At 54.3% G+C, this 84,444-nt stretch carries 77 protein-coding genes and 1 riboswitch; of the genes, 40 read left to right on the top strand and 37 right to left on the bottom strand.

The genetic code is table 11. From position 1 onward, the window contains the following. Nucleotides 1-171: 171 nt before the first annotated feature. The 13 genes from QEH53_RS20740 to QEH53_RS20680 all read right to left on the bottom strand — a co-directional run bounded on the left by QEH53_RS20740 (nt 172) and on the right by QEH53_RS20680 (nt 15,539). Nucleotides 172-2,097: a methyl-accepting chemotaxis protein gene (locus QEH53_RS20740; protein ID WP_309025136.1), complete on the bottom strand. Its 1,926-nt coding sequence runs from the start codon at nt 2,095-2,097 to the stop codon at nt 172-174. Between the two features lie 66 nt (nt 2,098-2,163). Next, entirely contained in the window at nt 2,164-2,730 is a 567-nt protein-coding gene (locus QEH53_RS20735; RefSeq protein ID WP_309025135.1) for a TonB family protein, read from the bottom strand. A 380-nt stretch (nt 2,731-3,110) separates the two neighbouring features. After that, nucleotides 3,111-4,640, bottom strand: a complete 1,530-nt coding sequence (locus QEH53_RS20730) for a glycine hydroxymethyltransferase (protein ID WP_309025134.1) — start codon at nt 4,638-4,640, stop codon at nt 3,111-3,113. Between the two features lie 35 nt (nt 4,641-4,675). Further along, nucleotides 4,676-4,758: riboswitch (ZMP/ZTP riboswitch) on the bottom strand. Between the two features lie 97 nt (nt 4,759-4,855). Continuing rightward, a complete protein-coding gene (locus tag QEH53_RS20725) occupies nt 4,856-6,040 on the bottom strand; it encodes a HAMP domain-containing sensor histidine kinase (protein WP_309025133.1) in 1,185 nt (394 codons plus the stop codon). Beyond that, a complete protein-coding gene (locus QEH53_RS20720; protein WP_309025132.1) occupies nt 6,040-7,164 on the bottom strand; it encodes an FIST N-terminal domain-containing protein in 1,125 nt (374 codons plus the stop codon). Before QEH53_RS20720 ends, QEH53_RS20725 begins: the two co-directional genes overlap by 1 nt. 12 nt (nt 7,165-7,176) lie before the next feature. Then, the gene (locus tag QEH53_RS20715) at nt 7,177-7,542 is read right to left on the bottom strand and encodes a nucleotide pyrophosphohydrolase (protein WP_309025131.1); all 366 of its coding nucleotides are present in this window, start codon (nt 7,540-7,542) and stop codon (nt 7,177-7,179) included. Between the two features lie 86 nt (nt 7,543-7,628). After that, nucleotides 7,629-8,765 (bottom strand): N-acetyl-alpha-D-glucosaminyl L-malate synthase BshA, encoded by a 1,137-nt coding sequence (bshA, locus tag QEH53_RS20710; protein ID WP_309025130.1) that lies wholly within the window; start codon nt 8,763-8,765, stop codon nt 7,629-7,631. After that, nucleotides 8,766-9,482, bottom strand: coding sequence for a PIG-L family deacetylase (locus QEH53_RS20705; protein WP_309025129.1), 717 nt, complete (start codon nt 9,480-9,482; stop codon nt 8,766-8,768). After that, a complete protein-coding gene (locus tag QEH53_RS20700; protein WP_309025128.1) occupies nt 9,469-10,239 on the bottom strand; it encodes a hypothetical protein in 771 nt (256 codons plus the stop codon). Before QEH53_RS20700 ends, QEH53_RS20705 begins: the two co-directional genes overlap by 14 nt. Further along, nucleotides 10,236-11,942, bottom strand: coding sequence for a sodium:solute symporter (locus QEH53_RS20695; protein WP_309025127.1), 1,707 nt, complete (start codon nt 11,940-11,942; stop codon nt 10,236-10,238). Before QEH53_RS20695 ends, QEH53_RS20700 begins: the two co-directional genes overlap by 4 nt. Next, nucleotides 11,939-12,079, bottom strand: a complete 141-nt coding sequence (locus QEH53_RS20690; RefSeq protein WP_309025126.1) for a hypothetical protein — start codon at nt 12,077-12,079, stop codon at nt 11,939-11,941. Before QEH53_RS20690 ends, QEH53_RS20695 begins: the two co-directional genes overlap by 4 nt. 6 nt (nt 12,080-12,085) lie before the next feature. Further along, the gene (locus QEH53_RS20685) at nt 12,086-14,608 is read right to left on the bottom strand and encodes a PIG-L family deacetylase (RefSeq protein ID WP_309025125.1); all 2,523 of its coding nucleotides are present in this window, start codon (nt 14,606-14,608) and stop codon (nt 12,086-12,088) included. Between the two features lie 79 nt (nt 14,609-14,687). After that, nucleotides 14,688-15,539 carry a DUF2911 domain-containing protein gene (locus tag QEH53_RS20680; protein ID WP_309025124.1) on the bottom strand — a complete coding sequence of 284 codons (852 nt, stop codon included), beginning with the start codon at nt 15,537-15,539 and terminating at the stop codon, nt 14,688-14,690. Between the two features lie 240 nt (nt 15,540-15,779). On the opposite strand from QEH53_RS20680, the gene QEH53_RS20675 reads away from it, so the two are divergent. The 4 genes from QEH53_RS20675 to QEH53_RS20660 all read left to right on the top strand — a co-directional run bounded on the left by QEH53_RS20675 (nt 15,780) and on the right by QEH53_RS20660 (nt 20,740). Then, nucleotides 15,780-17,081, top strand: a complete 1,302-nt coding sequence (locus tag QEH53_RS20675; RefSeq protein WP_309025123.1) for an MFS transporter — start codon at nt 15,780-15,782, stop codon at nt 17,079-17,081. Nucleotides 17,082-17,465: 384 nt separating this feature from the next. Beyond that, nucleotides 17,466-18,659, top strand: coding sequence for a hypothetical protein (locus QEH53_RS20670; protein WP_309025122.1), 1,194 nt, complete (start codon nt 17,466-17,468; stop codon nt 18,657-18,659). 30 nt (nt 18,660-18,689) lie between these two features. Next, nucleotides 18,690-19,103, top strand: coding sequence for a hypothetical protein (locus QEH53_RS20665; RefSeq protein WP_309025121.1), 414 nt, complete (start codon nt 18,690-18,692; stop codon nt 19,101-19,103). Between the two features lie 47 nt (nt 19,104-19,150). After that, on the top strand, nt 19,151-20,740 hold the full coding sequence (locus tag QEH53_RS20660) for a methyl-accepting chemotaxis protein (RefSeq protein WP_309025120.1): 1,590 nt from the start codon (nt 19,151-19,153) through the stop codon (nt 20,738-20,740). Here the strand turns inward: QEH53_RS20660 and QEH53_RS20655 are convergent. After that, on the bottom strand, nt 20,737-21,993 hold the full coding sequence (locus QEH53_RS20655; RefSeq protein WP_309025119.1) for an RsmB/NOP family class I SAM-dependent RNA methyltransferase: 1,257 nt from the start codon (nt 21,991-21,993) through the stop codon (nt 20,737-20,739). The two genes, QEH53_RS20660 and QEH53_RS20655, sit on opposite strands and share 4 nt — an antisense overlap. A 91-nt stretch (nt 21,994-22,084) precedes the next feature. Here QEH53_RS20655 and greA point away from each other — a divergent pair, with 91 nt between their 5' ends. Both greA and QEH53_RS20645 read left to right on the top strand, forming a co-directional pair. Then, nucleotides 22,085-23,938 carry a transcription elongation factor GreA gene (gene greA / locus QEH53_RS20650; RefSeq protein WP_309025118.1) on the top strand — a complete coding sequence of 618 codons (1,854 nt, stop codon included), beginning with the start codon at nt 22,085-22,087 and terminating at the stop codon, nt 23,936-23,938. Nucleotides 23,939-24,063: 125 nt separating this feature from the next. After that, on the top strand, nt 24,064-25,002 hold the full coding sequence (locus QEH53_RS20645; RefSeq protein WP_309025117.1) for a metalloregulator ArsR/SmtB family transcription factor: 939 nt from the start codon (nt 24,064-24,066) through the stop codon (nt 25,000-25,002). A gap of 86 nt (nt 25,003-25,088) precedes the next feature. Here the strand turns inward: QEH53_RS20645 and ptsP are convergent, their stop codons facing one another. Both ptsP and ispE read right to left on the bottom strand, forming a co-directional pair. After that, a complete protein-coding gene (ptsP, locus tag QEH53_RS20640; RefSeq protein WP_309025116.1) occupies nt 25,089-26,855 on the bottom strand; it encodes a phosphoenolpyruvate--protein phosphotransferase in 1,767 nt (588 codons plus the stop codon). Between the two features lie 104 nt (nt 26,856-26,959). Further along, entirely contained in the window at nt 26,960-27,859 is a 900-nt protein-coding gene (gene ispE / locus QEH53_RS20635; RefSeq protein WP_309025115.1) for a 4-(cytidine 5'-diphospho)-2-C-methyl-D-erythritol kinase, read from the bottom strand. A gap of 22 nt (nt 27,860-27,881) precedes the next feature. Here ispE and pyrF point away from each other — a divergent pair, with 22 nt between their 5' ends. From pyrF to QEH53_RS20595, 8 genes are all read left to right on the top strand, one after another. Further along, nucleotides 27,882-28,598, top strand: coding sequence for an orotidine-5'-phosphate decarboxylase (pyrF, locus tag QEH53_RS20630; RefSeq protein WP_309025114.1), 717 nt, complete (start codon nt 27,882-27,884; stop codon nt 28,596-28,598). Between the two features lie 57 nt (nt 28,599-28,655). Continuing rightward, nucleotides 28,656-29,363 (top strand): 2-C-methyl-D-erythritol 4-phosphate cytidylyltransferase, encoded by a 708-nt coding sequence (ispD, locus tag QEH53_RS20625; protein WP_309025113.1) that lies wholly within the window; start codon nt 28,656-28,658, stop codon nt 29,361-29,363. A gap of 12 nt (nt 29,364-29,375) precedes the next feature. Next, on the top strand, nt 29,376-29,861 hold the full coding sequence (gene ispF, locus QEH53_RS20620; protein ID WP_309025112.1) for a 2-C-methyl-D-erythritol 2,4-cyclodiphosphate synthase: 486 nt from the start codon (nt 29,376-29,378) through the stop codon (nt 29,859-29,861). Between the two features lie 58 nt (nt 29,862-29,919). After that, entirely contained in the window at nt 29,920-31,488 is a 1,569-nt protein-coding gene (locus tag QEH53_RS20615) for a peptide ABC transporter substrate-binding protein (RefSeq protein WP_309025111.1), read from the top strand. A 13-nt stretch (nt 31,489-31,501) separates the two neighbouring features. Continuing rightward, nucleotides 31,502-33,097 carry a peptide ABC transporter substrate-binding protein gene (locus QEH53_RS20610; RefSeq protein ID WP_309025110.1) on the top strand — a complete coding sequence of 532 codons (1,596 nt, stop codon included), beginning with the start codon at nt 31,502-31,504 and terminating at the stop codon, nt 33,095-33,097. A gap of 182 nt (nt 33,098-33,279) precedes the next feature. After that, nucleotides 33,280-34,197: an ABC transporter permease gene (locus QEH53_RS20605; RefSeq protein ID WP_309025109.1), complete on the top strand. Its 918-nt coding sequence runs from the start codon at nt 33,280-33,282 to the stop codon at nt 34,195-34,197. Between the two features lie 13 nt (nt 34,198-34,210). Then, nucleotides 34,211-35,254 carry an ABC transporter permease gene (locus QEH53_RS20600; RefSeq protein ID WP_309025108.1) on the top strand — a complete coding sequence of 348 codons (1,044 nt, stop codon included), beginning with the start codon at nt 34,211-34,213 and terminating at the stop codon, nt 35,252-35,254. Nucleotides 35,255-35,436: 182 nt separating this feature from the next. Further along, nucleotides 35,437-37,182, top strand: coding sequence for an ABC transporter ATP-binding protein (locus tag QEH53_RS20595; RefSeq protein WP_309025107.1), 1,746 nt, complete (start codon nt 35,437-35,439; stop codon nt 37,180-37,182). A gap of 40 nt (nt 37,183-37,222) precedes the next feature. Here the strand turns inward: QEH53_RS20595 and QEH53_RS20590 are convergent, their stop codons facing one another. Continuing rightward, nucleotides 37,223-37,948, bottom strand: coding sequence for a GntR family transcriptional regulator (locus QEH53_RS20590; RefSeq protein ID WP_309025139.1), 726 nt, complete (start codon nt 37,946-37,948; stop codon nt 37,223-37,225). 157 nt (nt 37,949-38,105) lie between these two features. On the opposite strand from QEH53_RS20590, the gene QEH53_RS20585 reads away from it, so the two are divergent. From QEH53_RS20585 to QEH53_RS20560, 6 genes are all read left to right on the top strand, one after another. Beyond that, nucleotides 38,106-40,526 carry a TonB-dependent receptor gene (locus tag QEH53_RS20585; RefSeq protein WP_309025106.1) on the top strand — a complete coding sequence of 807 codons (2,421 nt, stop codon included), beginning with the start codon at nt 38,106-38,108 and terminating at the stop codon, nt 40,524-40,526. Between the two features lie 100 nt (nt 40,527-40,626). Continuing rightward, nucleotides 40,627-41,178, top strand: a complete 552-nt coding sequence (locus QEH53_RS20580; RefSeq protein ID WP_309025105.1) for an AtzH-like domain-containing protein — start codon at nt 40,627-40,629, stop codon at nt 41,176-41,178. Then, nucleotides 41,175-42,593: an AtzE family amidohydrolase gene (locus tag QEH53_RS20575; protein ID WP_309025104.1), complete on the top strand. Its 1,419-nt coding sequence runs from the start codon at nt 41,175-41,177 to the stop codon at nt 42,591-42,593. The genes QEH53_RS20580 and QEH53_RS20575 overlap by 4 nt, the downstream gene beginning before the upstream one ends. Further along, nucleotides 42,590-43,261, top strand: coding sequence for an isochorismatase family cysteine hydrolase (locus QEH53_RS20570; protein ID WP_309025103.1), 672 nt, complete (start codon nt 42,590-42,592; stop codon nt 43,259-43,261). The genes QEH53_RS20575 and QEH53_RS20570 overlap by 4 nt, the downstream gene beginning before the upstream one ends. Nucleotides 43,262-43,275: 14 nt before the next feature. Next, nucleotides 43,276-44,892 (top strand): hypothetical protein, encoded by a 1,617-nt coding sequence (locus QEH53_RS20565; RefSeq protein ID WP_309025102.1) that lies wholly within the window; start codon nt 43,276-43,278, stop codon nt 44,890-44,892. Nucleotides 44,893-44,935: 43 nt separating this feature from the next. Then, on the top strand, nt 44,936-45,826 hold the full coding sequence (locus QEH53_RS20560) for a hypothetical protein (RefSeq protein ID WP_309025101.1): 891 nt from the start codon (nt 44,936-44,938) through the stop codon (nt 45,824-45,826). A 150-nt stretch (nt 45,827-45,976) separates the two neighbouring features. On the opposite strand, the gene QEH53_RS20555 is transcribed toward QEH53_RS20560, so the two are convergent. Then, a complete protein-coding gene (locus tag QEH53_RS20555; RefSeq protein WP_309025100.1) occupies nt 45,977-46,183 on the bottom strand; it encodes a hypothetical protein in 207 nt (68 codons plus the stop codon). Nucleotides 46,184-46,460: 277 nt separating this feature from the next. Here QEH53_RS20555 and QEH53_RS20550 point away from each other — a divergent pair, with 277 nt between their 5' ends. From QEH53_RS20550 to QEH53_RS20540, 3 genes are read left to right on the top strand one after another with little or no spacing between them, the layout of a single operon-like run. Further along, on the top strand, nt 46,461-47,336 hold the full coding sequence (locus QEH53_RS20550; protein WP_309025099.1) for a sugar phosphate isomerase/epimerase family protein: 876 nt from the start codon (nt 46,461-46,463) through the stop codon (nt 47,334-47,336). Next, the gene (locus QEH53_RS20545) at nt 47,321-48,340 is read left to right on the top strand and encodes a c-type cytochrome (protein ID WP_309025098.1); all 1,020 of its coding nucleotides are present in this window, start codon (nt 47,321-47,323) and stop codon (nt 48,338-48,340) included. Before QEH53_RS20550 ends, QEH53_RS20545 begins: the two co-directional genes overlap by 16 nt. Continuing rightward, complete coding sequence (locus QEH53_RS20540) at nt 48,337-49,821, top strand: hypothetical protein (protein ID WP_309025097.1); 1,485 nt, start codon at nt 48,337-48,339, stop codon at nt 49,819-49,821. Before QEH53_RS20545 ends, QEH53_RS20540 begins: the two co-directional genes overlap by 4 nt. A gap of 117 nt (nt 49,822-49,938) precedes the next feature. Here QEH53_RS20540 and QEH53_RS20535 read toward each other — a convergent pair whose 3' ends face one another. The 5 genes from QEH53_RS20535 to QEH53_RS20515 all read right to left on the bottom strand — a co-directional run bounded on the left by QEH53_RS20535 (nt 49,939) and on the right by QEH53_RS20515 (nt 57,111). After that, complete coding sequence (locus QEH53_RS20535; RefSeq protein ID WP_309025096.1) at nt 49,939-51,048, bottom strand: endo-1,4-beta-xylanase; 1,110 nt, start codon at nt 51,046-51,048, stop codon at nt 49,939-49,941. A gap of 271 nt (nt 51,049-51,319) precedes the next feature. Continuing rightward, a complete protein-coding gene (gene pdeM / locus QEH53_RS20530; protein WP_309025095.1) occupies nt 51,320-51,979 on the bottom strand; it encodes a ligase-associated DNA damage response endonuclease PdeM in 660 nt (219 codons plus the stop codon). Further along, nucleotides 51,976-54,435 carry a ligase-associated DNA damage response DEXH box helicase gene (locus QEH53_RS20525; protein WP_309025094.1) on the bottom strand — a complete coding sequence of 820 codons (2,460 nt, stop codon included), beginning with the start codon at nt 54,433-54,435 and terminating at the stop codon, nt 51,976-51,978. The genes pdeM and QEH53_RS20525 overlap by 4 nt, the downstream gene beginning before the upstream one ends. After that, nucleotides 54,413-56,029, bottom strand: a complete 1,617-nt coding sequence (locus tag QEH53_RS20520) for an ATP-dependent DNA ligase (protein ID WP_309025093.1) — start codon at nt 56,027-56,029, stop codon at nt 54,413-54,415. Before QEH53_RS20520 ends, QEH53_RS20525 begins: the two co-directional genes overlap by 23 nt. After that, complete coding sequence (locus QEH53_RS20515; protein ID WP_309025092.1) at nt 56,026-57,111, bottom strand: ligase-associated DNA damage response exonuclease; 1,086 nt, start codon at nt 57,109-57,111, stop codon at nt 56,026-56,028. The genes QEH53_RS20520 and QEH53_RS20515 overlap by 4 nt, the downstream gene beginning before the upstream one ends. A 172-nt stretch (nt 57,112-57,283) precedes the next feature. Between QEH53_RS20515 and QEH53_RS20510 the strand changes: the two genes are divergently transcribed. Continuing rightward, complete coding sequence (locus QEH53_RS20510; RefSeq protein WP_309025091.1) at nt 57,284-58,177, top strand: DMT family transporter; 894 nt, start codon at nt 57,284-57,286, stop codon at nt 58,175-58,177. A 43-nt stretch (nt 58,178-58,220) separates the two neighbouring features. On the opposite strand, the gene QEH53_RS20505 is transcribed toward QEH53_RS20510, so the two are convergent. The 6 genes from QEH53_RS20505 to QEH53_RS20480 form a co-directional block, all read right to left on the bottom strand. Next, the gene (locus QEH53_RS20505; RefSeq protein WP_309025090.1) at nt 58,221-59,297 is read right to left on the bottom strand and encodes a M48 family metallopeptidase; all 1,077 of its coding nucleotides are present in this window, start codon (nt 59,295-59,297) and stop codon (nt 58,221-58,223) included. A 71-nt stretch (nt 59,298-59,368) separates the two neighbouring features. Beyond that, nucleotides 59,369-59,731: an Hpt domain-containing protein gene (locus QEH53_RS20500; RefSeq protein ID WP_309025089.1), complete on the bottom strand. Its 363-nt coding sequence runs from the start codon at nt 59,729-59,731 to the stop codon at nt 59,369-59,371. 162 nt (nt 59,732-59,893) lie between these two features. Beyond that, nucleotides 59,894-61,027 carry an ATP-binding protein gene (locus QEH53_RS20495; RefSeq protein ID WP_309025088.1) on the bottom strand — a complete coding sequence of 378 codons (1,134 nt, stop codon included), beginning with the start codon at nt 61,025-61,027 and terminating at the stop codon, nt 59,894-59,896. A 109-nt stretch (nt 61,028-61,136) separates the two neighbouring features. Beyond that, nucleotides 61,137-62,276 carry a response regulator gene (locus QEH53_RS20490; protein ID WP_309025087.1) on the bottom strand — a complete coding sequence of 380 codons (1,140 nt, stop codon included), beginning with the start codon at nt 62,274-62,276 and terminating at the stop codon, nt 61,137-61,139. Nucleotides 62,277-62,615: 339 nt separating this feature from the next. Beyond that, nucleotides 62,616-62,984, bottom strand: a complete 369-nt coding sequence (locus tag QEH53_RS20485) for an Hpt domain-containing protein (RefSeq protein ID WP_309025086.1) — start codon at nt 62,982-62,984, stop codon at nt 62,616-62,618. A gap of 94 nt (nt 62,985-63,078) precedes the next feature. Continuing rightward, nucleotides 63,079-63,381: a hypothetical protein gene (locus QEH53_RS20480; RefSeq protein ID WP_309025085.1), complete on the bottom strand. Its 303-nt coding sequence runs from the start codon at nt 63,379-63,381 to the stop codon at nt 63,079-63,081. A gap of 120 nt (nt 63,382-63,501) precedes the next feature. Here QEH53_RS20480 and nadC point away from each other — a divergent pair, with 120 nt between their 5' ends. From nadC to QEH53_RS20445, 7 genes are all read left to right on the top strand, one after another. Continuing rightward, nucleotides 63,502-64,413, top strand: coding sequence for a carboxylating nicotinate-nucleotide diphosphorylase (gene nadC, locus QEH53_RS20475; RefSeq protein ID WP_309025084.1), 912 nt, complete (start codon nt 63,502-63,504; stop codon nt 64,411-64,413). Between the two features lie 30 nt (nt 64,414-64,443). Continuing rightward, entirely contained in the window at nt 64,444-65,433 is a 990-nt protein-coding gene (locus tag QEH53_RS20470; RefSeq protein ID WP_309025083.1) for a biotin--[acetyl-CoA-carboxylase] ligase, read from the top strand. Between the two features lie 111 nt (nt 65,434-65,544). Then, nucleotides 65,545-65,919 (top strand): DUF2007 domain-containing protein, encoded by a 375-nt coding sequence (locus tag QEH53_RS20465; RefSeq protein ID WP_309025082.1) that lies wholly within the window; start codon nt 65,545-65,547, stop codon nt 65,917-65,919. A gap of 42 nt (nt 65,920-65,961) precedes the next feature. Continuing rightward, nucleotides 65,962-66,507, top strand: coding sequence for a pyridoxamine 5'-phosphate oxidase family protein (locus QEH53_RS20460; protein WP_309025081.1), 546 nt, complete (start codon nt 65,962-65,964; stop codon nt 66,505-66,507). A gap of 86 nt (nt 66,508-66,593) precedes the next feature. After that, nucleotides 66,594-67,034: a DUF2721 domain-containing protein gene (locus QEH53_RS20455; RefSeq protein ID WP_309025080.1), complete on the top strand. Its 441-nt coding sequence runs from the start codon at nt 66,594-66,596 to the stop codon at nt 67,032-67,034. Beyond that, complete coding sequence (locus QEH53_RS20450; RefSeq protein ID WP_309025079.1) at nt 67,027-67,470, top strand: DUF2721 domain-containing protein; 444 nt, start codon at nt 67,027-67,029, stop codon at nt 67,468-67,470. Before QEH53_RS20455 ends, QEH53_RS20450 begins: the two co-directional genes overlap by 8 nt. A gap of 4 nt (nt 67,471-67,474) precedes the next feature. Then, on the top strand, nt 67,475-67,963 hold the full coding sequence (locus QEH53_RS20445) for a hypothetical protein (RefSeq protein WP_309025078.1): 489 nt from the start codon (nt 67,475-67,477) through the stop codon (nt 67,961-67,963). On the opposite strand, the gene QEH53_RS20440 is transcribed toward QEH53_RS20445, so the two are convergent. Continuing rightward, nucleotides 67,960-69,513, bottom strand: a complete 1,554-nt coding sequence (locus tag QEH53_RS20440; protein WP_309025138.1) for an ATP-binding protein — start codon at nt 69,511-69,513, stop codon at nt 67,960-67,962. The genes QEH53_RS20445 and QEH53_RS20440 overlap by 4 nt on opposite strands. Between QEH53_RS20440 and QEH53_RS20435 the strand changes: the two genes are divergently transcribed. The 5 genes from QEH53_RS20435 to QEH53_RS20415 all read left to right on the top strand — a co-directional run bounded on the left by QEH53_RS20435 (nt 69,466) and on the right by QEH53_RS20415 (nt 72,745). Then, the gene (locus tag QEH53_RS20435) at nt 69,466-69,600 is read left to right on the top strand and encodes a hypothetical protein (RefSeq protein WP_309025140.1); all 135 of its coding nucleotides are present in this window, start codon (nt 69,466-69,468) and stop codon (nt 69,598-69,600) included. The genes QEH53_RS20440 and QEH53_RS20435 overlap by 48 nt on opposite strands. A 220-nt stretch (nt 69,601-69,820) precedes the next feature. Beyond that, nucleotides 69,821-70,654: an ATP-dependent sacrificial sulfur transferase LarE gene (gene larE, locus QEH53_RS20430; RefSeq protein ID WP_309025077.1), complete on the top strand. Its 834-nt coding sequence runs from the start codon at nt 69,821-69,823 to the stop codon at nt 70,652-70,654. Continuing rightward, a complete protein-coding gene (gene larB, locus QEH53_RS20425) occupies nt 70,651-71,307 on the top strand; it encodes a nickel pincer cofactor biosynthesis protein LarB (protein ID WP_309025076.1) in 657 nt (218 codons plus the stop codon). The genes larE and larB overlap by 4 nt, the downstream gene beginning before the upstream one ends. A 6-nt stretch (nt 71,308-71,313) precedes the next feature. Further along, entirely contained in the window at nt 71,314-72,528 is a 1,215-nt protein-coding gene (gene larC / locus QEH53_RS20420) for a nickel pincer cofactor biosynthesis protein LarC (RefSeq protein ID WP_309025075.1), read from the top strand. 25 nt (nt 72,529-72,553) lie between these two features. Next, entirely contained in the window at nt 72,554-72,745 is a 192-nt protein-coding gene (locus QEH53_RS20415) for a hypothetical protein (protein WP_309025074.1), read from the top strand. 64 nt (nt 72,746-72,809) lie between these two features. Here the strand turns inward: QEH53_RS20415 and QEH53_RS20410 are convergent, their stop codons facing one another. Next, nucleotides 72,810-75,629, bottom strand: coding sequence for an ATP-binding protein (locus QEH53_RS20410; RefSeq protein WP_309025073.1), 2,820 nt, complete (start codon nt 75,627-75,629; stop codon nt 72,810-72,812). A gap of 147 nt (nt 75,630-75,776) precedes the next feature. Here QEH53_RS20410 and QEH53_RS20405 point away from each other — a divergent pair, with 147 nt between their 5' ends. Further along, the gene (locus QEH53_RS20405; RefSeq protein WP_309025072.1) at nt 75,777-76,295 is read left to right on the top strand and encodes a hypothetical protein; all 519 of its coding nucleotides are present in this window, start codon (nt 75,777-75,779) and stop codon (nt 76,293-76,295) included. Nucleotides 76,296-76,305: 10 nt separating this feature from the next. Here QEH53_RS20405 and QEH53_RS20400 read toward each other — a convergent pair whose 3' ends face one another. The 5 genes from QEH53_RS20400 to QEH53_RS20380 all read right to left on the bottom strand — a co-directional run bounded on the left by QEH53_RS20400 (nt 76,306) and on the right by QEH53_RS20380 (nt 81,497). Beyond that, nucleotides 76,306-77,367 carry a PA0069 family radical SAM protein gene (locus QEH53_RS20400; RefSeq protein WP_309025071.1) on the bottom strand — a complete coding sequence of 354 codons (1,062 nt, stop codon included), beginning with the start codon at nt 77,365-77,367 and terminating at the stop codon, nt 76,306-76,308. Nucleotides 77,368-77,490: 123 nt separating this feature from the next. Continuing rightward, nucleotides 77,491-78,975 (bottom strand): M56 family metallopeptidase, encoded by a 1,485-nt coding sequence (locus tag QEH53_RS20395; protein ID WP_309025070.1) that lies wholly within the window; start codon nt 78,973-78,975, stop codon nt 77,491-77,493. Nucleotide 78,976: 1 nt separating this feature from the next. Then, a complete protein-coding gene (locus QEH53_RS20390) occupies nt 78,977-79,348 on the bottom strand; it encodes a BlaI/MecI/CopY family transcriptional regulator (protein WP_309008822.1) in 372 nt (123 codons plus the stop codon). A 73-nt stretch (nt 79,349-79,421) separates the two neighbouring features. Next, nucleotides 79,422-80,612: an MFS transporter gene (locus QEH53_RS20385; RefSeq protein ID WP_309025069.1), complete on the bottom strand. Its 1,191-nt coding sequence runs from the start codon at nt 80,610-80,612 to the stop codon at nt 79,422-79,424. Nucleotides 80,613-80,924: 312 nt separating this feature from the next. Then, nucleotides 80,925-81,497, bottom strand: a complete 573-nt coding sequence (locus tag QEH53_RS20380; RefSeq protein WP_309025137.1) for a LysE family translocator — start codon at nt 81,495-81,497, stop codon at nt 80,925-80,927. 219 nt (nt 81,498-81,716) lie between these two features. Between QEH53_RS20380 and QEH53_RS20375 the strand changes: the two genes are divergently transcribed. Beyond that, nucleotides 81,717-82,571: an alpha/beta hydrolase gene (locus QEH53_RS20375; protein WP_309025068.1), complete on the top strand. Its 855-nt coding sequence runs from the start codon at nt 81,717-81,719 to the stop codon at nt 82,569-82,571. Between the two features lie 46 nt (nt 82,572-82,617). On the opposite strand, the gene QEH53_RS20370 is transcribed toward QEH53_RS20375, so the two are convergent. Further along, nucleotides 82,618-83,157, bottom strand: coding sequence for a hypothetical protein (locus tag QEH53_RS20370; RefSeq protein WP_309025067.1), 540 nt, complete (start codon nt 83,155-83,157; stop codon nt 82,618-82,620). Nucleotides 83,158-83,269: 112 nt separating this feature from the next. Between QEH53_RS20370 and QEH53_RS20365 the strand changes: the two genes are divergently transcribed. Both QEH53_RS20365 and QEH53_RS20360 read left to right on the top strand, forming a co-directional pair. Beyond that, nucleotides 83,270-83,434, top strand: a complete 165-nt coding sequence (locus tag QEH53_RS20365; RefSeq protein ID WP_309025066.1) for a hypothetical protein — start codon at nt 83,270-83,272, stop codon at nt 83,432-83,434. Nucleotides 83,435-83,449: 15 nt separating this feature from the next. Beyond that, nucleotides 83,450-84,444: histidine kinase (locus tag QEH53_RS20360; protein WP_309025065.1), on the top strand; the 995-nt coding region annotated here is incomplete at its 3' end.

Raw genomic sequence — 84,444 nt, 5'->3', positions numbered from 1 at the left:
CGTGCCGCAATTCCCTTCGCCTGCAATGCGGCGTGCCGCGAGCGGCAGCCCTACGTCCCGAATCACCTTCTTACCTAAACAGCAATTCCACTGCATTTGGTGATGAACCAAAAAAAAGACGCGCTCCGAGTGGGAAGCGCGTCTTGAAAGTATTTGGCGAACTAGGTCCGACTAGTTGTCCCACATGTCCGCAAACGCATCGTCCTTGACCGTTTGGTTCTTACGAGGCGCTGCAGAGCGAGGTGATGGTGAATCGAAGGAATTTTCGATTGGCGCCGAGTAGGAGCGAGCTACGGAGGAGGATTTGCTGCTACGAGCTCCACCATTTACCACGGCTACGAGATCTTGGATCGTCTGCTGCATGCTGTTCGATTGCTCGAGCAATACGCGGCTGGAAGAAGCGGTTTCCTCTGCTCCAGCTGCATTTCGTTGCGTAACGCTGTCCATGTTGTTGATCGAAGTCTGGATAAGACCTACGCCACGATTCTGCTCGGCTGAGGCGTCGGAGATTTGTCCCACGATCTCGTCCATCTTTTGCGTGTGGCTTACGATCGTTTGCAGGTTTTGAGCAACGCGCTGGTTGATTTCTACCCCACGCTCAGACTTCTGAACGGAGTTTTCAATCTTCTGGGCAGTGATAGAGGCAGCTTCAGCAGAGCGATGTGCGAGGTTGCGAACTTCGTCGGCAACCACAGCGAAACCTGCTCCGGACTCGCCAGCTCGGGCAGCTTCTACTGCGGCGTTGAGGGCGAGGATGTTGGTCTGGAAAGCGATTTCGTCGATGGTCTTGATAATGTTAGCGATATTGTCTGAGGACTCCTTGATGTCCTCCATGGCCGTGATCATGTCCTTCATGGACTCCGCGCCAGACTCCGCCGCAACACGGGCTTCGCTGGCGAGCTTCTTCGCGTTTTCAGCGTTCTGCGCGTTCTTCTCGGTCATAGCATTTACCTCCTCAAGAGATGAACTAGTCTCTTCGATCGAGGCCGCTTGCTCCGAAGAGTCCCGGGCTAGAGCTTCACTGCTGGCCGAAACTTGTTCGGAGGCAACGAGTGTTTCGGCGGCAGCGCCTTGGAGGCGTCCGACGATTTCGTCGATGCTGCGGGTGATTCCGCGAACGACATACCATCCGCCGACTGCGCCGATGGAGAGTCCAACTAAGCTGATCACGATGACTGAGAAGTTGACCGTCGCCTGGAGGCTTTCAGCATCCTCCTTCAGCTCGGTCTGGTGATCGCTGATGGTGCTCTGGTAAACTTCCATCTTGGCGACGAACTTAGGACCGACCGGTCTTAGCTCCGTGGCATCGATCTCGACAATACTCTTTAAAGTTTCAGCAAGCTCGTTGACTCCCTTCGAGTAACTGACGGAGACCTCCATGCTGCGAGCGAGCACGCGTTCCTTAAGTTCGTCCTTGAGGCTCTCGTCGAAGTCGACGTTCATCTGGTAATCATCTCTGAGAGTGCCGAGCTTCGTCGCGAGTTCCGCTACCTTGGCTTTGGCTTCAGCGATGTCTTCATCGTTATACTTGACGATAACTCGATTGATCGCCGAGTCAGACTCGAACATGCTTTGAAGAGCGGACGAGGTAGCGAACGCACCTGCGATGTCACCCTTCGCCTGGTCAGCCGAGAGGAGCTCCTTGAGCATGTTCTTGATTTCGCGACCGCCTGGCTGAACGACCTCGTCGAGCAGCTGGCTTTGCTTGCCCTTAAGCTTTACGATAGAATTGAAGGCAGCGTTGTAACCCTCCATCAGACCTTCCGCATCTTTGATAGCAGTCCGCGCCTTGGGGTCTTCAGCGGTCCGAAACAACTCTTTCAAATCAGAGGAAAGCGTTCCGTACATTTCGGAGTGATGCTCGACATGCTTGGGATCTGTCGAAGTTAGGTATTCGGCGATATTCGACCGCATGGACAAAGCGACATTTACTTTATCAGAGGCAGCGTTTCCGTCTTCTACACTTTCGGAGAATTCTCCGAATGAGTCGTTGAGCTTCGAAACCGCGACGTAAGACACGGTGGCAAGAACAACGAAGAAGGTGAGAGCTATCGCGATGGTGAAGCCAATTCTTTTGGCGAGTGACATTGAGCTCATTTTACAGGTGGGATGTGATGTGTTGCTTAGTTTTTGAGAGTCTTAGGCGTAGTCTCCGACCGGATACTAGCTGAGAGATGCCTCCTCGGCCTGAGGGGGCGGTGGGTTGTTTACAAACTTGAATGGTATTCGAAGCTTCGATCGAACCGACTTTCCTCCAACTTTGGCAGGTTCGAAAATCCAGGTTTTTGCAGCTTCCAGAGAGGGTGCTTCGAGATCTGTATGGGTCGACTTCTTGATCGAGGCGTGGATTACTTGTCCAGCTTCGTTCAAAACGAGGTCTACCGAGACAAGCCCTTTAAATTCTTCGGCGAGAAACTGCTCGGGAAGCGATGGCATCGAGCTCGCCTTGATAGCTGGCTGCACATCCCATTTCGTGTATACGTCCACCTTAAGCGGATTCTCCTTGGTCCATTCATCGATCGCAGCTCGCGAATCCGCATCAAACTCGGAAACGGCCGCGGCGATCTTGTCCTCCCCTACTCGCAGGTAGACCGAGCCACCTAAAACCTTGTAGATGTATCCATCGTACGAAGTGCCATCTGCCTTGATGTAAACATCCGCAAAGGCCCCGAGAATGGAAGAGAGTCCAAAAGCGGCCAAGGCGACAAGGCGTATGTAGTGTGCGTTCATTTTCGGTTAAGGGAGGTACTCAGCGCCGACTGAGTATGCAGCGCGGTCCCTGTCAGATCGGACACGACACTAAAAGCTTAAATCGGATTTTCCCTTCCCACCGAAAATCAGTGAAAACACTAGGATCTTGAGGCCCTTTCGGAATCGTTTTACAAAGCCTTGGCTCTTGCGTGCAAAGCGACGGTGTCAATAGGTCCCGAGAGGTTTCGGACCTGTAAAAGTCGTTTCCACAGGTTCAAGGGAATGGTGCTCAAGACCACTCCTTTCTAAAATAACCCTCCCGATGTGCCTAGGCATACCGCTCCGATACGAAAAGGCGCGCCCCCCGTCTAGGGTGAGCGCGCCTTGGTTCCGAAACGTTACTGCGCAGCGGCAGCGGCTTAGCCGCCGAAACTCGCCTTGAGGAAATCGAGGTCGATCTCTGGATAGAGGACGAACTCGTCGAGCAACGCCTTCACGCGGCCGCGGGCTTCAGCTATGACTTCGTCAGAAAGCTCGTACTTCACCTTGCTCTGCTGGCCGGCATTTTTGCCGGTGGCGATCGTCGCAGGCTTGGTGTTGGAAAGGATCAGCTTAAAGATCGACGCAATCTCCTTCATCTGCTCGACGCCCATGCCGAGCGAGGTGACTGCTGGAGCACCGACTCGGAGACCACTTGTGTAGTGAGGGCCGTTAGGGTCGAAAGGCAGCGAGTTGCGATTCAAGGTAACACCGGCTTCGCGAACTGCCGCTTCCGCCTGGCGCCCGTTGAGGCCGAAGCTGGTCACGTTGATCAAAAGCAGGTGGTTGTCCGATCCGCCGGTGGCGATGTTCAGACCTTCCGCGATCATCGCATCCGCCATCGCGCTCGTGTTTTCCACCACCTTGGCCGCGTATTCCTTGAACTCTGGCTTGAGTGCTTCTTGGAAAGCGATCGCCTTGGCTGCCATGACGTGCGGAAGCGGGCCACCGATAACGAGCGGACAGCCCTTGTCTACGAATTCGGCAAACTCCTTCTTACAAAGAACGATCCCGCCGCGTGGACCGCGAAGCGTCTTATGGGTTGTGGATGTAACAACGTCCGCAAATGGCATCGGGTTAAAGTCACCTTCGAAAACATCGCCAGCTACCAGACCTGCGAAGTGGGCCATGTCGACCATGAGAACGGCGCCCACCTTGTCAGCGATTTCCTTCATGCGGCGGAAGTTTACCTTGCGAGGATAAGCGGAGTAACCTGCGAGCAAGATGAGTGGCTTCACCTCTTCGGCTTGCTTTTCGAGAGCGTCGTAATCGAGCAGGCCTGTTTCTTCGCTAACGGAATAGCTGTAGGCATCGAAGAATTGGGCAGATACGTTGAAGCGGTATCCGTGAGTGAGGTGCCCGCCTGAGTAGTAGTCGAGGCCGAGCATGCGCTGGTTGCCCATGGCTGCACGAACCTTGTTCCAGTCTTCGCGGGAAAGTTTCGCCGGATTCGGTTCGCCCAGGGCTTCCATGGTTGGAACGCCGACCTTGGCTTGGAGAATTGCCCAAAAGGCGATCATGTTCGCGTCCGCACCAGAGTGCGGCTGCACGTAGGCGTGCTCTGCCTTGAAGAGTTCGCAAGCGAGGCGGCAAGCTTCCGACTCGATATCGTCGATGTTGTCGCAACCCGCATAGTACCGAGAGCCAGCGAATCCCTCTGCATACTTGTCGGTCAACAAATTGCCCATGGCAGCCTGTGTATTGGTGGAGGTGTAATTCTCGGAGGCGATGAGCTTGAGATTGCTGCGTTGGTCTTCGAGCTCCTTGACAATCGAACGGGCAATTCCCGGGTTCACTTCTGCAACCTGCTGCAAATTAGCGAGATAGCTAACCATAGCGGGCGAGATAGACTCGAATGAACGGGAGGACAAGTAGTCCTGCAGTGGTGAGGCGGCGGTGGTTTCACTCATGATGATTCTCTATTTGGAAGCGGTTTTTCTCTGAAAAGTTCTACCCAGGCGCGCGATAGAACTGAACCGCTTCCCAGCGGTCAATCCCGCCTTTGCTTCGCCAGTCGCAATTGGGAAAAAAGCTGCTGCCTGCTCCTAAGTCAATGCGAAGTCCGAGGAGATTTGCAGCGCTTCATCCAGTTTGTCGCGACCTGCCAGACACGAGCGGCTGCCCTTCAAAGGCTTAGGGAAAAACAAGAACCTCTTCCCTGCCCTTCGCTTTTGACAGAGAGACTCCATTCATTCGCTTCGCAGATGAGATTGACCCTCGGTAGGCTAAATCCATAGCCGCCTTCGCTGCGTTTGTGTTCGGGCATCTGGCAGGGTTTAAAAACCTTCCGCAAATCCTCCGCCTCGATGCCAACGCCTCGATCCGTTACGCTGAAGGTCCCCTTATCGTCCGCCCGTTCGAAGCTGATGCGGATACTCTGCTCCCATGCAGAGAAGTTGACCGCGTTTTCCAAGATGACCTGCAAGACGAACACGAGACCCTCCTTGTCAGCGACCAGGTAGCCCTCCCAATCTCCCTCGAAGATCAGGGTAAGTTCTTTCGAAACCAGTTTCGGCATCAGAGTAGCCTGCAAGGCCGACTCGAGTTCCCGCAAATCGAGCTGCTGCATTTCTCCTCGCCGCTTTTGCCGCGCTTCTTCGAAATAGGAGCTGGCTAGCTGGGCAAGCGTAGAGATACGGCTGAAGCCTTTGCGCACGAAGTCTAGGTACCGAGCATTCTCGGGGCTGAGAGACTTGCTCTCCATCATGTTCAAGCTACCTATCCAATTGAGTGGAGTGTTGAGCTCATGCGAGATGTATTGAATGAAGGAAAGCTTGTCCGCGTCGAACTCCGCCAGCCGCTCGTTCGCTTCCGCCAAGCGGTGTTCGCTTTCAACAAGCGCCTCCTTTTGCAGGCAGGCGTTCAATGCGTTCGCGAGTTTAGCATTCAGTGCAGCCAAGGCATTGATAGTGTGCTCGTCTAATGGCCCACCACTCTTCACCAAAACGAGGATACCAAAGTCCGGCAGGGAAAAGAAATAAGCGTACTCCTCATCCATTGTGCTGTGCGAAAACGGCAGCTCCTTTTTGAGATCACCGAGGCCTTGAGGGTCGTAGCTCCGCTGCAGAAAGGTGTTCACGATGTGGATCGCTCGATTCGCAGCCGCTTTTTTGGGCAGCTGGTAAAACGGCTCTAACTCGATGGCCCCGTCGACCCTCTCGATCGTCCGTAGAAGGCAGCCGGCCGATAAATTCAGCTTACGAAGGTACTTGCCCAAGCAGTCCTTGAGCATCTTCCGATATTCCAAGCCTGTACCGATCGACATGGAAATCTCATAGTAGATCTGCTGTTCTTCCGCGCGCAGTAGCATTAGGCTTCGATCACAGCCACGACGGCCGTCTTGTTATAAAATTCCAAGTAGTCTTTTCGATTATTGGCAATCTCTCCCAAGCTCAACACGCCAAAAGTTGGCGTCTTCGTGTCAATCGAGAGGGCTTCCAGCTCGCGGACGAATTCCGCCCCGAGGAAGAGGTAGCGAGAAATGCAATCGACAAGAAATACCGCTCGCCGGTCTACGCGTCCTTCAAACGAGTCACGCCCTCTGCGAAGCGCTTCTTTGGCCGCGGCGATAAGGGAAGCAGGGTCTCCCTTTAGGATGTGGACGAAGGCCTGCTGTGGTACTTCTCCTATACAGACGATCTCGTTGTTCGGTCCCAACGAAACAGGATCCCGCACGATCTTCTCCGCGGCAAGGCGACTGATCCCAAAAGGATAGCTGCTCGCGATCTCAAAAAAATCCTTGCTGGCAAAAACATTGCCTGCATGGGCCTCTACCGTTTCGCGATAGACCTCGTAAGCCGGCTGCCAATCGAGCGATACCACGGTGTTCCGACGAGACTCAGTTACCTCGAAAGGTCCTTCCAAATCCTGCCAGCCATGCGAAACCCCAATTCCTGTCTGCATGTTAGTAAATGCTAAAACGGCGCAATCCATGACCATCCCTCGATTAGTGAACAGGCACGGCCGTTGCTCCAAACTCAAAGATCCAGCTCCTCCGCCAATGTAGTTCGCCTCCAAGCCAAAAACCGCAAATAGGTCCTCGACCAAGTCATTGATGCGAGTGGACAAGCCATCCACGAACACCATCACCGTGCGGGTTTTTGACAGGTCGACATCAAGGCTTTCAAGACGGTCCTCGAACCCATCCTCGACAACGCTGAGACCCGGGATCGTTTCGACCTGCAGAGGCTCGCTCAAACCCACAATAACGAAGCCTTTCTCCATGCGGGTCGTGCCGGAAATGATCTGCGGGAAGACTCCCCCTGCAACCGGAAGTTTCTGAGCCTTCAGAATCGGATCGACCGACTCGGCAGCGTAGCCATTTCCGTCACAAGCGAGCACTAGAAGAGAGGCGACACCCGGCTGCGACGCGACCTCGGCAAGGCCTGAAGCTAGGTCCGATACTGCAATACTTGAACTGCTCTTTATTGGCATCTCAAATGAAGCTTAACTCCGTTTGTCAGAGTTTCCCTTGGCTAAATCGACCGGATAGCGGCGGGCGTTTTTTTTCATCTTCCGATCAATGGCTACGGCTAGGTCGACGCCACCGCGATTGGCAATCTGCAAAGCATAGATGACCACGTCGGCAAGCTCGTCTTCCACCGCTTCACGCTTGGCAGGGTCTCGCAAAAGCTCATCACACTGTTCTCCTTCCAACCATTGAAAGGGCTCCATCAATTCGGCAGCCTCCACCGCCAGAGCTACGCTGAGGTTCTTGAGCGTGTGGAACTGCTCCCACTCGCGGTCTCGGGCAAACTCAGCAACTCGGGTCTTCAGAGCAGCGATTGGGGTATCCTCGTCCGTGTTAGACATAGCTAACCACTCAACCGGTACATCGCCATAAAGCGAGTTCCGAGCCCCAATCTAAGCAAAGCCACTTAACTAACTTTACAGGTAAACTAATCGCCCGCTAAGGCTTTCTCGTAACAAGCTAAGTACTGCGGAACGATACGCTCAGCCGTGAAACGCAGCTCCGCTCGCTCCTTCGCGGCCCTCCCTAGCGTCCGGGCGCGTTCGGGGTTTTCGATCAACGAGTCGATTTTGGCAGCCATTCCATCGCAATCTCCAAACTCGCAAAGCAAACCGGAACGTCCTTCTTCCATCACTTCGGGAATTCCTCCCACACGAAAGGCCAAAGAAGCCTTTCCGAGGAACATTCCCTCCAGGATGCTGAGGCAGAAACTCTCCGTCTCGGAAGTGTAAATCCCCAAATCGCTGGCCTCGATGTAGTCCTCCACCGGATACCCATTTTCCCTAACGATCACCGTCTCCTCCAATCCCAGCTCCTCAACTTTCTCGGCAAAGCTGTCAAACGAGTTACCTGCAAGGATGATAAGCTTCAGGCGGGAGCGAAGACGGCACCGTGCCACCGATTCTAGCAGAAGGTCGATTCGCTTGACCGAGCGCAGGTTCGAAGCGTGAAACAGGGTGAAGCAATCTCCGACTCCCAACTCCTCGCGCATCTTCTCCCGCGTCGAGGTCGGTTGCCCCGGCGTGTAGAAATTATGGATCACCTCGACTTGCTTGCCTACGTCGAAAACTTCCTCCGTGGCGCGTCTCAGGCTATCCGAAACCGTGGTCACTCGATCCGAGTGCTGTAGCGAATACTCGATGGCTCGTCGGTAGTTCGGATCCCGCCCAAGCAAAGTCGTATCTGTGCCATGCAAGGTCGTTACGATCCGGAGACGGTCCTGCTTCGCCATTCGCTTGGCGATATAGGCAGCTGTCGCATGCGGTACCGCGTAGTGAGCATGGATGATGTCAAGATGCGCCTGATCCGCGACCTCGGCGATCTTCACTGCGAGGGGTAACGTATAGTCTGCGTATTCGAAAAGCTTGTACTTGGAAACCGCAACTGGGTGAAACTTGATACGGGGCAAACTCGTATCCAAGCGTACCGGCTTCGCGTAACTGAAAACGTGAACATCGTGGCCTCGAGCAGCGAGCTCCATTGCCAGAGCCGAGGCGAGTATTCCGCTGCCTCCCACTAGCGGGTAGCAGGCGATGCCGATTTTGAGGAGTTTGTCGGAGTGCACCTAGAACAAACGAATCCCACGCGGTGCCGAATTCAACCCATTCACCAGAACGGGATCGTTCGGCCAAAGGGCTTGAGCGTATTCGCACCCGGTTTGCAGTCCCAAAGACCTCGCCCGCGAAACCTGAAGCTCTAAATAGCGGCGGGTTTTCATTTGAGACCGATGGCAATTCATCATTTCCCGCCAAGCATCGATCTGCAATGAAACGTCGAAAACGAAGGGTTGTTGCGGAGTTGGTTCAGCGCTTGGGGTAATCGCGTAGTAATAAAGCGACTCGATGGCATGGGGCTTCAGTTCAGACAACTCAGCGATCCCTGCGTATCGAGCGAGCCGAGCTGCATCCCGTGCTAAATTTCCAATTACAGGATGGTCTGGGTGTTGGTTTTCCACCAGGCTTGGAGCCAGCAGGATATTGGCTTTGGTCTGCCTAATCTTGAGAGCGATACTCAAAGCGTTTTCTGGGGTCGCCACAATCTTACCGTCACCGCCGCAGTCGATGAACTCTACGCTGGCTCCACACCGAGCTGCAGCAGCTTGGCTCTCCTTCTTACGCTCCTCGGGAGTGCCATTGCTCCCCGATTCTCCTTTCGAGCAAACCAGAAAATGAATACGGCTCCCTAATTCGGCTTCCTTCAACAAAATCGCGCCACAACCAAACTCGATGTCATCTGGGTGTGCTCCTACCACTAAGATCGATGTTTCCTTACTCTCCGACATAAGCTTCGTCGCTGCACTCAATGGGGTCTCTTTCAATAAACTCGATCTCAGGAGCTTCGTCTTTGTTCAAGTACTTAATCTCCCCTGCTCCCGCGATGTAATGCGTGCACTTAAGAACGGATTGCATCCAACGCAGCCGCGTGTCGCGGGTGGGCGTCACCTTCCCTTTGTCGCTCGGATCCGCCTCCACCGGTAAATAGGAGCTACCGCCACGATGCAGGGCGAATCCATCTCCGTGCTTTCGAGCTCTCACAAGCTCGCCGTCCAAAAAGGTATCCACAAAATAGTCGTCTACCGAAATCGCTTTGCAGCGAAACTCCGCGGAACCTGACCGCTCAATTCGCATTCCCTCTAGCAAGCCCATCCCGCGATACATCGCCAAACAAAAGTCAGCCACGCAATCCTCTTGTATGGATGAGAACAGCTCCGCCATGTCCTCACTCACGAATTGAGGCAATTGACGCGCGGTATTCGCCTGCCAATCACGATCGACACGCTTAGCAAACAGCGGCGTATATTTTTTCTGGATCTTATTTTCGAAGGCGAAGTTCAAGCTATGCAGCTCGCCCGTTTTCAAATGCTTTAGTTTCGTTTGCGTCTCTCGCGGATCATGGTCGCAATCATGATAGAAGAAGACGATCTCGCCTCCAATCTCTTTTTGCAGACGTCTGGCCGTCCAGATTTTGGATACAAGAAAACGCTTGGGAAAAAAGCCACAGGGTTGTTGCCCAAAGCAAATCACTGGTTCGGCACTCATGCTTGTTCTTCCTTCCCTCCGTTTCGGAACACCGTCATCTGCAGAATATAAGACAGCATCATCACCAAACCGCAACCTATCAAGTTGTACCAAAGGTATCCAATTTCCAAAGTATTGTACATAATCAGCACGGTTAGCTGGCTAATTATAGCGGAGACAAAGACCGCTGTGCCTCGAACAGACTTCACAAAAAAAGCGACAAGGAACATTCCCAGAATTCCTCCATAAAATAGCGAACCAAGGATGTTAACCGCCTCGATCAAATTCTCCACGAGGTTAGCGTAGAGAGCGAAAAAAATCGCCAGTCCACCCCACGCCGCTGTCAGGATTCGAGATACCAAGACATAGTGAGCATCCGTCTGCCCTCCCTTCGCAATCCGTCGATAAAAGTCTACCATGGTCGTAGATCCCAGAGCGTTCAGCTCTGAGGCTGTCGACGACATTGCCGCCGCGAAGATTACGGCGACGAGTAGTCCGATCAGCCCCTCGGGCAGGTAATTGAGGATGAAGGTGATAAAAACGTAGTCGGAGTCTTTCGCTTCAAGATCCTCGCCCGCTTTGCCAATCAGCTCTTTGACATCAGCCCGCACTGCGAGCGCTTGAGACTCGAGAGCCACCGCCCTTTCCTTAGACGCAGCAATCACAGATTCATCCCCTGCTCCGAGATCCAGAGCCAACTGCCGCACTGCGACCGCTCGCTCTCCCACAACCGAAGCGTAACGCTCCTGAAGCGTCACCATCTCTGCAGCGTATTCAGTTTCCGACACAACGTCTAAAGTCGCTTGATTGAAGAAAACGGGTGGCTCCTCGAAGAGGTAGAATACGAATACCATCACCCCTACAAACAGAATAAAGAACTGCATCGGGATTTTCACGACTGCATTGAACAACAGCCCGAAACGGCTAGCGCTCACCGAGCTCCCAGCGAGGTAACGCTGCACCTGGGATTGATCCGTTCCGAAGTAGGAAAGCGACAAAAACAAACCACCGAAGAGTCCCGACCAAAAGGTATAGCGTTCTTCGATATCGAACGAGAAGTTGACAACTTCCAACTTATCCATGGCCCCCGCGACAGAGAGAGCTGACGCGAAAGAAACATCTTCGGGCAAATTACCGATGATCATAGCAAAAGCCACAAACATGCCAATCAGGATGATACCCATCTGGTAGCGTTGAGTGATGCTCACTGCCTTGGTCCCGCCTGAAACTGTGTAGATCACGACAAGAGCCCCTACCAACACGATCGTCAGATCGAGATTCCAACCGAGAAGCGAAGAGATCACGATCGCTGGAGCATAGATCGTTATCCCCGCTGCTAGACCTCTTTGTACCAGAAATAGAAAAGCTCCAAGGTACCGCGTTTTGGAATCGAAGCGTTGCCCTAAGTATTCATAGGACGTATACACGTTTAGTCTTCGATAAATCGGAATAAAAAATACACAGATAAAAATAATGGCGAAGGGCATGCCAAAATAGTTCTGCACGAAGCCCATTCCATCGTCATACGCCTTTCCTGGCGTTGACAGAAATGTAATAGCACTCGCCTGAGTCGCCATCACTGAAAGGCCAATCGTCCCCCACTTGATCGAGTCGTCGCCTTTTAGGTAACCTTGCAAACCTCCGCTACTGCGAGTCCGCCACATTCCGTAAACTGCGATTCCGACGAGCGTGCCCAATAGCACAACGTAATCTAAAGTGCTCACGAGTAATACTGGGTAAACAAATAGAAAGCGATCACCTCGACCACGAAGAAGAGGGCTACGAACCAATAGACTCGTCTCCAACTACCGAATACAGGAGCATTTTCGGGCTCCTGCTTTTTCTTATCCAATTCAGTCATGATCGCTTAGAGTCCTTCGCTCGAGCTGCGGTCGTGACCGAGAGAGAGCAAGTTTGCAAAAATTCGGTAGGCGCCTGGCACACCGGCGGGCAACTGACGAAACCAAGATATGCCGGTGTAGACAAAGTACCCTTCACCGTGCTCCGCGACCAACAAGCTGCCGTCGCTCGCGGGTTCACCGGGATCGCTGATCGAGAAGATTGGCACGAAGGCGTCATCCCACGAATTCGGGAAGTAAAGCCCTCTCTCTTGGGTCCAAGAATCGAAATCTCGAGCAGAAATACGGTTCGGCGTCGTCATGACTGGATGCTCGGGCGCCATCACGCGAACTTGAGCGAACTCGTCCGTTACCCGATCTCGAGAAATCGATATCGGATAAGGCGCCAGCTTATCCGTTTTGAGGCCACGATTCGTATTGTACTGCACGATAACGGTACCTCCCTCCTCCGAAAAACGGAAAAGGTCTTCCATGATGGCATCGATGTTTTCTACCGTATTGTAGGCACGGATACCAACCACTACCGTGTCGATTCCTTCGAGAGCATTGAGATTGAACCCATCCGCGGAAAGCTCCACGACATCAAATCCTATCTCGCGAATACTGGCTGGCACCACATCGCCTGCGCCTGGCAGATAACCAACACGTTGGCCCAAGCGAGCAACCTCCAAGCTGACTGCACTCGTAGCTGCAGAAGCAAAGACAGTCTGTTCGGGAATGTGCTCGTACTCGATTTGCGCCACCGACTTATCATAAGCTCCCGAGAGAGTCGATAACCGCGCCGTTAAGCTAACTTCTTCCGACACAGGACGAGGCGTGACTGTGAAAACATAGCTGCGCTCGCCTCCGCTACGAATTCGCTCCACTTCGATCTGAGTGGGCTCAACTGACCAACCTTCAGGTAAATCGAGCGTGAGCTGGCCGGAAACATCGTCGAGCAACGCAGCTACGGTCACCTCGACCTGACGGCTCTCATAGTTGGGGAAGAGACTGACCGGATTGGAAAATTCTACTGATGCTGAAGGCAGATTCAAAACAGGTCGAATCGTCTCCCCTTTCGCCGGGTCCACATCTCGGTACTGAATTGGCAGACCTACGACGATGGAGCTATCCATGACCTCGATTGCTACTTCAGCGTAGAAAGCGGGGTCGTTTTCCGCCTTGCCGATCAGTAGCTGATCCTCGACGTCAAACATGCCAAGAGTTCCTGCCTTCTCCAACCAATAAGGCTGCGGCAATGGAGTATCGCTCGGTACATGAGCTGTAATCGTGTGGCTAATACGTTCGTTGAAAGGTAAGTCCAATTCCGGATTCTCCGCACGATCTATAAGAGGGACCGCTACACCTACCAAGCGCGCTGGAATCTGAGAGCGATTAATAAGCTCCACCGAAATTCTCATGGCGTCGCCATTGCGGATATAGTGATCCGAGCTGAGAGCCCGTACATCGACCCCCATGCTAGCAAGTACGATCTGGTCCAGCTCAGCGCGCTTGCGAAGTGACCATTCCGTCTCCGGAAGCGCCTCGATCGCAGCACGAAGATCAAGAAGCGCTCCGACGGAATCCGAGGGAGAGGTGACGTCAAACTCCTTGATCACCTGAGTGAGCTTAGCCTGGACTGTATCCGATTTTTCAACGCGATCCCAAGTCGTATCGACCCCACTGAAGATATCACCTTCGACCGGCGCTCCGACGAGGTGCTGGAAATACTCGATCCGTGATCCGCGATCGATGCTCGTGCCGAAGCCTTGACTCAGATGCTTGCTGCGACTGGCGGAGGCGATTTCATTGTACGATTTGCCAAGCAAGGGATCGAATACACCCACATCGATTCGGGTATATTTCTCTTCGTCGAAATCGTTTTCTCGAAAGAACCAACTACTGGTATTCCACACGACCCGTTTAGCTTGCCACGTATCCACATACTGGAGCTGCTCTGGGAAGCGCTCAGCATCCGCTGCCGCCTCGAATGCTTCCAGGGCTAAGATCGCGGACGCCGTGTGGTGGCCGTGCGTACGTCCAGGCTCCGTACCAAAACGCGTGATCAAAACGTCCGGTTGGAAATTGCGAATAACCCAGACCGTATCCGCTAGGACTTGCTCGCGATCCCAAATCCGAAACGTCTCGTCCGGATGCTTTGAAAAACCAAAGTCCTTGGCACGACTAAAAAACTGCTGTCCCCCGTCGACTTTTCGCGCCTCGAGAAGCTCTTGCGTGCGAATAACCCCTAACTCATCCCGCAACTCCGGACCAATCAAGTTTTGCCCGCCATCACCGCGAGTCAGAGACAAGTAAGCCGTATCATATTTGCGGCCGAGCGAAAGATAGGAGATCAGGTTCGTATTTTCGTCATCCGGGTGGGCAGCTACATAAAGGGCACGGCCCAGCGTATCCAGCTTTTGGAGCGACCATAGAATTTCGGAGCCCGTTTGCGGTTCAGGAGCATTGACTGCCTGAGCTTGCAATAGGCTCGCGGAAGACGCGAGCGAGAGCAAGCAACAGCTCACGTTTCGAAAGAGATCTGAAGGCATAATAGATGTGGGAGGTGCAAGATCAGGAAAAGGAGAAATCCGCCACGAGTATCGAAGGCGGATTTTTTTGAAAGGGCTGCTAGAGTTTAGCGAGAATGTCTTGGGCGATTTTCTGGTAGTCAGGATTGCCCCCTGCCGTGGCAAGTTCTAGCGTCTTTTCCGCTGACGCCTTCGCCGCTTCATTCATGCCGAGGTCTACTTCGATGCGAGCCTTGCGGGCAAACATCCAATAGGCAGGACGCTCGCTGGACTCACAGGCCTTGCTCACCCACTGCAGCGCCGTTTCTAGATCTTTACCTGCTTCGTGGTAGTAGGTCCCGGCATTGAAGAGGACGCTCGGCTTTTCAAACGCGGGAGTCCCCTTGAGCTCGTCTATTTGGGCCATCACCTTTTGCGCGGTCGGCACTTCGAGAGGCATTGAGATACGCGTGCGGTCCCAATCCAGAGAGAGCACAGCTCCATCATTGCGAAGCGCATCTATGCTGAAAGTCATCGATTCAACGGAGTGCTCCAAGCGAGTCGGCTCTACCTTGAAGCGAACTAAGTCACCCTCTGGATCGTAACCCATGGAGCCCCAAAGATCCGTGCTCTTGTAGACGATGACCGTCCATTCATTTTTGCCTGGAATGGTGTAGAGGGCGTATTGACCAGCCGGTATCGCTTCCCCGCCGAGCGTTACGTCATCGCTGAAGCTGATCTTGCTCGGCTGGTTCGCGCCCGTTCTCCAAACCTCTCCATAGGGCACTAGTCCACCGAAAATTTCGCGGCCCTTGATGCTCGGACGCGAGTAGTCGATAGCGACTTCGGTCAAGCCCACTGTCTGCTCTAAGACAGAGTGAGGGCTAGCTGCGGGTGTATTCAGTTGAGCGGATGCGGACACTGAAAGGAACATGGCAAACCCAGCAAGGGCCGCGCGCTTTTGGAAAGGCATCAATTGAATCATAGGTACTTGTGTTTCGAAGAAGGATTAGGTGAGTGCGTGTGCCGCGAAATAGTCCAGGGCACGCAAGATATACTCCGAAAGCCACTCTTTGGCTGCAGGTTTTTTCCCCGAGACGGAAATACACGAGGCCGCCCAGTCCATCGCAAAAACGGGCGGTGATGAGCCTCTCCCCTTTGCGCTTGCCTGCCCTATCACGCCCCCTAATAAACGACGCCCTTGAGCCAAGCTATGGAACAGTCCCCTAAGAAGAGCCTTTCGCTCGGAGTCATTTTTCTGACGATTTTCATCGATCTCGTCGGCTTCAGCGTGATCTTCCCGCTCTTTCCCTCGATGCTCGACTACTACCTCGAGCTCGATGGGCAGCATGGCATTCTCGCTTGGATCCTCGAGCAGCTCGCTCGAGTGACCGATGGATCGGACCGCTTTACACCAGTCCTCTTCGGAGGCATTCTCGGTTCGCTCTATGCCGCTTTGCAGTTCGTCTTCGCGCCGATCTGGGGCTCCCTTTCCGATCGGATCGGACGCCGTAGTGTCCTGCTCATGACAACAGCCGGCACCTTCCTCAGCTACTTCGTCTGGCTTTTCGCAGGCAACTTCGCCTTGCTTATCGTCGCTCGCCTCCTCGGCGGAGCCATGGCGGGCAACCTCTCCGTAGCAACAGCTGCGGTGGCAGATGTCACCACCAAAGAAAACCGATCGAAAGGCATGGGTATGGTCGGCGCGGCCTTCGGACTTGGCTTCGTAGTCGGTCCCGCGATCGGAGGCGTTTGCGCGATGTTCAATCCCCTCGATTGGAATCCCGGGCTCGCAACTGCTGGCATCAACCCATTTTCCACGGTTGCCCTTGTGGCGTGCGCCCTTTCTCTCGTTAACATTCTTTGGGTAAGGTCTCGGTTCGTCGAATCCCTGCCTCCCGAAAAACGCGGTGAAGGCACCCAATCACGCAACCCCCTCAAGCGGATCTTCCAGCCCCAGTCACGCGCGGTCCTGCGCACGAACATCGCTTACCTCATTTTTATTTTCGCGTTTAGCGGAATGGAGTTCACCCTGTCGTTTCTAGGAGTCCAACGCTTCGGCTACTCTCCCGTCGATATCACTTTGATGATGGTTTTCATAGGCTTCATCCTCATTCTCGTACAAGGAGGAATCGTACGCCGCCTCGCTCCAAAAATTGGGGAAAAGGCAACCGCTCTGGGTGGTCTCACCTTGGTGGCTATCGGCCTAGCGTTGCTCTCCCAAGCAGAAACGCAAGGAGCGCTCTATGTCGGCCTCGCCTTCATGGCATTCGGCTCCGGCCTCAGTATTCCCACTCTCACTTCTTTGGTATCGCTCTACGCCAAGCCGGAGGAGCAAGGAGCCGCTCTCGGAGTTTTCCGTTCCATTGGCTCCTTAGGCCGCGCGGTCGGCCCCATAACCGCCAGCCTCATTTTCTGGTGGTACGGCTCAGACATGCTTTACCTCATCGGCGCCGCCATCGTGGCGGCATCCGTAGTCCTTTGCTTGCGATTGCCGAAGCCGGCCAAGTCGTGAGCGGACTTGATGTCATAGGTTAATCACCCCCTCCGCGGGTGACCTTTCGCAAGCAAGAAAAATGAAGGAGCCTGCCACAGAGCAGCCTCCCTCCTAAGCTCTGCGTCAGTTCTGCGATCAACGGCTGTGCCTTCTTACTCGCCGGTCGTTCGAAGCCTTCTTCCTGATGAGGTAAATTCCTCATTCATAAAATATTACCACCCCAGCTCTTTTGAAAAACCTTTGAAACAAGGTTTTTCTCCTAGAAAGGATGAACGAAAGGGCTCATGTACGCGGGATTCGTCCGATAGGAGCACTGTCGTCTAATGGCATTGGCCCGAAATCCAAGACTGCACTCTCGCAGACCTTCGATCGACTAAAACTCTCACTCTAATCGGAAAATATATGACTAAGAAGCATATCGTAACGGCTGCCCTCGCAGCACTCACTGCAGCGCAAGCATCCTTCGCTAGTGAGGTCACCTTCGGTGGCTTCCTGAGCAACGGCTATATCAAGTCCAGCGCCAATAACTACTTGGTAGATTCGGAAGAAGGAGACTTCGACTTCGCTGAAGTAGGAATTAACGCCAATTGGTCTCCTTTTGATCGAGCGACAGTCCGTGGACAGCTCTTCGCGTTCGAAGTAGGCAACTACGGAAATTTCGATCCAAAGATCGACTACCTCTTCTTCGACTACAACGTTGTGCCATCATTCGGTCTGAGAGTTGGTAGGGTAAAGCGTGCTGAAGGCATCTACACCGATATTCAAGATATCGACGTCGCTCGTACCTCCGTGCTGCTTCCAATCGGCATGTACGATCCTCGATACAGAGATTTCACTGCTTCTGTTGATGGTGGATCGATCTACGGAAACTTTCAGATCGGCAACCACAGCTTCGAGTACACCGCTTTCCACGGTGATATAGATTCCAATCCAAATAGCGGTATTGCCGCCTACGCGTTGACCAAGATCGGAGCAAGCCTCGAAAATGCGACGTTAACAAAGTTCGAAGCGCAGACTGACACAGGGGCTCAACTATGGTGGTACACCCCGATATCTGGCCTTCGATTCGGAGCGGCACATTCTAGCTTAGATACATTCAACATCGTAGTGTCGGCCCAGATACCTTACCTCGGCTATCCTATCCAATCAGAGACACTCGCTTCTTCTAAGAACACTACTTTCTCTTCAGAATACTTCGTTGGTGACTGGACTTTCGTCGCCGAGTATCGGGAAACTGAAATCAAGAGCAGAAACCTAACTACGATAGCCGGGATGACGGAGGGATGGGGACCAGAAGCGAGATCAAAAGGATATTCTTGGTACCTCAGCGCGTCGCGTCGGTTCTTGGAAAAATTTGAGGCAGGAGCAACGATCGCCGAGTGGGTGGAGAATGAAGAAACCAATTCTTTACCTAGCGAGATTCAAAACGATCGCCAGTTTTCTCTTCGGTACAACGCCACGGACTATTGGACTCTAAAGGCTGAATTCCACCTCCTAGAAGGTACCAACCGACTCTTCAATCAGCTAGGTCAAAATCAAGGTCCGCTGGACTCGAAGTGGAACATGATCGCGACCAAAAGCACCTTCTCCTTCTAGACTTACATCGAACTTTAAAAACTTAAAGAAATGAAGACTCTCATCAAAAGTCTAGTGATCGCGAGCGCTACGCTCGTATCCGTTAACTTGATTCAAGCCGCTCCGGCTGTCGTGGTAAACTCCGACAACGCCGATGCCGTCGACGGTGAAAGCCTCAACGCTTACCTAGTTGGCAAACGAAAATTCTGGGAAGGAGGCAGCGAAGTCGTCATCGCAGTGCTTAAGGACGACGCAGACGCGAACGGCGCTCTGGAGCAATTCACAAAAATGGACGACTCTCGATTCAAGAGCCACTGGCAACGCCTCGCTTTTAGCGGACGCGGTACAATGCCCAAGCAGTTCTCAGACCCGGAAGCTCTGGTAGCGTTCATCAAGCTCAACAAAGGGGCAATCGGTCTCGTCACCGACACCGCCGACCTCTCTGGCGTCAAAAAAGTAAACTAGAGTCCCACGCAAACTTACCCGCACACACTCTCTTCCCACGAAGTCTCATGACCTCCCTCAAAAATCTAAACCTTAAGAATTGCTTTCGCTTCATCAACGGAGCCCTCGCAATTCTAGCAGCCCTAATCGTTGTCGAAGGGATCTACATGTTCCGCTCGACTCGGTCAGGAAGCGAGATCGTCAACGACTTCCAAAGAGAGAGTGTGCCCAGTCAGCAACTACTGAACGAACTCCAACAAACCTCGCTCAAGTTCGAGATAGCCAATCTTGGATACATCTTCGGCCAAAGCGAAGAGATTAAAAAAGCAAAGGAAAGCGAGGCGATTCAGCTGGCTAAGCAAGCCCACACTTCCATTGATGAACTCGAATCGCTCACTTCCGCTTCCGAAGTCGCTGCCCATATCAATGCAATCCGTACCGCCTTCGATTCTTACGCGAATAAGACCCAAGAGATTCGCAAGCTTCTCAAAGAGGATATGTTCTTCGAAGCGGTAGAGCTGTGGGACAAGGATATACCGGTCCTCAACGCGAACCTTCGCGCATCCGTTCTCAAAGGCGAAACCGCAGTCTCTGCCGTCTACGACGAATCCGTGCAGACAACGACCGAGAGCTTCGAACAACTCTCCTCAAACATTTCGCTGTTCAGCGTAGTCAATGTCGCCCTAGCTCTAGTGATCGCCATCTTCTCCGGATTCGCTTCCCTCAAGACCAAGAGCATCCTCGCTCGTTTGCTCCAGTCTCTCACCGGCAGCGCCGATCAAGTCTCCAATACCGCCAACGAACTCGTCGGAGCAGCTGAACGCTCCTCACAGTCCAGCGAAACGGGAGCAATCCTTCTGGCCACCACGACGGAGTCGATGATGAACCAGGCGAACATGACGCAAACAACAGCTGTCAATTCACGAGCCGCTGACGATATCACCAGCGATTGCTTCAAGCGCTTCGAAAACACACGCGACACTATCCTAGAACTCGACAAGTCGATGCAGCAAATTTCGGAATCAGGTTCCGAAACGCAGAAGATCATCAAGACCATTAACGAGATTGCCTTCCAGACCAATTTGCTCGCCCTCAACGCTGCCGTCGAGGCGGCTCGCGCCGGCGAAGCAGGAGCAGGGTTCGCAATCGTCGCGGACGAAGTTCGCAATCTCGCCATCCGCTCCGCAGAAGCGGCCAACAGCAGTTCTATGCTGATCGAAAAGTCCGCGCAAAACATCGAGACGGGTAGCAAGATCGTGAAGGAGACCTGCGATTCCTTCGACGAAGTTTCAGGAATGATGCAAACGGTCAGCACACACATCCGCGAGATCGCGGACGAAACAGACAAACAAGCTGCATCTATTCAAGAGATGACCGCCTCCATCGCTGAACTCTCCGGCAGCACCGAGGAAAACAAACGTTTCGCCACCGAGACAGTTGCCTCCTGCCGCGGCTTGCAAGAGCAGTCTGGAAATTTGGATACCGTCGTGAACGAGCTCATTCAACTCTCCGGAGATTCCTCGAAGCCAAGCTCCACACCTCAAAAGCGTGCTGCTACGGTGCCTTCTCCTAGCCGGTCGAGCCATAATTCATTCGAGGTCAGCCGTAACCAGCAACCGGTAGCGGCTCAAAACAACTTCGACGAACTCTGGAACTAACAGCTCGTATTTCGGAGCAGGAATACGCCTGCTCCATCTCGAGCATCCCTCCAAGGCAAGCTCAACTTCGACTCCTCTAGAGCGAAGGGCTTGCCTTTTTCCGTTTCTAAGAAGGCCGACACCACGCTCTCGTTTTCATCCGTATCCACGCTGCAGGTACTATAGACCAATGCTCCACCATCCTTCACAAAGCCTGATGCGGATGCCAGCAACCGCCCCTGTAATTCCACCAAATCAACCAGTCCCTCAGGCGATTGACGCCAACGAGCATCCACTTTGTGCTGCAAAACTCCAGAATTGCTGCAAGGAGCGTCCAAGAGGACACCGTCAAAAACGCCGACTGATTCTTGCTCCAATTCGAAAATATCAGCCGCAAGGGCTCGCACCCGCTTCGCTTGGTATCGATCGTAGTTACCTTTCATTCGCTCGAAACGTGGTCCGGCCAAGTCGACAGAGACAATCTCCCGAATCTCCGTCGGGGCAATGCTATCCATAAACAAGCCCTTACCGCCGGGTGCAGCGCAAAGATCGAGCAGCCTTCCCTGTCCGACCGCATCCAGTAAAAGGCTCGGAGCCAGAGAAGCCGCGGGATTCTGCACATAAAGACGCCCCGCTTCTATTAAAGGAGAGATCACCCTCCAGCTTCCTGGCTCAACTCGAAAGAAAGGCGATCCATCGCCCAAAGGCTTCAATTCTTCCAACTCCTCGGGATCCCATTGCCAACGAGCGAACACACCCGCCTCGGCTTGATTCCATCGCAAAAAGGCAACCGTTTCCTCGAGTCCGAACTGCTCGATCCAGCGGTTAACCAGCCATTCCGGATGGCTGTATCGCCAGGCCAAATCCTTGGCGGCGCTTGGCTCCATACACAAGAGCTCCGGCAATCGACCCGCCACTTTCCGGAGCACCGCGTTGGCCAACCCCTTCTCAACTTTGCTAAACCGCTTTCCGATTCGCTCAACCGCATGGTGCACGATTTTCGCACCGCGATCCGGATTTTCCATCAGCTCTCGGCTCGCCACCAACAAGCTCGCCCATACCAACGGCTTGGGTCTACGACGTAAAAACTCGTCCAGAGCTCTCTCCAGCAAACGAATATGCCGAACAGTCCCGAAGAGCAAAGACTGGCAGGTGCGACGCTTTCCCGAGTCCCATTGGGGTGGCATTTGCTCCAGCAGATGGGACATCCGCGCGGGTTTGCGCGAAAAATTCGCCACTAATTCTACCGCTACACTCCAGGAATCATCGCTCATAAAAAGAAGCTCTCTATTCATGATCTGCCTGTCTCATTGACAACTCCATAAAAAGGCTCCTCTCTTATTCCTTTAGTCTCTTTACACGACGATGAACGAAGAAGCCGTATTGGAAATCATTTCGAGAAAGCCAGAGCTGAAGGCAGCAAAGGTCAAACTGGAGGCTATGCAGCCGGGCAACTACTGCATCCACCAAAGCTGGGGATTCGGTCAGATCAAAGACTACGATGCGTCTGAGAACAAGCTGGTCATCGACTTCGAAGGCAAGGAAGGCCACCGCATGGACCCCGGTTTCTGCGTGAATACCATGCAAGTCCTGCTCCCCGACCATGTGCTCGTCCAAAAGGAACTCGAGCCGGCAGCCGTCGAAGAGCTCATCGCCAAGGAGCCTGCCCAGCTGATCGTAAACCTTCTCAAGCAGTATCCGAACAATGCTGCAAGCACCGCCGAAATCGAAAGCGTGCTCGCTCGCGTTATCGGCCCGATCAAGTACAAAAAGTGGTGGACCGCTACGAAGAAGCTGCTCGCTAAGGATCCACGCATCTCCGTGCCCGCCCGCAAAACTGGCATGTACATCCTCCGAGACGAACCTGTCACTCTAGAAGAAGAACTCATCGAGGACTACAACTCCACCCAGTCCGCTAAGCGCCGCGTCATCATCGCGGAAGCATTGCTCGATTCGGTCGGCGACAAGCTCGAAGAGCATCGCGACCAGCTCGGACTCATTCTCCACACTTTGGCAACCGCCGTTCGCGAGTCCAACCAGCTCACTTCTGCGGAGAAGCTAAAAGGAGCGTGGATTCGCAACGACATAGCTCGCTTGCTCGATATCGACGTGGAAACCTTCGAACCTTCCGTGGTACAGATACTGTCCGACATCGACGGTCTCGACCATCTCATCGACGAACTGCCAACCAACTCCCAAGGCCGCGCTCTCAAGGCGATCAAGGCTTCTCATCCCGCGGACTGGAAGGAAATCTGTTTCTCGCTCCTCAAGAACAGCTCTGGAAAGTTCACCACGGACAGCGTCAACTTCCTCGTCGAAAATGGCTTCGCCGACGAAATCAAGGAAACCTTCCTTCGCTGGCAAACTGAGCAAAACCTCAAGGAGCCCGTTCTCCTTTGGATCGTAAAGAACCGTAACTCCAAGAAGTACTCGGATCTCGTTCACGACATGATCCTCCCACGTTTGCTCAACTCTATCTTCTTCGCGATCGATTACGAAGCGCTGCAGTCGTCTACTTCGCGACGCATCCCTCTCGCCGATATTCTCAGCGAGGACAAGGAGCTCATTCCCGACCTCCTTGCGACCGCCGATGCAGAAACAGCTCGCGACCTTGCGAACAACCTCCTGCTCAACCAAGGATTCGAGGAACTCACCAAGAAGTCGCTGCTCGCTCGTTTCATCAAGCTCTTCCCAGGCGTCCAGTCACTGCTCGAGTCCGACGAAACCCAAGAGAGCCAAGGCCTCATGGTCTCCAAGGGAAGCTACGAGAAGGCTGTCGCGGAATTCGACGATATCGTTACCAAGAAGATTCCAGAGAACTCCCAAGCCATTGCCGAAGCGCGCGAACTGGGCGACCTCAAGGAAAACTCCGAGTACAAGATGGCCAAGCAGGACCAGCAGATTCTCATGTCCCGCCGCAACCTTCTCGAAGCCGACATCAAGCGCGCCCAGATCACCGACTTCACATCCGCGACCACCGAGACCGTTGGTATCGGAAATGTCGTTACACTGAAAGACGAGAAGGACGGTTCGGAAGTCACTTACACCTTGCTCGGCGCTTGGGACGGCGATCCAGAGAACTTCGTAATCTCCTATCTCACACCTTTGGGTAAGAGCATGCTCGGCAAGCGTATCGGTGACGAAGTTTCCGTTTCCGTTGATTCCAACGAAACCAAGCTCACCATTAAGGACATCACGCGATACATCGACGCGAAGTAGACTGTATCCAAGTTTCAAATTTCCAAACGTCGCTTCTTCACCGAGGCGGCGTTTTTCGTACCTAAGCCCGTCACTAGCAACATTTTCCCTTTCACTTTTCGTCCTTCACTCTTCACTCTCTTCCAATGAAACCAGCCTGGGACACCCTAAAAACCCTTGCCGACCCGACCCGCTTGAGAATCCTTAACCTACTCTCTCGCGACGAACTCTCGGTAGCAGAGCTGCAGGACGCTCTCGGCATGGCCCAGTCTCGCATCTCCTCTCAGCTTGCCGTCCTCCGCCAATCCGACCTCGTCGCCGACCGACGTGAAGGCAAAAAGTCGTTCTACTCGCTTTCCCCTAATATCCCATCACCTGAATCGACTCTCCTCAAAGCGGCCCTTTCCGCCGCCGAGGACTCAGCTGAAATCAAAGAAGACACGGCAAATCTGGACCACGTCATTGCCAAGCGCCGCCGCCAGGCGGAAGAGTACTTCAACCTTATCGCCGGTCGCCTCGGCAAAAATTACTGCCCCGGACGATCATGGGAAGGCATCGGACACTTCCTCCTCTACCTCGTGCCGCATATTCGCGTCGTCGATTTGGGAGCTGGCGAAGGACTCATTTCCCAACTCCTCGCTCGCCACGCCGAGCGCGTCTACTGCGTCGATAGCTCCCCCCGTATGGTGGAAGTCGGGACCGAGCTGGCAAAACGTAACAAGCTGGACAATCTCGAATATATCCACGGCGACATCGAGGAAACCTCGTTGCCCGACCAATCCGTGCACCTCGCGCTCCTCAGTCAAGCTCTCCACCACGCCCTACACCCTGAGCGGGCGATCTCCGAAGCCTTTCGTCTTCTCAAACCTGGAGGACGACTCGTCATCCTCGACCTCAAGGAGCACAATTTCGAAAAAGCCCATGAGCTCTACGCCGACCGCTGGCTGGGCTTCTCAGAGAACAAGCTACACAACTGGCTCAAAGAGGCAGGATTCGAAAACGTGGAGGTCACTGCCGTCGCCAAAGAGGAATTCGAACCGCAATTCGAAACGCTCCTCGCCAGCGGAGTTCGTCCGCAAGAATAGCGTAAGACCTTAACCCACTGCCCCAGACGATCATACGGGAGCGTTCGTCCCCTCACCTCGTCACCAGATACCCGATACCCGGATCCCTAATAAAGCTGATCCATGCGGGACGTGTAGAAATCCAACAAACGCTCGAGGATCAGAGATCCGTCCGTCGTCTTCAAAGCCATTTCAGCAATATCTTTCGCTTCCGCCATGTCCATGTTTTGCACCACAAACTTCACGTTGGGCAATAGCGTCGGCGACATGCTCAAGCTCTCCACCCCGAGTCCCACGAGTAACGGAACCATCACAGGATCGCCCGCGACCTCGCCGCAAATGCTCACCCCGATTCCGCCTTCGCGCCCCGCGTCTATGATCATTTTGAGAGTACGGACCACGGCAGGATGCGTTGGCTCGTAGAGATGCGCCACTCGGTCGTTGAGGCGATCAACGGCTAGAAGGTATTGGATTAGGTCGTTCGTTCCTACGCTGAAAAAGGAGGAACCTTCCACCAAGGTATCGGCCGCGATAGCAGCGCTGGGAATTTCGATCATTGCCCCAGCTTCCACCTTCTCGTCGAAAGCGACGCCCTTTTTGCGAAGCTGCTCCTTGGCGGTTTCCAAGACTAGATTCGCCCGACTTAACTCCAATGCGCCACTAATCATCGGATACATGATACGCACTTTGCCGAAGGCGCTCGCACGCAGTATCGCACGCAATTGCTCGAGGAAGAGTTTTTCATGATCGAGGCAAAAACGGATCGCTCGGTACCCAAGGAATGGATTCGACTCCCGATACATGGGCACATCAGACGAGTCCATGATCTTGTCGCCGCCCAGATCCAAGGTGCGAATCGTCACGGGCAAGCCATTCATGCTTCGAACTGCAGTCTGATATGCCTCGAACTGGTCCTCCTCGGAAGGAAGACGAGTCGAATTCATAAAAAGATATTCAGAGCGAAACAAGCCCACCCCGTCCGCGCCAAGCGAAACCGCTTTCGCCGCTTCCTCCGCTCGCTCGATATTAGCCATCAAATCAACCCGGGAGCCGTCCCGCGTGCGGGAGGCGTCTTTGGTAAACTCGATCATCCGCTTCTCCAAAGAGAGCTTCTTATCCCTGAGCTTACCGTACTTGAACAAAGTGCTCTCACTCGGATTGACGACCACCTTGCCGTCGTATCCATCGACCAGTAGTACCGAATCCGAATGGATACTTGAAAAAATATCTCCTAGGCCAACGACCGCCGGGATTCCCATCGATCTCGCAACGATCACCGTATGGCTAGTCTTGCTGCCTGCTGCTGTGACGATCCCCAGCAATCCCTTTTGGTCCATCGAAGCGGAATCAGAAGGGGTTACATCGTTCGCAACCAAGACCCGGTTTTTGACAATTTCTCCCAAGTGCTGGAGCTGCTGCCCTGTGAGATTGCTCAGCAGGCGACGCATCACGTCGCGAATGTCGCTCGCACGCTCCCGCAAGTACTCATCGTCGATTTGGTCAAATGCTTCGATGTAGCGTTGGCCGACTTTCCAGATCGCGTTTTCGATATTGCAAGAGGAGGTCTTCATCTCGCGAATCGACTCGTCGATAAGAGCCTGGTCTTCCAAGACCAAAAGGTGGGCATCGAATATTCGAGCTTCGTCCTCTCCGATCGAATCCCGAATTTCCTCTTGGATCTTCTGGATCTGCTTGCGCGTTTCGACGATCGCGTTGTCCAAGCGCTCCTGCTCACCATCCATCTTAGCTTCGGAAACCGCGTACTTCGGCACCGCGATTTCCCTTTCGGATAGGATGTAAATCTGACCATGGGCTATCCCCGGCGATGCGGCGATTCCCGAGAAAACTTTTTCAGACCTGTCCTTTGATTCCATGCGAAGATGAGGCGTTCGTGCAGAGGGGCTTAGAGAACGAACGCGATATAGCAAACGGGAATCCCATTCGCCTCAAGAGGAAATACTTCAATGCGCGCGAAACTTCAGCCCAACACCCGAGCTCGCTCAACAAAACACCGTTCTCCCCAGCAATCCTTCACTTCGAATATCAGCGATTCTGCCTGAGAATCCGTATCGACCAGAGCAAAGCAGCAACTCCCGCTACCCGACATTAGGCAGCCTAATTTTTGCTCCCTGACGCGCTTGAGCAGGGATCCGAGAGCCACAAACTTGGCGAAGGTAGGCTGCTCGAAGCTGTTGTGCAGCAAATTCTCCAGCGAAAGATCTCCCGATTCCCACCGATCAAGGCGCTGTTCCGCCCATTCCTTTTCGTCAAATGCACCTTCAGAGCCAGCTAGCGAGCGATAAGCCCATGGCGTTCCAATCGAGAAACTGGGCTTGAACAAAACCAGCTCCCGTCCCGCCAAGCGCTTGGAAGCCTCGGACGAAATCGATGAGAGCAATTCCCCTCGACCCCTCATTATCAACGGCCGCTTCTCCAAAAATAATGGACAGTCGGACCCTAGCTCAGCCGCCAATTCCAAACGCTCTCCTCGCGATAGACCTAGTTGCCCGGCCTCGCTGGCCAAGTCCGAGAGCCCCATCAGGACAGCTGACGCATTGCTGCTGCCGCCACCTAATCCTGCTCCGTGAGGGATGCGTTTCTCAAGGTCGATCGACACCCTCCAGCTCAATCCGCTTCGCAATAAAAAGCCCTCCGCTGCCGCATAGGCCAAATTGCTTCGATCTGTAGGTAAACTTTTGTCGCTGCATTGAAGCTCCACCGACGCCTCGCTAGCTTCCACCGCTTCGATACGGATTGTATCTCCGAAGTCGACAGGAGCCACCAGACTCGCGAGCTCATGGAATCCTGTCTCCATCCGGCCTAGCACCGACAGAAACAGGTTTATCTTTGCTGGACTGAAAACCTCGATTTGCCCCATAGTCCCGAAAACAGAAACCAGCATGACTGAAACGCTACAAAGCAAAAATTCCTGCGAGCTCATTCTCGCACTGGACATCGAAGAACGAGAAGACGCCCTCGCCCTCCTCGCCAAGGCCGGCCCCGAACTCAAATGGGCCAAGATCGGCCTGCAAATGTTTACCAAATACGGTCCCGACTACGTCCGCCAAATCGCTGACCTCGGGAAAAACGTATTCCTCGACCTCAAACTCCACGATATTCCCAATACAGTCGCCAAAGCCATCGAGTCCGTCGGCAAGCTTCCGATCCAAATGCTCACGATCCACACCTGTGGCGGTAAAGAGATGATGAGGTGGGCCATCGAAGCGCAGGAAAACGTAAACCCAAACCTGCAGCTACTTGGGGTCACCGTCCTCACTTCCATGGACCAGACTTCTCTCGATTTGCTCGGTATCCAACAATCTCCCGCTGAGCGTGTCTCCCATCTCGCTGGCCTCGCCAAAGACGCGGGCATGACCGGCTTGGTCTGTTCCACGCACGAGGTGCAAACCATCCGCCAAACGCATGGTGACCACTTCCGGCTAATCACCCCAGGCGTCCGCCCAGCCGGATCTGCCGCGGGAGACCAAAAGCGTATCATGACCCCCGCTCAGGCACGTGCTGTCGGATCCAACTATATCGTAGTTGGCCGCCCTATTTACGGAGTCGAAGACCCTGCTGCCGCTGTTGCAGCCATCAATGCCGAGCTCAACGCATAGGTCTGGCGATCGCTAGCCTTGGGCACGGCCGAAAGGCCACACGCCACTAAAAGTCTGATGTCTACAAATACAGCTATTCTCCTCGCAGGAGGCTCCGGAAACCGAATGCGAGGCCGAGTCGACGACAAGATCCTCGCCGACCTCGCCGGCAAGCCGGTCATCGCCCACTCCATCGACGCGTTCGTATCCAGCGGTCAGGTACAGCACTTGATAATCGTCACGCGGGACGAAGCCCAACAAATCGCCATCGAAGCGATCATCCCTCAAAATTCATCCCTCATATTCACAAGAGGTGGCGCCCAACGCCAAGACTCCGTCTGGGCCGGGCTCCAAGCCGCGCCTGCCGAGACCGAGATCGTCCTCATCCACGATTGCGCTCGTCCTTGCGTCACCCCCCATGCGATCCGTGAATCCATCGCCCAGGCTACAGAGATCGGTGCCGCCTGCCTCGCCCACCCCGTCACCGACACCATAAAATCGGCCGATACCTATGACGGAGCCTACCTCCCCACCACGGTTGACCGAGCCAAGCTCTGGGCCATGGAAACACCACAAACCTTCCAGTATCCAATCATCCAAGGCGCCTATAAAACCGTCATCGAATCAGGTACCCCCATCACCGACGATCTTTCCGCAATCGAAGACATCGACCAACCCGTGGCCTTCATCGATAACAAACGACCTAATCCAAAACTCACCACTCCCGCCGACCTGATCTACCTCTCCTACCTTCTTTCCAACTCCGAACCGTCACCCTGTACCTAGCTCCAAGTTTATATGATCCCACCTATTCGAATCGGCCAAGGTTACGACATCCACCCCTTCCAAGACGGCCGACCCATGGTGCTCGGAGGTGTAACCTTCGACACTCCTTATGGCCTCGAGGGCCACTCGGACGCCGACGTGCTCACCCACGCCATCTGCGACGCTCTGCTTGGCGCCGCCGGCCTCCCCGACATCGGTCATTTCTTTCCCAATACGGATCCAAAGTATAAAGGTATCAATTCGCAAGAGCTCCTCAAAGAAGTGGCCGCCACGCTCCGCCAGAAAGGTTGGGATATCGTCAATATCGACACCGCCATGATCGCGGAGAAGCCAAAAATCTATCCCCAGCTCGATAACATGAAAAAGCGCCTCGCGGCGTCAGCTGGCATCGATCCAGCTCAAATCGGCATAAAGGCCACGACCAACGAAAAAATCGGCTCGCTCGGTCGAGCCGAGGGCATCGCAGCTCACGCCTCCGCCCTCATTTGTAAACAGTAGAGCCTGTCGACCCGATCATCGTCAAAACAAGATCCAAAAACGGAATAACCAATAGAACGTGCATTTCTGGATAAAGACCATCCTCCTCTCATCTTGTGCCTTGCTGCTTTCTTCCTGCGGAAAACAAGAATCAAGGAACAGCCTCCGCATCGGGAACGGAGCCGAACCTCGCACCCTAGACCCCCAGCAAGCTGTCTCTCTCGCAGAGGCTCACGTCATCACCGCTCTCTTCGAAGGCTTGCTCTCAGAACCCTCGACCGACGATGCCCTATTCGAGCCGGGCATCGCCACTTCTTGGGAAGCCAACGAAAAACTAACGCAGTACAGCTTCACGCTCCGAGAAAACGCACGATGGTCAGACGGAACCCCCATAAACGCCGATACATTTCTCAGCTCTTTCGAACGCATTCTAAACCCTCAGCTCAGCGCTCAAAACTCCGAGCTTCTTTTCGATATCAAGAATGCCAAAGCCTACCACATGGGCGAAATCAAGTCCTTCGATCAAGTCGGATTGTCCGCGCCCTCTGAATACACACTCGTAATCACCCTCGAGCAGCCCACCGCCGTATTTCTGCAAAAAATGAAGCACTGGTCTTGGTTCCCAGTCCCGGTCCACTTCATAGAGCAAAAAGGTGGTCTCTATGACATCGCCAACCCTTGGGCCTCGAGCAACGATCTCGTGTCCAACGGCCCCTATATGCTAGATCGTTGGCAACGAAACCAACGCATCACTATCGCAAAAAACGAAGCCTACTGGGACGCTCCTACTATTTCAATCGAACGTGTCGAATTCTACCCGTTCGAGAATACCCAGTCCGAATACCGAGCCTTCCTTGCTGGCCAGCTCGACATAACCGAGGAAATCCCCTCTGAATTGAAAGACCAAAAGCTAGATGGAGCTCGAGCTGATCCGCTGCTGGCGACCTCCTACCTATTACTGAACAACGAATTCCCATCCCTCTCAGATCCAAACGTCCGCCGCGCTCTCAGCGCTGCTATCGACCGAGGCAAGCTCATCAAGTCCATCGTCAAAACAGGCTTCCCGGCTTCACGCTTCACGCCAGCCGCCATGCCCTTGTATCCACTGGGCGATACAAGTCCTCCCCCAGCTCCAGAACTTCCGAGAGAGCTTGTCGCTCAAATCAATGCTAACGGTCCCCTACGCCTCGTCGTTTCGAACCGTGACGTATCCATCGCAGTCGCAGAAGCCTTGCAGGAGATGTGGCGACGCGAGCTCGGCATCGAGATACGAATCGAAAACATGGAGTTCAAGAGCTTCCTCGATCGCCTCGACAACGGCGACTACGATATCAGCTACATCGCATGGTTCGGCGACTATTTGGACCCTTTCACCTTCTTGGGTATCTGGCAGAGCGAGAGCCAATACAACCGGGCTCGCTGGGAAAATTCCTCCTTCGATAAGCTTCTCGACCAATCTGCCACTCAAGCAGATCCGGCCCAACGGCTCGAAACGCTTCATAAGGCGGAAGACCTCCTCACGGAACAAATGCCCATCATTCCCCTCTTTTGGAAAAGCAAGGACTACTTGGTCAGCCCACACGTCCGCAATTGGCCCGCATCGTTAACCGATATTCGTTCGTACAAGCATGTAGAGCTCAAACACTAAGCAACCAATGCCCATGAAAGCAATCGCCGCCACTATCCTTACTCTCCTGCTCACCCATGCCGCTTTCGCCACTCCCGCCGACGAGGCCGCGAAAGAAGGAATTCTGCTGCTGGGCAACGGTTCCGAGCCGCACAGTCTCGATCCCCATATCAATTCCTCCATGAACGGGCACCACGTCATTATGACCCTGCTCGAAGGCCTTATCGCCCCGAGCCCTACCGACGACACCATTCCCCTTCCTGGAATGGCCGAGTCTTGGGAAAACGAAGACTTCACCAAGTGGACATTCAAGATTCGCCAGAACGCTAAATGGTCCAATGGCGATCCCGTCACCGCTCACGATTTCGTCTACAGCTTCCAGCGAATCCTCTCCCCTCGCCTCGGCTCCCAGTACGCAGAGATGCTCTTCAACCTCAAAAACGCCCGAGCCTTCAACGAAGGCGAGATTTCGGACTTTTCGGAGGTAGGAACCAAGGCGATCGACAACCACACCCTTACCATCGAACTAGAAGGTCCCATCCCGTATTTCCTCAACATCCTCAAGCACTCCAGCTTCTTCCCGGTTCACAAAGCCACCGTCGAGAAGTATGGCGACATGGACGACCCTACTAACAATTGGATACGCGAAGAGTACGTTGGCAACGGTCCCTACGTCCTTAAAAACTGGCAGATGAACCAGATAATCGAGGTCGCCAAAAGTCCCACCTACTGGGATTCGAAAGACGTCCTTCTAAACGGCATCAAATTCTTCCCCATCGCCAGCGAAAACACCGAAGACCAAACCTTCAACAGCGGCAACCTCCACTACACCTACACCGTACCCAGCGACATGATCCAGGTGTATCAGGACCGCAACGACAAGACGCTCCACCTAGACCCCTTCTTCGGCACCTACTTCTACGTCCTCAACAACAAGGTCCCTCCTCTCGACAATCCCAAGGTGCGGCAGGCCCTTAGTCTCGCCGTCAATCGAAACGCGATCGTTCGCCGCATAACCAAAGGCGGCCAGACTCCCGCAGAATTCTTCACTCCACCAGGCGTTGCCGGCTATTCCCCCGAACCGCTCGTCAGCTTCAACCCCGCCAAAGCCCGCGAGCTGCTTGCCGAAGCGGGCTACCCAAATGGCGAAGGATTCCCCACTCTCACCATCAAATTCAACACCTTGGAAAGCCACAAAGCGATCGCTGAAGCCATCCAACAAATGTGGAAGAAGATCCTCGGTATCGACGTCGATATCCGCAATCAAGAGTGGAAGGTCTACATCAACTCCATGCAAGAGGGCGACTTCCAGATCGCGCGCTATGCGTGGATAGGCGACTACCTGCACCCAGACACTTTTCTGCGTATCATGCAGTCCGACAGCGGACAAAACGATGCGAGCTACTCCAATCCCGAATACGACCGCCTCATCGCCCAATCCTTCATCGAGAATAGCGACGAAAAGCGCCTCGAACTCTTGGCCGAAGCAGAAAAGATCCTGCTGACGGACATGCCGGTCATACCGATCTACCACTACACTCGCGTCTATCGCATCGACCCGAGAGTAAAAGGCTGGCACTCCTCCCCCCTCGACATCCGAAATTACAAAGGCATCTATTTCGAAAACTGAGGGACAACTCGACGCCACGTTCCCCCTAGCGAGGTCAAGACATCAGCCCAATAAACTTCCCTCCGCCCGCTTTTGTGATTCATTTACCTCCAGTGGTCAAAACGAGCTTCCATTCCGCAATTCCCTTCTTCGCTTTCTCGCCCGAGCGTCTAGCTTGATAAACAGCAGCATCTCAATCGCCCGTGCTCCGCTTCTTTCTCATCCGCCTCGGCCAGTCGATCCCCACTTTGCTGGCGATTTACACCATCACCTTCTTCATGGTACGGTCCGCTCCGGGTGGACCATTCTCCCAAGAACGTAAGGTAGCTCCACACATCATTGAGGCCCAGATGGAGTATTACGGCTTCAACGACCCAGTGTATGTTCAGTACTTCCGCTCCCTCGAGCAGCACCTAACATTCGACTTTCCTCCCCTCACTTCCTACCCGGGGCTCACAGCTGGCGACATTATCGGCGAGAGTTTCCCGGTCTCTCTTGAGCTGGGGATCTGGGCCCTTCTCGTCGCCTTGCTTTTTGGAATTCCGACTGGCGTCTTGGCCGCGACCAAGCAAAACACCGCCGCCGACTACGCTCCCATGTCAATGGCCATGCTGGGCATTTGCCTTCCCACCTTCGTAATCGGCCCCCTCTTGGCCCTATTCTTCGGAGTTTGGCTCGGCTGGTTCAAGGTATCAGGCTGGTTCGACCTCTCCGACCGCATTCTGCCAGCCCTCACCCTCGGTCTCTTTTACGCAGCTTACGTCGCACGGCTCACCCGAGTTGGCATGCTGGAGGTCCTGGGCATGGACTACGTTCGCACGGCTCGAGCCAAGGGGCTTCCGGAGCGTATCGTCGTGCTGAAACACGCCTTGCGCGGAGGCGTCATGCCCGTCGTCTCCTTCCTCGGTCCCGCCCTCGCCGGCCTAGTCAGCGGATCCTTTGTTGTGGAGACCATCTTTCAGGTCCCCGGCTTGGGACGCCATTTCGTTCAAGCGGCCTTAAGCCGCGACCACTCGCTGGTGCTCTCCACCGTGCTCTTCTACGCAGCGCTTATCATTCTGGCAAACGTCGCCGTGGACGCAGCCCAAATTCTCCTCAACCCTAAACTCCGCAAACGTTAAGAGTAGTCACATAATGAATACGAACGAAAACAAAGCGGTTTCTCCTTGGAGCGAAGCATGGCACCGGTTGAAGGACAATCGCCTCGCCATGTTCAGCCTAGGCTACTTTGTGCTCATCGTCTTGCTCTGCTACTTGCTCCCTCTCCTCTATCCGATTTCACCTACTGACCAATCGCTCAGTTTTGGGGCAAACCCGCCGCTTTCAAAAGGTATCGAACTCCGCTATGACGCGGAGCAGGAGGAATTCGACGAGTTCATCACCGAAAAGGAATTCGTCGAACTCTACTCTGAAAATGGCGAAAGCGACCTAGAGCGCCTAGTGGCGGATCAGCAAACTGAATTGAGCGGCATGTACTTTAGTCGCTCCGACCGTATCCACCTCTTAGGCACAGACAGTCACGGACGCGACCTATTCGCGCGCATCCTCCAAGGCGGACGCGTTTCCCTCGGAGTTGGTTTCCTAGCGACTCTCGTCTCCCTCACCATCGGCGTGGTCTACGGTTCTGTTTCAGGTTACATCGGCGGAAGAATCGACGCCTGTATGATGCGAGTGGTCGACGTGCTCTACGCCATCCCATTCCTCATCTTCGTCATTCTGCTGATGGTAGTTTTTGAAGCCTCAAAACACCAGCTTCTCCTAATCTTCATAGCGATCGGAGCCGTCGAATGGCTCACCATGGCCCGCATTGTGCGAGGCCAAGTCATCCACCTCAAGAGCCAAGAATTCGTCGACGCCGCCCGAGCCATCGGCGTTCGGCCTTTCACTATCATCTTCCGTCACCTCGCTCCCAACACCCTCGGACCCGTCATCGTATATGCCACTCTTCTGATACCCGCCGTCATGCTGCTCGAGTCCACCCTGAGCTTCCTAGGCCTTGGCATTCAGCCACCCAACGCCTCCTGGGGAACGCTGATTAAAGAGGGTGCCGACAAAATGACGGTCTATCCCTGGCTACTCATAATCCCCTCCCTTTTCTTTTCGCTCACCCTTTTCGCCATGAACTTTCTCGGAGACGGACTCCGCGATGCCCTAGACGTCAAGTCTTCCAAAGACTAGCCGGAGGTAGCGACTTTCGTCGCGAGGCATCCCCTTAGACCGATGGTAACGCAAAAACCGAATGCCTCGGCTCCAAGCCTCGTTCATCAGGTCCAACACAACCAATCCCTTATTATCCCTGTACCTCCAGCATCTTTTGTGGTTAACCATCCGACTTTCCTGACAACAATTTCCCCTGCTACGTGCTCAAAGACCTAAAGATCTTCCTCGCTCTCCTCTCCGACCACAAAAAGTCCGTCATCCTTGCCATGGCCTTAGGCTCTGTTGGTGGTCTGGTGACTGGCGGTGGTCTGACCACTGGAGTAGAGCGACTCTTCACTCTTATATTCTCTGACGACCGCAGCCTCTCCGTCTCCCAGGTCATCGTCGTCGCATCTAGCTTCCCCATCCTGTTTCTGGTCCTCGGCATCTGCGTATTCTCCAGCGCCTACCTGCTCAACTACGCTGGACTCGCAGCCATCAGGGACCTCCGCGCCAAGGTATTCGACCGCATTCAACGCCTCCCTCTCGCTTATTTCCAAAGCTCCAAAACCGGTGACCTCATATCCCGTATCACTGCCGACACCGCCGTACTGCAGGTGACCCTCACCTTCATTGCGCGCAATGTCATCACCCAGCCCGCAACGATTGTGGGAGCAATCGGCTACCTCTACTGGGTGGCTGCCCAAAACGAAGGTGTCTATAAGATCTACATCTGCCTGATCGCGCTGCCCATTGTCATTTTCCCGATCCGAAAGTTCACCCACAAGATAGAATACAAAGCCCGCCAGCAGCAACAGGAGCTCGGCTCCCTCACTAACAACCTCGCCCAAAACCTCACCGCTGCCCGCGAGATCCGCGCCTTCAACCTCCAAAAACGCGAAAACACCCGCTTCGCCGCTCGCCTGGCTGACCTTTTCATCTTCCAGATGAAAGTCGTCAAATACCAATTCGGCCTCGGGCCCGTCGTCGAAGTCTGCTCCTCCGTCGGACTTTCCATCGCCTTCATCATCGGCTACTACAACGGCGTTCCCGCCGGCGTCTTCACCTCCATCTTCCTCGCACTTTACCTTACCTATACAGCCGTAAAGAAGCTCGGCACCTTCGCGTCTGAACTATCCAAAGGCGTGGCCTCGTACCAGCGCATCGCCGAAATACTGGACTCCCCGGTCGATATCGACGATCCCGTCGACCCGATCGAAATCACTTCTGTCGATGGCGATATCGAGTTCAAGGACGTCTCCTTCTCCTACGGCGAGACGCCAGCCCTCAAGTCTGCCAACGCACGTATCCAAAAAGGCGATATCTGTGCCTTGGTCGGGCCGTCTGGCGCCGGCAAATCTACCTTTGCCAACCTCGTCCCCCGCTTCTACGACGTCACCTCCGGCGGCATTTTCCTCGACGGGCACGACGTGCGACGCTTTCGGCTGACCGACCTGCGCGACCAGATTGCCATCGTTTCCCAAGAGCCCGTCCTCTTCGACGATACCATTCTAGAGAACATCCGCCTCGGGCGCCAGGACGCTACCGACGCCGAAGTCCGCGAAGCCGCCCGACAAGCTTTCGCCCACGAGTTCATCTCCGACGAGGCTAATTGCCCTGACGGCTACGAGACGCTTGTCGGCGAACGCGGAGCCCGTCTCTCCGGCGGCCAAAAGCAACGCATCGCCATCGCCCGCGCCTTCCTCCGTAACGCCCCGATCCTAATCCTCGACGAAGCCACCTCTGCCCTCGACTCCGAATCGGAAGCCAAGGTCCAATTAGCACTCGACAAGCTTGTATCCGGAAAAACGGTACTGATCATCGCTCACCGCTTTTCCACGATCAAAAACGCCAACAAGATCCTCGTATTCAACGACGGAGCAATCACCGCGAGTGGCAGTCACGAAGAACTTTACCAGACAAGCCCGCTCTATAAAGCGCTCTACGACCAGCAGCAGAACAGCTAGAAAAGGTGGCTCCGTCTGAGAGTCCCGGTCCACCTAGCGTCTACCCGCGCTTTTTGTGCACCGACATGAGGGCCCGACCGATCGCGAGTTCCACCTTATTACGTGAGTGGTTGATATTCTGCCTGAGAGAGCGACGAGCCGCCTCCGCGTCCCTCTTTTCTAGAGCGTCCAAAACAGCTAAATGTTCGCCCGCTGTCTCTTGGATACGGTGAGCATTCGTGATCGCTGCCAAACGCACGAAGCGAAGCCGAGCATTGATGTCGCGAAGGGCGTTGCAGATCGGCTGGTTGCCCAGGGCTTCGGCTAGCCCGAAATGGAAAAGCGTGTCGGCGTCGACCAACGCATCACGATCCGCCGTGTCGTCCGCCTTGACCGCAAGCAAAGGCTCCCAATAAACCCGCTGCTCTTTTAGCCAATCCAAGGACAGGCTCCCCGCGCTTGCGAGCGACTCCACGACGAATAGTTCCAGCGCTAAACGCATGTCATAAAGCTGCTGCGTTTCCTCCACATCTGGCTGCTTAACGAAACAGCCTTGGTTAGGCACCTTATCCACCAAGCCTTGCTCCGCTAGGATGCGCAGCGCTTCCCGAACCGGGATGCGGCTTGCTTTAAATTCAGCGCAAAGAGCGATTTCGCCCAGATGAAGGCCCGGAGGATAGGACCACTTGAGAATCCGCTCCCGCAAAAGTGTCTCGATGCGGTGGGATAAATTAGATCCCCCGCCCACTGCCTCGCTTGCCCCGTTCTCGACTGCAACACCCTTCATGTGAGGCACATAGAGTCAGCCTCTCTCGAAGGGCGCAATCCTTATCTACAACAGTGGATCCATTCTTGTATAACATCATTGTATACAATGGCACGAGCGATGCTAGATCTGGAGCCACGCAACCTTCCAATCAAAATTGATCATCACGCTGCCAACCATGAAAACTGCCAAACCTACCGGCCCAGTAATCCACACCTTCAGGCGTTGTGGAACCCGAGAAACCGTCTCGTTCCTCACTTTACTGACAGGCGCGATCCTCCTCAACGCTCAATCTGTGGACGAGCCCGTCATCTTGGAGACGTTCACCGTTTCTGCTGCCGAAGCAGACATCTACGAGGTGCTTCCCACCCGTCCATCTTCCACTAGTTTCGGAACGCCCAGAGAGCTCATCGAAACACCTCGCTCACTGACGCAGGTCGAGAGTGCCACTGCCGACCTGTTCGGAATCCGCACCGTCAACGATTTCGTCGCGGTGACAGCGGGCTCTTTCACAGGCAACTATTTCGGCGTGGCGGGCGCTTTGGACGTTCGCGGCGAGAGGGCGGACAATTTCTTCCGAGGCTTCCGTCGTATCGAAAATCGAGGAAACTTCCCCACCCCCATCGCTTCTACCGATTACGTCGAGATCGTGCGCGGCCCGGCTCCTCCCGTCTACGGCGGCGGAAAGGTCGGCGGCATCCTCAACTACATTCCGAAGACCGCTAAGAGCAAGACAGCTAAATACATCGAGTCACCTACCAATGTCGCATCCGTCACTGTCGGAAATTACGGTAAGCTGATGGGTAGTTACGAGAAAGGCATACCCTTTAAGATGGGAGATAGAAACGGCGGCGCCTATCTATTCCTCCAAGCCGAGGATTCCAACCACTATTACGACAACATCTACAACAAGAGCATGCTCGCCCAGCTTGCTGTCGACCTAGAGTTGAACGACACCACAATGATGGAGTTCGGATTCATGCTACAGGATGCGGATCTCAACCAGAGCCTTGGCTGGAACCGTGTCACGCAAGAGCTCATCGATTCCGAAGGTGCTCTCTACTACGGAGGACAAGCCGCCCTCGACCTGGACGCCGACGGCAACGGATTGCTTTCTCCAGCTGAGATCGAAATCTACGACCTTGAGCAATTCGCCTTCGCCAGCCCCTTCCCCTACGATGCTCTCACGGACGAACAAAAAGCTGCATTCGCCCTCGATCCCAGCACACTCGGAGCGCGCTCGCTCAGTCACCACAACGTTCAAGCTGAAGCGATCGACTTCTCGCAAACCGATACCTACACTTTCTACTTCGACCTGACCAAAGATATCGGCGACGGGTTCACTTTGAAGAACCAGAGTTTCTATGACTCGATGAACCATACCAAGTATTCTAGTTATGGATTCACCGCCGACTACGAAGCCATGGTCTTCGAAAACAAAACCACCTTATCTTGGACCAAGTACTTCGATTCCGAGTCCTACATTGATAACGTATTCGGAATTTCTTACCGCTACTCGGACGGTGAAGAGCGAGAGTCCCGCGGACGCGGTTTCCAAGTCCTAGATCGTCGCGACATTTCTCTACCAGCCACTGCCAACGACCGTTTCGAAGGTGCCCACACCGGTTCTGGCAATGTACCCTATAACTGGGTACAAATTGGCGATTTCTCCGACTTTGGAGCCTTCGGACTGATCGACGGAAAGTTCGGTAGCTTCGGCTTCATCGCAAGTGCACGCTACGATATGTACGACGCAGACACCTACGGAACAGACACTTCCGCAGTCTACGACGATGCCTCCGACACCGAATCGGCGTTCACTTACAACCTCAGTCTTATGCAGCGCTTTGGTGAAAATCTCAACGCCTACGCCACCTACGCTGAGTCCAGTTACCTCGAACTCGGTCAAGGCGGCATGATCGCTCGCACCAACATTGGAGGAGGCACTTGGATACAAGACTCCAAGCTCACGGAGGTCGGCATGAAAGGTACCTTCCTCGAAAAGCACCTCTACGCCACTGTCGCCTACTACGAGCAAGAGAAGAACTCTTTCGACAACATATCCGGCGCCTTCGACTTTTACGAGTCCAGCGGTATCGAGATCGAAACCCGTTTCGCTCCCACTAAGACGCTCAGCTTCACCGGAGCCGCTACCTTCCAGAAGACCGAGTTACTCAACACTCCTTTCTTCCTCGGCGTCCCCATCGAGACGCTCGGTCTCGACCCAGCTCTCACCTACGGCGGACGGTTCGTTGGACTCGGAGCCATCATCGGAGCGCCCGCTCCCATCGAAGCTCCCACCCCGGAAAAGGTGCTTTCGCTCAACGCCACCTATACCTCCCCAAAAAGTTGGGGCGGATCGGTAGGCGGTACCTACGTTTCCTCCTTCTACTCGGGCTATGCTCAGGAGGTCACGCTTCCCTCCTACTTCGTAACCCGAGCCGCCCTCTTCTACGCTACCGAGAACTGGTCCTACCGCCTCAACGCCAACAACGTCTTGGACGAAAAGTACTACAATCCCCAATTCCTGTTCTGGGACTCATTCGTCAGTCCCAGCGTTGGCCCAACATTCGAGCTCACCGCAACCTATAAGTGGTAAGCTAACGCCCTTTGCCTGAGTTAAGATCTATCAGTAATAAGGAGCAGGGAGGGAGCTCCGTTCATGGCCCCCTTCCTGCTGCTTTCCTAATCCTACCGAAATGCCCTTCCATAACGATTGCCAGACCCTTTCCGAAGTCACTGCAGCTTTTGAAGCCTACGAGCAGGCCCTCCTCTCCAACGATGTAGCCTCTCTGCAAAACTTCTTCTGGAACTCCCCGCACGCAGTCCGTTTCGGAGTGACCGAACAACTCTACGGACACGAGGAAATTGCCTCGTTCCGCCAAGCCCGCATCCCCAACTTCAACCAGCGGCAGGAGCTCAAGCGTTCGATCTCCACCTTTGGCGATTCATTCGCGTCAGTAATGTATGAATACATCTCAAACTACGACGACGGACCTCGCCCCGGAAGACAGTCCCAAACTTGGGTCAAAATCGAAGGCGACTGGAAAATAGTATCCGCCCATGTCTCCCTCGCCAGCGAACCGCATGCCAAGATCAGAGACAATCTCGCTTCTCTCGGATTGATCCCAGAAGGCGAAAACCTGCCCTCAATTCAAAAACACTTCGAAACCACCGCCTTCCTCGCGGGCGGGCTCATGGCGTATCCACTTCCCAACCACATCGAACCCGCCCCCGTTTTCCAACCATGAGATCGGAAATCGAAAAGGCCACCGCCAGCGAAATAGCCGCCGCCGTTCGTAGTGGAGACATTTGCGCAGTCGAAGTTACGAAACACTTCCTCGATCGCATAGACGCGAAAAACGGCGAACTGAACGCCTACACCCTCGTCACGCGCGAACGCGCTCTCTCAGAAAGCCAAGCCGTCGACGATATCGTCGCCTCTGGCCGCGATCCAGGACCGCTCGCAGGTGTGCCCTATTCCGTCAAAAACCTCTTCGACTTGAAAGGCGAAATCACCGTCGCCGGGTCCAAAATCAATCGCGAGAATCCGCCCGCTAGCACCGACGCCACTGCAGTCGAACGGCTATGCAAGTCAGGAGCCATCTGTCTCGGAGCTCTGAATATGGGCGAGTACGCCTACGACTTCATCACCAACAACCCACACGACGGCCCCACTCGCAATCCACACGATACCACCCGCTCAGCCGGCGGTTCCTCCGGAGGCTCTGGTTCCGCTATCGCTGGCGGCTTGGCCAGCATTACGCTCGGCACCGACACCAATGGCTCCATCCGCGTCCCCTCATCCTTCTGCGGCATCTGGGGTTTACGTCCCACTTACGGAGCTCTCTCCCGGGCGGGTTCATTCGCTTTCGTCGACAGTCTCGACACCATTGGTCCCTTTGCTCGCAGTCCGCTTGACCTCGCCCTAAGTTACGACGCCATAAGCGGACCGGACCGACGCGACGCTGCGTGCTCGAAACGCGAATCCGATCTCGTCGCCGCATCCATCGAAACCAGCATCGAACCGCTACGCATTGCCAAGCTCGGCGGCTACTTCGCAACGGGTGGTGAAGCCTTCATACACGAGGCCGTGGATACAGTTTGCCGAGACCTCGGCGTCGACAACGAGCTCGAGCTCCCTCAACCAGAGCTCGCCCGCACCGCCGCCTATCTCATCACTGCTGCCGAAAGTGCCCAACGTCACCTCGACAACCTCAAGAAATGCCCGCAAGACTTCGACCCCTTCATTCGCGACCGCCTCTTTTCCGGAGCCTTGATCCCTGCCGCCTGGCCGCTGCAAGCTCAACGCTTCCGTGCTTGGTGGAAAGAGCAGCTTGCAGAGATATTTCGCCATGTTGACGTCCTCATCGCACCCGCTACCCCGCTCCGAGCACCAGCCTTCGAACAGGAGACCTTTCCCTTCGCTGATGAAGAAATTCCACTTCGAGCGAATATCGGACTCTTCGCCCAACCCGTCTCCCTAGTGGGCTTGCCCGTCGTTGCCGCTCCCGTCCACTTGCCTGGAGAGCTACCTTGTGCGGTACAGCTAATCGGCCCGCCTCACAGCGAGGCAAAGTTGCTTCAGGTCGCTAACGCGCTGGAAAAGTCGGGCATCTGTTCCGCTCCGCTAGCAAACCAGCAACAGCTGACGGCCGACGTATGACAAAAGCAACTACAGTCAAAGCCTCGCCCTACGACTTTCCGCTTCAACCCGAAAACTGCGCCCTACTCATCATCGACATGCAGCGGGACTTTCTCGAATCCGGAGGATTCGGCGAAACATTGGGCAATGACGTTTCGCTCCTGCGCTCCGTTATCGAACCAAACAGACGTCTACTCGCCGCTTGGCGAGAAGCAGGACTGCCCGTTCTTCACACCCGCGAAGGACACCTGCCGAACCTCTCCGACTTGCCGCCTTCGAAACGAAATCGCGGCAACCCGTCCCTCCGCATCGGCGATCTAGGCCCCATGGGCCGCATCCTGATCCGCGGCGAAAATGGGCACGATATCATCCCCGAGCTCTACCCGCTCTCCGACGAGCCGATCATCGACAAACCAGGTAAAGGCGCTTTCACCCGCACCGACTTGGAAGCGCAGCTCAAAGCACGCGGAATCTCACAACTCGTCGTTACCGGAGTGACCACCGAGGTCTGCGTCAATACCACCGTGCGCGAGGCCAATGACCGCGGATTTGAATGCCTCGTCCTCTCCGACGCCACCGCGTCCTACTTCCCGTCCATGCACCATGCTGCCCTCGCCATGATCAAAGCCCAAGGCGGTATATTCGGTTGGGTGTCCGATTCTGATTCTCTTCTCGAAGTGCTTCTCTAAACCGTGCCCAATACATGAATACGACTCACTCTAGTACAACCTTCCGTCCCAAGATCTGGATTCCGGGTGATTGGAATGCCTTCTTCGGCTTCGGCACCAACATCCTCGTCAATGTCCTGACCATGACGGGGTTACTCCGCTTCGTCATCGGGATGCCGGACGAATTGGTATTCGGGCGCATCTTACCGGCTCTCGGCCTGATGCTGGTCATGTCGACTTTCTACTACGCATGGCTCGCCCACAAACTCGCCATCCAAACCGGCCGCGACGACGTTTGCGCCCTACCCTCTGGACCTGGCGTTGGGCACATGTTTATCTGCGTATTCGTGGTTATGTTACCGATTAAATTGGCCACCGGCGACCCCATCAAAGCGTGGGAAGCGGGATTAACCTGGGTTTTCATCCAAAGCATCGTGCTCATTCTCGGCGGTTTCGTCGGTCAATGGGTGCGCAAGATCACCCCTCGTGCGGCCCTCCTCGGAACACTAGCCGGTGTATCCATAACCTTCATATCCATGCGTCCTGCCCTGCAGATGTTCCTCACGCCGACCATTGGCATCCTCTGCTTCGCCATACTCATGGTCAGCTGGTTTGGGGGCATGAGGTACTTTCGCGGAATCCCCGCCGGTTGCATCGCTCTGGCAGTCGGTACCTTCATGGCCTGGACCTCAAACCTATTCGACCTCAATTGGGGAGGCCTTTCACTCGACGGCCTCGTTTCCTCCTTCACCAACTTCGGATTCCGCATTCCCATACCCGCTATAGGGCACACGTTTTCCGGATTCGAATACCTCGGCATCCTTCTCGTGACCGCCATTCCCTTCGGTCTCTACGATTTGATCGAAGCCATCGATAACGTTGAGAGCGCTTCCGTCGCTGGCGATAATTTCCCCACACGAAAAGTTCTCATGGCGGACGGCGTTTGCAGCATGGTCGGCTGCCTCATGGGCAATCCATTCGTGCTCGCCGTCTACATCGGACATCCGGGCTGGAAAGCCATGGGTGGTCGGCGTGGCTATTCGTTTGCCACCGGAGTGATGGTCATCGGCCTTTGCTGGTTCGGATTCGCTTCGGTCATGCTCGCGGCAATCCCAGTTGTAGCCATTTTGCCGATCCTACTTTACATCGGCATGCTGATCGGATCACAGGCCTTCCAAGAAACACCTCGCAAACACGCTCCGGCCATCATCCTCGCCATAGTGCCGCACATCGCCCACTGGGCATCTGGCTTGGTTCGCAGCACGCTCACCGCAGCCGGGGCCGGAGAGCTCACTCCCGAACTCAGTCAAAGGCTAGCAGGCGAAGGCGTCATGCTCGAAGCCCTCGAGATCCTTGGAGGCGGAGCGGTTCTCTCGGGAATCGTTCTCTCAGCAACCATGGTTTTCATCATCGAAAAGCAATTTCGGAGGGCTAGCCTGTTCGCCGCCGCTGGAGCCGTATTCACCTTTTTTGGATTTATGCACGGAGAGCACATCGGAATCGCTCAATCGCCAACTCTGGCTGTCGCTTACGTATTGCTGGCTGCCTTCCTCGCAGGCTGCGCTCGCTTTGCAACCTCCGAGGACGATGCACTTGCTGCCGAGTCAGAGGGACACGCTGAAGTCGAACCCGAACTCGCCGCTTCCCGATAGAAGCGCTTGTGTCAGCATAAATAATACGCAGTCTGAGCAGACAATGATCCTGCTCAAACTTTTAGCTGTCCTGACCCTCGCCTCAGTCGGGTTCAACGCAACTGCCCAACTCGCCCTAACTCCTTACGCCACGATAACGGACAAGGATATCGACGAGTCTTCTGGACTCGTCAAAAGCCGCCAGTTCGAGGACCTCTACTGGACCCATAACGACTCCGGCGACTCCGCTCGCATCTTCGCTATCACTCGCGATGGAAAAAGCGTGCAGACTGATTGGGCCAGAGAGAACCATCAGCCCTACGAAGGCATCTCCATAGGCGACGCAGTCAATATCGATTGGGAAGACATTTCTACCGACGACCAAGGCAACCTCGTCATCGCCGCCTGCGGAAACAACGACAACGCTCGCCGCGACCTCGCGCTTTACGTTATACCCGAGCCGGATCCGCGCAAGACGTGGAAGACGCGAGCACGGCAACGCATCGACTTCCACTATCCTGACCAAACCGAATTTCCAAATCCGGACCGCATGGACTTCGACTGCGAAGCTCTCTTCTTCGCCAACGGAAAACACTATCTCGTATCCAAAAACCGGAGCACCCCCGAAACAAAGCTTTACCGACTCGACGCTCAAAACGCATTCGTGAGCAATCCGCTAACCCTCGTCAGCACCTTCAATCTCCGCGGACAAGCCACTGGGGCCGACGCGTCGCCCGATGGCCGAAAGCTGGCAGTTATCACTTACACAAGCTGTTGGGTTTTTGAAAAGCCCGAGGGTAGCGACAACTACTTCGCCGGCAAAGCGTACTACAAAACCTTCTACGCCAAGCAATGCGAAGCAATCTGCTGGGACGATGACGAAACCCTCATCATCACCAACGAGCAGAAGCAGCTATTTGAAGTGAAATTATCCGAACTGATCGTCAATCAGTAGCGTACACCGCAGTGCAGCGTTTCCGCTGCCCTATACCTGGAAAACTGCTACCTCGTCCGAAGTTGCAACGAGAAAAACCGCGGATCCCGCTATCGGTCAAGATAGCGAAAACCGCGATTTTTCCTAAACACCACGCACCGTGGACAGCTTCTAAAAAAGCTGCCGCTTGGCACGTTCCCTGAGCCCTTGTTGCATCTTGTGCAAACGCTCGGAACGCTGTCTGGCCCGTTCCGGGCGGATCGTAGCTAGCTCATCTGGGTATTTACTGAGCAGCTGCTCGATCCAATCCTCGAGCGGGTACCTTAGCTTGACGGGTTCATCGAATCGATGTACCTCGTATTTGCGATTAGTATCCATTTTCCCTCCTTTATATTAGTATACGGATGAAAGACATAAGTGGATGTGATGCGTTCCCGAAAACCGCCTTTTGACGCTCGTTTTAAACTCGTCCTGGGCCGCTCTTGTTACGAAGAGGACTGTATTTTCTCATTGCGAAACCTCCGATTGAACGGGTTAACTGTTTAACAACTCGGAGGACCCCCTCGATTGGCTCATATCTAACCTCCGAAATTAACCCGGCTCGAGCGTCGACATTGATGATTCCATTCTTCGAGCTCCAACCCCCACACCTCGTATGCAAGATTCACTGACGCGACGCGCCTTCAACCGCTCGTTCTTACTTCTCACCGGCTCACTCTGCCTAAGTTCGAAAGCCTTCGGCAAGTCGGTTCAACTACCCAAGGTTGGAATACAATCCAATTTGGGCAACGCTCCGCAGATCCACGCCGCGGGCGGACAGTTTGTCGGCCTTAGCGTAGCAGATTTTCTGGATCCCTTCAGTAAGGAGGAAGAGTTCGCAGAGAAGCTAGAAACCCTTTCCCACTCTCCCATTCCTATCTACACTTGCAATAGCTTCATCCGAGCTAACCACCTCCATTGCACTGGGCCCGAGGCAAATCACGACGAAGTAGTCGAATACTGCGAAATCGCCTTCGACCGCGCTAAACGCGCAAACGTCACCAACATCACTTTCGGCAGCTCCGGCGCTAGACGGATTCCCGACGGATTCGAGTATGAAAAGGCAATCGAGCAATTCGTGTCGCTGCTCAAACGACTGGGACCTCTTGCTGCCGCTCGCGGAGTCACTGTAAGTGTCGAGCAACTACGAACCCAGGAATGCAATTTCATCAACCATATCACTGAAGTCGAACGAGTGGTGCGGGCCGCCGACCACCCAAACATTCGAGGAGTAGCCGACTTTTACCATATGGCGGCCGAAGGAGATACGCCCGAACAGCTCGCCGCAGCGGCCGATATCGTTCATCACGTCGAAATCGCGGAGCTGGAAGGCCGACGCGTGCCAGGCACCAGCGGCCAAGATTTTCGCCCTCTTCTGGGAGTCCTGAAAAAAGCGGGTTACCAAGGAGCGATTGGCATAGAGGGAAACTGGGAGCTCTCGGAAATGGAAGCGGCATTCAAAGAGATCAAAAAGCAATGGACCGAAGCCTAACCAAATCGCTTTTTATGTTCGCCAGTCTCAGCGTAACTTCCTTGTCACCAGCAAATGGAGACAAGGTTTTCGCCAGTTACTGCGCCTCCTGCCATGGGAGCGACGGAGCCGGTCTACTTGGCCCCAACCTGACCGATCCAGAAATCCTGCACGGAAGCTCGCTGCCTGAAATCAAAGCCGTCATCGAAAACGGCGTACCGGCAAAAGCGATGCCCGCTTGGTCCAACATCCTCTCAGACGATGAAATCGATGCGGTAGCCAAGCACGTCCGATCTATCATGGGGACCAACCTAGTCGGTCCTAACCAAAAGGGAAAGTCCACCGTCACGCCCTTTCCCGAGGGAACGCTCGATCGCCCGATCTTGCTGCGTACCTTCATGCCAACCATGGGGTTGCCAGACAGCGTATTCACCCACCACGACCGGGGAGAAGCCACTCCGAAATACAGCCCCAGTACCGGTACCTTCGATCCCGAGGAAACAGATCCAGTTGTTCCGGGAGTCCCGGGAGCCATCGCCGTAAATTTTGGCAACTCGCTGTCGTACTGCTTCGACTCCACAGAGTGCCGCCTACTCTACGCATGGAGCGGGCCTTTCCTCGACATGACCAACTACTGGGGAGCGGGCGAGGGCGGAGGACGCAAACGCTTTGCCTACCAAGCGGAAGTAATGGGTCCACCTTCCTTCATCACCAATGGTCCCCCTTTTTTCGAGGGAACACCACAGTTCCTAGGGTACAAGAAAGTCCGAGGAGTTCCAAGTTTTGAATACAAATGCGGAGAACTGGAAGTTAGTCTGCTCATCGAACCGGGATCAACTGCGGGCGAAGTCGTATGCACCTACCGGACAAACGCGAATAAGCCGCTTACAGTTCCCCTGCCCTCCGGAGAGGAATTCGAAATCCGTAGCGATCAGGGCAAAATCCGGAAAGGCACCCTGCGCTTGAAGGCAAAGCAAGCCCAAGCCTTCACCCTCACCATCACCCCTAGAACACAAGTTCGATGAAGACATTCACCCTTATCCTCGGGCTTTTCGCCTCCGCAATTTCGCAACTCTCTGCGGGTAGCTATAAAATCGAAGCTATCGCGGTTCCGCATTACGTCGTTCCCGAAGTGGGAGGACTCGGTTTCACCCCCGAAGGGGAACTTGTGGTTGCGTTGCGCCGCCACGGAATCCTCATGGCTCAGCCATCCGAAGACCCAACCGATTTCCCTTGGCGAGCGTTCTCTACCGATAGCCTGCATAATCCTTGCGGCATCCAAATCATCTCCAAGGACGAAATCATCGTATCCCAAATGCCGGAACTTACACGTATCTCCGACACCGATGGAGATGGCATCGCCGACAGCTACGAAAACGTGGCGGATTCCTGGGGCGTTAGCGGAAACTATCACGAAACCAACGCTCTCGTCCCCGACGGTGAAGGAGGCTGGTACGTCGCAGTCGGAACCGCATCCCACAACGGCCCGACTTTTGAGCACACCCGCGGAACGTTTGAGCCTATGGGTCGCATTGGACGCAACTTCTCCGCTGTACCTTGGAAGGGATGGGTCGTTCATATCGATTCAGAGGGAAACAGCACACCGATCGCTGGCGGATTCAGGGCGCCCAACGGTATCGCGATGGACCAGCAAGGCCATATCTTTGCCACGGATAACCAAGGCGACTGGCGGGGAACATCCCCTCTCTATCACGTCGAAAAAGGTAATTTCTACGGACACCCGTCCAGCCTAGTTTGGGACAAAGAATTTACAGCTTCAGTATCTGTAAATCCACTACAGTACTATATCGACGATTTCGAGCAGTATCAAGAGGACCGAACTCGAGCTGTCATCGAGTTCCCGCACGGATTCATCTGCAACTCCCCGAGCGAGCCGCACTTCGACACCACCGGCGGCAGCTTCGGACCGTTCGCCGGACAAGCCTTCGTAGGCGACATCGCCGGCGATCGCATCCTTCGCTGCATGATCGAAGAAGTCGACGGAGTCCTGCAAGGAGCCGTAGTCAAGTTCATCGACGGCGGTATCGGCGGCGGCACCAACCGCCTGGCATTCAGCCCCGACGGAAAATCTCTATACGTCGGCCAGACCTACCGCGGCTGGGGAAACCTCGCCGAAGGCCTCAAGCGCATCACATTTACCGGCGAGATGCCCTTCGACCTGCAGAAGATCGCTCTCCAACCAGACGGCTTTCGACTGACTTTCACCAAACAGCTCGATCAAGAGTCAGCCGGCCAGCTCGCCAACTACTCCGCGAAAAGCTATTGGTACAAATCGCACCACCAATACGGCAGCCCTCAGATGGACGATCGAGAACTACCCGTCGAGAGCGTTACCATAAATGGCAACGAAGCAGTCCTCGTGATCCCAGGTCTCGAACCGGATCGAATCGTCGAGCTCAACCTCGCCGATACCCTGTTAGCAGAAGACGGCACCCCAATAGCCCACGGCCTGATCTGCTACACTATCCGTAAGCTGAAGCCGTAGTCTCCGGGTTCGTCCCTCTCCCGGCCGTTTCAAGATACCAATCTAACTACTGCCCTAGCCTCGCCTAGCACGAGCGGGGCCTTTTCATATAATGAGATGTCTGCAACCAAAGACCGACTACTCGCTCAACGATGCCTCCAAGCCTTCTTTGAACCCATAGAAAGCAGGCTTCGGGTTCAATTCTTCGTCGAAAATACAAGGCCAGTCCTTCATTCCGAAGAACCCAGGTATCCAGGTACTCCCATCACTGAAACCCCAAAATGTAATTCCAAATTGTTGCTCCTCCGGAATGATTCGCCGGTACATCAACACCAAATTCCGATACTTTTCCGCCTGCTGTTCTCTCATCTCGTCCGTAAGTTCCGAGTAGATCTGCTCCCCACCACCGCGGGTATCGTCATGGCGATTGAAGATGATGTCGACCTCCGACAGGTGGATCTGCAAGCCCGTCGCAGCTCCCTTGCGCAGGGCTTCGGCAATTGTCTCGTCAGGAATATCCATGCGAAGGTGCATTTGGAATCCTAGGCCAGATATCGGCACACCTTGGTTTGTAAGATCCGAAATCATCTCCAACGCTGTATCCAACTTTTCCATATCCCGCTCGATATTGAAATCGTTGTAGAACAACACAGCCTCCGGATCCGCCTCGTGCGCATAGGTGAACGCTTTAGCGATATAGTCCTTTCCCAGGGCACGGTACCACACAGACTGCCGATACCCAGGGCCCGAGGTGTTCATCGCTTCGTTGACCACATCCCATCCCGCAACCTTCCCCTTATATCGTCCAACATAGGTGTGGATGTAATCCTTCATAAACGCGTCTAGAGCCTCCGGATCCTCAGACAAGTCCTCGACCCAGTCTGGGGTAGCGCTATGCCAAATAAGAGTATGTCCGAACAGTCTCTGGTCATTCTCCTCTGCAAATGCCAGCATCTGATCCGCAGGTCCAAAATCGTACCCACCGGGCTCCCTCGCCACGAAATGCATCTTCATCGCATTTCCGGCCGTCACACTGTTAAATTGCTCCACGTGCAAAGCTGCCAAATCTGGCCGCCACAGGTAATGCCGGGTACTCATAGAGGAGCCGATTGGAAAACTGGATACATCCTTTAGTTTAGTAGTGGCTTCCTCCGATCCAGACTGAGCATGAGATTCATGACTGAGCGATAAGGCGACAGCGAAAATTGAAATCGAAAAGGACAAAGTTCTCCATCCATTTGTCTTCATAGAGTATATACGTTATGGGGGTTAGATTAGGCAAAGGACTCAACAATTCCCCCTCAAAATTGACAACGATCGAATCGCCGACTTCCACCCTCTCAATAGACGAGACTCTTCGTAACGAGAAAGAACAGGTCGATGCCAACTTACAGAAGCCTGTTAAAAAGCCATCACATACCTGACACGCTCTGCATGCAGGTGAGATTTTTTGGCTGAGCAGACGATCTTTCGAGTTGGAAAACACTAAAGCAATCAAGCAGTTTCTTCGTCACCCTCATCATCGTATGCTCACCGCCGTCGCATCGAGCGCAGCCACGATTCGGTCTTCTCTATCCGGGGCGATTGCCTGTCCACCAGCCAAACGAGAAAAAGCAGGTAGCACGAGCTGACGTTTCTGAATCCAAAAAACGGGTACCCGCACCGAGCTCTTGCGCGAATCGGAAAGGCGGTAGGTGGGATGTATATGCCCGCAGACTACGGGGCGATCACTGCTCTCGACTGGATGATGCCTAAAACAGATCCCGGCTTCCTTCCATTCCGTGACCCAATTCACGTTCGGGAACAATGTTCGATCCACCTGGTGTCGATCATGATTTCCGTCCGTCACGATCAGTTCCAAGCCACCGCAGCAAGACCGCCAATTGTTGAATATTGCTACGAAGGGCTCGGTCTCGTCGATTCTCCCGTGAACGAAATCTCCCAGCACCACCAGCCGCCGGGCTCGTGTAGATGCCACGATCAAACCGATTCGGCCGAGATCGGCTTCGTCGCTCCCATGCGGCATGGCCAGCCCCTCCCGCCTGAACACGGCATCTCTCCCAAAGTGCGTATCTGCGATAAAAAGCGTCTCTCTCTCGGGCCACCAGAGAGCGCCCTTCGGAAGGGCGATAAAATTTTCTCCACCAAAGGATATCGCAGCTGTATCGGATCCATTCATACGCGCTGTGCTTTTGCCTCGGCTATTTTGCTGAGTCGCTCGGCCATGCCGCGCACTCGTGTTTCCCAGGTTTCAGAAGAGACTGTCTGGGAACGAATTCGCTCCGCCCAAAGGGGAAACGCCAAAGGAGTTAAGCGCTCAGGAGTCACGATCTCGATTTCCCCGCTCTCCACATCAGACAGAGCAACCTCGATCCGCGCCTGGTCAATTTGCTCGAGCAAGACCTCTCGCAGAGATTGCTCCACCAGCAGGTTCTCAGGATCGTATTTCCTAAGAACCTCGAACAGTAACGAACTAGAAACCTGTAGTTGCTTTACGGATTTTCCCTTTCCGGGATAGCCCGCGAACACCAAGCCAGAAACGCGAGCGATACCGCGGAAGCGGCGTTTGCTCAATTCCGCCTCGTTGATTCCTGACAGCAAGTCCTCCCTCCAGTTCGTCGGAGAGAGCAACTCGCGAATACCATCCGCAGTTAATTCAACCTCTTGACGCGACAAGAGTTCGAATCCGTAGTCGTTCGCTGAGACATGAAAGGTGGTCTCGTACAAGCGGCTCAACCGCAAAGCTACCAAATTTCCTAAGCCCTCGTGAGCAAACCTGCCCGCAAAAGGATAGAAAAACGAGTGGTGCCCTTCCCGCGTCACTATCCTTTCCACCAACAGTCCCTTTGCTAGCGGCATTTTAGACCACGATTGCTGAATCTCAAGCAGCGGCTTCAGAGCCAACATTTCTGGAGAGACCGTCTCGTCCGCTCCAGCTGAGAGCAGGTGCCTTAGAGTCTCGGCCAAACGCGTCGAAAGCGGAATCCTGCCCCCCGCCCAACGAGGCACGATCCTTTTACGATTTTTGGAAACGCGTACGCTGGCCGTCATGTCGCGCGTCGATACTAGCTCGAGGATTCGGCCCCCGAACAAAAAGCTATCACCTTTCTTCAACTTGCCGATGAAGGATTCTTCGACGCTCCCGATATATCCACCCTTCAACCACTGAAGCCGCATCGATCCGTCATTGCTGATGGTGCCGATCGTCATGCGGTGTCGCTGGGCGACTTGCCGGCTGACCGCCCTGTACTTTCCGTCCGACTCCTTAACCTTATTGAATTGTGGATACGCTTTGAGGGCAGTTCCGCCTCTCGTCATGAAGTCGAGTGTCCACTGCCATTGCTGGTCTGTCATTTCGCTGAAAGCGCTTGTGGACCGAACCTCCTCCAGGACCTCGCCAGCCACGAAGCCATCCGCTAATGACAAGGTCACGCAATGTTGTGCCAACACATCCAAGGACAGTTTCAACGGAATACGCTTTTCGAGCTGTCCTTCCTCGGAAGCGATTCGGGCCGCCGCGATCTCCGCCAACTCCAACGCATGTGTCGGCACGCAATAAATAGCGCTCGGCTGCCCCGGCCGATGACCACTACGGCCGGCTCGCTGCAGCAAACGAGCAACTCCCTTGGGACTACCGATTTGCATCACCTGCTCGACGGGCTGAAAGTCCACGCCCAAGTCCAAGGATGACGTGCAGACAACGCATTTGAAGGCCCCGTTCTTTAGTCCCTCCTCGACCTCGTCCCGCGTCTCCCTCGATAGCGAGGAATGATGCAGCGCGATTTTATCTGTCCATTTCGTTGGGCGCTCTTTGAGCTTTTCGAACCACAGCTCCGCTTGCGAACGTGTATTGGTGAAAACAAGGGTAGTCTCTGCCTTTTCGATCTGTTGCACGACCTGCGGCAATAAGGTCAAACCGATATGTCCCGACCACGGAAAGCGCTCCATCGTTTTTGGCAGTATCGAATGGATACGGTACCGCTTAACCGCATTCGACCTGATGACCCTACCGTGACCGGATCCCACCAAACAGCTCAAAGCCTCGTCAAGGTTGCCAATGGTGGCCGTCAGAGCCCACGTTCTGAGATCAGGATTAAGCCGCCTGAGCCGGGCCATGCACAACTCCAGCTGTACGCCACGCTTGCTCGCCAGAAGTTCATGCCATTCATCCACAAAAATACATTTGAGCTGACCCAGCTGATCTTGCATTTCCCGATAGCTGAGGGCCAAGGAAAGACTTTCGGGTGTAGTGACGAGGCAGGTGGGAAGCCGCTTTTTCTGCCGGGCTTTCACGCTCGCGGCCGTATCGCCAGTTCGCAGCTCAACGCTCCAGTTCAAACCGAGTTCGCCCACCACCTGTCTCAAACTCTGAACCGTATCCGCTGCCAGAGCACGCAGGGGCGTCACCCACAGCACCGTGATCGGATCGGGCTTTTGTTGGGCTGATTCCTCCCGATATTCTAAGGCCTCGATCACCGGCCCCATCCAAGCTGCGAGCGTTTTGCCTGTTCCCGTGGGAGCGTTTATCAGAACCGACTCTCCCGAAAGATAGGCGCGCCAAGCTTCCCTCTGGAAGGCTGCCACTTTCCAAGAGCGGCGGGCGAAATACGACTTAACTTCCGCTGGTATCCGCATCCGGCCTCAGTAGCTCGCGCACCTGTTCGAGCGTATCCGCATCCTCAGGCCTCTTGTCTTCTCGCCAGCGTAAAATTCGAGGAAACCGCACTGCGACTCCTGACTTGTTTCGCTTTGACTCGTTGATACCTTCAAACGCCAATTCAAAGACATGCTCAGCTTTGACAGAGCGCACTGGACCGAAGCGCTCGATTGTATTTCCGCGAATCCAACGGTCTAGCCGAGCGATCTCCTTGTCAGTCAATCCTGAATACGCCTTAGCCAGCGGCAGCAAATCCTTTCCCGACCAAACAGCGAAGGTGTAATCGGTAAAGAGCGTTGCCCGGCGTCCACTGCCCGCTTGAGCATAGATAAGGACAGCGTCCACCGTATACGGGTCGATCTTCCACTTCCACCAACTTCCCCGCTTGCGTCCTGTTTCATAAACTGAGTCCGCTTGCTTGAGCATAAGGCCCTCCACTCCGCGCTCCCTAGCCGACTGGCGAAGCGTCGCCAATTCTTCCCAAGTCTCCGTCGCTACAATCTCCGACAATCCAATGCTCGCATCCGCCGCATCAGTCACCAGCGACTCCAATCGCTGGCGACGCTCGACAAGCGGCCGATCTCGAAGGTCTAACCCGTCCGCTTCCATACAGTCGTAGCAAACAAGTCGGATCGGCACTTCCGACATCAACTTTTTGGATACTTTTTTTCGATTGAGTCGGCGCTGCAACTGCGAAAAAGGCAACACCCCATCCTTCCACGCGAGCAACTCCCCATCGAGAACCGTACCGTCCGGCAACGAGGCGCATGCTGCCTCGATCTCTGGAAATCGTTCCGTCACCAGTTCTTCTCCTCGCGACCAGATGTAGCTACGTCCGCCACGTCGGATAACCTGAGCGCGGATTCCATCCCACTTCCATTCCGCTATCCACTCACCTCGCAGCCCTAGATCCCCCGGATCCTTTTCGATCGGTGAGGCCAGGAAAAATGGATACGGCTGAGACGCATCGCTCGCTGCCGTATTTGGATCGACTAGCGCCTCGTAAGTTTCCGCCGAAGGCACGAAGTTTCCCATCAATCGATGCAGGATCACCGGACGCGGTAGACCGGACGAGGCAGCGATGGCCTTGGCGAGAAGAAGTTGCGACACCCCGACCCGCAAGCCGCCGGTCAGCAACTTAGTCGCGATGAAGCACATCGAAGCGGGCAGATCCGTCCACCATGCCTTGACGATCTGTGCCTGCTTCGCGGGGTCGTTGTCGCCTAGAGCTTGCAAGCGCTGCTCCACCCATCCGCTCAACGATAGATCCATCGCCTCCGGCCTCGGTGCCGCTTGGTGCCGAACGAGAAGCGAAACGGTTTCCGCAAAGTCTCCCACGCTAGCATAGCACTCCTCGACCATCCAGAGCTCGTATCCAGAAACTTCTACTAACCATTCCTTAAGGTCAGCCCTCTTGACGAGCCGCTTCATCCGTTTACCTGAAAGGAAATATATGGCCCAGGCAGCATCGTCCGAATCCGCGGTGGCAAAGTAGCTGCGCATCGCCTCCACTTTTGCGTTGGTGGAGGTCGTCGCATCCAAGGCCTCGTAGAGCTCTACGAAGCGCTTCACGTCTTAGCTCCTTCTTCCTTTGATTCCGCATCGTCTTCCTGCCTCGCACTGTCAAAACGGGAGCGAATGGCGTCGGCCTCGTAGCCACGCTCGCGCAAGTAGCGCACCAGAATGTCCGACTGCCCGTGCGTAGCGAGAATGCGCCGTGCCCCGGTTTCTTTAATAGTGCGAATGAGCCCCTCCCAATCGGCATGGTCGGACAAGACGAATCCGCGGTCATGCCCCCTTCGGCGACGGTTGCCCCGTACCTGCATCCACCCAGAGCAAAACGCAGAGGAGCATTTCCCGAAGCGGCGCATCCACGGTGTCCCGTTCGCCCCGGGAGGAGCGATGATCAAGTCTTGGGAGTAATCTTGGCCTCTGCGAGTCCGGTCATTCACCGCTAAATCTGTAGGAGCAAGTTGAATACCCTCTTCTCGGTAAATTTGAGTGAGCGGGGCGACCGCGCCATGCAGCAAAACCGGCCTATCTGCCAAGTCTTGGAGCGCTCCAAGCACCCTCTGCGCCTTCCCTAGCGAGTAGCAAAACAGCACGGATGCGCGGCCTCTAATGCGATTTGCCATCCACCATGCGTGGATCGATTCAACGACCGCATCAATCGAGGGCCAATGATAAATCGGCAAGGCAAAGGTCGCTTCGGTTATGAAGGTGTCGCACGGAACGACTTCAAACGATTCGCAAGTAGGATCCGCATCTCTTTTGTAATCACCCGATACCACCCATACCTCGCCCTCCGCTTGCACGCGGACCTGAGCGGAACCAAGGACATGGCCCGCCGGATGTAGACTCACCACAGCATCTCCAAAGCGGACCTGTTCGCCAAACGGCAAAGCATAAAAGTCGATCTGGTTGCCGAGACGCTTGCGGAGCAGAGCTTCCGACCGAGGTGAAGCGTAGTACATCTCGTTCCCGCTGCGAGCGTGATCCGAATGCGCATGCGTCACGACTGCTCTCGCGACCGGACGAACCGGATCGATGTAAAAGTCCCCCGCCTTGCAATATAGTCCTTCTTTTCGCGTCTCGATGACCATGGTATGCTTATTCGTATTCAGGCAACGCGCCAACTTCTGGTGCGCTGGCAAAACAGGGGAAAAAAGTTTACTAGCCCCTGCTCGTAATAGAATGCATTTTGAATGCGACGACCGAACACGGTAGAAGCTTAGCCACCACGAAAACGCGCTGAGCCCATCGAAACGAGGAGATGCGTTTCCGTCGTGACACCTCCTGTCGTTCGTGGCAGGAAAGCCCCCTCCCATGCTTCGCTTCCTCCTGCTTCTCTCTGGTGTATTCTTCTGCTCAACCTCGGTCATACTGATCCGGTCTAGTAGCTTGGCGCCAGCACTAGTCGGCAGCTACCGCCTGCTGTTTGCCTCCATCCTGCTGCTCCCCATTTTTCTCAAGAGCTGGCATACTCATCGAAACAAGGTTCAGCCACGCCTGTTTCTACGCTGCCTCATTCCATCGATTCTGCTAGCTGCACACTTGATGTCTTGGGCAGCCGGCGCCCGCATGACCTATATCGCTAACGCGACCTTGATTATCAATCTGACGCCCGCCGTCATGCCGCTGCTCGCCTTCTTCCTGATCAAAGAAAAAGTAACCCGTCGTGAGATTTTGGGTACAGCCGTTGCGCTCGTGGGAGTGGCCATCCTTTCGGCGAACGCTTTTAGTATCAACCCCGACTACTTGATGGGGAATTTCGTGTGCTTCGCCTCCATGATCACCTTCGCTGCCTACCTCGCCTTCGGCCGCATCAACAAGGACTTCCCCTCCATTTGGCTCTATATGGTGCCGATATACATCATAGCCTCCGTGGTCTGTTTCCTCTTTTCTGTCGCTACCCTGGATTCAGTCTGGATCGGCTCCTGGGAAGAAGCGAGATGGATGCTGGCCATGGCCATTCTCCCCACCATCCTCGGACACGTCACCCTCAACAATAGCCTGCGTTACTTTACTGCTCAAACCTTTGCAGTGGTCAACCTGCATCAATTTGTTTCCGCTGGCATCTTGGGTTGGCTCATATTCAGCGATTCACCTCCAAAGACATTCTACTTCGCCGCCGCCCTTTGCGTGAGCGGCGCCGTCATCGTCATCCACGAGGCGGCAAAGATTCGCAGGGCCGAACGAGCGAAACAAGCCAATGGTTGACGACAGGTCTCCACTAGTGCCCGCGAGTTCGCGCGACGCCTGACTACTCGATCTCGCTCACGTCGCCTTGCAGGTAGGCTTCTGGATAGATGGCTTCGCCAGCTTCCCGTTTAGCTTCGATCGCGGCGATCACTTTCCCGGCCGTTTCCACTCGCTCGAACTCCTTCGCGGTCAGTTCGCCTTTGCGGCTCCTGCTTCGCAGTACTTTGTCCCAGAACTCTGGATACCCTTGAATTTCGTAATCGGCTGAAGCTAGCAAATAGAGAGCGATCAAGTCCGCCTCGACCTCGAAGGCGTGCGAATAAGCGTTGCCACCCATGCCACCGAAGATACCGCCTGTGTTCACTCCGCTCGCCGCAGCGGCTACATCAAGCAGCTGGCCTAGCATCGCATTTTTCCCCTTTTGCTTGGAGTGGCGCATCACGTTCTTGGCGAGAGCGTAGGCGCAAAGATAAGCGAGATCCTCGTCTCGCTTGATTCCTTCTACCAGAGACAAGCCTATCCAGATCACGTCCCCGTCTACCTCAAGGTCCACTGCGTTCGAGGCTACCACTATCACGCCATAGTAGGCGCCTTCAACGGGAGTCACTTCCAGTTGGATGACTTCATCACCCCGCTGCACCTCCAATTGGTTGGGACCACCTGGCTCTAAACGACGCTTGACTTGCCTCGCCGCAAAGATCGCGGAGCGAGCCCCTTGCGGAACCTTGTCTCCATTTAACGAGAGCAAACGATCTCCCGCCCTCAAGCCTGCGCTTTCGGCGGGCGAGTCGGGAAATACGGTGAGCACGGTAACCCATGGTCCAAAGCCTTCCGCACGCGCCTCCTCTATGAGCGCCTCGCTATAAAAAGCCTCCGTCACGAAAGCGGCCCCGATGTATCCATGCGTTTCCTCCGAGCGGTAGTTGGCCGCTTTCTCGATGAGTGGATGCAGTATCTGCCAAACCGACGACTCGGCATCGTGAACCCGCCCTAGGAACGCTGCTCGCATACGTGCTTGCTCGGCCTCTTGGCGGGCTCGCTCCGCCTTTCGTTCAGCCGACGAAGTCGAGTCACAACCGCTGAGAAGCAAAAAGCTGAGGCTGAGGGCGAGGGCAGTGATAAGTCTGAATCTAGGCATGAGTTGGAAGACTTGCAGCCTAGCGGTCGAGCGGACCTTATCAACTCCATTACGGAGGGCTCGCCGTCATACTAATTGTCGAGGTAGCTTCGAATCTCTCCAATGGTCTGGCTAACCATATTCGCAAGGAGATCGACGCTATCGAGAGCGAATTTTGAGTCGCCTCCCCTCAGGGACTTTTCGATGCGAAAGGTCAGGTTTGATACAGCTGAAAGGTCCGCATTCTGAGAAGCTCCTTTCATGGCGTGGATACGCAGGGTCGCCAATCCGATTTCTCCCGCTTCTATCGCTAACGCGAAATCCCGGAAGTTTGCGTTAATATCCGGCACACAGGCTTCGAGAACTTGGGAGACGAGCTCTCCGTCTCCCATGAGCCGTGACTCGAGATTCTTCGAGTCGAAAAGGGTGATAGAGTCGCTCGATTGGTCTGACATAAGACGAACTTGATAAATTGATTTGAATGCTGGGCTTGCCCCTCTCATCGACGCGAAGGCTGCATATTTGAGGCAAAGGCAAACATTCTTACATTTTGCCTAAACCGATTTGGCTGAATCGCCTCATTCGTTGAGGATTCGAGTACTGAGAATCCTGCAAAGCTAAACCATCGCTTCTTGGATCAGACGCGCGGAGACAGCCGCCGAATCCATCCGAGGGAGCGTAAACTTGAACGTAGATCCAGCCTCTAGTTCAGATTCGACCCAAATCCTGCCTCCATGGGAAGATACCACTCGTTGGCAAATAGCTAGTCCCAGTCCGACACCCTCCGACTGGCCTTGCCCAACCAATCGCTTGAATGGCTCGAAGATCCGTTCGAAGTACTTAGGGTCGATCCCTCGTCCGTTGTCCTCTACCGAGATCTCAGTACACTCGGCGGACTCAACTGCTGAAATCCTGATGACCGGCGCCCGCTCGCCATGATACTTTATCGCGTTCGCTATCAAGTTTTGCAGCACGTGGATGAGGAGGCCTTCGTCCGCTTGCACTTCGTGAAGCTGACCTATGTGAACGGTCGCATTTCGCTCGTGCACGAGTGCGCTCAAATTAGAGACTGCCTGCCGAGCGAGACCGGAAACGTCTACCGTACCGAGGGTCAAAGATTTATCGCCGAGTACGCTGAAGTGAAGAAGGCTATCGACCAACTTTTCCGCTTGGTCCGTGAAAGACTCGATGTAAGCCAAGAATTCGAGCTCCTCTTCCTCCACCTGTCGAGCTCGCGCCTTCTGTTTGAGCAACGTCGCGTATAGTCCTATAGACTTGATCGGCGACTTCAAGTCGTGCGCCGCAACGTGAGCAAAGCTCTTGAGGTTTCTCTGCGCTTCCTCGAGCTCCATACGTTGTCTCCAACGCTCCAAGCCGTAGCGCACGGCGCGAGCCAATTGATCCGCCCCGAACTCTCCCTTGGTCAAAAAGTCGATAGCCCCCATTCTCAAGGATTGCTCGCCCAGCCCTTCATTAGAGTTAGCGGTCAGGACGATAACAGGATTCGACGGACCCAAAACACGGAAAAACGTTTCAACGGTATCCAGCCCTTGGCTCTCGGGCAATCCAAGATCGAGAACGACCAGGTCATAGCGTGCGAGCGGTAGCTCGTCGAAGCAGGCCGACAAGGATGAAACCACCTTGACCTCATGCGCGTGCTCGAAGGCTTTGCCGAGCGCAGCCTGGAAGAACACAGCATGGTCACGGCTGTCTTCTACGAGCAATATTCGAACTGTCTTAGGATATTCCATCTCTTCGTAAAGGGAGACCCCGCGAACAAAAGCTCTCAAATGGGACCTCAAGTTTTGAGTTCTTTTCGTAATTTCGAGGATGACGCTTCCGCTCACTGAAACAGGTTTGTCACACGGTTGGCAAATCGAGCGGCAACGCGAATGCGAAGCTGACGCCGCTATTTAAATCGTTTCGTATATCAAGGGAACACCCCATCGAGTCGAGCATATGGCTCGCAACTTGAATCGAACAAATCGCTTGGCGGTCCGCTGCATTCTGGGCCTCGGCGGCTTGTCTCGAAACGTCGCAAAGAGAGGCATAGTCACTCGCTTCTATTCCGCGACCTTCGCAGGAAATCGAAATCGAGAGAAGACCCGATTCGACTTTGGACTCTACATTGACAATCTTGTCGCTCGCGGAATAGCAAAGCGAGGCGGCGATGAGGTTACGCAGAATTGTCGAGACCATCCGCTCGTCGCAATATGCCCGAACATCGACAATGCCGCTTTGGGCGATGTAAATACCGCGCTCGTCAGCGAGTGCGGTGAGCAGGCGTACCGCTCGGTGAAAGCAGCCTGCTACATCGACCATAGATAGATTGAGGCGCATGGCGCCGCGGACGCTTCGTCCCCAATCGAGCAATTCACGAGTCGCCACCAAGGACTCGCAAGAGGTTTGGTAGGCCGTATCCAGAAATTCAATCAACATTTCTTTAGGCATGTTCTCAGCTTCCTTGATTGTCGTAGATAGAAGCTGATTCAACGCGAACAAGGGAGTCGCCAAATCCGTTTCGAGCAGCGACATCAACTTGTCCTTAGATGCGTTCGCGATCTTGAGTGAATTCTCTGCTCGCTTCCTCTCGATCGCGTACTGCGCCATACGATCGAATATAATTCCGCAATCCTTGTTTTTCTGCACGAAATTGACCGCGCCCGCTCGGATCCCGCGTTTGTAGACATCCGGATCTTGGTTGCCAGTCACCATTATGTACGCAGAGCCTGGATACTGACCAGAAAGTTGCTCGATCACCTCCGATCCCTCCTCTAATCCCAGATTGTAATCTACAGCCACAATCTCGTAGCTAGACCCATCAAGCTTCAACTCCGCTTCCTCCGAATTGCGTGCCCAGTCGAACTCATAGGAATTGTCTGAGTTGTTTCCTATCATAACGGACAGGGAGCGATAATCGTGTACACTGTCGTCAACAATCAGAACTTTGACCGGAGCGAAGACTTTTTCTTCAAGGATAGATCCGCGAGTGGTATTCATACGAAGGTTCGTTTTTTAGATATTCTTTTGTGGAGGGGTGTTGATATGCGCGACCAAGGGCTGGCTGCCCGGGTCCGCCCGACTACACTAGGGATCGGCGCTCACTTCTCCTTACGTAGCATAAGAGGGCTATTAACCAGCCCAATGAGGCTAATTAGCAGACCTTTTATAGGGGTAAGAGGCTGCAAATTCGCACCTGATAAAAATCCTGTGAAACGGGGGTACGCGCTAGCTAATTTTTGACAGAATTGCCAGATGTACCTCGCGCGCTCGAACGTCACGGGCGATGATTGACGGCAATGGGAGAGCATCCAAGGTCACACCTCCACCCCTTTCCGACTACGGGCGCTTCGAAAAATACTCCTTAACCGCTCGTATTGAGTCTTCTACCAGTTTCGAAAGAGCTCCCAAACGACCTTGGGCAACAGCCGTATCACCACTCAACAAAGCAGTCTCGATTTCAGCGGCAAGCAAAGCCAAGGCCTTTAGGTCAGAAGTCTGGGCCGAACCTTTGATAGCGTGCGCAGTTTTGCTAGCTTCTTCGATTTGCCCCTCCGTGAGCTGCTTGGCGAAGCGGTCAAAGTTGCTAGAGAGGTCGATCAAACACGCGTCCATAACGTCTTTCATCAAATCCTCGTCGTTCATCAAGCGCCACCTAAGAGTTTCCGCAGCAAACAGTCGTGGAGGGGTAGGATTCTCCTCAGTCATAACTGTGAAAAACCGATCTACCGCTTAATCACGATCCAAAAAGCCGTAAGAGAGAATTTCGCCAACGGATTAACGCCCTATCTGACTGGCGGAACTAAGTCGCGAAGCCCTCGCCCAACAAAGTACCGGCGATATGCCTCCATTCATCCGCTAGCGAACCTTCAAAAAATGGCTGGCTCGCACGCGAGTACCAATAGCCCGCGTTTCCCTCATCTCCCTCCTTGCGATGCAGGTAGGCGTGCACCCAGTCCCCTTCTCGGTTTCCCGCATCCTGAGCGTGCTCGTGGGCTTGGTTCCAATCGCCCTTCGCATCCCACCAAAGCGCCGACAAAGCACCGTCCATTCCTTCTGGAGCAGCATCTGATTCCACTGACTCGGTAAACTCCTGCAAATTCATGGCAAAATCCAAACAAAGCCGTTCGTCCCGCTCAAGCGTCAATCGATCCGCCTGCCTCGATTACTTTTCGCTTTTTCGCCCTTCACTCTTTCGCAATCAACCCCACTATTCCGCCAACCGATGAAAAAAGCCGACCGTTGCTGCCAACGCCTCACTTGGGCCGACCTTGACCTCGCTCCGCTCAACGCCCTCATACAGCTCGCGAAGTCCGAGGATCTCACCGCTGGCGGCCTCCGCGGCGGCACTGAAACACCGGGAGACCACTCCTCCGCGTTGCTCGACGCCAAGCAGTCGGCAAAGACCACCCTGCGGGCCCGCACCGCACTGACCCTGTGCGGAGCCGAGCTCGCTCCCCTCGTGCTCTCCGCCTACCACAGCGAGCTCGCTTTCGAGGCATTCTCTAGCGACGGCGATACGATCGCCAAAGGCGACGCCATCGGCACCCTGACCGGACCAGTACAAAGCTTGCTCAGCGCAGAACGCCCCCTACTCAATTTTCTGCAAAAGCTCTCGGGAGTCGCCACCCTCACTCGCCAATACGTGGATGCTCTCGGCCACTCCACCACCCGCCTGCTCGATACCCGGAAAACCACTCCTGGCTATCGAGTCCTGGAAAAGTACGCAGTGGCATGCGGAGGCGGCTGGAACCACCGGATCGGCCTCTACGATCGCGTCATGCTTAAGGACAACCACCTCGCCGCCTTCGGCTCCGACCCCAGGCAGTCCGCCATCGAAGCCGTATCCGAATCGCGGAGACGCAATCCGGAAATCCTCGTAGAGATGGAAGTCGACACCTTGGAGCAAATCGAGCACGCGCTGGCAGCGCAGGTGGACATCATTCTACTCGACAACTTCACGTCCGAGCAGCTCAAGCAAGCAGTCCATCTGATCGGCAGCAAAGCGGTGACAGAAGCCAGCGGTGGAATCACGATCGAGTCTATACCTCAGCTCGCGTCACTCGGGCTCGACTTTATTTCCACCGGAGCCACCGTGCACCAATCTACTTGGATCGACATTGGCCTCGATTCTTAAGAGACAGCTTTCCCCATTTCCTCACCTTCCATGTCAGACACCAACGTTCTCATCATTCGCGAATTCCTCGTAGCAGACGGCGATTTTGTCTCCGGCAGCGAGCTTGCCGAGCAAATCGGCGTTTCTCGCGTATCCGTCTGGTCATACATGGAGAAGCTCAAGGCCCAAGGCTTCGACTTCGAAGCAGTGCGTAGCAAGGGCTACCGACTCACCAAGGTACCGGAGCAGCTAAACCAGGCCTTGATCCAAGCTCGACTTCAACACGCTGCAGACAAGTTCCAAGCCATCGTGCTAGATGAGGTGGACAGTACCAACTCGGAAGCGGAACGGCTCATCGCAAACGGCCAAGAAGCGCCCTTCGTAGTAATTTCCAGACTACAATCAATTGGACGCGGACGCCTCGGACGCGTTTGGCACAGCCCACAAAACGGGAACCTCTATGCCAGCTTCGGGTTCCGGCCACAGATTTCTCCCTCCCAAATGTCACTCTTCACGCTGTGGATGGGCATCAACATTTGCGAATGCATCAACTCCATTTGTCGCGTCAACTGCCAGGTAAAGTGGCCAAATGACCTACACATAGAAGGCAAGAAAGTTGCCGGAATCCTGACTGAAGCCCGCATGGAGGCGGACCAAGTACTCAGCGCCGTTTTAGGCCTCGGGCTCAATGTCAATAGCGATGGCTCGGACTGGCCAGAGGGACTCAAGGCGCTTGCCACCTCCCTTCGCCAAAGTTCGGGTCAAAGCTTCGATATAAACAAGCTCGTATCCGCAATAACTGGACGAATCGCGATCGCCTACAAACAACTCTCCGACGGCAGCCACCGAGCCGCCTTAAAGGAACGCTGGCCTCGATACGATACGCTCGCAGGCAAAACTATAACCCTCATCCAAGGGGAAAGCCGAATATCCGGGGTTGCAAAGGGGATAGACTCCAGTGGCTCTCTCATAATCGAAAGAGACGACGGCACGCGCTTCCTCGCTCGAGCAGGCGAAGTCACCATCGAAAAAAAGAGCTAGTCGAGCTCGTCTTCCTCACGAATTCAACGCAGCAGACCAAGTCCGTCGTTCGTGCAAACTTCTACAGAGTCCTCGCTCCGCGTTTGAGACCCACATGACTCTGCTATCTTAATGGTAACCCTAGTCAAATTCCAGTCTCCCGACGAAGCTTATCTCGCAAGGATGAGGCTTGAGGGAAGCGGAATCGAGGCATTCATCGCGGACGAAACCATGGTCTCCATGAACTGGCTCTACTCCAATGCGATCGGAGGTATCCGCCTCCAAGTGAGAGAAGAAGACCAAGAGCGAGCGATGGAAATTTTGTCGCTGACACCTTCCGAAAGAGGAATCGTCACCTGCCCACACTGCGGGTCTCAAAATATCAAATACAGAAAGATCGGACCTGCTGCGGCAATCGGGCTTATCATAGGGTTCATACTGCCCGCAAAATCGAACGAGCTAGACTGCGCAGATTGCAAGAGAAGCTTCGAATCAAAACGTCTTTAGGTCTGGTCTCTCATCAACTGTCCACTCACCACGAGCCTCACTATGAAAATCCACCCAGAAATGTCACCCAAGCATATCGCTTGGATCGAGAAGCAGAAAATGTTCTTTGTGGGAACCGCTCCCCTGGCAGGCGACGGTCACGTAAACTTGTCTCCAAAAGGCGGTGACAGTTTCCGCGTTCTAGGCCCACTGGCCGTCGCGTACCAGGACTACACTGGTAGTGGCGCCGAGACGATCGCCCACCTTCGCGAAAACGGCCGCATGGTCCTCATGTTCTGTGCCTTCGAGGGACCTCCGCAAATATTCCGTCTCCACGGAAAAGGTACCGTTCACCTGAAAGGTACGGCCGAATACAAAAAGCTCGCTGCATCCTTCCCGGATAACCCGGGAACACGAGCGATCATCCACCTCGACGTCAATAGAGTCGCAGACTCCTGCGGCTACTCCGTGCCCTACTACGACTATCTCGGCAACCGCGACATTCTGGATAAGTGGGCTTCGAAAAAAGGTGAAGAGGGGGTCGCCGCCTACCAACAGGAAAAGAATATCAAGAGCATCGACGGACTCCCGGCTATCGATTCCCTCTGACGAGTAGACAGTCGACAAGGGCTGTTTTCTTTGCGTTACTTCCTGTCAGCTGAAACGGGCCCATATTTGGTCAAGCCGTAGCCACGATGCAACTACAGGACGCAATCAACTTCATCAATGCTTCCCTCGCGCCAGCCGTGCTGGTAACCGGCGTGGGGCTGCTGCTCGCTGGGTTGCAATCGAAGTACAGCACCTTAGTGGGTGTCATACGTCAGCTGAACAGCGAGCGTCGGAGCGCTGAGCCATTCAGCCCTACCTTAAATCGGGTGAGCCAGCAAATTGCCTCGCTAATGCAACGGGCCCGCTTGGTGCGAAACGCCATCTTTTGCTTCTATACCACGGTTGTCTTTCTCGTTTTTTCTTCGATAGCCTTGGGTATTGGAGTGCTCAGCTCCATCGCTTCTTCAGTTCTTGTCTTCATCCTTTTCGGACTCTCCCTTGCTTTCCTTTTCGTCGGTCTCGGCTATGCGACGCGCGAAGCCATCCTTTCCTACAGAATCGTGCAACTCGAGATCTCAGATGAGTGACCTGACACAGCTCACCCTCGAAAACTACGAGGCTATCCTCGCCCCATTTTTGATGATGACATCGGCCGCGACCTTGGCTTGGGCCTTGCAGACGCGCTTCAGCCGAATCGTGCAAGGGATTCGTACTCTCGTCTCTGACGGAAGCCGTGACAACATCGACTACGCCAGCTCCCTCGAGAAACAGATCAGCAACCTGAAGCAACGTTCTCTTCTCCTGCGAAACGCTATCGCTACGCTCTACGGCTCGATGTGTCTATCGCTCCTCACAGCCGTTCTACTAGCATTCGCCACCATCGCCGATCTACCCCTCGCGGGGGCAGTCATCGCCACTTTCCTTTGCAGTCTGGTGGCCCTCGCATCAGGCTTGCTCTACGCCCTCCGCGAAACAACCCAACACTTCGTGACACTGAAGGAAGAAGTCAATAATCGCTCCTAAGAGCATGATACCCACAGCCACACGCCTGTCCTACGCGAACGGATACATAGAGCTCGGCATGCTGGAGGAAGCATCTGTCGAGCTAGACGCAATCCCTGCTTCGGATCGAATCCTGGACGACGTTCTCCTCATGCGTTCCCGTCTGTATCTGGAAACCAAGAACTGGGAGGTCATGGCGGCTGTTTCCAAGCAGCTAGCAGAGCAATTACCCGGTTCACCTCAGGCTTGGACAAACTGGGCCTACGCCCTGCGCGAGATGAACATGTACGGAGAGGCCAAGGCAGTCGCCCTACAAGGTTTGGCCCTCCATCCACGAGAACCCGTCCTCTGGTACAATCTCGCTTGCTATTGCTCCCTCCTCGGGGAGTTCCAAGGCGCCTCAGACCACCTTGACTCCGCGATCAAGCTCGACAAGGAGTTCGAGCAGGAGGGTGTCGACGACCCAGACCTCGAAGGGTTTTGGAATTGGCTGAAGAACCAAGGCGACGCTTAGTGATTCCGCTTCGCTAGCTTTTGCTTCGAAAGCGAGGCAGTCCTGAGAGTCGCGCAAATTTCTTCGATTTCGATCGGCTTGCCGAGCAGGCAGTCAATCCCCACCGCTTCGCATTTTCTCCTGACATCCTTGTTAACGGTAGAGGTTATGGCAGCTACATACGGTATTCCCCCGTCACGCTTTTCCTGAATTTCAAAGAGCATTGCGGCCGTTTCGAAGCCATCGAGGTCTGGCATGCGAACGTCCATGAAAATGGCGTCGTAGTGATTGGCTTCCGCTAACCGCAGCGCTTCAGAACCATTGTTCGCCTCGTGCGACTCGTAGCCGAGCTTTGCCAGGGTAGCAGAAAAAAAGCTGCGAACCAACGGACTATCCTCCACAACCAAAACCGACAATGGATACGCTCTGGCAAAGCCCTTTGACATCTCGTTCTCGAGGTCCCTCATCTGCTCGGTTACCTGTTCGCGATCGCGACAAGAAACTGTGAAACGGAAGTCCGACCCTTCGCCAATCTTGCTTTCGACTCGGATCGTACCTCCCAGCATGTGAACCAGGCGCTTGCAGATGGCTAGACCCAAACCTGTCCCCTGATACCGGCGACTATAGGTGGAGTCGACCTGTGTGAAGGTCTCGAAAACCTTATCGATATCCGACGGAGCGATGCCGATCCCAGTATCCGTAACCCGGAACTCGACCAAATCACCGTCCAACTTTCTCGCATGGATCCTCACTTCCCCTTCCGAGGTAAACTTGACGGCGTTGCCGACCAAATTGACCAGCACTTGGCGCAGGCGCCGTGCGTCCGAGATCAATTCGCTAGGCATACCTGGGGCAATTTCGACCGCGAGCTTGAGCCCTTTTTCCTGGGCCGAATATGACATCGCGCTCAGCACGCTGGAGATCAGGTCCCGAGGGCTGAAAGCTTCATATGCAAGCTCCAGACCGCCAGCTTCGATTTTACTGATGTCCAGCACATCGCCAATCAGTGTCAACTGGCTCTCCGCGCACTGCCTCATCATATTGAGCAGCTCGAGCGATTGAGGTTTCTCGCAAAGCGAGGAAAGCAGGTTGATCCCGCCGATGATCCCGTTCATCGGAGTTCGAAACTCATGGCTCATGACGGCGAGGAAATCGCTCTTCGCCTGCGAGGCGGCCTCCACTTTGCGCTTGGCCTGAGACAACTCAGCTATCAAGTGGTAGCGCTCGATGGAGTGATTGATGGTACGCTCCAGGGCGATCGCTGTCAGCTCATTCTTGCTGATGTAGTCCTGGACCCCTCTTTGCATGACCTCGCGAGCGATGTCTCGGTCATCCATCGGACTTAGGATCAGCAAGGGACAGTTTGCATTCTTTTGTAAAACATCGAGGGACTGCATGTCGACCACCGAGCTTAGCCCCAAGTCCAACAAGAGGACCGAGAATCCCTGGCTCTTGAGCAAGGCCAGAGCCTCGGTTCGATCCGAAGCGAAGCTGAGGCTGAAATGTTCAAGCATTCCTCGAGCATGAAACAAGCGCTCCAAGAACTCTCGATCTACTTCACTCTCTTGCACTACGAGAATGCGGCGAACGCTCTTCTCGCGACGCCCCTCCTCATTATCTCTCCTCTTACTGACGTGTTCTGTTTCGACCATACCTAAAGTGGACGACTCCCAAACCCTAGCGATTCTTTACACAACTTGCTCGAAAATTATTGGGTTTAAAAGACGCACGTGTTGGCGTTTTTCGCAAAACCCTGAGGACGATTGTCAGGGTTGTCCCTCTTAAATCAAGCTTATCCGCAGCCTTACTAGATCTAATCTAAGCGAGACTATCCTCGCATTTACTCAAGCCTCGCAGTCAAATACCCACTTCCCGAGTATGAAAAGAGTGAACTCCGAATCGAAAACTGAAGATACCTTGCTCGAGCTCGAAAGATGGTTCGGCAAGATACAGGGCAGCCTGACAGCCTTTTCAGGAGGCGTGGATTCCGCTCTCGTGCTTTTTCTCGCGCGCAGGTTCCTCGGCAAGGAGGGCGCCATCGGATGCATTTCAGACTCGCCGAGCTTGAAACGCTCCGATCTTCAAGAAGCCAAAGACTTCTGCCAGAAGCACGATATTAAGCTCGAAATCATCCACACCCAGGAGATCGAAGACGAAGCCTACTACACCAACCCCTTCAATCGCTGTTTCGCCTGCAAGAGCCACCTCTACCAAGACCTTTCCGCTCTACTCGGAAAACACCCCGGATTCGTCGCCACCAACGGAACCAATAGCGACGACCTTGGCGACTATCGTCCCGGCTTGCAGGCAGCTTCCAAAGCCAAGGTCCGTTCGCCGCTGGCCGATTGTGGCCTCGACAAAACTGCTGTCCGCAAGCTCGCGAGACACCTCGGCCTTTCCAACTGGGACAAGCCCGCCAGCCCCTGCCTCAGCTCCCGAATTCCCTACGGCCAAGCAGTCACACGCGAGAAGCTGAGTCGCATCGAGCTCGCGGAAACCGTCCTGACCCGATATGGATTCAAGCAAGCGCGCGTTCGACACTACCCAGAGGAAGCGCGAATTGAAGTCCCCACGAGGGACCTCGAGCAGTTAAAAAAACACCTGCCAAAAATTACCGAAACGTTTGCCGCAATCGGTTTCCCAAATACTACCCTCGATGCAGAAGGATTGGTATCAGGAAAACTGAACCGCGACCTGCCTTCTCAAAAATGAGCGACTCCTTCGAAATAGATTTCAACCGCACTGAACGCCTAGGATTTCCCGAAGTCATATTTGGGGCAAGCAAGCCTCTCGCCGTGCTTGGCGACATCTTGCAAAGCTATAAGGAAAAAGGGCTGAACGCACTCGCAACCAAAGTGCAACCGAGCAAAGGCGTCGCCCTCGCAGAACGCTTTCCGGGGAGCTTCTACGACGAGATTTCCGGCATTTTCGCTCTTGAAGATTCTCCCGACCTGGAAGGCAGCGCGAGCGAGATAGCAATCCTCTCGGCCGGCACTTCCGATGCTTTCGTGGTCAACGAAGCCTACCACACCCTCACGTTTCTAGGCTGCAAGGCTAAGCGGTACAACGACATTGGCATCGCTGGGATTCATCGTCTGCTTTCCAAGGTCGACGAGCTTCGGAGATACAAAGTCCTGATCGTAGTGGCCGGATTCGAGGGAGCCCTGCCCACCGCGGTGGGTGGATTGCTTCCCCAACCCATCATCGCTGTACCCGCATCCGTAGGCTATGGCGTCTCAGAGGGCGGAACCGTCGCCCTCAATACCATGCTTTCCAGCTGCGCCAACGGCCTCACAGTAGTGAACATCGACAACGGCTATGGCGCCGCCATGGCCGCCTACCGAATCATCCAAAGTTTCGCCTAAGTCCTCATGTCCAACACCCTCTACCTAGAACCCTTTTCTGGCATCGCCGGAGACATGCTGCTGAGCGCTCTTTGTTCCCTCGCCGACGCTTACGACGAGGTCGTCGAACTACCCGCCAAACTTCACCTTCCAGACGGAAGAGTCGAAATCCAAACCCTCAACAAAAACGGTATCGTCTGCCGGCATATCAACATTATCGATACAGGAGAGGCCCACAGCGAAACACACTCACACAGCCACGACCACGGCGGCCACGCACACAGTCACGATCATTCTCCGCATCGGCACCTTAGCGACATACTCGCGCTCATCGAAGCGGGACACATTTCCCAGCGAGCCAAGGAAATAGCGAAATCGATTTTCCTAATCATCGGCGAATCCGAAGCTCGGATACATAATATTCCCATCGAGAAAATCCATTTCCACGAGGTAAGCGGCGTCGACTCGATCTTGGATATCGTCGGCTGTGCAGTGCTAATCGATCGCCTCGATATCTCAAAGTGCTACAGCGATCCAGTCTGCCTCGGTTTCGGAACGGTAAAGACGGAGCACGGGTTGCTCCCGGTACCTGCCCCCGCAACTGCAGACATCCTTAAAGGGATCCCAACTTACAAAGGTGATGAGCAAGGCGAACGCTGCACGCCGACGGGCGCCGCAATCCTAAAATACCTTCAGCCCGAGTTTACCCCCCCTCCGACTCCCACCCAGGAAATCGCCTATGGGCCGGGCAAGAAAGATTTCAGGGCTGCTAATGTTATTCGCACTTCACTGCTCGCCCCCGCGAAAACTGAAGCAACCGAAGTCTGGGTGGTCGAAACCAACTTGGACGATTTCTCTGGCGAATATCTCGGCACGGACTTCCAAGATGGCCTGATCGAGGCGGGCGCGCTAGACTTTCATCTAAGCGCCGTACAAATGAAAAAAGGTCGCCCGGCAATCCTTCTGAGCGCCTTGTCCACTTCCGAATCCCGAGACGCCGTGGCCGACTATATTTTAGAAAACAGCAGCAGCATCGGCGTCCGATTCCATAAAGCTCAAAGACGAACCCTCGCCAGAAGAAAGGTTGCCATCGAGACCGACTACGGTACGGTTCTAGCTAAGGAATCCGAGATGCCTTCCGGAAAAAAGAAGACCAAGCTCGAATACGAATCCCTCAAAGAACTTGCCCAGAAGAACCATATTTCCCTCCAAGAACTGAAACGAAATATTGCCCGATCCTGAGACCCTCCAAAGACTCCTGACAAAAATGAAAAAGACGACCACCACCTTTGCATCTCTCGCTATTGCAGCCAGCGTATCCGCTCACACTACTGCCGTACCTCACTCCCACTCCGGGTGGGAAGTTAATTGGCTCACCATATTCACAGGCGTCGCCACTCTAGCAGCTGTCGCAGTCGCTATAGCGACTTTTCGCAAGAAGCCAAGGGACACGAAGTAACACTTTTGCAAATCCTACCGCAGCCAAGCTCGCCGTTCTTACGCAGCGAGCTTTTTTGTGGTCGCTAGTCAGCGCCCATCATCTCCTCAACGAGTCTTTGCGCCGCTGCCTTGGTTTTTTCCACAGTCGCCGGTATCATAGTCCAAGCTCTTTCTACAGATTCCCAGTCGTTTCCTAGGCAGGCATTTTCTACCGAGTCCGCGATATCGCCCAAACGGTTTGCTCCAAAACTTCGAGAGCTCCCTTTCATCGTGTGCGAGTGCAGGCGAGCTTTATTAATGTCAGCAGCGTCTTCTATGGCGAGTCGTAGAGCCTCATAAGTCTCGTCCAAGCCACTCAAATACTGATCGATGAGGCTTCCGATGAGTTCCTTGTCGTCTCCGAACATACCAATGAGCTCGTTCATATCGAATAGCTCCGCTTCGGTACGGGGCCCTAGAAGCGCTGCAACCTCAAAAGACGAATGTGTATGAACGCTGTCATCCTCCCGAGCTGAAACCTGAAATCTCTGCCTCGAAGCGGAAATTGCCTGCAGGTCGTCTCCTTTGCCGAGAACCTGCAGTAGCTTCTCGGTCAGAACTTTTGGCCGGATCGGTTTGGCGAGATAGTCGTCCATCCCCGCGTCTAAACATTTGTCGCGATCTCCCGACATCGCGTTCGCAGTCAAAGCGATGATCACTGAATCGCGACAGAGAGTTCCCCCACTCCCTCCGCGAATGAGCCCCGTCGTTTCAAAGCCGTCCAGCTCCGGCATCATGCAGTCCATAAATATGATGTCGTATTTGGTCCGCCGAGTAGCCTCGATCGCTTCCAACCCGCTCGTCGCCATATCCGGCTGGAAACCGTGGCGCTTGAACAACTCATCTGCGACCAGTCGATTCGCGATGTTATCGTCCACCACTAGGATCTTCGCTTTCGAAAACTGAGGTAGCGACTGTAATTCCGATCCACTCTTCGAGCTCGACACCAGATCATTCAAAAACGAACGCAGAATACGGCGAGCCGAAACTGGAGCGAACAACAATTGTATTCCAGAAACCGCTACATCAAGATCAGTCCTGCGATGGGATGCATCCGTCAGCATTAAGCTCCGGATATTCATCCCCTTAAAACATGCCTTCCACGGACCGAGTCCCAAGGATTCATCGAAAACGACATCGGTGAACGCCCGACCCGCCAAGCTCGCCTCCTCCATTAACGGCAGACTCGACTCGAAGTCAGGCACGACTTCCGCTCGGACAGGCACTGCCTCCAGGGAATACTTCAGCGAGAAAGCCAGTTCCAGACGATCTGAGACGATCAGGACATTTCGATCGGAAAGCTTGTCAAGTTTCCTGTCACCAAGCTGAAAGCGTGGCCCATCTACCCGCGTAAAAGGTATGCGTATCCAAAATCTGGAACCACTTCCGGTGTTGCTGAAAACGCCGATCTGACCGTTCATCAATTCCACAAGTCGTTGGCTGATAACCAAGCCCAACCCGGTCCCGCCAAACTTGCGAGATGTCGAGCCATCCGCTTGCGAAAACGCCTGGAAAAGCTTACTTTGGATCTCCTCGGGGATTCCTATCCCTGTATCCCGGACCCAAATACTCGCCACTAAGCTATCGGCTTCCGTCTCGAACTCGACGCCAAGCTCGATTGAGCCTCGCTCTGTAAATTTTATCGCATTGCTGACCAAGTTCGAGAGGACTTGCTTTAGACGGTGCGAGTCACCTAGAACCGGCTCGCTGAGTCTCCCATCCGGTAAAACGACGATGTCCAAGCCTTTCTGGCTCGCACTCAGAGCGAAAAGCGTCGCGACTTCCTCCATCACTTCGATCAGGTCAAAGGGACTATTGTCCATCTCGAGCTTACCCGCTTCGATCTTTGAAAAGTCCAAGATATCATCGATCAAAACCATTAACGTCTCGGAGCAATTAGATAACGTATCCAGATAACGACGCTGGGTATCGTTGAGGGACGTTTCTCTCAAAACTGTATTCATACCCAGAATCCCGTTCATTGGAGTTCGAATCTCGTGGCTCATGCTTGCCAAGAAATTTGACTTCGCTTCTTCCGCTTCCTTTGCCCGCCGAGCGAATTCCTCCGCCCTCTCGATTTGCTTTTCCAGTGCGGAATTAGACTGGGTAAGCTCTTTGGTTCGCTCAGCGACCAACTCATGCATTTGATTGGAAAACTGCTGCAAGCTTTCACCCAAACTCTTGAGCTCAACGACCTCCGTATTCGCTAACCTGATACTGTTGGAGCCTCGAACAGCTCGATCGGCAGTGCGAGATAGGAGGATAATCGGGGCCGACAACCTGCGAATCGTTTCCTTGATCGTTCGCAGGTAAAAATAGGCCAAGGCCCCAAGCGTTAAAAGCGATCCAACCAGAGCGAGCCACTTCATGTTGCGTATAGCAGCTTCCTGCATTCGCAGCACCGTTTCCGCTCTCAGCTCCAAACGACCCAAGGTCGACTCGAATGCTTCCGAGCCCTTTTGAAAATCCCGATAATAGGAGTCGCTATTCTGGTAGCCGATAACCTTATCCGCCAGCTTCAAGTAATCACGAAACGCTCCTTCCACAGCGTCCCATTCGTAATCCTGTTTCGCCTTCCCACTGGCCGCCATAGCCTCGATGACCTCCTCGCACTTAAGGATCCGGCTCTCCACCAAAAAACTCAGGTAGTCCGTGTCTCTCGAAAGAAATACATCGTGAAGCAACCTCATCTCGCGAGCATGGAAGACAAACTCGCCTATCATTCTGCGGTGAACCGATCCTTCTCCCGATGATTTCTGCATCACCGCGACTCCCCACGCCAGTGCCGAGATCGTGCTCATGGTGACAATCACCACGATAAGGATCTTAAGAGACAACAGTGTTAGCAGTTTCGAGAGAGTCACGACTTTGGAGGAAAACAATATGTTTTCGTCACTGAATCGCGGATGGATAAGGATCTGGGAAATTTCCTCAAATACACCGGCAGTTTAAAGTCTTTTTAACCAACAACAGGGCTTGCAGCCACATACCTAGCTCAAACAGATTCAAGCATGTTTCGAAAAATCCCGTACGTTCTGTGTCTCGCTATCTACCTAGCATCCTTCCAATCGCTGCACGCCGAGGAAAAGCTCGATCAAGTACTAGTCGAGTTACAGGCGCTCCGTCAGCAAGTTGCCAATTTGGAGGAGCGGATCGCCAACTTGGAAAATTCGGATGTTCCCCCAGTCGCAGCTCTCGAATCGCAAAGCTCGGACATCAAGCCCCAACAGCGCAAAAACCTTTTCGACAGCATGCGTATCGAGCTGAAAAAAGCGGAAGTGCGTGCCAGCGGCGCTTGGACCTCGCCGAGCTCTTGGGATAGCATCTCGACGGGTCTCACCGTCGATGAGGTCATCGATGCCCTCGGGGAACCTACCACCCGCAAATTTTCAGTGCGCCGCGACACCGACGAAATCCTTTACTACCGCGGCGACCTCGAAGGTACCGGAGAGCCTGTAGAAGGAGAAATCCGTATCTACAAAGACAAGGTCCGTCGATTCACTGCGCCCGATTTCCCAGAGGGAGACTAGACTGTCCACCTCAAAACTCCCACTCCATCTGAGGCGACTCCGCTCGTCGAAAATGGCTCGTCTTCACCGTTGGAGATTCCGAAGAGAGTCCCTCCCGTCTTAGGCTCACCTGAAACAGCTGCCTGATCTGGTCAGCAAAAATTCCCTTACCGGAAAAACGTTCACCGAATTCCGTCCGATTCAACTGCCCTCCACGCAGCTCCCGCAAACGGCCTTCCACCTTGTTTCGCTGGGAAGGATAGGCCTGATCCATCCAATCAAAAAATACATCCTTCACCCCGTGAGGTAGACGAAGCAGAATATAGGTCGCGAAGCTCGCCCCCGCTTCCTTGGCTGCCTTCAAAATAGCGGGGATCTCGTGATCGTTCAATCCTGGGATCACGGGAGCGATCATGATGCCGACCGGGACCCCAGCAGAAGCCAAGGTTGAGATCGTCTCAAGCCGCCCTTTCGGCGAACTGGTGCGCGGCTCCATCACGCGGGCCAATTCTGCGTTCAACGTCGTTAGCGAGACTGACACGTTGCAGAGATCCAAACTCGCCATCTCAGCCAGTAGGTCCGCATCGCGAGCAACCAGCCGGTTTTTGGTGACAATCCCCACCGGATTCCGGAAATCCAACAAAACCTCCAAACAACTTCTCGTCAAAGAGAGCTGCCTCTCTACCGGCTGGTAAGGATCCGTCACCCCGCTCATGGCGACCAACTGCGGTTTCCATTTGCTCGCCGATAACGCCTTTTTCAGAAGCTCCGGCGCCCGTCGCTTCACTAGAATCTTGCTCTCGAAATCAAGGCCCGCCGAGAAGCCTAAATACTCGTGAGTCGGCCGAGCGTAGCAATAGGCACAGCCGTGCTCGCATCCGCGATAAGGATTCAAACTCGCATCAAACGGAATGTCAGGGCTGGAATTGTAAGTGATGATCGACTCAGACGCGTCGTCGTAAAAACGGGTTCTCAACCGCGGCCGGTCCTCCTGGTGTGCCTCATCATCCACAAGGATCTCCAGCCGCTCGAAGCGGTTCTTCGGATTGGAATTTGCACCCCTTCCGGCCTGCTTTTCCTGCACTTGCTCCATCTAGTATGATCATAGATACAAACAGGCTTCCCACAACCCAGAATTACCGAAATCCGGCGGTACGAGCCTTCTAGAAAAAGTCACCAAAAAGCCGTATCATCATTTCCGATACGGCTTTAGAAATCATCTCTCTCTTGATCTTCCCGAGGGTTCTATCAAATCGAATGACCTAAGCCAAATCCCCGAGGCACCGCTCGAGCTAAGGCCGTAGTCTATCTCTCGAGCGCTCGCCGCCAGACCTAGCCTCAAGTCCATGAAGCGGACATCCGACCCAGCATCGCTCACTAAGGATGTAGACGCCCGATTTATGATTCGGCCTTCCTCGTTCTTGACCGAAATCCAGAAATCCTGGTCTTCGCTGCCGGCATCTACTTCATACGTTACGCGAGCAATCACCTCGCGTCCGGCTAGCGGGCTAACATCGACTTCCTGCAACCAGCTGCGCGGCTTACTCATCAGCGCGGAATCGAGCAGTCGGCCGATTTCGATGTCCTCAGTCCGATCGCGATCCTGACCCGTTAAGCGAAAGAATGCCGAACCGGAGAACCGAGTCAGACCCAACAAACGTTCCGCCTCGTTTTCAACCTCCGCTTCTTCCGTGATAGAATAAACGAAGGAGGCTCCAAAGAGCCCTAAGCCGAGAATCGCAAACAAAGGGGCGGAACGCCGAGGGCTTGCGATCAGATGAATCCGATCCCGCAGGGCACTCGCTTTGCGATTGCCGAGCAGGCAAAGCGCTCCCGCGGGCGAAACCAATGAACCACGGCAGCGCTGCATCACGTGCAGCAAGGTCATTCCATAGTCGCGTACGGTGGTGATGCTGACCGTGTTGACCACGTCCGCATCACAGGCCTGTTCCATGGAGATTTTGAACTGGCGAAAAACCAACCAAACCAACGGATTGTACCAGTGCACGAAGCAGACAAGCATCAGCAGATGATGTAAGAAAAGGTCGCCTCGCTTAAAGTGGGTAAGCTCGTGCAGCAGTACGCAGCGAATCTCCTCGTCGCTTAACTCGTCCGCCAGCACCTTTGGAATAACCACACGAGGATTGAAAATGCCTGCGATACCCGGAGTCTTCACATCCTTCGATACGAGCAATGGTACATTCGCATGAATTCCGAAGCGGCGACGCGTGTCCTTGAAAATGTCATAAAGACGACCCGAGTTGATTCGCTCGGCCCTACCAAAAAAACGGTGCAGGCGAATAGCGTTCACCAGCAGTCTAGCCAACAAAACCAAGATGCCTATCGCCCAAAGCGATACCAGAGCGTTCTCCCATGAGAATCCGACCATGGTGCTCTTGATGAGCTCGTCTTGCGTACGAAAATCGGGCAGCAAGGTTTCGCCCCAACCGGACTCCACGACACCACTACGCAAAACGCTGGTCCAAGTCGAAGGCTGCAAGTTTTCGCTGAGGTTAAATATGCTGTGGCTAAACGGCAAAGCGATTGGAAGCGAAAGCCGGATCACCAACAAAGCCCAAGCCCAGCAAAGGAGCTTCGGCGAAAGCCAACGCCTTAGCGCCGGTATGGCCAAGAGCATAAAAAAGCTCAGCAACGCAAAGCGTACGGATGCATCCCAGTAGGACCAAAATAAATCAGCCATGTTATTTTGCCTTCCGGTCGAGGATCGCTCTTAGCTCATCCAATTCACCATCAGACAACTCTTCGTTCTCGATGAAGTGGAGCATCATCGGAGCAACCTTGCCCCGAAACACTTTGCTAAGGAAATGGCTTCCCTCGGTCCGTCGGCACTCCCCTTCGCTGAGAAGGCAGGAGTAGACATTGGCGCGTCCTTCGCGTTGAGACTCTATAACTCCCTTCTGCTCCAAACGAGCCAAGAAGGTGTTAACAGTCTTTTGCTTCCATTGATCATGGGGCAGCAGGTCGAGAACCTCAGTAGCGGTCATTGGGGCATGATCCCAGACTACCTTCATCACTTCCCATTCTGCATCGGATATTTTGGGGCCTTTTTCCATAGCATTAAAACGAGACAGTTAACAGACTACGGTTGTAGTAAATAGTCAAGGCCTAGATAAAATTTAAGAGCGATCACTCTCTGCGAATGACCCATGCTCCCGCAACGCCAAAAACGCCGGAGAGCAGCCACCAAGAAGCCCCCATATGCCCGTAGAGCCAGACTCCCCCACTTGCGATCAGGTTGCTAGCCGCCCAAGTCATGCCTCGCAGCCCGAAGTAGCGGCCGCGATATGCCGTTGGAGCTAGGCTACTACTGTATGCCATACCTATCGGCAGAGCCACGATTTCGCCAATCGTGAAGACGATCATGGCCCAAACAAATCCCGTCCGCGTTTCCGCAAAGCCGAAAATTAAGCACCCCACGCCAATCAAGGCATAGCCGACCATCAGAACGTTACGCGGGTCCCGTCCTTTCAACCATTGCACCGCAGGAATCTCTACGAAGATGATGAGCAACCCATTCAACCCCATTATCCAACCGTAAGTTGCTGGCGAAAGCCCCCGGTCCGAAGCATAAATTGAGAGCAAGGTAAAGATCTGGGAAAAGGACACACCCATCAAAAGCACCGCCATCAGGAACCTGCGGAAACGAAGGTTGCCAAAAGCATCCACCACCGCATTGCGCCAGTTATCCACTACTCCACGGAAAGTCGCCTTGCCTTCGATGCTACGCAATCCATGCGGCAAGAAAAAGTAAGCGAGGCCTGCAAATAGGAATGTCGTCAAGGCATCTCCCAGGAAGATTAGCATCGGCGACTTCACATAAAGAAAGCCCGCCACCGCAGGTCCGGCCGCGAAACCAGCGTTGATCGCCAAACGAAAGAGAGCGAACGCAGTCACCCGCTTCTCCTCCGGAACAAGATCAGTCAACAAAGCGCTAGCAGGCGCTCCAAAGATGAAAACGGAAAATCCATAAAAAGCCCCCACAACCAGCAATAGGATGTAGTTGTCTACAAAATACATCCCAATCAAAGAGCTCCCACTCGCGAGCAATGAAACCACGATCGTATTGCGACGCCCAATCGAATCTGCGAGATACCCTCCAGCGATCGGTCCCAGAAAATGTCCCGTCCCCAATGCCGCCATGACACCAGCAATTTCCGATAGTTCGAATGATTTATCCTTCAGATAAAGGCCGAAGAAGGGAAAGACAAAAGCGCCAAAGCGATTGCAGAACTGACCAAGCACCAGCACGAAAACAGGTTGCGGCAGGGAACTAATTTCAATCGAGAGTTCCTTTAGGGATTGGACGGGGGATTTCATTTTACGTCATGGTTTCGAGCAATGCGTGAAAACAAAAAGCCCCTGCTGACTCAGAGAGCAGCAGGGGCTTTATAGAAACAGATACTTATCGTGTATCGACTATCTGAATAAACCTTCCCTACCGCAATGGGCCACGTGACGGGTCTTATCGAGACCAGAAACAGACCATTTGGATACAGCCACAAGCGAACGGAGCATAAGCGCTTCGTTTTGCTGAGAATTGGCTAACGGCAGTTTAGACATTCGAAGGCAGCCAATCCTTTGACTCCCAAAGAGCAAGCTCGAAAAACGATCAGTGCTTACGGTGGCGTCTTAGTCTAATCCCGAAAACACAGTCAACACACCTAAAGCGATAAAAAACAAGGCCGACAACACAGCCAACCATCGAGACGGAGCCGCTTTCGAAACCGCTCCCGCTAAGCTTCCTGAAAGCAAAGCCCAAGCGCTATCTCCCAACCAGCCGATCCCCACAAAAGCCATGCCCAATACCAGAAGCTGCATGCTCACTTCACCACGAGTCGGATCGACGAACTGCGGCAGGAAAGCTAAGAGAAAAAGAATCACTTTGGGATTTAGCAAGGCTACTAATATTCCTCTCAGAAAGTCGGACCGCCCAGACCGGACCTGCTTCACTCCTAAACCCTGTGAGTTCTTCCGACTCCCTAGTAGACCGAGCACACCGAGGTATATCAAATACGCAGCGCCAGCGTAACGCACCCCATCCAAGGCCCATCTGCTCGAGGCGATCAAAGCGGAAACGCCCCAAGCAGCGGCGATCGCATGTATCAGGTTTCCGAGGCAAATACCACTGGCAGTAACACATCCGGCCCTCCTGCCATCAGCGACACTCCTAGCCACTATGAATGCTACTGCAGGACCCGGCACCGCAACCAACGCCACGGACGCGCCAACGAAGACATACCATTGAGAAGCCTCAAACACCCCTCTCTCTACTGCCAGAGATCGAGAGACTTGCCAGCGCGAATTCTCAAGTCCTCATCCGTAACCGCTTAGCCCTCGATTTCGACCGCTCCCACGAAACCACCTCACAAACGATCGATTAACCCGCAGATTAAGGGTGTTCAATAAACCGATTCTAATCCAATGAAGAAAAAACTCATACTCACATCTATCCTATGCCTCGCCCAAGCCGCATTCGCAACTCCTAGCTTCGAGGTGAAAGTCAGCGGCTCAGGCGCTCCAATCCTATTTATCCCGGGCCTCGCCTGCGACGGTAGCGTCTGGGACGAGGCAGTCGCTCGATACAGCGACTCCTATGAATGCCACGTTCTTAGCATCGCTGGATTCGCAGGTACTCCACCCTTGGCAGTGAACGAGCCTCTTCTCGACACCGTCAAAGAAGATCTCGCGAGTTATATTAAGAAAGAGTCCCTCGAAAAACCGCTCATCGTCGGACACAGCCTAGGCGGCTTTATCGCTCTCTCCCTTGCTATCGATCACCCGGAAATAGCCTCACAACTAATGGTCGTTGATAGTCTACCTTTTCTTCCCGCCGTCATGAATCCGACAGCGACCGTAGAAACCACCAAGGCCCAAGCGAAGGCACAAAAAGAGATGACGAGCCAAGGCAGCCAAAACGAGGCCCAACTTCAAATGATGCTGCAAACCATGGTCACCGACCCCAGAAACATCGATCGCGCGCATGCTATGTCCTTAACAAGCCACGGCCCCTCCGTAGCCCAAGCCATGTACGAACTCAACACCATCGACCTGCGCGATAAAGTATCCAAAATCCAAACACCCACCACAGTATTAGGAGCCTGGTACGGCTACGCTCAATTTGGAGCCACTCAAGAAAGCGTAGCAAACACCTTCCGCTCCCAATACGCTCAACACACTAACTACCGCTTCGTGATGAGTGAACGCGGAAAACACTTCATCATGTGGGACGACCCCGAGCTCTTTAACCAAGAACTAGATAAGATCCTGAGAGATTAGCCGGCATCGCTATAAGCGGACGGTATCCCCACCGCCAAAAAACTGGCTAACGCCTCCACCAATCCACTGCGACCGTCCGCACCACTTCCACAATCACGCTGGCCACTAGCTTAATCGGATAAGTGATAATCTTGGCCATTGTTGGAGGGCTCGTTGTATCTTCCACAGCTTCCACAAACAGCTCTTCTGCCGGCCTGGCTTGCGCCACGGCCGTCGCCTGCTTGATCGAATGATACCCCTTGTAAATCTTGTAGGCGGTCTTAACCGACCGCGTCGAAATCTTCTCCTTCGGCCTTGCTCGCCCCCATTTCTCGTCAGGACGGGTGGGAGCAAAGCGTTGACTAGGGGATGCAACTGCCAGCTGCGACGTATGCGTGAAGGGACGAGGAGTCTGGGAGTACTGAACCGGTTCCGACTGCGGTCTAACCGGCTGGAAGTAGTTGTATGCCTGCGTCTGGCGCGGTTGCTGGTAGTGCGGTTGAGAAGAGTAGCTCTGCCGCTGCAAACGCTGGTGAGAAGGTGGCTCTCCCGGACGCCGCGGGGCGTACCGCCCATCGGGCAACCCGCTGGCTAGAGAGTCGGACAACAGACAGATCGTCGCCAAACAAATCCAAAGCACTCGCAAAAACATACCTACCACGCTGCAAGCTGAGCCCAAACCTGCAAGTCGATTTCCCTAACCTCAAAATCTATCGAAAATGAAATACCGAATCGCTTCTCTATTCACCCTTTGCATTCTCCTGTACATCGCTTTCCTCCTGGGAAAATCTCTCGAAGGCTTCATACCACCTGTCATCGTTTTGCTACTCCTCACGATTAACGGTATGAGACGATCCAAAAAGCAATCTGCCTGCTACCGTTGAGCCCACCACATTAGAATGTCACACGCCCCTAAACCGAAAACCGTCTACTGGCTTCTGCAAACGCTTACGTGGAGCGTGTATGGCACGATCGGATACATTTCCAACCGCAATTTCATTTCGGACATTCCCGCGACCAGCACCGCAGGTGTCGCCTATTCGGGGGCTGCCATTCTCTTCCTCTCCACCCACCTTCTGCGAAACCATTCGCTGAGCGCGAATTGGATAAGTCTCTCCTTTCGCAAGCTCATCTTTCGACTCGCTCTCTCTACCCTGCTCATTTCCACCATTAGTCAGCTCCTCGTCTCGCTGATCATGTTCTGGCCCTTCGACCTCTTTACGGTGGAGCGTCCGTACAGCATAATTTTCCTATTTATCTACATCTTCCAAACCCAGATCATACTAATGCTCTGGTCGCTGGCTTTCTTTAGTTACCACGCCATCCGGAACTACAAGAGCGAAGAAATCGAAAAGTGGCGGCTTCAAGCAGCTGTCAAGGACGCCGAACTGATCGCCCTCAAAGCGCAAATCAACCCTCATTTTATCTTTAATTGCCTCAACAACATCCGTGCCCTCGTGCTAGAGGATTCCGAAAAAGCGCGGGATGCCATCACAAAGCTCTCCGAACTGTTACGCCGCTCTATGCGGTCGAACCAAGTGGAGACCATCACGATTGCGGACGAGCTCGCTACCGTAATCGACTATCTCGACCTTGAAAAAATTCACATGGAGAACCGTCTTCGCTACTCCATCGAGACCGACACCCAATGCGACGCTTATGAGATTCCCCCCATGGCCATCCAACTGCTCGCGGAAAACGCCATCAAACACGGCCTATCGAAACTTCCTTCGGGAGGGGAAATCGTCATCAACACCCGTGGGGAGCGAGGCAAGCTGGTCCTAGAAGTACTCAATACCGGGCGACTTGCCGCCCCCCACCTTGAGTCGCACGGGATCGGGCTCAACAACATCCGCGAGCGGCTCAAACTCCTCTGCGGACCGTCGGCCTCGCT

The organism is Pelagicoccus sp. SDUM812002 (assembly GCF_031127835.1).
In the GTDB taxonomy this organism is placed as follows: Bacteria; Verrucomicrobiota; Verrucomicrobiia; order Opitutales; family Opitutaceae; genus Pelagicoccus.
Note: the sequence above shows the minus strand (reverse complement) of the source record. Positions and strands in the feature narration are given on the sequence as shown.

What these genes read in the sequence shown, in the direction of transcription:
- QEH53_RS20560 (WP_309025101.1), top strand. Translation starts at nt 44,936, where the DNA reads ATGATCCTGCTCAAACTTTTAGCTGTCCTGACCCTCGCCTCAGTCGGG.
- QEH53_RS20675 (WP_309025123.1), top strand. Translation starts at nt 15,780, where the DNA reads ATGGAACAGTCCCCTAAGAAGAGCCTTTCGCTCGGAGTCATTTTTCTG.
- ispE (WP_309025115.1), bottom strand. Translation starts at nt 27,859, where the DNA reads ATGGGGCAAATCGAGGTTTTCAGTCCAGCAAAGATAAACCTGTTTCTG.
- QEH53_RS20720 (WP_309025132.1), bottom strand. Translation starts at nt 7,164, where the DNA reads ATGCCAATAAAGAGCAGTTCAAGTATTGCAGTATCGGACCTAGCTTCA.
- QEH53_RS20535 (WP_309025096.1), bottom strand. Translation starts at nt 51,048, where the DNA reads ATGAAGACAAATGGATGGAGAACTTTGTCCTTTTCGATTTCAATTTTC.
- QEH53_RS20585 (WP_309025106.1), top strand. Translation starts at nt 38,106, where the DNA reads ATGAAAACTGCCAAACCTACCGGCCCAGTAATCCACACCTTCAGGCGT.
- larE (WP_309025077.1), top strand. Translation starts at nt 69,821, where the DNA reads ATGAAAAGAGTGAACTCCGAATCGAAAACTGAAGATACCTTGCTCGAG.
- QEH53_RS20400 (WP_309025071.1), bottom strand. Translation starts at nt 77,367, where the DNA reads ATGGAGCAAGTGCAGGAAAAGCAGGCCGGAAGGGGTGCAAATTCCAAT.
- QEH53_RS20645 (WP_309025117.1), top strand. Translation starts at nt 24,064, where the DNA reads ATGAAACCAGCCTGGGACACCCTAAAAACCCTTGCCGACCCGACCCGC.
- QEH53_RS20455 (WP_309025080.1), top strand. Translation starts at nt 66,594, where the DNA reads ATGCAACTACAGGACGCAATCAACTTCATCAATGCTTCCCTCGCGCCA.
- QEH53_RS20700 (WP_309025128.1), bottom strand. Translation starts at nt 10,239, where the DNA reads ATGAGTGCCGAACCAGTGATTTGCTTTGGGCAACAACCCTGTGGCTTT.
- QEH53_RS20495 (WP_309025088.1), bottom strand. Translation starts at nt 61,027, where the DNA reads ATGGAATATCCTAAGACAGTTCGAATATTGCTCGTAGAAGACAGCCGT.
- QEH53_RS20490 (WP_309025087.1), bottom strand. Translation starts at nt 62,276, where the DNA reads ATGAATACCACTCGCGGATCTATCCTTGAAGAAAAAGTCTTCGCTCCG.
- QEH53_RS20385 (WP_309025069.1), bottom strand. Translation starts at nt 80,612, where the DNA reads ATGAAATCCCCCGTCCAATCCCTAAAGGAACTCTCGATTGAAATTAGT.
- QEH53_RS20545 (WP_309025098.1), top strand. Translation starts at nt 47,321, where the DNA reads ATGGACCGAAGCCTAACCAAATCGCTTTTTATGTTCGCCAGTCTCAGC.
- QEH53_RS20485 (WP_309025086.1), bottom strand. Translation starts at nt 62,984, where the DNA reads ATGACTGAGGAGAATCCTACCCCTCCACGACTGTTTGCTGCGGAAACT.
- QEH53_RS20450 (WP_309025079.1), top strand. Translation starts at nt 67,027, where the DNA reads ATGAGTGACCTGACACAGCTCACCCTCGAAAACTACGAGGCTATCCTC.
- QEH53_RS20375 (WP_309025068.1), top strand. Translation starts at nt 81,717, where the DNA reads ATGAAGAAAAAACTCATACTCACATCTATCCTATGCCTCGCCCAAGCC.
- QEH53_RS20730 (WP_309025134.1), bottom strand. Translation starts at nt 4,640, where the DNA reads ATGAGTGAAACCACCGCCGCCTCACCACTGCAGGACTACTTGTCCTCC.
- QEH53_RS20525 (WP_309025094.1), bottom strand. Translation starts at nt 54,435, where the DNA reads ATGCGGATACCAGCGGAAGTTAAGTCGTATTTCGCCCGCCGCTCTTGG.
- ispF (WP_309025112.1), top strand. Translation starts at nt 29,376, where the DNA reads ATGATCCCACCTATTCGAATCGGCCAAGGTTACGACATCCACCCCTTC.
- QEH53_RS20680 (WP_309025124.1), bottom strand. Translation starts at nt 15,539, where the DNA reads ATGCCTTTCCAAAAGCGCGCGGCCCTTGCTGGGTTTGCCATGTTCCTT.
- QEH53_RS20460 (WP_309025081.1), top strand. Translation starts at nt 65,962, where the DNA reads ATGAAAATCCACCCAGAAATGTCACCCAAGCATATCGCTTGGATCGAG.
- QEH53_RS20390 (WP_309008822.1), bottom strand. Translation starts at nt 79,348, where the DNA reads ATGGAAAAAGGCCCCAAAATATCCGATGCAGAATGGGAAGTGATGAAG.
- QEH53_RS20670 (WP_309025122.1), top strand. Translation starts at nt 17,466, where the DNA reads ATGACTAAGAAGCATATCGTAACGGCTGCCCTCGCAGCACTCACTGCA.
- larB (WP_309025076.1), top strand. Translation starts at nt 70,651, where the DNA reads ATGAGCGACTCCTTCGAAATAGATTTCAACCGCACTGAACGCCTAGGA.
- pyrF (WP_309025114.1), top strand. Translation starts at nt 27,882, where the DNA reads ATGACTGAAACGCTACAAAGCAAAAATTCCTGCGAGCTCATTCTCGCA.
- QEH53_RS20365 (WP_309025066.1), top strand. Translation starts at nt 83,270, where the DNA reads ATGAAATACCGAATCGCTTCTCTATTCACCCTTTGCATTCTCCTGTAC.
- QEH53_RS20655 (WP_309025119.1), bottom strand. Translation starts at nt 21,993, where the DNA reads ATGAGCGATGATTCCTGGAGTGTAGCGGTAGAATTAGTGGCGAATTTT.
- QEH53_RS20725 (WP_309025133.1), bottom strand. Translation starts at nt 6,040, where the DNA reads ATGCTACTGCGCGCGGAAGAACAGCAGATCTACTATGAGATTTCCATG.
- greA (WP_309025118.1), top strand. Translation starts at nt 22,085, where the DNA reads ATGAACGAAGAAGCCGTATTGGAAATCATTTCGAGAAAGCCAGAGCTG.
- ptsP (WP_309025116.1), bottom strand. Translation starts at nt 26,855, where the DNA reads ATGGAATCAAAGGACAGGTCTGAAAAAGTTTTCTCGGGAATCGCCGCA.
- QEH53_RS20705 (WP_309025129.1), bottom strand. Translation starts at nt 9,482, where the DNA reads ATGTCGGAGAGTAAGGAAACATCGATCTTAGTGGTAGGAGCACACCCA.
- QEH53_RS20395 (WP_309025070.1), bottom strand. Translation starts at nt 78,975, where the DNA reads ATGGCTGATTTATTTTGGTCCTACTGGGATGCATCCGTACGCTTTGCG.
- QEH53_RS20565 (WP_309025102.1), top strand. Translation starts at nt 43,276, where the DNA reads ATGAATACGACTCACTCTAGTACAACCTTCCGTCCCAAGATCTGGATT.
- QEH53_RS20405 (WP_309025072.1), top strand. Translation starts at nt 75,777, where the DNA reads ATGTTTCGAAAAATCCCGTACGTTCTGTGTCTCGCTATCTACCTAGCA.
- QEH53_RS20575 (WP_309025104.1), top strand. Translation starts at nt 41,175, where the DNA reads ATGAGATCGGAAATCGAAAAGGCCACCGCCAGCGAAATAGCCGCCGCC.
- QEH53_RS20470 (WP_309025083.1), top strand. Translation starts at nt 64,444, where the DNA reads ATGTCAGACACCAACGTTCTCATCATTCGCGAATTCCTCGTAGCAGAC.
- ispD (WP_309025113.1), top strand. Translation starts at nt 28,656, where the DNA reads ATGTCTACAAATACAGCTATTCTCCTCGCAGGAGGCTCCGGAAACCGA.
- QEH53_RS20550 (WP_309025099.1), top strand. Translation starts at nt 46,461, where the DNA reads ATGCAAGATTCACTGACGCGACGCGCCTTCAACCGCTCGTTCTTACTT.
- QEH53_RS20660 (WP_309025120.1), top strand. Translation starts at nt 19,151, where the DNA reads ATGACCTCCCTCAAAAATCTAAACCTTAAGAATTGCTTTCGCTTCATC.
- QEH53_RS20465 (WP_309025082.1), top strand. Translation starts at nt 65,545, where the DNA reads ATGGTAACCCTAGTCAAATTCCAGTCTCCCGACGAAGCTTATCTCGCA.
- QEH53_RS20445 (WP_309025078.1), top strand. Translation starts at nt 67,475, where the DNA reads ATGATACCCACAGCCACACGCCTGTCCTACGCGAACGGATACATAGAG.
- QEH53_RS20610 (WP_309025110.1), top strand. Translation starts at nt 31,502, where the DNA reads ATGAAAGCAATCGCCGCCACTATCCTTACTCTCCTGCTCACCCATGCC.
- QEH53_RS20415 (WP_309025074.1), top strand. Translation starts at nt 72,554, where the DNA reads ATGAAAAAGACGACCACCACCTTTGCATCTCTCGCTATTGCAGCCAGC.
- QEH53_RS20580 (WP_309025105.1), top strand. Translation starts at nt 40,627, where the DNA reads ATGCCCTTCCATAACGATTGCCAGACCCTTTCCGAAGTCACTGCAGCT.
- QEH53_RS20500 (WP_309025089.1), bottom strand. Translation starts at nt 59,731, where the DNA reads ATGTCAGACCAATCGAGCGACTCTATCACCCTTTTCGACTCGAAGAAT.
- QEH53_RS20540 (WP_309025097.1), top strand. Translation starts at nt 48,337, where the DNA reads ATGAAGACATTCACCCTTATCCTCGGGCTTTTCGCCTCCGCAATTTCG.
- QEH53_RS20685 (WP_309025125.1), bottom strand. Translation starts at nt 14,608, where the DNA reads ATGCCTTCAGATCTCTTTCGAAACGTGAGCTGTTGCTTGCTCTCGCTC.
- QEH53_RS20555 (WP_309025100.1), bottom strand. Translation starts at nt 46,183, where the DNA reads ATGGATACTAATCGCAAATACGAGGTACATCGATTCGATGAACCCGTC.
- QEH53_RS20505 (WP_309025090.1), bottom strand. Translation starts at nt 59,297, where the DNA reads ATGCCTAGATTCAGACTTATCACTGCCCTCGCCCTCAGCCTCAGCTTT.
- QEH53_RS20665 (WP_309025121.1), top strand. Translation starts at nt 18,690, where the DNA reads ATGAAGACTCTCATCAAAAGTCTAGTGATCGCGAGCGCTACGCTCGTA.
- QEH53_RS20435 (WP_309025140.1), top strand. Translation starts at nt 69,466, where the DNA reads ATGAAACAAGCGCTCCAAGAACTCTCGATCTACTTCACTCTCTTGCAC.
- QEH53_RS20735 (WP_309025135.1), bottom strand. Translation starts at nt 2,730, where the DNA reads ATGAACGCACACTACATACGCCTTGTCGCCTTGGCCGCTTTTGGACTC.
- QEH53_RS20715 (WP_309025131.1), bottom strand. Translation starts at nt 7,542, where the DNA reads ATGTCTAACACGGACGAGGATACCCCAATCGCTGCTCTGAAGACCCGA.
- QEH53_RS20740 (WP_309025136.1), bottom strand. Translation starts at nt 2,097, where the DNA reads ATGAGCTCAATGTCACTCGCCAAAAGAATTGGCTTCACCATCGCGATA.
- QEH53_RS20600 (WP_309025108.1), top strand. Translation starts at nt 34,211, where the DNA reads ATGAATACGAACGAAAACAAAGCGGTTTCTCCTTGGAGCGAAGCATGG.
- QEH53_RS20570 (WP_309025103.1), top strand. Translation starts at nt 42,590, where the DNA reads ATGACAAAAGCAACTACAGTCAAAGCCTCGCCCTACGACTTTCCGCTT.
- nadC (WP_309025084.1), top strand. Translation starts at nt 63,502, where the DNA reads ATGAAAAAAGCCGACCGTTGCTGCCAACGCCTCACTTGGGCCGACCTT.
- larC (WP_309025075.1), top strand. Translation starts at nt 71,314, where the DNA reads ATGTCCAACACCCTCTACCTAGAACCCTTTTCTGGCATCGCCGGAGAC.
- QEH53_RS20510 (WP_309025091.1), top strand. Translation starts at nt 57,284, where the DNA reads ATGCTTCGCTTCCTCCTGCTTCTCTCTGGTGTATTCTTCTGCTCAACC.
- QEH53_RS20480 (WP_309025085.1), bottom strand. Translation starts at nt 63,381, where the DNA reads ATGAATTTGCAGGAGTTTACCGAGTCAGTGGAATCAGATGCTGCTCCA.
- pdeM (WP_309025095.1), bottom strand. Translation starts at nt 51,979, where the DNA reads ATGAATGGATCCGATACAGCTGCGATATCCTTTGGTGGAGAAAATTTT.
- QEH53_RS20690 (WP_309025126.1), bottom strand. Translation starts at nt 12,079, where the DNA reads ATGACTGAATTGGATAAGAAAAAGCAGGAGCCCGAAAATGCTCCTGTA.
- QEH53_RS20590 (WP_309025139.1), bottom strand. Translation starts at nt 37,948, where the DNA reads ATGAAGGGTGTTGCAGTCGAGAACGGGGCAAGCGAGGCAGTGGGCGGG.